The following is an 87,273-nucleotide window of genomic DNA, read 5'->3' as shown; positions in this document are numbered from 1 at the left end:
GCCGGATCCACCCGAACCCGCGGCAACCCCGCCGCGATCACCTCCGCCTCCCGCCGCGACCCACACCGCGCCACATCCACCGACCGCCCATCCGCCAACCGCACCCGCACCCGCACCCGAAACACTCCACTGCGCTCCTCCACCCAACCCATACCAACCGCTCCCATCAAGACGCGAACACTGGCTCTCACGACCCGATGAGCCCGGAGAGCACCAGCCGCCCGACGCGACCTGTACCGGGCAGCTACCCCCGGCGATAATCCGACAAGTCAGCCCCACGGCCGAGTGGCGCATGAACGTGACCGCAACCGGCGAAAGACACGAACAAACCTGCCGACCACGCCGGCAACTCGAAGCCCAGCGCAGCCTGGACCTCGGGCCAGTCCGTCCTCGGCGCGATACCGCGCGGAGCCGCGACCATCGATCGCAGCTCACTCAGGCTCGGATCGATCTCTGCCGTCACCCTCGTCTCCCACCACTGGCTCCAGGCGGTCGACGTAGTATCTCAGGCCAACCCGGGACACGACACTACCTGCCTCGCCCTGGGGAGAAACGCTGTCCACGTGGGGAACAACCGTGTCCACCGGGGAGGTCACTTGTCCGCCAGCGTGTGAGGCTTCCTGTCCGCCAGTGGGGACTGCCCAACGTCCATCGACAAGAGGCAAACCACCCGCCAGCCGCGTCCCCAACCGCACGGGGCAGTACATCTAGGCGGTGAACTCTAATCCGCTCCGGATTTTGTGATGCTCTCAGCGAGAGCAGATGACGGCGGAGGTTCCGAGCACGACTTGCCGTCACGGTCGCACTGCGATAGGCCCAGTTGCCTGACACCCGCCTCAGCGTCCTGCTAGAACATGATTAGCTGAGTTACGGAGGTGTCGCTGGCATGAGCCAGGTCGTGAAGTACACCACGGGAGACGACGATGGACTGGAGGTGTTTTTCGAGATCGAACCCCAGGACGGCTACCACGACGTCGTGTTCGGCAAGACGGTCGGCGCCGTCCGCGACGCCGTGCATCCCGCTGTCGCCGCGGCCGCCGATGTACTCGACCGGTTCAAGGCTCTGAGCCCTGACGAAGTCGAGATCACGTTCGGCGTCAAGGTGAGCGGGACCATGAACTGGCTGGTGGCCAAGGCCGCCAGCGAAGGCAGCTTCGAGGTCAAACTCAGATGGCGCTCCGGCGAGGACGGCTCCGAGGCATGATCTCGGAAACACTGCGGGCGGCAGTGCCTCGGGACAGTTCCTGGGTAGTCGCGATCCATCTTAGCCAGCGCGATGTCACCCCGGTGGGCACCGGCGTTCTCATCGACGAGCACCATGTGTTGACCTGCGCGCACGTCGTCCATGTCGATGTGCAACCTCGTCCGGAACTGTGGCTGGCCTTCCCGAACTCCGCAGCCCTGATGCACCATCGTGTCCGGGTGGACCGAATCATCGCTCCGCCGATCGAACGGCGCAACCTCGAGGACATCGCTGTCCTCGAATTCGACGATGCGGTGAGCGCGCACATGGCGGCGAGGCTGCGCTGTCCGGAGCCCGGTGAACTCGCCGGACAGGACTGGTGGACCTTCGGCTTCCCGCGCGGCGACGCCCTGGGCAGCGAGGCCGTCGGGACAATCGGCGCCAGCGCAGGCTACGGCTGGGTGCGATTGGACACCCAGGCCCGACCCGGGCAAGGTGTGACCGACGGCTTCAGCGGAGCACCGATCTGGTGCGAGGCATACCAGGCTGTGGTCGGGATCGTCGGGCAGGCCAACCGCACCGGTGACGCCCGCGCATTCACCCTGTGGCAAGCCGATCGCGCCCTGCCGGACGCCAAGATCCGACGGCTGGCCGACTGGACGGCAGAGGCCGCAGGCGAGAGCGCGCTTGCCTCCTGGGGCTGGTCCCTTGACAAGGACCCGGAGGCGGTGAGGCACTGGCGTCCACGCGCTCGCGGCGTGTCGCGGGATTCCGAGCGTGGCTACCGCTTTCGCGGCCGCAGCGCCGCACTGACCAGGATTGCGGACTGGCTCATCAGCGAACAGCCACAACACACTGCGCTTGTTGTCACGGGCTCGCCCGGAGTGGGCAAGTCCGCGGTACTCGGTCGGATCGTGACGTCTGCCGATCCGGGGATCGCCGCCGTGCTACCGCCTGAGGACAGCGCCGTACGAGCACCGGTCGGCTCCGTGACCTGTGCCGTCCATGCCAAGAGCAAGACGGCGCTGGACGTAGCCGTCGAGATAGCCCGCGCGGCGTCGGCACCCATCCCGCAGCAGACCGGTGACCTGGCCATCGGCCTGGCCCGGGCCCTGGCCGATCAGCAAGGGCGGCACTTCGCGGTCGTGATCGACGCCCTCGACGAGGCGGCGACCCCCAAGGAGGCTCGCGACATCGTTCGGTGGATCGTCCGGCCGCTTGTCGAGGACCTGGCCGAGTCCGGTGTGCGGGTCGTCGTCGGCTCGCGGCGCAGGGATAACCAGGGGAACCTGATCACCGCCTTCGGGGCCGCCATCACCGTCGTCGATCTCGACCACCCCGCCTTCTTCGAACTCGAGGATCTGTCCGAATACGCCCTGGCCAGCCTGCAACTGCTGGGCGCCGAAAGGCACGGCAACCCCTACGAGGACACTCCGGTCGCCCGGCCGGTCGCCGCACGGATCGCGGCACTCGCGGACGGCAACTTCCTGGTCGCCGGACTAATCGCGCGCGCCCACGGACTGCACGACAGTGAACCGATCCAACCTGAGGCGATCTCGTTCAGCCCGAAGGTGGACGACGCCGTCCACGAGTTCCTGGATCGGATCCCGCCGCTGGGTCCGCGCACCGCCGCCGAACTGCTCACCGCACTGGCGTACGCCGAGGCGCCCGGGTTCACCATCAGCCTCTGGGACGAGGCCCTTCGCGCCCTCTACGGGGCAGAAGGGAGTCCGGGAGCGGAGCCGCTCCGCGACTTCGCTCGCAAGTCGGCGGCGAACTTCCTCGTCGAGGACACCGCCGCCGAGGGAGGCGGCGAGTCGGAACGTGCCTACCGCCTCTTCCATCAGGCTTTGAACGACGTGCTGCTCGCGGCCCGCGATGCCCAGCACGAGGACGAGCGCGCGATAGCCCGCACGTTCATCGCCCTGGGCAGGCGGATCGGCTGGCAGCGCGGACCGGCCTATCTGCTGCGCTCGCTCCCCGGCCATGCCCAGCGCGGCGCCGTGATGACGGAACTGATGGCGGACGACGGCTATCCCGTCTACGCGGATTTACGGCGGCTGATTCCCGCCGCGCTGCGCAGTCCCGAGGTGCTGCGTTCGAACGCGGAACGCCTCAGGCTGCTGAGAAAGGCCCAGCGCGCCATCGACGCTCCACCGCATCGGCGCGTGGCCCTGTTCAGCATGGTGGAGGCCCAGGAACACCTGGGCTCCACGTACCGGAACTCCAACACGCCCTCCGCCTACCGGGCCGCGTGGGCGCACCTCGTGCCCGAGGAGGAGCAAGCGGTTCTCGAGGGCCATACCGGACCGGTGAACCAGGTGGCGGCGCTGCCGGTCGGCGGTGAAAGGGAACTGCTGGCGAGCGCCGGCTCCGACGGCACTCTTCGGCTCTGGGATCCAGATACGGGCGAGAACGTGCGCGTCATCAGGGCACCTGAAGGGCTTTCAATCACGGCGGTGTGCGCGGTGCCGAACGGCGACGGCACCGCACGGCTGGCATCGGGCAGAAGCGACGGTTTTGTCCAAGTATGGGACCCGGAAACCGGAGAACCGCTCGATGCGGCCAAATGCGGTCCGGGAAAAATCAGTTCGATCTGTGCCGTGGCATATCAGCCGGAACGGCTCGGGCTCGCCATCCTGGTCGGTACCAACAGCGTTCTCCTCTGGGACCCCGCCGAAGGAGCACCCGAGCAGCTGCCAAAGAGCCCTACCCGGCGTCTGAAGTCGGTCTGCGCAATTCCTCGGGACGACGGCCGCGAAGTGCTCGGCCTCGGCAGCAAGAACGGGTCGATTCACATCTGGGACCCAGTGGAGCGGACCGCGAACATGCGGGTCCGCGGCTACGCCGGCGCGGCGACTGCGATCTTTGCTTTCACTACAGAGGACGGCGCGACACGCCTTGCCGTTGGTGGGGACGACCACGCCGTCCGGTTGTGGGACGAGAGCAGCGGGGAGCACCTGTACACCCTCGACCAGCAGTCGAATCCGGTCACCGCGATCTGCGCGATCCCCCGCGGCGACTCAGAACGGCTGCTTGCGGTTGCGAGCGGCGACGGAACGATCCAGGTATGGCGAGCCGAGTCCGCGACATGTATGAAAACGCTCATGGCCGACACGGGCGGGGTGAGCTCGGTGTGTGCTGTCAGGGTGGCGGGAGGATCCTGGCTCCTCGCGACAGCAGGGCGCGACGGATCCGTGCGGCTCTGGTCGCCCTCGGAGCATAGGCGCGTCGCCTCCGAGGAAAGCATCGGACTCGGACGGACGGTTCTTCTGACCGCACCTGGCACGAGGCAAGCAGGTAAGCGGCTATACAGCCTCAGCGAGTCGGGAGAACTCCGTGCCTGGGACCCGTCCACCGGCGAACTCACCAAGAAGTGGCGGAGCGTAAACAGCGACCGGAAGGCGCCCCTGCTGATCACGGACTGGTCAAGATCCCCATGGCTGGTATACGCCGAGAAGTACGGCGAACTTGGCCTCTGGGAAATGCGTGATTCTGCAGAGTTTTCGTACTATTCCCGGGCTGATGTGCGCCAATTCCACGGCTCGACCATAGGCTGCCACTTTTCCACCGTCACGGCGATCGCAGCTTCGCCGAAAGATCCCAGCTTGGCTGCGCCCGCAATCACCTCTCAGGTCTTTCTCTGCTCAGCCGGAGCCGACGGCACGCTGCGACGTTGGCGCTTCGCCGACCTGAAGCTCGACGGCGCAGTGTCGAACGTCGGTAGACCTGTGCGCGCGATGTGCGTGATCTATCCGGACAGTATGCGGGATGACGTACTCATCGTCGGCGGCAGCGACGAACGTGTACGCCTTTTCAGCTTCAACACGCTCGAAGAGTTAAGTGTGCTCACCAGCCATCGCCATCCCATCACGTCGATAGTTCCCCTCCAAGCGCGCGGGCAAGCGCCGATCGTCGCCAGCGTCAGCGCTGACCGCGAACTGCGGGTTTGGGACATCGCCGCACAGAAGACGGTCGGCTCGATCGACATGCAAGGCGCCTGGCTTAACGCGGCCACACCGTTGACTGGCAAAGGCGGCAACCCGCTAATCGCCACCGGGGGCGGCGACCGGATCGTACGCGTCTGGGATCTGCGCGGAACACAGGTCATGGAGATTCCGGTGCGGCACGAGGTGATCGACATGTCCGCAGCAGGTAGTCGACTCTTTCTTGGCCTGACCAGCGGCCTTATGGCACTCGACATTGACGAGACCTCACTCCCCAACTGATGGAACAACCACTGGCTTACCAGGCAACCAGCCATTCTCGAACTTGTGGCCCCTTCCGGAACGCGGAAGAGGCCAGGGCGCGGAACACGGAAGGGTTCAACGACTCCAGACCGGCGGAGCACTCCGCGCTGCGCTGACTGGCCGTCAGGCGAGCGACGATTCCGCCTCTTCGTACGGGGAGCATGCTCCCCGTCCGCTCCCCCTTCCACTCCCCTGCGGCTCCACCCCGACCGCACCGTGCCCGTGGGCGACCGCGCCCCGCGGTACGCCGACGATCGAGTACATCGGTCCAGGTAGAGACGCCATAAAGGCCGCTTCGAGGATGCCTAGAGCTCGAAACCGCTTCTGCTCGAAAGGGGGAAACCTGCGAGAAAGAGATGACGCTGACGGGTTGTCAGAGTAATCTGCCCGGTAAAGAAGAGTTCACGATCTGCGCGCCCCAGACAGGGGGCGCCAGAGGGAGCGGAGCCGGGGAGCAGCGATGTGCCCAACCGCGCGAAGGGGCGACCCTTCCAACTTCCCGAATCGCGTCTCGAGCCCCCGGAACTCTTCCGCGTTGAAGAAGTGCTCTTTGGTCGAGCCGTGGGATGATGCCGGTAGCGATTGAACCGCACCGGGATCGCGCCAATGCCGCGTAGTTAAGGCTGGTCGGCGCTCGTCAAGTGGTCTGGCTCTGGGCAGTTGTTCGGGATTGTGTATCGGCCTCGTGCGGTCTTGCCGAGTAGTCCGCGCCGGGCCCAGGTGGCCAACTGGACACTCAAGCTGTTGATGTTGGTGGTCTCGAAGGCCTGTGCCAACTCTGCCGGGGTGAAGGAGTGCTCCGGTTCGACGCGAAGGAGCGCGAAGACGCTACCGACGCGGGATCCGGGATTCATGATCTTCGTGCGGGCCGCCGGCGATAGAGTGGTCCGGGCGGTGTTCCCGGCCTCTCGAGGTCGATGTCTATACGGGTGATCCGGGTGCTGGCCGGGTGTCGTTCTTCGAGTGGGTGGCCGGCGTAGCGGGAGATCGGCGACTTGACCTTCCTCGCGGAGATGCGTGGCCGGCGAGGCGGGAGCAGGTGGGCGAGGACGGCGGCGGTGATCTCCGCGACCAGGTCCGGGTCGTGGTGGGCCTCGATGCCCGCGGCGCGGATCACGGTGGCCTGGGCGGTGGCCACAGCGACGGCGAACGCCGATTGCGTCTCAAAGGCCTGATCGAACGGGTCGAGGGCACCAACGCCCACCGGATCACCCCGGACGGGCAGCGTTTCGCCGTGTTCTACACCAAGCTCCACAACCGCCTGCTACGACCCGCTCATGGCCGCCGACCAGCCACCCGCGCCGCCCGAGATCCGCCAGGCCCTCGACACCCTCGACCGACACGTCACCCGAACTATCGACCTGGCCCGACTCCTACAAGCAGCCTGACCAGGCACGACACGAAACTTGCCTCAAACGGAAAGGGCCTGGGAGCAAAAGCGACCTAGCCCGCATCTCGTTCGCAATAACCCCCGGCGCTGGGCGGGAGCGGCCAACAGGGAGCGCTTACCATCGGGAGCAACTCAAGCCATGGTTTGACCGCCGGGGTCCTGTCGCGGATCGTCACGCTCGTCGAAGAAGCCACCCTCCGACGTTGCCCTCAAAATCCACATCAGCTGTCCCCGCCATGCGCAGAGAGGCCCTCCGGTGAACCGCGCCGAAAATCCTCTTCGCTCACCCGAATAGATATGGAAAAATAAATCTACAATTTGAGCTTATTCGACAAATATGAGACCATTGCCTCTGCGCCACCTTCGAACTCCACATCTTCACCGCCTTGCTGATAAACCACAAACCAGCCAGGGCGGACGGCGAAGATCGAAGCGAGGGCATCACTGCTATCTTCAGACTGCAACAGCGCCAGGCGATGGCCCGTCTGCGGGAATAGCGCACTCAAGACGCTATCCCGCGAAGCCAGCTCAATGAGCTCCCTATAAGCCCCGCCGGCCCCACCAAGAAGAGCTTGCCATTGAAATTCCGTGGCCCGACCTTGCTCATACGCCAATTGGAGCCCGGTAAACGTGACGAAGGGAAATTCGGCCGACAGATGCTCCAAGCCCACTTCTCGGACCCACTTATCGGCAGCGCGGGCGATAGACGCCACGCTCGCCGACCAGCCGTGGCCTAGCTCGCGGCCCTTCCACCAGAACGACAGACGATAGCCGTCAGCATTTGTATGCACAGCCACCGCGTATTCTTCGTGGGTCAAGACCGCTGGCGAGCCTGCGACTGCCCTGACTCCCGCCTCGAACCGATACAGCGCCTCGGCACCGAGCTCGGCATTAAGCAGCGCGGAGAGATCATTAACCTGCACGTCTACCCATTCCCTGTGGGGAGCAGACTTCCGGCCATTTCCCCGTTGACGTCTACTCCGTTCAAGAACCAGTTGATTCGTCCAGCAAGCCCTGGATCATCATATGCGGCAATCTGGATCTGTCGCATCTCCCAGTCGGTCCCAGGGCCATTTCGCCAGCTCCCCGCCTTCATCCCCCGGCCTGCCGCTGCTTGGAAAATATCCATAGCGGTTGAACCCGGTTCAGCAGGGAGTCCGCCAAGGTCTACCGAAATCTCAATAGCAGGATTCTCAATTGCCGACCTCACTTCTCTAACCCATTGCGGCTCAGCGAGATCATGGAAATAGCCATAGAGCATGTCCTCGTCGCCCGCGTTGAAGGTCATGCCGCCTTCAGTCGAGTCAGCGAGCGCATTGCCGGGCCCCTTGAGTCCAAGTACCACTGTATTGCCCGGAGTCGGGGAAACGCCCAACGGCTCCCCGCCCTCGGAACACGTGCACTCTGTGGAGTGTCGGGCGATGGAGCCGCCGCAATTCTGCACCAGGACCGGCGTGTCGCCTGCCAATACGTAGTACGTGTGCAGGTCGCCGATGGTGAGGTCGTAGGTCGTGGTGTCGGCGTGGTAGAGCTTGACGCCGGTTACCACGGCGCGGCCGGCGCTGGTTTGGAGTTGGTCGCCAGGCTTGAGGTATTCGGCTTGGACGAACTGCTGTCGGGTGATGTCGTAGAACGGGTGGTGGTAGGTCGTCGTGAGCGAGCCGTCTTGCTGAGTTGAGTTCGTCAGGGCGATCGCTGCGGCGAATGTTGCGAAGACAGTCGCCAGGCTGCGGGCGAGCTTTTTGTGGACGCCCGTAGAGCCGTCGGGTGCCAGGGGCGCTACGGTCAGGGTGACGAAGTCGTGGTCGGTGTAGGTGGTGATTACCTTAGTGACGGCGTTGACCTGGGTCGAGGCCTGCCCAGGGACGCTGTCGGTGATCTTATCGCCGGCCTTGATCCGGTCGATCTGCTTCGTCGTGCCGTCGGCCATGAGCACGGGGGTCGAGCCGATGAAGCTGTGCGGCTCGGCGACTTCGGACGGGCAGCCGGTGCTGTTCTCCTCAAGGTCCGGCACGTCCTGCTGAACCTGGTCGGACACGGTTTCCGCGCTGGACGGAATCTCGCTGGCGGTCGACGCCGTGGCTTCGGGTGCCACGGCCTCGGGCGCCGCGGGCGCCGCCGCGGTGGCGGGTGCTTGCTCGGCGGCCACGGGTGCCGCTTCAGCCGGCGAGGGTGCTGCCTCCGTCGGGACGATCGCCTGGTTCTTCGCCCCGGTTGTCACCGACCTCGACCCGAGCTTGGTGACGGTGTTGTCCCCCGAACCCGTGCCGCCCGCGCCGTTCTTGGCCGAGCCGGCCTTACTAGCGGAGCCGTCCTTCGGCGTGCTGGCCGAGGCGTTCATCGCGTCCTCGTCGGCCTGCATGAGCGCTTCTTGAGCCGAGATCTCGTCGTTGAGCGCGTTCTCGGCTTCGTTGAACGCCTTGAGCGAGATCGATCCGCCGAGTTCGTACCCTGGCTCGGCGCCGTAGAAGGAGGCCATCTCGTCGGCTTCGGCGGCGGCTTCGAGCGCCGCCTCCTGGTCCGCCGCTACCTCGCCGCACACCGCGGCCGTGATCGCGCTGTCGCAGGTGCCGAGCGCCATGGCGCCGATGAGGACCTGCTTGCCAACCAGCTTGATGACCTCCTGCCAGGGCGTATTCGCGTATCCCGAGGCTGGCGCGGTCGAGCTGGGCATCGGCTTCGGGGTGCCGGATTGACCGGCTTTGTTCGCCTTGTCGGCGTGCGCGGAGGGCGCGGCCTGGGCGGTCGGGCTCGGGGCGATCGGGGTGGCTGGCACCAGCGAGGGGAAGGCCTCGTCCTGGAGCTTGCGCTCCTGGTACTTCTCCTGCCTCACTCGCGCGAAGTTGAGGATGTAGCTGAGTTGGAACATCGAGAGGAACTGGGACCAGAAGTTCGATCCGGGCATCCGCATGTGGCCGCTCGGGTCAGCGCCGTCTAGCGGGCTGCCGTCGGCGTAGCCGAAGGGGTTGGCGGCGGCGGTGTTCGGCACGGCCGAGTTGCTGACGGTGTCCTTGCTGGTGAATTGGCCGGTGGCCGGGTTGTACCAGCGGGCGGCCATGTTGACCTCGCCGGTGGATGTGTCGGTCCATTCGGACTGGTATCCCGCGGACAGGCTCGCGGTCGTGCCGGTGTTGGTGAGGACCTTGCCGAGCGGGTTGTAGGACTCTGTTCCGGTGAGCGCGGTTCCGCTGGAGGTGAAGGTTCCGACGACGTCGGTGTGCTGGTCGGTCCATACCAGCGCACTGGTTGCGGCGGTGGTTTCGCCGAGCAGTGCGCCGTTGGCGTAGCGGCTGTAGGTGGTGGTGCCGTCGGAGGCGACGAGGTTGCTGCCTCCGGAGTAGGCGAGGGTGGTGGTCGCGCCAGTCGAGGTGTTCTGCTGGGAGATCAGCCTGCCTGAGGCGTCGTATGTGTATTGGCCGACTCCGGCAGTGTCCTGCTGTCCGTAGGCGTCGTCCTGGTAGCTGACGGCGCTGCTGGTGCTGGCCTTGGAGGACTGCGTGCCGCGTGCGGTGTACTGGTAGGTGTCGACGCCGTCGGAGGTCAGTTCGTCCTGGCTGTTGTAGGTGTAGACGTTCGCGCCGGACTCGGTGCGGTTGGAGTCCTTGTCGTAGCTGTAGCAGGTCAGGGTGCTGCTGTTGGTGCAGGTGCCATTGCCGGAGTACGCGCTCGTGCTGGTCCCGGCGGTCCAGGAGGTTATCCGGCCGGCCTCGTCGTAGGTGTACGCGTTGGTGGTTCCGGTGCTGTCGGTCTTGCTGGTCAGGTCTCCGGCCTCGTCGTAGCCGTAGGACAGGGTGTCCATGGCCGTGCCCGCGGCGGTTTCGAGTTCGTCGCTCGCGAGTTCGTGAGCGGTGTTGTACCCGAGGAGTTCCTGGTCCGCGCCCGTGCCGTAGCTGATCTGGCTGACCTGCGAGTCCGTGTTATACGAGTACGTCAGAGTGGACCCGGTCGACGCGTCCGTGACCGTGTACGGCCGGTCCGAAGTGTCGTACGTGTAGTCGGTCGTGCCTGAAGCATCGGTACGGCTGGCCATCAGTCCGTCACCGGTGTAGCTGAAGGAACTCGAACCCGCCGAGCCGCCGGCCACGATCAGTTCGCCGCGGTCGTTGTACTGGAAGTTCTCGCTCGTGGCGTTGCTCGTGGAGGTCGTGGTCGCTGTCGCGGTTGAAGTCGTGCTGAGCGTGTTCGAGGTCGCTGCTGTGAGGACGTTGCCGTCGAGGTCGTAGGTGAACGACCGCGTGGCTGACGGAGTCTCCGCGCCGGTTCCGGATTCGGTGAGCACGTCGCCGCGTCCGTCATAGCTGTACGCGAGCGTGACCTGCCCCGGCTCGACCCGGGTCACCAGATCCCCGTCAGCGTCGTAGGTGCTCGTCGTGGTCAAGTCCGAGGCGGCGGTGTAAGCGCTGGTGGCCGGTTCCACCTGGAACTCGGGCAGGCCCCGACTGTTGTACGTGGTGTATGTGGTGTCCGCCGAGTTCGTGGTGACGTTGCCGCTCGAATCGACCGTGGTGCCGTTGCCTGGCGTGTACGCGGTCTTGTTTCCGGCCAGGTCATAGCCGTAGGCGATGGTGATCGCGTCACTGCTCGAGGAGTCCACCGGCTGGGTGACGGAGGTCAGAAGACCAGTGCCGTCGTAGCGGTAGGTCGTGGTCGCGCTGACAGTCGAGGACTGGATCTGCGTACTGGTGGCGACACGTCCGTCGGCGTCATAGGTGAACGAGCCACCGCCGACCTGGGTTTTGTCGGTCGCGAATTCCGCGGTGGCTGTTTTTCGCCCGGCTTCGTCGTACGTCTCGGTCACGTAGCTCAGATCCGGTGCCACGGTCTTCACCGCTTGGCCCGTGCCGTCGTAGCTCGTCGTCGTGGTGTCGTTCGCGGCGTTCGTGGTCGAGATCCGCTCACCGACATTGTCGTAGCCGTACGTCGTGTAGCTGGAGGTCGACTCAGACTTCTGCTCGCTGAGCCAGCCGCCCGTGTCGGTGTACAGGTAGTCGGTGGTGTAGCTGGCGGTTGTACTGTCGTTCGTGCCCGCGTGTCGGTCGACGACAGTCGAATACGTCTGTCGGCTGAGGTAGTCGTAGACGGTCGAGGTCTGCGCGTTGTTCGGATCAGTCGTCTCTGTGACGCGCCCGAGTGCGTCGTAGGTGTAGGACGTCGTCAGCGTCTTCCCACTGACATAGTCGTCGACCTGGACGGTCGCGACCTTCCCGAGCTGGTTGTACGTGTAGTTGATCGTCTCGCCGGCCGCGGATGAGGTGTTGTACGCGATCGGATCGGTGATCGTCTGGACGTTGCCGTCGTTGTAGTACTGGTAGGTGGTCTCGCTCGGCACGGACGTCGACGAGCACGAAGTCGCGCCCGGCGCGCACGGCGTGGTGTACGACGGAAGGATCTTCGCGGTGAGCAGGCTGTCGTTGTCGTAGCTGTACTTGGTCTCGTTGCCGTCGGCGTCTACAGTCTCGACCTCGTCGCCGAACGTGTTGTACCCGGTGGAGGTGACGGCCCGAGTTCCGGCAGTCACCGTCGCGCCGCTCGCGGCCGTGTAAGTGGTGGCGGTGACGGTGGTGCTGGTGGTCACGACCCGGTGGCCAGCCTCATCGTAAGAGTAGTAGGTGGGGTAGCCGAGCGGGTCGATTTGCTCGGTGACCAGGCCCTGCTCGTTGACGATGTCCTTGGTTGTGTACGTGTTCGACCCGTCGATCACCGAGGTCGAGGTGATGTTGTCGAGTTCGTCATAGGTCTTGGTCTCGTCTGAGACGGTGCCTCGGTCACCGGCCGCGTCGGTCACGCCGGTGACGGTGGTCTCCTTGACTTTTCCGTCAGCGGTGTAGGTGTACGCGGTGACCCGGTCGACTCCGGATGGATCGACTGTGACCTGCAGTTTCTGTCCGGCATCGTCATAGCTGTAGTCGGTGTTGGTCACGCCGTTGTCGGTGGCCTGCGTGAGCAGGTTTCCGGCACCGTCGTAGGTGGAGGTCGACTCCACGTAGGTGCTCGTGCCGTCGGTCTTGGCCACCTGGTAGGTGAGGCCGTTGTCGTAGTATGCGTAGGTGGTGGAGTAGTCCAGGCCGTTGGGGTCCACCGTGTCGATCGAGAGCCGGCCTGCGGCGTCGTAGGTCCACTTCTCTTCGAGCAGACTCGAGGAGTTGGTGGCCGTACCCGTTTCGGTGGTGCCCTCGAGATACTGCATCCGCTTGTAGTTGGCGGCGTCGTACAGCGTCTTTGTCTCCCGACCCATGGGGTCAGTGGACGTCTCGACGTTGCCGAACAGGTCGTACGTGTAGTTCGTGGCGTGCTGGTCCGGGTCGGTTTTGGTTTGGACCTGGTCGTAGATGTTGTACGCGTACTGTGTCTCGCGGGACGTGTCGCCGCCGGTCGTGTCAGCGGTCGTGGACGTCTTGAGGTTGCCGTCGTCGTCGTAGGTGAGGGTGGTGACCGCGGTGTGTACTGCGCTCGATACGCGGTCGGTGACCGACGGCGCCGCCGAGGTGGCTAGGTGTCCCTGACCGTCATAGCTGTAACCGGCAACGGCGTCTTCGCCTGCGGGGTCGGATACCGCGGCTCCGGCGCTGCCCTCGCCGTAGAGCGTGCTCACCTCAGTGCTCGACAACGCGCGCTGGTACGCCTGCACGTTCTTGATGTAGCCCGGGAAGTCCGAGGAGCCCTCGTCCGAGCCGATCCAGAAGGCGCCGGCGGTCGCGGCCCAGGTCTGCACACTCGAGGCGGTGCCGACCAGGGTGCCGTTGATGTAGAACTCGTCGGTGCTGTTGGCGGCGTCGTAGACCGCGACCAGGTGGTACCACGTGCTCGTGCTCGGGGACGCCGTGGCCTCCGCCGAATACCAGGTCGGGCTGGAGGACTCGGTCGCGGTGTTCTGGAAGATGAAGCGGTCGAGACCATCGTAGGTCGAGTACATGATCTGAGCCGCCGTACCGCTCGATCCCTTAACGGAGGCGACGACCGCGTAGGTCGACGGTGTCGAGGTCAGATCGACCCACGCCGAGAGCGTGTACGACGCGTTCGTCGTAAGGACCGGGCTGCCGATCTTGATGCCCTGTCCGGACGAGCCGGGGAAAGACGCGTACGAGCCGTTGAACGTCACGCTGGTCTCGGTGCCGCTGTTGCCGAGCCCGGAGGAGTCCGCGGCGGTGGAGCTTCCGGCGGCGTCCGTCAGCGGGAGCAGTGCGACACGCTGCTCGCCGGTCGTCTTGGATATGAGACGTCCGAGGCCGTCGTACTTGAAGTAGGTGACCAGCCCGTCGGCGTTCGTGATCGTGCACGTGTCGCCGTCGGCGTAGTACGTATACCTGGTTACGGCTCCGCCAGAGGTCGTGGTCGTCGCGAGCAGACCCGTGGGCGCCCCGGTGGTGGGCGCGTCGCAGGACGGGAACGCGGTCGTGCCATCGGTGTACGTGTTCGCGGTCACGCGGCTCAACGGGTCGGCCGAGGTGAGCTCGTCGCCGTTGGAGTTGTACGTGTACTTAGTCTGATAAGTCGTATCGCTCGCGCTGGTGGAGCGGCCGTCGCTGGAGGCCGTGACGAGGTCGGCGCGTACGTCAGTGCTGTTATACGCGAGACTGTTGGCCGTCCAGTAGTACGTCTTATAGGACGTGGAGCACTTGTTCTGCGATTGGAGCTGACAGGTGGTCTGCGACACCTCGTTGCCGCGCGCGTCGTGCCCGGTGATCGTCTCGTCGCCGTTCGGATCGACCGTGGTGTTCAGGAATCCGTTGGTGTCGTAGCCGTAGGTGGTCGACTCCCCCAGCCCGCTGGTGTAGCGCACTTCGCGCATACCGTTCTGCGGGTCGTAGTAGTAGACCTCGTCATGGGTCGCACCCGCGTAGCTGTCCGCAGGATCGGTGACCTTGACCGCTTCGACCGGGTCGTAGTAGCCCTTCGAGTTCTTGTAGGCCTGCCAGATCGCCGCCACGTCGTCTTCGGTGAGCGCTGAACGGTACAGCGCCACATCCGCCATCGAGCCCTTGAAGTACTGCACGGCCGCGGAGTCCCCGGAGAGCGAGTCGTCCGGCCACGAGCCGCCCATCCAGCCGGCGCCGAGCGACACGTAGGTGCTCGACATCGAGATCGTGCCGGACTTCGAGGCTACTTCCTTGCCGTCCACGTACAGGTACTGCTTCGAGTTCGCGGCGTCGCCCACGAGCATCGCGAAGTGCCACGCACCGTTGTTCACCGTGTCGGAGGACTCCAGCGGCGTGTAGGCGTCACCGGTCCACAGTTCGGACACGAGCTTGCCATCCTTGCCGATGTACAGCGCGGGATCGTAGCCGTCCGCTCCGGAGGAGGTCACCGCGGCGCCTCCGGTTCCGACGAGAACCTGGCTGGTGCCCGTGGTCTGGAACCACACGCCGATCGTGACCGAGGTGGAATCGGATTTCGTGGTCGTGTTCGTCGCGGAGTTCAAAGCCCCGTCGGGCAGCTCGACGTACGAGGAGGAACCGTCAAACGACGCACCGGTCCATCCTGGCATCGCGCTGGTACCCGACGTGCCGAGAGTGACGCTGTTGTAGTTTGCGTATCCGGCGGTGGACCCGTACCAGGCGTCGTTGTTCATATCGTCGGCCGCGGTCGTCGCACCAGAGGCGTCCGACAGCTTCCACACGTGTTGCGGCGAGTACGCGTCGATCGCCGCCCGGTAGACGTAGCTTGAGCCGTACGCGCTCGGAAGCCCGATGCCCCAGGTGCCTCCGTTAGCGTCAGTGACCGAATTGACCCGGCCAGTGATCGTGTCGTAGCCGATACTCGCCTCTGGCGCCACGGCGGAGTCTGCAGCGTGATTGGGCCGAGTGATCTCGTACAACTGCGCCGAGGAGGTCGTGCCAGCAGTGTTCAGACCTGCCACGTCGGTCGCCGCGAGAGCGCGGTCATAGTACGCGACGTCGGAGATCGAGCCGGTGAAGTACTGCACGGCCGATGAGGCGCCGGAGAGCGAGTCATCCGGCCACGTCCCACCCATCCAACCGGCCCCAACGCTGACGTCGGCGCCGTTCGAAAGCGAGATCGTGCCCTGCTTCGATGCGACCTGCTTGCCATCGACGTAGAGGTACTGCTCGTTCGTCGCGCCAGAGGCCGAGAGCATCGCGAAGTGCCACTTGCCGTCGTTCACCGCCGAACCGGACTCCATCGGGGTGTACGCGTCGCCGGTCCACAGCTCCGATACAAGCTTGCCGTCCTTGCCGATATACAGGGCGGGATCGTAACCGTCAGACCCGGACGAGGTGACCGGCGCACCGCCCATGTCCACCAACACCTCGCTGGTGCCGGTGGTCTCGAACCAGAGCCCTATCGACTCATCGCTCGACTGAGTCAGCAGCGAATTGGGCAGTTCGGCGTACGACTTCGAGGTGGCGGTGAAAACGGCGCTGGTGGCGCTCGAGGACGTCAGGTGGGACGAGCCGCCCAGCGTCACGTTCGAGTAGGTGATCGTGCCGTTGCCGACGTTCGCCGCCTCCAGCGTCGTAGCGCTCGCTGTACCAGAGGCGTCGTCGAGCGGCCAGTACTGGTTCGCCCCCGAGTCCGAGACTGCGAGCTGGTATACAGAGCCGTTGTGGTAGTTATAGACCGTGCACGCGCTCGTCGAGGTCGCCGGCGCCGTCTGGCTCGGGGCGCAGACGCTGGTAAGCCAATCACCGGTGTAGTTGTACGTCCACTTCTGCGCCGTGGTGCCGTCGGTGCCGGTCGCGTCGTTCGTGACCACAGTCGAGACGTGGCTGTTCGCAGCGCCGGCCGGCGTCGCCCAACCGATCGTCACGTACCGCTTAGTCACAGATGAAACGATCTTGTTGATCTGGCCGCCGGACGTCGCGGTCCAGCTGTAGTCCAGCTCCTGCTTCTCGTGATTCGCGATGGAGGTCAGCGCGTACACGCCCGCCACGCCGGAAGCAGCGGCGGTGACTGTGTGGGTGAAGTTGTAGGAGGTCCCGTCCTTGTCTACCAACACGTATCCGCTGGAGGAGAACGTGAGCGAGGCGTAGCGCCCCTGCGGAGGGCTGTAGGTAGTGCCGTCCGCGTCTAGCCCGAACGCGACCTGCTGCCCATCGGGGTATGTGACCACCGCCTCGGTCACCTTGCCCGCTGCGGAAAGCACCTGAGTGACCTTCGCATCCAGCATCGACGACCAGCCCTGGCCGAGCGCCTCGGCCGACCGCGCGTCCAGCGAGTTGTAGTCACGCACCAAGGAGAGCGATGGTCCGGCTCCCGTGATGTCCGCGTCAGTGGCGCTCGTGGTGTAGTTGCCGATCGCCGCGTCGAAGCCGTGACCGTTCGTGTTCTGCGACAGGCTTCCCGTCAGGATCGGCGGTGGAGCCGTCGTACTGAACGAGGAGAGCGCCGACCAATCGCCCCACTGGTAGCCGTTGTAGGCCGTCGCCTCCCACTCGTACGTATTGCCCCAGGTGAGCTTGCCCGACGGAACGACGTACACGGAGGTGGTCGTCGGGCCCGCCGTGGCCACGGCCGTGCTGCTCGTGCCGGTCACCTTGTACACGGCGTACTGGTACTCGGTGGTGGCCCCCGACCACGACGTCGAGTCCGTGTTCGAGACGGTGAGCGTCGGGGTGAGCGTGTCCAGCGACGTGCCCGACACCGGCGAGACCAGTGTGGTGACGGCCTTGGCATCCGGCGTGTAGGTCAGCGACACATACGGCGAATAGCCACTGTAGAGCGAGGAAGTGAACCACTTGCGGTAGTTCATGTCCGAGTACGAACTGGCGATCATCTCGAGGCCGTAGTACGAGGCCGTTGAGTTCCACTGCAGGTCGTTCAGCCACGTCGTAGACAGATTCGTGTACGTCCACTCGCCCGTGTACGACGTGCCGTCCTCGGTCACGGAGCCCGTCGGGCCGGTCGAGCCCGACCATGCGCCGAGCGTCTGGTACGAGGATGGCTGATTGTCCCAGTTGATCCCTGACTCGCTCCATGCCGAATTCGGGGCGCCCACGGTGAAGCTCGCATAGGCGGAGGCCGTGTTCGACTGAGCGTAGGCGAACGCGGCGAACTGTGCCGACGAGATGTGGTAGCCCTGGTGCACCATCGTGGAGGTCGGGAACATCAGGTAGGAGTAGTTCTGCTGCCCTGTGCTCGAGTCGTAGCCGATGACCATCCGCATCGACGAATCGTTGTTCGCGGTCGGGAACTCGGAGGAGGTGTAGGTCGTCTCCTCCTGCCCGTTGATGTCGGCGTTGACTGTCGGGTCGACCGTCACCGGGAACACCCGCGAAGGGTCGTCGAGCCACGACTGATCCAGCGTCATCGTCAACTTCTCGACCCCGCCGACGGTCGCCAGCGAGTACGTCACCGCCTGCGTCTCGGCCGGTTCCGGATCGCTGGCCGTACCCGACGCATCCGTCGCATACGGCTGCTCGAGGTCCGCGACGACGTTGCCCGACGAATCCGCCAACTGCCACGTGCCATCCGAGGCCTGCGCGAGCGAAAGCCCAGACATCGACAGGTCGAAGGTCCACGAGTTGCCCGCCGAGGCCGAGTCCAGCGTGAGCCCCTCCTTCACACCGTAGTCCTCGCTGGTCACCTCCACGTTCGTCTCCGGCAGTATCGACGAGTAGGTCACCGTGGTCCCGGACTCGGTCCCCGCGACATCCGCCGCGCCGTCGAGCGACCACCCGAAGCTCTCGCCCGAGCCCAGCATCAAGGTCACGAGATCGCCTGTCGAGGAGCTCCCGATCGACGGGGCCGGCGACGGCGTGGCCGTGGCGGACGCCGAAGCGGTATCGGAGGGATCAGCGGTAGCGCTGGCCGACGCGGAGGGCGTCGCGGACGCGGACTCGGTCGGCGAGGCGCTGGAGCTCGCGTCCTGGCGCATCACGCCGCTCGCCAGTTGGCTCCGTGCGCCGTGCGAGGCGCCGGACGAGGAGGCGATACGCAGACCGAACGAGGCCGCCTTGTTGGTGTAGCCGCCGCTGCCGGCCACCAGCGAGTCGTCGATCGGCCGCCAATGGCCCGACGCATCCTTGAAGTTGATCGGGGTCTGCGAGGCCCGCTCCGTCAGCGTGCCGTCAGCATTCTTGTACCAGGCCTGCGTGGCATTGGTTCGGGCCTGGTCCAACTTGCTCGTCCGGGCATCGAACCCGCGAGTGATCGAGCCCGAGCGTCCCGGCTTGGCGTTCGTCGGGGAGCCGTTCCCGGCCGCGGCGGCTTGCGCCAGGCCGGTACCCGGCGCGTGGCCGCTCCCGCGTCCCGCGGCGGTAGCGTGCGATGTCAGGGCACGACCATCCAGCTGACGTGGAAGGATGACGGACACCGCGTCCTCGAACATCGACTTCACCAGCCGCACCACCCCGCCGATCGGCAAGCGACCCGGTGTCAACTGCTCCGCCGTCGCCGACTGCGTCGCCACACCCAGCACCATCAACGCGGACACGATCACCGCGACCAGTCGCAGTCGCCTCCGTGTCCACATGCGCGCACCCCGACCACGAGTCTTCACCGAACCCCACCCGACCCTCTGCATGACAGCCTTTGCGATGACAGACAGTGAACAGATGTACCAGCTCTGGCAGGTCCCCTCAAGATCACCCCATGAAAATCTGGTCAAGCAACAGTAAAGCCAGGCAGCTCAATGCGCCCGAAAGCCTTAAGGAATCACAAAAAGCACCCGACTGATCTCCGTCCCCCGTTTGCGCTACAGTGCGTGCCCTGGTTCGGCGACGAGACAAGGACGACCGATGGCGGCGACGCGCAACAACATCCCCTCCTCCTCGCGGACCACGACCTCATCCCCCGCGGCAGGCATACGAGCACGCGTGCGCGACGCCGTGCGCGCTCGGCCCAGGACAGCCGTCGCACTCGCGGTCGGCGCCGTCGTGGCGATCGTCGCCGTGGTCGTCGCCTTCGCGACGCCCGACACGCCCGGCCGATACGAACCGCCCATCACGGCACGCCAATACAGCGCGTACACCGCTTGCCTTCTGACGGACTCGCAGGGCATCGTCGGCCCTGACGCCAAGCCGGTATGGGCCGCCATGCAAGCCGCCTCGACGGCGACGACCGCGCAGGTCAACTACCTCGCCATCCAGGGAGAGGCGACCCTGGCCAATGCAGACACCTATCTCAATACGCTCGCATCACGCCAGTGTGATCTCATCCTTGCCGTCGGTCCCCTGCCCGACCAAGTCGCGCGAGAGCGCGCCGCTGCCTACCCCAAGCAGCACTTCATCCTTGTGGACTTCACAGGCTCTCTGCCGTCTAATGCCACAGCGATACAGGCTAACGGAGTCCAGCAAGCGCTGGAGTCTTCGTATCAGGCGTGGAAAAAATCTGGGTACTAACCTCGCCCGTTCGTTAGTGGCGTCCGGATCGTGGTCCTGATACGCAAAAGTGCCCCTTGACCTGGGATGATCGGCTTGTCTAAGGCTTTGATCGTCCAGTGCAAGGAGCACTCTCCGGGTGAACGCTACAGGGTTCTCGCGTCCGCGTCTGATCGTCTCGGGAGACGGACGGGGTGTGGTCGGGCGTACCGGTTCCCGGCTGCTGGCGGATCTGGCCGAGGTCACCGGGTTGGAGTCTGGGTTCGTTGACGCGCTCGCGCCAACGCGTCAGCGTTCGGGCGGGCACGCGCCGGGGCGCGTCGCGGTGGATCTCGCCGTGCTGCTCGCCGACGGCGGTGAGGCGATCAGCGACCTCGCGGTGCTGCGCGAGCAGCCTGAGGTGTTCGGACCGGTCGCCTCGGATCCGACCGCGTGGCGGGTGCTGAACTCGATCGACGCTGCGGGAATCGCCCGGCTGCGTGGGGCACGGGCGGTGGCCAGGGAACTGGCCTGGGCACAGCACGCCGAGACGCGTGGGACGTTCCCACAGGCCAAGGCGGCTGGTCGAGTCATACCCGGGCTGGTGGTGGACATCGACGCGACCATCGTGCTCTGCCACTCGGAGAAGGAGAACGCCACGCCCACCTGGAAGCGGACGTTCGGCTATCACCCGCTCTTGTGCTTCCTGGACAACACCGGCGAGGCTCTCGCCGGAATCCTGCGCCCCGGGCGTGCCGGGTCCAACACCGCCGCCGACCACGTCGAAGCGCTCGACCTGGCCCTGGCCCAGCTCCCCGACGAGCACCGGCACGGCACGCCGGTCCTGGTCAGAGCGGATACCGCCGGCTGCACGCATGCGTTCCTCGCCCACATCAGGACCCTGCGCGAACAGGGCGTCGATGTCCGCTTCTCGGTCGGCGCCCCGGTCGACGAGCAGATCCGGGCGGCGATCACCGCGTTGCCGGCGAGCGCGTGGTACCCCGCGATCGAGGCCGACGGGCAGGTACGCGACGGCGCCGAGGTCGCCGAGCTGACCGGACTGCTCTACGGATACGGCACGCACCTGCCCGCAGGCACCCGATTCCTGGTACGGCGCGAGCGCCCGCACCCCGGCGCCCAACTGAGCCTGTTCGACACCATCGAGGGCTACCGCCACCAGGTCATCGCCACCGACACCCCGCCAAGCCACGGTCCGCTGACCTGGATCGAAGCCCGCCACCGCGCACACGCCCGAGTCGAGGACCGCATCCGATGCGGCAAGGACTCGGGCTTCGGGCGCTTCCCCTCCCGCGACTACGCGATCAACCAGGCCTGGCTCGAGCTCGCGTTGACCGGCATCGACCTGACCGCGTGGATGCGGATGCTGCTGCTCGATGGCGCTCTCGCACGCGCCGAGCCCAAGAAGCTGCGATACCGGCTTCTGCACGTCGCCGCGAGAATCACGAGATCCGCCAGACAGACGACGCTGCACATCGCCTCGACCTGGCCCTGGGCAAGCCAGTTGGCCGCAGCCTTCGCCACGCTCGCCCAACTCCCTCGCCCAGTCACCAGCTGACCGGCCACAACGTCCCGACCGAGCACGACCCGAAGGAACAAGGAAGAACCCGGCCGACGCGTCGGTGCTTCGCCATGCCCGAAAGCCGCGCACGCCAACGAGCCACCCACCCGAAGCCTCAGACCACGAACTCACACGCTTAGCGAAAGACGGAGGCTAATAGATGTTAGCTTCAGGAGCGGTGCGTCGGCGAGACCGGTGCCGCGTGCGTGCGGCAAGATGAACAGGCGCTTGAGTTCCATGCCGGGGCAGGCGGGAGCGGGGGAATCGGGACTCATCAACCCCGGCTGTTCGGTTGAAAGCGCTCCCCGGTCCTCGGGCAATTTCTCGCCGTCCTGCGCGTCCGACGCCGCCTATCCGGGATACGGGGGCATAGTAGAACTCGACGACGTGTGGCTTCGACGGCCCTGGGACGGCTCCGGGGAACCAGACTGTCGGCCCAGCCAGGCTGGAGAAGCGCGAGGGGGTGGCGGCGGGACCGCTCCCTGAGCACTCCGACTAAGGTTCCCGGACATCGCTGCGCCCGTCAGCCACGAGCCGAGAAGGAGCACCATGGCATTACTCGACCACCCTGAGACCCACCGAGGACGTCGGAGAATGCTGCTCGTTCCGATCGTCGTCGCCGTGGCGGCGACCATCGGGCTGCTCGTGTGGTTCGGCGAGGCGAAAGGGAGCCACGGTACCGCCGCCGCCCCGCGGTTGAGCGTTGACCTGGTCGGCTCCTGGACCGGCACGGTGACGGGGCACCAGAGCGGAGTCGCCGCCGGGGAAGACGAACTGCGCGCGCGGATAACGGGTGGAGTCGCGGGACAGCAGGTCGGAACGTTCGAATACCTCGATGTGCAGACCGGATCCACGCTGTGCACGGGTTCGTATACGTTCGTCGGCTTGGGGCGTGATGGCACCGGTCTGCTGTACGGCCAGGTGATGAGCGGGCCCTGCAACGACGGCGACGTCGCGCTCACGCTGCTCAAGAGCGGGGTGACCGAGTTCTATGCGGTCTCACCCGCGGTGAGCATGGAGGATGACGGCGTTCTTTCGCGGAACTGACGCCGAGGGAGGCTGGAATGTCGATGCAAGAGGAGGGCGCGCAGGCTCCGGCCCGGGCGCGCTCGGCGATGCGCCGCGCCTTGGCCAGGGCTGGGGGTCTGCGGAACGCCGCAGGCATCTCCTTGGTCGCGATGCTGTGTGCCGGCGCCCTCGCGCCGTTCGCCACGGCGGTCGTCGCACTCGGCCCGCTCGCGCTCGCTGGACTCGGCCTCGCCGGGAACATCGGTGCGGAGGCCTTGGCCGACGTGCTGTTGAAGTCCATCGATACGCTGCGCGACGGCAGTGCGGAGGACGACCCGTCCGAGGAAGCGCTCACCGGTGAGCTGGCGAGTCGGCTCGAGGAGGCTCTGAGCCGTGCGGATGCGTCAGGGGCGGCGCTTCGCGAGGCGACCGCTCAGCTGCTCCGGGAGTCCGAGGCCGGCAGGGTCGTGGTCGAGCAGATCGCCGCGGCGGAGGAGGGCGTGCGCCTCACCGTGGCACACGGTTTGACCGAGGTGGGTCGGCAGTTCTCTGAGTTCGCGTTCCTCGGATCCGATATCCGCGACGCGACGCTGAGGATCGAGGCATCCCTGCGCGAACACCGCGCCGAGTACCGCGTCGAGAGCGAACGCATGCGGGAGCAAAGCCTCGTGCTGGCCCAGATTCGCGAATTTCTCTGGCAGCGCGATTCGGCATCAATGCCGGGGACGGGCGCGAGCGGCCCCGCCTGGTCCGGCTGCCCCTATCTCGGGCTCGCGGCATTCACCCAGCACGAAGCAAAGATCTTCTACGGGCGCCGAACCCTTACACGCCAGTTGTGCGTGGCTCTCGCCGACCGCCTCTCGGGCGGCGGCGTGCTCATCGTCACGGGCGCTTCCGGCTCGGGGAAGACCTCGCTGCTGCGCGCGGGACTCCTCCCGCAACTAACCCGCAACGCACTCGGACCGGGCTCCGCTCGATGGCCGTGCCGCGTGCTGACCCCGACCCGCCAGCCCCTGGCGGAACTCGCCGCTCACCTCGCCGAGATGAGCGGGCAGGATGCGCGGCTGGTCTACAACAAGCTCATGCTCGATCCCACGACGGCGGCGGAACTCGCCGCCGTGGCCGCGGGTGCGGGCCGCCTGCTGCTGATCATCGACCAGTTCGAGGAACTGTTCACGCTCGTTCCGCCCGACCCGGAGGGCTATGCGCAACGGATGCGCTTCATCGAGGCGGTGAACGCGATCTCGACTGTTCCCGTCGACTCCGAGGAGCAGGCGCCCGGCCTCGTCGCGATCGCGGTGCGCGGCGACTTCCTGGACCGGGCCCTGGAGCTGCCCTGGCAGGGCCCTGATCCGAATGTCAACCTGTTCACTGTTCGCGCCATGTCCTCGGCGGAGCTCGGGGAGGCGATCAACGGCCCGGCGGCGGAGGCCGAGGTCCAGGTCGATCCCCGGCTCGTGGAGGCGGTGGTACACGAGGCCGGGGACCCGCGCGCCACAACGGGGCTGGAGAGCGGGGTCCTGCCGCTGGTTTCCCAGGCGATGGCGTCCGCGTGGGAGTACCGAGAGGGCGGTGTGCTGACGCTCGCCGCTTATCGACGGGCCGGCGGACTCGTCGATGCGGTCGATCGGAGCGCCCAGAGCGTGTACGGCTCGATGAACGAGCGCCGGCGGGCGATCACTCAGGCCGTGTTCTACCGGCTGGTCCTCGTCGTCGTGGACGGGGAGCAGAGACCCGTCAGGCGGCGCTGCACACGTGCGGAGCTCTATCAGGCGGCTGCCGGAGCGCGAGGCGAGGTCGACGCGGTCATCGAGGCGTTCGCCCGCAGGCGCCTGCTCCTGCTGGACCGCGAGTATGTCCAGATCGCGCACGAAGTCTTACTCAACGCCTGGAACGAACTGCGCGGCTGGATCGAGTCCGACCTCGTGGACCGCGTGCTCTACAGTCAGGTCGTCGCGGACGCCGAGACGTGGGAGAGGGAACGCAGGGACCCCGCCTATCTCTACCGACCGGGTCGGATCGCCGAGATGGACGCGGTCCTGGCACGGTGGGCGGCCGACCCGGAGCGAGCGCCATTCCTGCCCGGCACCGCTGAGGACTTCCTCGATTCGGGAAGGACCGCCGCCCGTCGAGCCGCTCACCGGAGGCGGCTGGTCATCGCGGTGCTTTCTGTGCTGGCCCTGCTGGCCGGGACCTCGGCGATCGTGGCCGGCGTCAATGCAAGCTCGGCGCGCGACTCGGCCGCGGCCGCGAAGGCTCAGCACAGCGTCGCCCTCTCGCGTCAGCTCGCCGCGGAGGCGACGGGGCTGGATCAGACCGACCCGCTCCTGGCCCGGCAACTCGCCGCGGCCTCGTGGGCGGTCTCCCCGACACCACAGTCAACCGCCGCGATGGCCTCGCTGCTGACCGAGCAGGAGCAGGACGGCATGCTCATCGGCCACGCGGGAACGATTGATACCGTCGCCTTCAATCAGACCGGATCATTGCTGGCGAGCGGCGACAACTACGGCATGCTCCGACTCTGGGACCCCTCCGCGGGAGCCCGCCACGGCTCGGCGATCGACACCGGATCCAGCGGTCCCGGAGTCCTGGCGATCGCCTTCAGCCCCGACGGCAGTCTGTTGGCGACGGCTGAGGGTAATGGAGCGGTTCGCCTGTGGAACGCGGCCTCCGGCAAGCCGATCGCCACACTCGGTCCGGCCGATGGCGCATTCGCCGTCGAGGCGCTCGCGTTCAACGCTTCGGGCTCGATTCTCGCCGTCGGCGGCGCGGACGGAGTGCGTCTGTGGAACCCCGCCACACGCCGACAGATCGGCCACACCATCACAATGCCCGTATCCAACCCGGAGGCTCACCCGGTGCAGTCGATCGCGCTCAACCCAAGCGGCAGTCTGTTGGCCACCGGTAGCCAGGACGGCGCGGTGCGCCTCTGGAGTACCGCGACGCAGCAGGAAATCGGAGAGGCCATCACGCCGCAGACGTCGACTCCGGGATCCGTCACACTCACCGTCGACGTAGCGTTCAACCCCCGGGGCACCGTGCTCGCTACAGCCGTAAGCGGCGGTGTCGCCCAACTATGGAACCCGCAGAACCAGCGGCAGATCGGGCCATCCATCAGCGCGAGCGCCGATCACGCGGGAATGCAACTGGTCGCGTTCGACCCCGCCGGAGGCGTTCTCGCCACCGCTGACGACGCCGGAGTCGTCAGGCAGTGGAGCACTGCGACCGGACAGGAACTCGGGACACCGATGAGTGTGTCGCCGAGCGCCGTCCACGCGATCGCGTACAACCCCTCCGGGACCGAAATGGCGATCGCCGGCGGGAATGGGACGCTCAGGCTGTGGAACCCGATCACCAGCCGCCCCGTCGGCGCCTCCGAAACGGCCGATCCGTTCTCGACGGAATCCGATGTGACGGGGGACGTTCTCGTCAGCGGCGGTGGCGGCTACGCGGCACATACCTGGGATCCGCTCACCGACCTCTCCTACGGCCCCGCGATCAGCGATACGGTGGACGGCGGAGTGTGGGAAGACGCGCTGGACCCGTCCAGCCGGATCCTCGCCACGGTGGACGACCGGACGACCCTGCATCTCTGGGACATCCGCACCGGCCACGAGATCGGCTCCCCCCTTCCGCTGGAGGGCGTCGGCGGGACCGCGGCGGTCACCGCCCTGGTCTTCAGCCCCGACAGCCAGATACTGGCCGTCTTCACATCGGACGGCACGATGCGCCTGTGGAACACGTCCACGCGAACGGCGATCGGCGCGCCCGCCGACGCCGGAGACGTGACCACCGACGTCGCGGCCGCGTTCAACCCCAGTGGCACGGTGCTCGCCACGATCGACGACACCGGCACCGTCCGCCTCTGGGACACGCTCACCCAAAAGGAGATCGGCAGCCCCATCGACGACTCCACGCGCAAGACACACGGCGAGAACTCGGTCGCCTACAGCCCGGACGGGTCGATTCTGGCGGTCGGGAACGGCAACGGCGTCGTCCAACTGTGGGACGCGTCAGCCGACCACGAAATCGCCGCGCCGATCACCGTGGACCACACCGGGCTGTTCGATCTGGCCTTCAACCCCACCGGATCGCTGCTGGCCACCGCCGACTACGACGGCACCGTCCGCCTGATCGACCCGAAGACCGGCCGCCAGGTGGGCACACCCATCACCGCGGACACGGACGGCGACACGGTACGGGTGATATTCAGCTACGGAGGTACCAGGCTTCTCTCGCTCAACCAACAGGGCGTCTTGCAGTCATGGGACCCGAATATCTGGGCCGACCCCTACAACGCCCTATGTAGCGAAGCCGGCGCAGTCTCCGCCTCCGACTGGGCCCGCTACGCACCCGGAGAACCAGAGCCAGCTGTCTGCAGATGAAAGATCACTGGCGCTATGAGGCCCTTGGGCCGCGAGCCGAGCCCGGCGGTCAGGCCGCCCCGGCACCCTGGCATCACGCTAGCCACGACCTGCCTCGCCCTGTTGCTCGGCCAGCTGGACACCCAGGCGGTGAATCTGGCGCTACCCGCCATCCCCCGGCAGCTCGCCGGTGATCTCAGTGGCCTGCAATGGTCGTCGACGCGTACAACCTGGCCTTCACAGCTCTGCTGCTCACTGGCGGAACACTCGGCGACCGGTACGGCAGGCGGCGGCTGTTCCGGACGGGTATCGCGGTCTTCGTCCTCGGTTCGGCGGCCTGCGCGCTCGCCCCGACACTGACCGTGCTGCTGGCCGGGCGCGTCGTGCAGGGCGGCGGCGCGGCGTTGATGCTGCTGCAGAGCCTTGCGATTCTCGCCACGTCCTTCCCCGGTCGGCGCGAGCGGAACCGGGCGATGGCGGCGTGGTCGGTGGTCGCGGGGGTGGGGCTCGCGATCGGGCCCTCCCTGCGGAGCGGGCAGACCGGGAAGCTGCCATCAGGCGGACGTATCCGGGTCCTGCCGACGCTTGGAACGCCAGATCCACGCACCTGCAACTGCCCCGAGGAGCAGCGCGGCGGCTAGGAACTCGGCGACGATCGCTCCCGCCGACGAGGAACCGGCGTCCGCCGTATCGGCGACGGCCGGTGCGCTGGACACGGTTATGGTCGGTGATGTGGTGACGACTGCCTTCACGGTCGGCGAAGTGGAGGGCTTCGCGGACGTGTGAGTCGCAGATGCCGATGGACTCGCGGTTGTGGTGGAAGCCTCGACCGTTGCCGCCGAGTGCGTGCTCGCCCGTACGGCAGTGGCGGGCGCTGCAGTGGTCGGCTGGATCTTCGGTGCGCTGGTCGTGGGCGCCGAAGTCACCAGGGGCGCGCCGACGTGGATGGAGCCGTAGATGTCGACCGGCATTCCGTCGCCCACAATTTGGACGCTAAGGGGGTCGCTCCCACAGCACGGCATCGCGGTCGCGGTACTCACGTACAGCCGAATCACCCCTGCACGCCACACCGAGCTGCTGGGAACGCAAATCCAGCCGCCGGACGAGCCCGAGCACGTCCCCCCGGCGCCGGAAGCGGAGATACCGGTGGCCACGGACGTGGTCGACACGACGACCTGGACCGAGCGCCCCACGACGAGGGAGCTGGATGAGATCGTGATGTCCACGCTCTGCGTCCCGGTCCCCTGGGTGAGGTCCGCATGCGGCACCGTCACGCCGTCGACCGTATCCGCTTGCGCGGCGCACCCAAAACCCAGCCACCCCACCGTAACCAGCGCAACCACTGCATACCGCCGCGTCCCAACCTTCACGGCCGCACCCCCCACGAACTGAAGCTCCGAATATAGCGAGCGGACCTTATCTCACTCCCAGTGCCGCACGCACCTCCCCGCTCAACTGCAACTCGACGGCGGGGGTCTCGCGGGTGATGCGGCCCTCGAACATGACGTAGCCGCGGTCCACGTGGGCCAGGGCGAGCAGGGCGTTAGGCTCGGCCCGTACACCACGTCCCTGGACGTGACCCCTGGTTCAGTGAACCTCCACCACGGCCGGGTGGAACGCTGCGCAATACGCCGTCGCCTGCACGAACGCTGAGAGCGGCCACTGCGGCGGCACTCGGCACCTGTCGACTTTTACGGGCCAGTGATCTCCACCATCGACCCGTCCGTCTGTATGCGGAAGTAGCGGGGCGGCCCCATCTGGGCGATCAGTGCTTCCCGCTGGGCCATACGCTCCTCGGGGCTGGTGTCCTCTCCACGGGGTGCTGCCCGGCCAAGAACGGCGGCTCGATCGCACGTCAGCCCAGCTTCGCCTCACTTCTCAGGAGAGAGGCGATCCACATGTCGTGGCGGGCGCCCCGTTGGATTGTGTAGAAGCGGAGGGTGCCCTCGCGCGTGAACCCCAGTTTCTCGACTACGCGCCATGAGCCTTCGTTGCCGGCGAGGGCGAGCCATTCGACGCGGGCGAGGGCGAGGTCGGCGAAGGCCCAGCGGCAGACTTCGCGCACGGCTTCGGTGGTGTAGCCGAGGCCGCGGGCGGCGGGGGTGGCCCAGTAGCCGATCTCGGCGGTGCCGCCACAGGGGGCGTCGAGGTGCTTGATGCGGTGCAGGCCTACGGACGCGACGGGGAGGGCGGTGTCCGCGTCGAAGACGCCGAATACGACGTCGGTTCCCGCCGCGCGGCCCGCGGGAAGTACCTCGCGCACGAAGACCTCGGCGTCGGTGCGGGAGTACGGCGCCGGGATCGGGACGTAGCGCTGGATCTCCGGGTCCTGGCACGCCGCGGTGATGGCGTCGATGTCGGCCTCGGCCCAGGGGCGCAGCAGCAGGCGCTCGGTGCGCAGGGTCACGTTCGCGAAACTCCGGGGGCCGGCGGCGCGCCTGGCTTCGGTCGTCATGGCATCACAGTACACAGCGCGCGGGGACAGGTCCCGGAGTCTTCCCAGCACTCTGATGCAGTGTCCGGATGCCGACGTGTCACCTTCCTGCAACCCGTCGCATTGCGACAATCACAAGCAGACCACTCGGGGGAGGTCTTCGGGCGGCGCCCGGGGGCAGGACGTGAGAGGAGACGGGAGCATGACGCTGACCACCACGCAGGCCGCCACGCTCGTGGTGCGGGCCGCGGACGGCGAACCGGGGGCCGACACCTCGCCGACCGGGCGCGAGGGCGAGCGCGTGAACGCCCTGAAACGACTGCGAGCCGCCACGCAGCGCACCGCGCTGCGGCTGCCCTCGGGCCTCGGCATGCCCGACTGGGTGAACCTCGGCAGGCAGCTGTTCGTCGTCGCCGACTCCTCGGCCTGGTGGCTCGGCGACTGGCTGATCTACGGCGAGAGCCATTTCCCGGACCGCTACGAGCTGATGCTGGCCGAGACGAACCTCGACTACCAGACCTTGCGGAACTACGCCTGGGTGGCCCGGAAGTACCTGCCGGAGCAGCGGCGGGAGCGGCTCAGCTTCCAGCACCACGCCGAGACGGCCAGCCTGCCTGAGCCGGAGCGCGGGCACTGGCTGGAGCGGGCCGAGGCGGGCCGCTGGAGTCGCAATGAACTGCGACGTCGGCTGCGCGAGGACCGGGCCGCGCTGCGTACGCGGGCCGACGTGCTGTTCACGCTGAACGTGCTGCGCGAGCGGCAGGAGCGGTGGCAGCGGGCCGCGCAGTCCGCGCAGTTGCAGCTCGACGAGTGGATCGTCCAGATCCTGGACCGCGCCGCGACGCCGGCCGTACCCTGAGACCTTCCGGAAGCGGTCACGACGACTGTCGAGACACCCACATCCGACAGCTCTTCATGGAGGAGCCCCGTGAACCCCACGCCTCCCCTCGACGCCCGGCGGCCCGCCTTGCACGCCGCGTCGACCCTGCCCGAGCCGGAGACGGACGGCGCCGCGCTCGGCATGGCGCACGCCTGCCCGCACTGCGGCCGCGCGCTCACCGTGCTCAACGTGCTCGTTCCGGCGGACGAGCCGTTCGGCCCGGAGCAGCCGGCCGGCGAGCCGGGCTGAACGGGTTCGCTCGGCGCAAGCATGGCGCCGGCGCGGTGCGCCGGGGAGAATGAGGCAATCACAGGGTCCGCGGCCGGCGGGCTTCGCCCGTGTCTCCCGACCCGGTCCAGGGCCCGGCACCGCGTCGACGTATACGGGGACGACTACGGCCGCCGGGCTCTGCCTGAAATTCCGTCAAGGGGAAGGCGGGTTCGATGGCACCAATCGGCGTTTCCGTGAAGAACATCGTGTCGCAGGGGGCCGCCACGGCCGCCCCGCTGCATACGAACGCTGTCACCCGACGCACGTCGCTCCTGCTCCGGGAGGGCCTGACGATCGAGGAGTGGACGCGGATCGGCGTCCAGCTCGATCGCACGATGGATTCGTCGACCTGGTGGCTCGGCGACTGGCTCGTCTACGGCAGATCGCGCTTTCCGGAGCGCTACCGGCGGGTCATCGAGGTCACGGCCTTCGACTACCAGACGCTGCGTAACTACGCTTGGGTGGCGAACCGGGTGCCGCCGCCGCGGCGCCGTCCGGCGCTGAGCTTCCAGCACCACGCCGAGGTGGCCGCGCTCGATGCGGCGCTGCAGAGCGAGTGGCTCGCGCTCGCCGAGCAGAATCGCTGGTCTCGCAACAGGTTGCGCACCGAGGTCCGTGCGGCGCTGCGTGCGGTGGACGCGCCGCCGACCGAGGACGACGTGCTACGGCTGCGGGTCGGCAACGGCCGGATGGATCTGTGGCGCGCGGCCGCCGCGCAGGCCGGCGAGGAACTGGCGCAGTGGATGACGCAGCGGCTCGACGAGGCCTCGTCGGGCGACGGCTGACCCGCCGGCGTGTCCCGCCGGCGGGACGAAATACACGGCGAATCCTCAAGGAGGACCGGCTTCGGCCGGTCCTCCTTCGCTTTTCCGGTCCGCTCCGGCGGCCTCCTCGTTGAAATGTGAATCAGTTTTCGACGCTGCCTTGATCTCAGCCCCTGCGCGATTCACCGAGCGCTTGCCCGGCCACGACGCACCATGTCAGCCTTGGTGCATGCTGTTCGACTCGAACACTCTTCATTCGAGTGTTGATGATCCGGCTCTCGACCGGATGAATTTCCTCAATGAGATAACATTCACCTACCCGGACGCGGTTTCCTTCGCACCGGGGCGCCCTTACGACGGTTTCTTCGAAATCGAGGACATCCACCGGCACCTTCGCCGGTACGCCGCGTACCTGGCGGACCGCGGTGCCTCGCCGGCCGAGGTACGGCGCGGCTTCCACCAGTACGGCCCGACCGCCGGGCAGATCAGGGAACTCATCGCGCACTCGCTGCAGCAGGATGAGGGCTTCAAGGCCGCGCCCGAGGCGATCGTGGTCACGGTCGGTGCGCAGGAGGCGATGTTCCTGACGCTGCGTGCGCTTTTCGCAGATCCCGAGGACGTGCTGCTGCTGGTCACGCCGTGCTACGTCGGGATCATCGGGGCCGCGCGGCTGCTCGACGTCCCGGTCGTGTCCGTGCCCGAGCGAGACGGCCGACTCGTCGTCGCGGATCTCGACGACGCGGTGCGCTCGCTGCGTTCGGCGGGCCGCCGCCCCAAGGCGCTGTACGTCGTGCCGGACTACGCGAATCCGACCGGCTCCACGCTCGACCTGCCGACGCGGACCGCACTGCTCGCGTTCGCCGAGCGACACGGCCTGCTCATCCTGGAGGACAGCCCCTATCGGCTCACCGGAGCCGCCGCGCGCCTGCCGATGCTCAAGGCGCTCGACGAGTCCGGCTGCGTGATCCAGCTCGGCACGTATTCGAAGACCGTGTTCCCCGGCGCCCGGGTCGGCTACGTGCTGGCCGACCAGGAGGTGCGCGGCCCCGGCGGCGAGATCCGGCTGCTCGCCGAGGATCTGGCGAAAATCAAGAGCATGATAACGGTCAACACCTCGTCGCTCAGCCAGGCCATCGCGGCGGGTGCGCTGCTGAGCGTCGACGGACGGCTCTCCGAGCTCAACGCGGAGGCTGCCGAACGCTACAGCCGCAGCATGGCCGGCACCCTCGCGCAGCTCGATCGGCGGCTGCCCGAAGCGCGGCGGCACGAGCTCGGCGTGGACTGGAACCGGCCGAACGGCGGGTTCTTCCTCACGCTGCGCACGAGCTTCCGTACCGACATCGCCGCGCTGGAGCGTTCGGCGCGCGAGTTCGGCGTGATCTGGACGCCCATGGAGTTCTTCTACCCGCACGGCGGCGGCGAGCAGGACATCCGGATGTCCATCAGCTATCTGACGTCTGAGGAGATCGAGCTCGGCGTCGAGCGCCTTGTGCGGTTCATAGAAACGGAGACCACAGCATGACCGCGACCCTGACCGAACCGTTGCTGGTCACGGCGCCGCGCATCCTCGGCGTCGGCACGGCCGTGCCCCCGGAGTCCTACACCCAGCAGGACGTGCTCGACCTGTTCGGGATCGAGGACCCGAAGGTGCGCTCCGTCTTCCTCAAGGGCGCCATCGACCGGCGCTCGCTCGTGCTTCCGCCCCTGGCGGCGGACGGCACCCGGATCATGGAGGCGCAGGGCGACCTGCTGGACAAGCACAAAGCCTGGGCGGTGGGCATGGGCGCGAACGCCCTGAGCCAGTGCCTGAAGCGAATCGGCGCCGACCTGTCGGATGTGGCGCACCTGTGCTGCGTCACCTCGACGGGTTTCCTCACTCCGGGCCTCAGCGCCCTGCTGATCCGGGATCTGGGCATGGACCGGCACACCAGCCGCGCGGACATCGTCGGCATGGGATGCAACGCGGGTCTCAATGCCCTGAACGTGGTACGGGGCTGGGCGGTGGCGAATCCCGGCAAGCTCGCCGTGCTGGTCTGCGCGGAGGCGTGCTCGGCGGCGTACGCGATGGACGGGACGATGCGGACAGCCGTCGTGAACAGCCTCTTCGGCGACGGCGCGGCCGCAATCGGGATACTGGCCGACCAGGTCGGGGACAAGGACGCGGCGGACTTCGGGTCGGACCTGGAAGGTCCGCGGATCCTGAAGACGGCGAGCATCATCATCACCGACGCGACGGACGCGATGCGCTATGACTGGGACCGCGACCTCGGCCGCTTCAGCTTCTTCCTGGACCCGCAGATCCCTTACGTGGTCGGTGCGCACGCGGAGATCGTGGTGGACCGCCTGCTCGCCGGCACCTCGCTGCGCCGCGCGGACATCGCGCACTGGCTGGTGCACTCCGGTGGCAAGAAGGTCATCGACGCGGTCGCGGTGAACCTCGGTCTGACCAGGCACGATCTGCGGCACACGACCGGCGTGCTGCGTGACTTCGGCAACGTCTCGAGCGGCAGCTTCCTGTTCTCGTACGACCGGCTGCTGCAGGAGGGCGTCGTGCGGCCGGGCGATCACGGCGTGCTGATGACCATGGGGCCGGGATCGACGATCGAGACCGCGCTCATCCAGTGGTGAATGAGGGGAGATCGCAATGTCTATCAATACCTTGACACAAGGCCCGGTGCTGCACGTGGACGGCGGCCGGGAGCTCGGCGCGGACCTGGCGCGCTCGCTTTCAGACCTCTGCGACGAGGTCGAGGCCGCCGGGGCCGGCTGCGTGACCGTTCGGGTCTCGGGTGCGCCGAGCGAGAAGGCGGTGGCGAATGTCGCGGACGTCGCCGCCGTGTCCAAGTGGGAGCAGGCGGTGCGACGCTTCGAGCGGCTGCGGCTTCCCACCATCGTGGCCGCGAGCGGGGAGTGCGGCGGCGCGGCGTTCGATCTGCTGCTCGCGGCCGATGTGCGGATCGCCGCGACCGACCTGCGGCTGTTCCCGGCCGTGTACGGCGAGGGCGTCTGGCCGGGGATGGGACTGTTCCGCCTGGTGCAGCAGCTCGGGCTGGCCGGGGCACGCCGCTCGGTGCTGTTCGGAATGCCGTTCAGCGCGGTCGAGGCGCTGGAGCGGGGCCTGGTGGACCGCGTGAGCACGGACCCCGCGCGCACGGTCAAGGCCGCGACCCGACTGCTGCGCCGCTACTCCGGGCCCGAGCTCGCGATCCGTCGCCAGCTCGCGTTCGACGCGCAGTGGATGAGCTTCGAGGACGCGCTCGGCCAGCATCTGGCCGCCTGCGACCGCTCGCTGCGCCGTGGCCGGGAGCTGGAGATATGAGCGTGCCGACGGCCGCGGAAGACCGCGCGGACGCCGAGCTGGACCGCGCGGTCCGGATGCTCGCGCCGTACCCCGCGTTCGAATCACAGGCCATTGAGATCGATCGGGCGCGTGCGGAGCGCACCGCGTTCCTGGACCGGTACGCCGAGCCTCTCTACGACCGCCTCACCGCCGGGCGGAGCCGGTATCTGCGGCTCGACGAGCTGATCGAGACCGCCACCGCCGCCCTGCCCGGCCTGCTGCCGGATCCCGCGCGGATCACGAGCCACGACATCGACCACGGCGTGTTCCTGCGCGGCGTGCTCCGTTCGCCGGTCGCGGGCGGCCACCTGCTCGACGCGATGCTCCGGCCCACCGAGAAGGCTCTCGGCCTGCTCAAGGACTTCCAGATCACCGGAGACCTGCGATTCGAGACCGTCCATCTCGAGCGCAGGGACGGCGTCGCCCGGATCACGCTGCGCGGCGAGGAGAACCTCAACGCCGAGGACGAGCAGCAGGTCGACGACATGGAGACAGCCGTCGATCTCGCGCTCATGGATCAGGACTGCGATATCGGCCTGATCCGCGGCGGCGAGATGACCCATCCGCGCTACGCCGGGCGTCGCGTGTTCAGCGCGGGGATCAATCTCAAGCGCCTGCACGCGGGCGAGATCACACTCGTCGGCTTCCTGCTGCGGCGCGAGCTGGGGTACCTCAGGAAGCTGCTGCTCGGGCTGCGCATGGACGACGCGTCCTGGCAGTATCCGCTCACCGATATGCCGTGGGTGGCCGCGGTGGACAGCTTCGCGATCGGCGGCGGCATGCAGCTGCTGCTGACGGTGGACCACGTGCTCGCGGGCGCCGACGCCTACCTCACGCTGCCGGCCGCGCAGGAAGGCATCGTGCCCGGTGCGGCCGACTTCCGGCTCGGCCTGCTCACCGGGCCGCGGCTGGCCCGGCAGGTCATCCTCGGCGGTCGCCGCATCCACGCGTCCGAACCCGAGGCCCGCACGCTCATCGACGAGGTCGTCGACCCCGCCGAGCTGGACGAGGCGGTGGAGAGCGCCCTCTCGAAGATGCGGGACCCGGCCGTCGCCGCCAACCGCCGCATGGTGAACCTCGCCGTCGAACCCAGCGGGGGCTTCCGCGCATACATGGCCGAGTTCGCCGTGCAGCAGGCGCTGCGCGTGCACGCGGCCGACGTGCACGCCAAGGCGGGCCGTTTCGCCTCCCGAACCCAAAGGAGCCAATCATGACCAACCCCTTCGACGACCCGGACGCCGCCTACCTGGCGCTGGTCAACCCACAGGGCCAGTACTCGCTCTGGCCCGCCTTCGCGCAGCTCCCGCCCGGTTGGACGGTGGCCCGCGGCGAGGGCACCCGCCAGGAATGCCTGGAGTTCATCGACAAGGCCTGGAGGACGGCCCGATGATGGGCGGCCCGGGCCCGCTGATCACGGTGCGGGCCAACCTCGGCGACGAGGCGGAGCCGAGCCGCGGGCGGGTGCGGCCCGGCACGTCCAAGCGGATCCTGCCGTACACGCGGCCGTACCGCCGGCACATCGTCGCGCTGCTCAGCCTGACCGCGCTCGACGCCGTCATCACCGTGAGCACGCCGCTGCTGTTCGAGGAGCTGATCAACCGCGGCATCCTGCCCCGCGACAAGGGCGTGGTGCTCGGGATCGCGCTCGCGGCGCTGGGTCTCGCGCTGCTGCAGGCGCTCGTCGGCTACCTGGTCAGCCGCAGTTCGGCGCGCATCGGCGAGGGGCTGATCTACGACCTGCGCACCGAGGTGTTCCAGCACGTGCAGAGGCAGCCGCTCGCGTTCTTCACCCGGGCGCAGACCGGCTCGCTGGTCAGCAGACTGAACACGGACGTGATGGAGGCTCAGCAGGCGGTCACCGTTCTGCTCTCGACCGTGCTCTCCAGCCTGCTCGTGCTCGGACTCGTCGTCGCCACGATCTTCTACCTCTCCTGGCTCGTCGGGATCGTCGCGCTCGTCGCGGTGCCGTTCTTCGTGCTGCCCGGCCGCGTCGTCGGGCGGCGGCTGCAGCGGAATCTGCGCGAGTCGATGCAGCTCGACGCCGAACTCGGCTCGCTGATGCAGGAGCGGTTCAACGTCGCGGGCGCGTTGCTGGTCAAGCTGTACGGCCGGCCCGAGGGCGAGCGGCAGCGTTTCGCGAGTCGGGCGGCGCGCGTCCGGGATGTGGGAGTGGTCACGGCCGTATACTCGCGGATGCTGCTGGTGACGGTGACGCTGCTGGCGTCGCTGGCCACGGCCGCGGTCTACGGAGTCGGCGGCGACCTCGTCGTCGACCGGACGATCCAGATCGGCACGCTCGTCGCGCTGGCCACGCTGCTGGCGCGGCTCTTCGGCCCGATCAACCAGCTCTCCAGCCTGCAGTCGAACTATCTGACCGCGCTCGTCTCCTTCGACCGGCTCTTCGAAGTGCTCGATCTCAAGCCCCTGATCCAGGAGCGTCCGGACGCGATCGCGCTGCCGGCCGATCGGACGGCCGACATCGAGTTCGAGGACGTCACCTTCCGCTATCCGTCGGCGAAGGAGGTCTCGCTCGCCTCGCTCGAGACTCTCGCGCTCCCGGCGCCGGAGCGTTCGAGCGACGCACTCGCCCTGCGCGGCGTGAGCTTCCGGGCTCCGGCCGGGAAGCTCACCGCGCTCGTCGGGCCGTCCGGCGCCGGAAAGACCACGATCAGCCAACTGGTCGCGCGGCTGTACGAGCCGACCGAGGGCGTGGTGCGGATCGGCGGGCACGATGTGCGCGACCTGACCCTGGCGTCCCTGCACGGCACCGTCGGCATGGTGACTCAGGACGCGCATATGTTCCATGACACGATCCGCGCGAACCTGCTCTACGCCAAGCCGACCGCGACCGAGGCCGAGCTCATCGAGGCCTGCGAAGCGGCTCAAGTGTGGGATCTGATCAACTCGCTGCCGAACGGCCTCGACACCGTCGTCGGCGATCGCGGATATCGCTTCTCCGGCGGTGAGAAGCAACGTCTTTCCATCGCACGGCTGCTGCTAAAGGCGCCGTCCGTGGTCGTGCTCGACGAGGCCACGGCGCACCTCGATTCCGAATCCGAAGCGGCGGTGCAGAAGGCGCTGCGTACGGCGCTGGCCGGGCGCACGGCCCTGGTGATCGCGCACCGGCTGTCCACGATCCGCGAGGCCGACCAGATCCTCGTGCTCGAGGCCGGACGCGTCGTCGAGCGCGGCAGGCACGCCGAGCTGATCGACGGCGGCGGCCTGTACGCCGACCTCTACCAGACCCAGTTCGCCAACCCGCCCGCGCCGCGCCCGGACGACGAGCCTGACGACGCGTCGTACGGCCAGGACGAACTCCCCCCGCTGCCGCCCGGAGGCGGCCCGCTTCATCTGCTGCCGCCGCCCGCGACCGCGGGCCGATCCGATCGGAGTGCATGATCATGTCGCAATTGACAGTCGAGGACGTCTGGCCGCTGTCCCCCCTGCAGGAGGGACTGCTCTTCCACGCCGCGTACGACCAGGGCGCGCCCCGGGACGTGTACGTCGGGCAGCGGATCCTGAACCTGGACGGCGTGCTGCGGCCCGAAGTCCTCCAGGCGTCCTGGCAGGCGCTGCTGGAGCGGCACGCGAGCCTGCGGGCCGGATTCCGCACCCGCGGCTCCGGCGACACCGTGCAGGTGATCGCGAAGGGCGTGCAGATCCCGTGGACGCACGCCGACCTGACCGAGCTGTCCGACGAGGACGCCGAGGCGGAGGCGGAGCGGCTGACCGCGATCGACGCGCGCCGCTTCGACCTCGGCGTCCCGCCGCTGCTGCGCGTGCTGCTGCTGCGGATCGGCCCGGGACGCCACCGGATGGTCGTGACGATGCACCACATCCTGATGGACGGCTGGTCGCTGCCGATCCTGTTCAACGAGCTCTGGGCGGTGTACGGCAACGCGGGCGACGCGTCGGTGCTGCCGACCGTGCCGCAGTACCGTGATTATCTGGAGTGGCTGGTCCGCCGGGACAAGGACGCGGCGCGCGAGGCGTGGCGGTCGATGCTCGAGGGCACCGAGGACGCGACGCTGGTCGGTCCGGACGACCGCGGCGGCCCGCCGGTCATGCTGCAGCACGTGATCGACCAGGTCGGCGACGAACTCGCGGACCGGCTGCGGGAGGTCGCGCGCACCGCCGGCGTGACGCTGAACCGGGTCTTCCAGGTCGCCTGGGCGGTGCTGGTCGGCAAGCTGTCCGGGCGCAGCGACGTGGTGTTCGGCGCCACGGTCTCCGGCCGTCCGGCAGAGGTGCCGCAGGCGGACCGGATGGTCGGGCTGTTCATCAACACGGTCCCGGTGCGCGTGCCCCTGGACCCGGCCACGCCGTTCCGCAAGTCGCTGGTCGCGTTGCAGGACCAGCAGTCCGCGCTGCTCGACCACCAGCAATTGAGCCTGTCCGAGATCCAGCGCGCGGGCGGCCCGGGCGCGACCTTCGACACGCTGATGGTGTTCCAGAACTACCCGCGCGGCCCGAAGACCGCGCCCGCCGTCGGCATGGCGGCCCCGGGCAAGGAGGCCGAGGCGCCCGAGCCCGGCGGCCCGGCGCCCGCGCCGGAGGGGCTCGGCGGCGCGGCCCTGCGCGGCGGACCGCTGCGGGGCGGACCGCTGCACATGGGCCCGCCGCCCGCGGATGGTCAGGGCGGCCAACTGCTCCAGGGTCCGCCTCCCGGAGGCAGCAAGGGCGGGCCGCTGCATCTCGGTCCGCCGCCCGCGGGTGCCGCGGGGGGCGAGCAGGCGCCGCCGCCCGGACCGGTGCCGCCGGGGCCGGGAGCGATCCGGATCTCGTCGGGTGGCGGCGAGGAGGCGGCGCACTATCCGCTGACGCTCGTGATCACGCCGATCGACGACATCGAGATCCGCCTGGACTACCGCCCGGACGTGTTCGACGAGAAGACCGCGCGGGCCATCGTCGACCGGGTGCTCCTGCTGCTGCGTCAGGTCGCGGACGACCCGGAGGTGCTGCTCGGCCGGCTCGACGTGCTGACCGGGGACGAGCGTCACCAGCTGGTCGAGGCATGGAACGCGACCGCGAGGCCGCTACCGGACGCCACCTTGGCGGAACTCTTCGAGGAGCAGGCCCGCCGCTCTCCCGAGACGGTGGCGGTCGTCGCCGGGGAGACCGAGCTGACGTACGCCGAACTGGACTCGGCGGCCAACCGGCTGGCCCGCCGCCTGGTCGGCCTCGGCGCGGGGCCCGAGACGCTCGTCGGCATCGTCGCGAACCGCTCGCCCGAGCTGATCACGGCGCTGCTGGCGGTGGTCAAGGCGGGTGCGGCGTACGTGCCGATGGACGGCAAGCACCCGGCCGAGCGTCTCAGCGCCCTGGCGGCCGAGGCCGGCGTCTCGATCGTGCTGGTGGACGAGCCGAACGCGGAACGCGTCGTCTTCCCGGACATCGAGGTGCTCACGCTCGAGGCGATCGTCCCCGGCGAGATCGAGACCGGGAGCCCGCTCGGCGTGCGTGTCTCCCCGGACAGCCTGATGTACGTCATCTACACCTCCGGCTCGACCGGCGCGCCGAAGGGGGTCGCGGTCACCTACGGCGGCGTGATCGCGTTCTGCCTCGACTCCTCCTGGTCGTCCGAGGTCATGGAACGCGTCCTGGTGCAGGCCAACCACGCGTTCGACGCGTCGACGTACGAGATCTGGGCGACGCTGCTGCATGGCGGCCGCCTCGTCCTCGCACCCGCCGGAGAGGTCGACAGCGTCGAGCGCGGCCGGCTCATCGCGGCCCAGAACGTGACGAACGTGCACGCCACCGCCGGACTCTTCCGGGTGCTCGCGGAGCAGTCCCCGCACATCTTCGCCGGCGTGCGCGAAGTGTCCACCGGCGGCGACGTGGTCTCGGCGAACGCCGTCAGGACCCTGCTTCAGGCGCATCCCGGTATCACGGTCCGCACGACGTACGGTCCGACCGAGGCCACCGCGTTCGCCACGCAGCTGCCGTTCACCGACGCCGGCTCCGTGCCGGACCTGGTGCCGATCGGGCGGCCGATGGACAACACGCGGGCCTTCGTGCTCGACGCGTTCCTGCAGCCGGTGCCCGTCGGGATGACCGGCGAGCTCTACCTCGCCGGCGCCGGGCTCGCCCGCGGCTACGTCGGCCGGCCCTCGCTGACCGCGGAACGCTTCGTGGCCTGCCCGTTCCCCGTCGCGGGCGAGCCGGCCGGCGCGCGGATGTACCGCACCGGAGACCTCGCCCGGTGGACCGAGGACGGCACGCTGCTCTTCCTCGGCCGCGCCGACAAGCAGCTCAAGATCCGCGGCTTCCGGATCGAGCCGGCCGAGATCGAGGCCGTGCTCGCCGCGCACCCGGACGTGAAGCAGGCGGTCGTGGTCGCGCTCGAGGACGGCCAGGCGGGCCATCGGCGGCTGGCCGGGTACGTGGTCCCCGAGGACGCGGACGCGGTGCTCGACCCGGAGGCGCTCAAGGAGTTCGTGGCGGCCAAGCTGCCCGACTACATGGTTCCGGCGGCGATCACGGTGCTCGAAGTGCTGCCGGTCACGGTGAACGGCAAGCTCGACCGGGCGAAGCTGCCCGCGCCCGTCTTCTCCGGCAAGGCCGCGGGCCGCGCGGCCGCGACGGACGTCGAGGAGTTGCTCTGCCGGCTGTTCGCCGAGGTGCTGAACCTCGAGCGGGTGGGCGCCGAGGACTCGTTCTTCGCGCTCGGCGGCGACTCGATCATGTCGATGCTGGTCGCGGGCCGGGCGCGCAAGGCCGGTCTGGCGATCACGCCGCGGCAGGTGTTCGAGCTGCGGACCCCGGCCGAGCTGGCCCGGGTGGCCGAGCCGATCGACGAGGCCAGCGCGGCGGGCGCGGAGGACATCCCGTTCGGCCCGGTCCCGCTCACGCCGGTGATGCGGGAGCTCGCCGAGCGCGCAGGCTCCGCGGCGCGCTCGGGCAGCCAGGCGATGCTGCTCACGTCGCCCGCGAACCTGACGCTCGATCAGCTCACCGTCGTGATCCAAACCATGCTCGACCGGCACGACGTGCTGCGGGCCCGGCTCGACGCGGACGGCGAGCAGCTGATGGTCCCCGAGGCGGGCGCCTCCTCGGCGGCGACGGCGGCGAGGCTCGTGCGCGTCGTGGACGCCGCCGGTCTCGACGAGGAAGCGCTCGCGGAGCTCATCGACGAGCAGGCGGCCGCGGCGGAGGCGGCGCTGTCGCCGCAGGACGGCGTGATGCTGCAGGCGGCGCTGCTGGACCGGGGCCCCGGCGAGAGCGGCTACCTCCTGCTGACCGCTCATCACCTGGTGATCGACGGCGTGTCCTGGCGGGTGCTGATGCCCGACCTGGCCCTCGCGCACGCCGCGCTGCTCGCGGGCGGCGCGGACGCGGCCCAGGCGGCCGTCACCTCGGCGCCGACCTCGTTCCGCCGCTGGGCGAGCGGTCTGGCCGACCTGGCCAGGGCGCAGTCGACAGTCGACGAGCTGCAGACGTGGATTCGGATGCTGGACGGCGCCGACCTCCCGCTCGCGGACCGGCCGCTCGACCCGGAGACCGACACCGTGGGCAACGGCTTCTCCCGCGCGGAGATGCTGATCCCGGCGGACACCGCGGGCACGCTGCTGGCAGACGTTCCCGCCGCGTTCCACGCCGGGGTGGACGACGTGCTGATGGCGGGTCTGGCCTCGGCTCTCGACGAGTGGCTGCGGGCGCGCGGCCGCCGCGTCGAGGGCGGATTCCTGGTCGACCGCGAAGGGCACGGCCGGGTGCCGCTGACCGAGGACATGGACCTCACGCGGACGCTCGGCTGGTTCACCACCGTGCACCCGGTCCGGCTGGCGGTCGGCGCGATCGACCCCGCCGAGGTCCGGGCCGGCGGCGAGGACGCGGCGCGGCTGATCAAGCGGGTCAAGGAGCAGCTGCGGCAGACGCCGGGAGACGGCCTGGGCTACGGCCTGCTGCGGTACCTGAACCCTGCGACGCAGCCGGTGCTCGCGGACCTGCCGGCGCCGCAGATCGGCTTCAACTACCTGGGCCGCTTCGGTGGGCCGCAGGGCCCCGACGTCGACGGCGAGGCGCCCGAGACGCGGGAGCAGCGCCCGTGGGCCCCGGCCGGCGAGCACGCGATGCGCGGCGGCGTGGACCCGCTGATGCCGCTGCGGCACGTGCTGGAGATCAACGGCTCGGCGCGGGACCTGCCCGGAGGTCCCGAGCTGCGCTTCGTCCTCGAGTCGCCGACTGCGCTGCTGACGGAGGCCGAGCTCGCCGAACTGGCCGCCTGCTGGGAGGCCGCGCTGCGCGGTCTCGTCCGGCACGCGGCCGACGGCGGCGGAGGCGGCCACACCCCGTCGGACTTCTCGCTGATCGCGCTCGATCAGGACGACATCGAGGAGTTCGAATCCGCTTTCGGCGGCACCGCCGGCTGATGGCCGTTGCCCCGCGCGGCCCCCGATCCGTCACCGGGTCGGGGGCCGCGCGGCGTGCGGAAGCGGACCTCGACGACGAGGCCGCCGCCCGGACGGGACGCGAGCATGCACTTCGCCCCGTGCGCGGCGGCGATCGCGCGGACGATGGAGAGCCCGAGGCCGCTTCCGCTGCCGCTCCCCCGGCCTGGCGCGAGGCGCTGGAAGGGGTGCGTCAGGCGGTGCAGTTCCGTAGCGGGCACGAGCTGGCCGGTGTTCTCGACCCGCACGTGCGACGAGCCGTCGGCCTGCCAGGTGCGCACCGTCACGTGGCCGCCCGGGACGTTGTGCCGGATCGCGTTGTCCACGAGGTTGGCGACGAGCCGTTCCGCGAGCCGCGGGTCGCCGCGGCCGGGCGCGGGCGCGAGATCCGCGTGCACGGTGACGCTCGCGACGCGTGCCGCGCTCTCCGTGGTGGCGACATACTTCGCGGCTGCCTCGGCCAGGTCGAACGGCTCGTCCGCCTCGACTTCGCGCTGGCTGCGGGCGAGCGTGAGCAGCGCCTCGATGAGCTTCTCCAACTGCTGCCCGGAGGCCAGAACGCGCTCTCCCGCCGCACGCAGCGTCTCGACCGTCGCATTCCGGTCGCGCAGCGCGACCTCCATCACCGTACGCTCCCGCGTCAGCGGCGTACGCAGCTCATGCGAGGCGTTCGCGACGAACAGCCGCTCCGCCTCGAACGCCGCCTCGAGCCGGTCCAGCAGGCCGTTGAAGGTCTCCGACAGCTCGGCCAGCTCGTCGCGCGGGCCGGAGACCAGCAGCCGCTCGTTGAGCCGGTGCGCCGTGATGTCGCGGACCGAGCCGGTGATCACCCGCAGGGGACGCAGCACGCGACCGGCCACTATCCAGCCGAGCAGCGCCGAGACCACGGCCATCACCGGCAGCGCGACCATCGAGTTCACCAGCAGCTCGTGCATCTCCTGCGCGTGCGCGGCCTGCGCCAGGCTGCTCTGCAGCGGCTGCGGCGGCTCGGTGTGCACCGCGCCGCCGGACCCGAGCGGCACCGGGTTCAGGTGCGTGACCGATACGAGCGGCCCGGACGAGCTGTCGACCAGCGTGTAGATGATCGCGACCAGCACCGCGCCGGAGAACAGGAAGAACGCCGCGTACAGCAGGGTCAGCCGGAGCCGGATGGTGTTGCGGGGAGTTCTCAGGGGCATGCGCATACGTGAGCTTAGATCCGATATCCGGCCTGGGGAACGGTCTCGATGAGCGACGGTTCGCCGAGCTTGCGTCGCAGCCTACTGATGGTGACCTTGACGGCGGTGGAGAACGGGTCGGCCATCTCGTCCCAGACCCGTTCCAGCAGTTCCTCGGCCGAGACGACCCGGCCGTCCGCGGCCAGCAGCAGCTCCAGCACGCCGAACTCCTTCGGCCCGAGGTCCAGCGCACGGCCGGCGCGGGCCGCCGTGCGCCGACCCGGATCGAGCTCGAGGTCGGCGTTCCGGAGCACCGGCGGGATCGCCGGCTGCGCCCGGCGGGCCAGGGCCCTGATCCGGGCGACCAGCTCGGCGAACGCGAAGGGCTTCGGCAGGTAGTCGTCGGCGCCGAGGGCGAGCCCGTCCACCCGGTCCTCGATGTCGGCCGCCGCGGTGAGCATCAAGATCCTGCTCCGGCAGCCCGCGGCGACCAGCTTCGCGCACACCGCGTCGCCGTGCAGCGCCGGCAGATCCCGGTCCAGCACGATCACGTCGTAGTCGTTGTCGAGAGCGTTCTCCAGGCCGCGCTCGCCGTCCAGCGCGGTGTCCGCGGCGAACGTCTCCTGCCGCAGGCCCTGCGCGATCGCGTCGGCGAGCTCCGCGTCGTCCTCGACGACCAGGACCCTCATAGCGCCAGGCTACCCGTCACGGTCCGGTTCCGGGGTCCTGAATCGCCGTGGCCACCAGGCTCGACGAGCTCTGCCCGCTCACCTGTGCGGTGACCTGGTCGCCCACCTTGATGCCGCTCACGCTCGAGATGTCGCCGGAGACCTGGGTCGAGCTGTTGATCGCCGCCGTGACGCTGGGCCCGTTGCCGGCCAGCGTGATCGAGGTGCTGCTGATCGCGGCGACCTTGCCGTTGAGCATGTACATCAGGCCGCCGCCGTTGCCGCTGAGCGGAGGCAGCGCAGCGAGCGTGCCGCCGCCGCTGCCGCCGCCGGCGTAGGTCTGGGTCGGAGCCGGATTGCCGTTCGTCGGGTCCGAGGCGGCCGACGCGGACGAGGGGCTGTTCGCGAAGACCAGCACGATCAACAGTCCGATCGCCGCGGCCACCGCGACCACCGCGACCGCCATCAGCGGCGCGTTGCTCTTCGGCGGTTGGTATCCTCCGTAGCCCGCAGTTCTCTTGTTCGCCATGGTCGACACCTTGCCCGCGGCGCGGTTGCACGGCGGTTGCAGCGGCCGGAGGCGGTGACACGGCCGGGTACGGCAGCGCCGCGTAACCGCCGCGCAACCGCCGTCCCCGTACATCTCTTGGCATGTTCTTCGTCACCTATCTACGGCGCGAGTTGCGGCGCCGCATGCGGCAGTCGGTCTTCATCATGCTCGGGCTCGCGCTCGGCGTCGGCCTCGTGGTCACGGTGATGGCCGTCTCCTCGGGGATGCAGCAGGCGCAGGGGAACGTGCTGCAGGGCCTGTACGGCATCGGCACCGACCTGACCGTCACCAAATCCCCGCCGCCGTTCAAGGCCGATGACAACAACGGCTTCCGGATCACCATGACCCCGAGCGGCGCCGAGGTGTGCGACAACGGCAAGTGCAGCTCCGGCGCGCAGACCATCGACAATCTCAATGGCCTGAGCTACGGCCCGCTGCCGTACTCGACGATCGCCGAGGTCGCCAAGCTGGGCAAGGTCCAGGCCGTCGGCGGCGGCCTCGTGCTCACCGATCAGCAGATGGTCGTACCGGCCTCGGTCGCGACCGGCGGCGCGCTGCCGACCTCGACCTCGTTCTACGTGGACGGCGTCGACTTCACGCATTCGACGCTCGGCCCGTACACCGACGGCAAGGTGACTTCCGGACGCAGCTTCGCGGCAGGCGACGCGTCGGCGAACGTGGCCGTCGTCGACTCGAACTACGCCTCGGCGCACAGCCTCAAGCTCGGCGCGACGGTGACCGTGGCCAAGACTCCGTTCACGGTGATCGGCCAGGTCACGCAGCCGCAGGGCAGCCAGCCGCCGGACGTGTACATCCCGCTGGCCCGGGCCCAGGCGCTGGCCACCAGCCAGGGCAAGAAGCTGACCGGCGAGGTGAACTCCATCTACGTGACGGCGGTGAGCGCGGCCGACATCCCGACCGTGCAGGCGGAGATCGGCAGGCTGCTGCCCTCGGCGACCGTGACCAGCCCGTCCAGCCTCGCGAACGAGGTCACCGGCTCGCTGGCCAACACCGCCCGGCTCACCAGCAGCCTCGGCCGCTGGCTCGCGGTACTCGTGCTGCTCACGGCGTTCGCGGTGGCGAGCCTGCTGACCATCGCGGCCGTCACCCGGCGGGTGCGCGAGTTCGGCACCCTCAAGGCGCTCGGCTGGCGCAGCCGGCGGGTCATCGCACAGGTGATGGGCGAATCGGCCGTCATCGGGATCGTCGGCGGACTGCTCGGGGTCGGTGTCGGCTTCGCGGGTTCGGCCGTCATCAAGGCCGTCGCGCCGAAGCTCTCCGCGACCGTGGTCACCGCCACCGGCCAGCACCTGACGTCGGCCACCCCGAGCGGTTCCACGTCGTACGACCCGACGATCACCCGCACCGTGCCGATCACCATGTCCGCGCCCGTGACGCTCGACGCCATCCTGCTCGCCGTCGTGCTCGCGGTGATCGGCGCCCTGCTCGCCGGCTCTATCGGCAGCTGGCGGATCGCCCAACTGCGCCCCGCCGACGCGCTGGCCAGGGTCGCCTAAGCCTCTACGAAACCAAGGAGCGCGCGATGTACGAGCTCACCCAGGTAACCCGCAACTACCAGAAAGGCCGCCGCACGGTCAGCGCCGTCCGCGACCTCTCCCTCACCGTCGACGACGGCGAATGGCTCGCCGTACAGGGCCGCACCGGCCACGGCAAGTCCACCCTCCTGCACCTGCTCGGCGGCCTCGACCGGCCGAGCTCCGGCAGCATCGACTTCGACGGCCGCGACCTGTCCGGACTGAAGGAGACCCAGCTGACCCGGGTGCGCTGCGAATCCTTCGGCTACGTCTTCCAGACCTTCAACCTGGTCCCGACCCTCTCCGCAGCCGAGAACGTGGAGGCGGCGCTCGTCCCGATGGGCATCCGCGGCCCCGAACGCCGCCGCCGCGTCGGAGCCGCACTCGAGTCCGTTGGCCTGGCAGACCGGATGCGCCACGTCCCCACGGAGCTGTCCGGCGGCCAGCAGCAACGCGTCGCCATCGCCCGAGCCATCGTCAAGGAACCCAAGGTCCTGCTCGCCGACGAGCCCACCGGCAACCTCGACGAGGAGACCCGCGACGACATCGTCAACCTCCTCGAGAAGCTCTGGCTCGAGCGCGGTCTGACGATGATCCTCATCACCCACGACAGCTCCGTCGCCAAACGCGCCCAGCGCGTCGGCGTGATGAAGAACGGCAACCTCTCCATCCTCCGCGACTCCCGCAGGGCCGAGCGCCGGCGCCCGGAGCAGCGGAAAGCCGTAGCCCCGGAAGGCGAACCCGAACCGGCAAGCTGACGTCGCGTCACTCCCCGCGCCAGACCGGCTTTCTTCCCTCGGCGAAGGCGCGGGGGCCCTCCTTGGCGTCCTGGCTGGCGCGGCGGACGGCCTCCCAGTGGTAGCGGGCCGAGAAGGCGTTCTCCAGCGGCATGTCGGCGGAGCGCATGACGGCTTCCTTGATCGCGCGCTGGGAGAGCGGGGCGCAGCGGAGCAGGTCCGCTGTCCAGCGGTCTACGCACGCGTCCAACTCGTCATCGGGGACGACTTCGTTGACCAGGCCGTGGGCGAGGGCTTCGCGCGCGGTCATCCTGCGGCCGGTCAGGAGGTAGCCCATGGCGGTCTTGAGCGGGATCTGGCGGGCGAGCCGAAACGCGCCGCCGGCGCCGGGGATCAGGCCGAGGGCGGCCTCGGGGAGGGCGAAGCTGGCGCTCTGCCCGGCGACGACGAGGTCGCAGGCGAGGACGAGCTCGAAGCCGCCGCCGAGGGCGTAGCCCTGGACGCGGGCCAGGATGGGCTTGGCGAAGGAGAAGCGCTCGGTCAGGCGCGGCCAGCCGGGAAGCCCGCGCGAACCGAAACTCGTGGCCTCGGCTCCGTCGCGGTCAAGACGGGCGCGCTCCTTCAAATCCTGGCCGACCGAGAACGCTCTCTCGCCCGCCCCGGTCAGCACGACCAGCCGGACGGCGTCGTCCCGCTCGATCTCGTCCCACACGTCGGCGAGCTCGGCGTGCATCCGCAGGTCCATCGCGTTCAGCACGGCGGGACGGTTCAGCGTCACTCTCGCGACGTGGCCCTCCCGCTCGTACAGCACGCGGCCGACTGACTCAGAGGCCTCATCCATGGACCCAGACTAGGCGAGCGTGCCGGGGACAGGTCAGGCTTCGTAGTTCACTCCCCCGCGGGCGCTGATTTACTACGACGGTTGAGACCCGCGCGGGGTCCGCTCGGAGTGGCATTTCCAAAACGCATTGATTCCAACCTCCGCGTACCGGATTAGCCGGCGAACTCGCGGCGTCGCCCAAAGCGCACCCCTGCTACGCTCAGCCCATTCCCGCGGACGCTCGAGACCCACACATGTGAGGCAACGTTGGCTGTAGATGACCTGCCGGGGCCTGTGGTCACCTTCCTGAACGTCATCGGCGTGAAGTGGCCATATATCAATGAGGACTCGGTCATGCAGTTCGCGGGTCTCGTGCGCGAGTTCGGTACAGCGGTACAGACGACCCACGAGGACGCGACGGCGGCAATCCGGGGAATCGCCCAGGGATATCAGAGCGCTTCGACCGCGCAGATGAGCTCGGGATGGGCGGAGCTGTCCGCCCGGCACGTGACGGAACTCGTCGACGCAAGCCACGTCCTCGCCGACGCGCTCGAGGCCGCGGCCGCGTACATCGTCGCCCAGAAGGTCGCGGCGATCGTTGAGCTCGTCGCCATGGCTGCCGCCTTCGTGGCGGACCAGGCCGCGGCTGTCGCCACACTCGGGATCGCCGAGGCCGCCGTCCCGGCGATCATGGCGGCCGGCCGTGCCCTGATGGAGTCGCTGGTCCAGGATCTCGAGCAGTACATCATCGGCCAGGTCGTCGAGGCGGCGGCCAAGCCGTTGTTCGAGAAGGTCTCCGCGGCGCTGTCCGGGCTCGACTGGTCGCAGACCTCGCCGTCCGGTGCGCAGTCCTCGACTCTGATGCTCGACCCGCAGGTCGTCCGCCAGCACACCGCGGCGCTGCGCGAGCATGCCCAGACCTTCCGCCTGCACGCGACCAACTTCCAGCAGGGAGTAAGGGAGCTGAGCTTCTGATGTCGGGCGAGGAATCGGCGATATTCAAGGGACTCGCCGGCGACGCGGACAAGGCGCTCGGCGACGCGGGCGGCGCGCTCGGCAGGTTCACCGAGAAGACCGCGCAGACCGCGGACGAGACCACCGACAGGCTCCTGTCCACCGAGTCGGGCAACACCGCGGCCTTCGAGGAGATCAAGCCGCAGAGCGCCCCCGCTCCGGTGAAGGGGGAGAACCCGGCGCTGCAGAGCAAGATCTCGAACATCCTGGAACCGAAGGCCGAGGGAGCGGGCACCGGCGCGTGGGAGGGCGAGAACGGGCTGTATCTGACCTCTGAGGAAAACGCCGCTGCCGACCGATTCCTGGGGCGGGCGAAGGACGCGGAGTCCAACATCACCCCGGTGGTCATGGATGTGAAGAACAGCGTGCCCGGAGCAGAGGCCGTGGGCTACCCCGACTTCGTGCTCAAGAGCCCGGAGTCGTTCAAGCGCAAGCTGGCCACGACCCTGTCCGAGGGTCCGACCCGTGATCTCGACTCGGCCTTGGCGGACATGAAGGACTCGGTGCGCTACACGCTGAAGCTACCCGAGAGCGGCTACACCGACGGCGTCAATCAGACGATCTCGAAGTTCCAGGACGCCGGGTTCGAGAACGTGAAGTTCAAGAACACGTGGGGTTCGGACGCCTACAAGGGAATCAACAGCTTCTGGCGCGACCCCCAGACCGGCCACGTATTCGAGATGCAGTTCCACACCCAGGACAGCTTCGACGCGAAGATGGACACCCACGAGCTCTACGAGCAGGCCCGCCTGCCCGGCGTGTCCCCCGAGCAGGTGCAGGCCCTTCAAGACCAGCAGAATCAGATCTTCGGCGCCATCCCCCGACCGCCGGGCGCAACCGGGATCAAGCTCCCCGAGACGAGAAAGTAGACTCCACCCATGCAAGCGAGCGACGAACCCACCGTGCGGTACTTCGCCTTGATCAAGGACGGTGGAACGCCCGAGGAAGCGACCGGCCTGGTCCGCAGGGTGCCCACCACCCCACGGCCGACCGACGAGGCGATCGGCAACGACCTCGAGTGGCACCCGACCGACTACCTTGAGCGCTACTTCACGCTCGGCAGCATGGACCGCGAAAACGTGGAGATCAGCCCCGAGCTCGCTGAGGAGTTGCTCGCCCGCTGGCGCGCCGCGCGCGGGCACTGATACGTGCCGCGTGCGATTGCCCAGGTTGCGATCGCTCAGGTCGCCCCCGTCATCGTGTCGCGCATCACGGGACTCTTAGCCCTACCGCGGGTGCCTACTGGCAGCCATAGTCGCAGCAAAGAGCGGTTCGCGTGACATGGAGCGAACAGAGGGACCTGAGGCACGGGTGATCACCATGATTTCGGCGACTTGGACGACGGCGGGGGTCTACAGCGGGCACACCGGTGTTCACACGATCGAGGGCGGCGTACTCAAGGGAGAGTTGACCGTTCGCACTGTCTTCGCCGACCGGCAGGCGGTCATCACCGTCCAGTACACCGGTGCGGCCCGGTGGTACACACTCGTGGGCAGCCCTGTTCCGTGCGCATCCCGGGAGCAAAGCCGCGACCTGCATCAGGCTGTGGTCGACGCCGTGCGCACCAGCGGCGCATTCAGCGTGGCGACCGCCGCCTGAGCACGACGCGGTCCGCCGCTCGACAGCGGGGCGTAGCAGGTCGGTCACCTCCGAGTGCTGTGCACGGGCACGTACACTGGTGGACGCGAGCGCCACAGGGCCTCGTGCCGCACACGCTTGATCCGATCCCGTGACTGCCGAAACTTCGTTGGCAACGCAGTCGGCACCGCGCACGCCCACCGGTGTTCCTGGGCGCAGGCGCGGCCTTCCACACGTTCGGAGTACTCTATGGCGGCCGGCCGCCCCGCAAGATCGTCCTCATCCAAGCCCGCAAGCACGTCCCCGGCAAGCGCCGCGCCTGCCGCCACGTTCGCCGAGCTGGGTGTCCCCCAGGCGCTGACCGACCTGCTCGCGGCGGACGGCATCACCGCGCCGTTCCCGATCCAGGCGGCCACCCTGCCGGACTCGCTGGCCGGGCGCGACGTGCTCGGACGCGGCCGCACCGGCTCCGGCAAGACCCTCGGCTTCCTGCTGCCGGTGCTCACCCGGCTCGCCGCGGACCCGCGCAAGCGCCGGCCGAACCGGCCGCGCGCGCTGGTGCTCGCCCCGACCCGCGAGCTCGCCACCCAGATCCACACCGCCGCCGAGCCGCTCGCCAAGGCGCTCGGCCTGCGCACCACCGCGATCTTCGGCGGGGTCGGCGCACGGCCGCAGATCTCCGCGCTGCGTTCCGGCCTCGACCTGGTCATCGCGTGCCCGGGCCGGCTGCTCGACCACGCCGACGCCGGCCACGCGCAGCTCGACGGCATCGAGATCACGGTGCTCGACGAGGCCGACCACATGGCCGACCTCGGATTCCTGCCGATGGTCAAGCGGATCCTCGACGCCACGCCCCAGGGCACCCAGCGCCTGCTGTTCTCGGCGACGCTGGACAACGGCATCGACCACCTCGTGCGCCGCTACCTGCGCGATCCGGTGACGCACTCGGTGAACTCCGCGCACGCCGAGGTCCCGACGATGACCCACCACGTGCTGCACATCGAGGCGGAGCACCGCGTGCCGGTCCTGGTCGAGCTCACCTCGTCCCCCGGCCGCACGATCGTGTTCACCCGCACCAAGCACGGCGCGCGCAAGCTCGCCAAGCAGCTGCTCGCGGCCCGCGTCCCCGCGGTCGACCTGCACGGGAACCTCACCCAGGGCGCCCGCACCCGCAACCTCGCGGCCTTCGCCTCCGGGCAGGCCACGACGCTGGTCGCCACCGACATCGCCGCGCGCGGCATCCACGTGGACGAGGTCGCCCTCGTCGTGCACGCGGACCCGCCGGTCGAGCACAAGGCCTACCTGCACCGCTCCGGGCGCACCGCGCGGGCCGGGAACTCCGGCACCGTGGTGACGCTGATGACCGACGCCCAGGTCGCCGAGGTGCGCGAGCTGGCCCGCAAGGCCAAGATCTCCGCGACGACGACGCGGCTGGCCCCCGGCGACCCGCTGATCGCGACGCTGGCCCCCGGCGACCGCGTGCCGGCCGAGCCGGGCCGGATCGCCGAGCTGACCGGCCAGCCGGCCGGGAAGCCGCTGGACGGCTCCTCCTCGGGCGACGCGGCAGGCACCGCGGGCACGGCCGGTACCGCGGGCGGGTCCAAGCCGCGCCGGAACCGGCCGCGCCGACCGTCGGGCGCGAAGGCGGCCGGTACCGCCAACGGCACCGGGAGTACGAAGGCGGGCTCCGGGAAGACCGGGAAGCCCGGGAAGAGCGCAGCCCTGGCGAACACGGGCACGGCGGAGGCTCAGGGCGGCTCCCGCGGCGGGCGCGACGGGTCGAGGCGCGGTGCTCCGGCGGCGCAGGGCGAGGCCGCCTCCCGCGGGCAGCGCGCGAAGCAGTCGGCGGGCGCGAGGCAGCCGGCGGGCGCGGCGTCCGCCGAGCCGAAGGCGGCGCCGGCCCGGAGCGGGGGCGCGGCCAGGGCGTCCCAGAACTTCCGGGGGCGCGGCCGCTGAGCCGTCGCCCGCAGCTGAGGAAGACGTAGGGCCGCCGGAGATCCTCCGGCGGCCCTACGGGGTTGTGCTCAGGCTCAGTTAGGCGTGATGTTCGAAGCCTGCGGGCCCTTCGGACCCTGGGTGACCTCGAAGGTCACGCTCTGACCCTCGTGCAGTTCGCGGTAGCCCTGGGTGGCGATCGCGGAGTAGTGGGCGAACACGTCCGGACCGCCCCCGTCCTGCTCGATGAACCCGAAGCCCTTCTCCGCGTTGAACCACTTCACAGTGCCGGTTGCCATACTCGTAACTCTCCTTCATGGAACGATCGCCCCGAACCTGAGTACTGCAGGCCCGCGCTGCGACACCCCGTTCCATTTCAGCGTCCAGGCTACCCGACCCGTCGGCGAACCGCGCTTCGAACCGCCGAGAGACCCGTTCGGCGCGCCGCTACACGGCCTCGTCCACGGCCTCGTCGGTCGCCCGCCTGGCCGTCTCCGGCCGGCCGCGGCCGGTGAGCACGATCGCGGCCAGGCCGACGGCGAAGTCGGCCAGCGGGACCAGCGGCGCGCGGCCCCCGGGCGCGAAACCGCTGATCGCGAGGCGGGCGAGGCCGAGGGACGCGGCGAGGATGCCGACCCCCAGCAGACCGGGCGACCAGGTTCCCGAGTGGCCGACCCCGGCCGGCAGGCGGAGCATGGGGCGTTCGAGCCAGGTGACGAGCGCCAGCAGCGGAATGAAGAGCGCCGTCAGGAGTACGAACCAGATGATCCGCCACTCCCACCACTGGGCCGTGCCGATCGCGGGCTGCGGGAAGACCCCGGTGGCGTAGAACGCGGCCGCGACGATGAGGACGGGCACGAAGTGCCACAGGTAGACGTTCATGACCAGGCTGTTGAGCCGGCGCACGACGTTCCAGCGCGCCGGCCGGGCCAGCCAGGCGTTCACCCACGGCTCGGCGGTGATCACGAGCCCGGCCTGCGCCGCCGCGAAGGCGAGGAGCGCGATCGAGGGCGGGTTGGTGTTGCCGGACCCGACCATGTCGACGTTGAACGTCCGCGTCGCGACGAGGACGATCAGCGTGGCGCCGCCGACCCCGATCATGGCGTTCAGGTGCCACCGCTTCGCCGTCAGCCTGCCGTCGCGCCAGGCGAAGCCCCACTGGTGGATCGAGCCCCACACCAGCAGGTAGTCGGCGTAGCCGAGGAGGTGGATGTGCATGCCCACAGCGCCGATGTCGACCAGGGTGACGCCGAGGGCCATGACCAGCGGCACGGCGAATCCCCAGCGGACGTGCGCGGCGTACATCGCCGGGGTGAGTGCGATCAGCAGTATGTAGACGGGCAGGAACCACAGGTGCAGGGCGCCGAGCCAGGCGGCCTCGGCCAGTTCCGGCTCGGGGACGCCCGCGAGCCGGGCGACGCCGGTCGCGGCGAGCGCGAACACGATGTACGCGGCCGTCGGCCACAGCAGCCGGACGGCCCTGTCCCGCACCCACCACGTCCAGTGCTCGCCGCGCGCGCAGTGGCCGGCCCAGGACAGGCTGTTGACGTAGCCGCCGACGAGGAAGAAGATCGGCATCACCTGGAAGAGCCAGGTGACCCAGCGGCCCCAACTCACGTACTCCACGGCGTCCAGCCCGGACAGCCGGCCGTCCCGATAGGTGACCGAGACCAGCAGCCAGTGGCCGTAGACCACGCCGCCGATGGCCACGACGCGGAGCAGGTCGGCATAGCGGTTCCGGGTCACGACGCACCATTTTCGGCCGGCGGGTTCTCAAGGACTGAGATGTCACGGTACCCGGAATCGTCGGCCGCGATCGCGACCGACAGACGCGGATCGCCATCCGCGTCGCGCGCGACCGGTTTGCGGCCGCCGCAGCCGGTCACCTGCCCGAGAGGGACCGAATACGCGTTCATACGACGTCGAGGAGCCGAGGCATGACGGCGACCAGCACGACGGAAACCGAGTGGAAGTACGAAGCGCCGTCCGGCAGGACGGTGCCGGACCTGACCGAGCTGCCCCGGGTCGCCGAGCAGTCGGACTCCGGCACGCAGACGCTCTCCGCGGTCTACTACGACACCGACGACCTGGTGCTCATCCGCGCCGGGATCACGCTGCGCCGCCGCTCGGGCGGCCACGACGCGGGCTGGCATCTCAAGCTGCCCGACCGCCCCGGCACCAGGACCGAGATACAGGCGCCGCTGCGCGAGGAGCTGCCGGACGAGCTCTCCGCGCTGCTCACCGCCCGGCTGCGCGGCCGCCGCGTGCACGCGGTCGCGCAGATCACGACCCGCCGCCAGCGCCACGTGCTGCTCGACGGTTCGGGCACCTCGCTGGCCGAGGTCGTCGCCGACGACGTGGTCGCCGAGGCGCTCGGCGATTCGCGTCCGGCCGAGCGCTGGGGCGAGGTGGAGGTCGAGCTGACCGGCGGCGGCATGGAGCTTCTCGAGGCCGCCGACGCACGCCTGCACGAGCGCGGGCTGGAGCGCAGCGCATGGCCCTCCAAGCTCGAGCGCGCTCTCGCCGGGCGGCTCGCGGCCGGGTGCGACGAGCCGGAGGACGAGGACGGCGATCCCGATCCGACGGCGGCCGATGTCGTGTGCGCGTACGTGCGGATCCAGCGGGACGAGCTGCTCGCCCAGGATCCGCGGGTGCGGATGGACGAGCCGGAAGCCGTGCACGACATGCGCGTCGCCGCCCGACGGCTGCGCAGCGCGCTTCAGGCGTTCCCCCGCGTGCTGCGGCTCGAGGAGACGAGCGGCGTGATCGAGGAGCTGCGGTGGCTCGGCCGCAGGCTCGGGCGGTCACGTGACCACGAGGTCGTCGCCGAACGGCTCGAAGCGGCGCTCGACCGACTCCCGGGCGAACTGGTGATCGGCCCGGTCGAGCGGCGCATCGAGGCGTACGCGACGCCGGGGCCGGACGCCGATCAGGCTGCGTCGACCCGGATCCTCGACTCGCACCGGTATCTCGCCCTGCTCGACGCCCTCGACCGGCTCATCGACTTCCCGCCGCTGGCTGACCACGCCGATCAACACGCGGCGAAGGCCCTGCCGAAGGCCGTCAAGCGCGCCTTCAAGCGGGTCGGGCGGCGGGCGGAGGCCGCGTACGCCGCCGAGCCCGGCCAGGAGCAGGACGTCGCGCTGCACGCGACCCGCAAGGCGGCCAAGCGCGCCCGGTACGCGGCCGAGACCGCTCAGCTCGCCGAGGATGGGAAGGCGGTCCGCAAGACGATCAGCGACCTCAAGGACCTGCAGACGGCCCTCGGGGATCACCAGGACACCGTGCTGACCAGGCCGGCCGCGCTGAGGTTGGGGATCGCCGCGCACGCCGCCGGGGAGAACGCGTTCACCTACGGCCTGCTGCACGCGCACGAGTCCGCGAGCTCGGCCGCGTCGCTGGACGAGGCGAAGAAGGTGTGGAGCAAGGCGACCCGCGCGAAGCGGACGCAGTGGATGCGCTGAACGGGCGCACTGACTGTCACCGAGCGTTACCTGAGAAAAAACACCTGAGGTATAGCTCATGAGTTAATCCTGCGCTATGGTCTTCGCATGAGGTCAACCACGGCGGACGGAAGCTGGACCCTGCTGACCGGGCACGGCCACGTGCTCGTCGCGATCGCCCGGAATCCCGAGGCCAGGGTGCGGGACATCGGCGACGACGCCGGGCTGACCGAGCGCACCACGGCGGCGATCATCGCGGATCTGGAGGCGGCCGGCTACCTCAGCCGGGAGCGGGTGGGGCGGCGCACCCGCTACCAGCTCCACCTGGACGTCCCCTTCCGGCATCAGGGCCAGGAAGGGCACCTCGTCGGGCCGTTCCTGGAACTGCTCGCCGGACAGCCGACCGCGGCGGGCGGGCGCACGCAGGACTCGCCGGACAGCTGAAGGGCCGACGCACTCATGGCGCAGAGATCACAGCACTCGACTCAGAGCAGCACGCTTGAAGCAAAGGGAGCCATGATGGCTGTAGTGACCCCCCTTGAGGTCCAGGTGGACCGGGACAGGCCGCAGGCGGCCGTGGTCACCGTCCGCGGGGAGATCGACCTGACCTCCGCCCCCCGGCTGCGCGAGGCGCTGATTCCGGCGGTCGAGCAGGGCACGACCGTGCTCGAGCTGTCCGGGGTGGACTTCTGCGACTCCTCCGGCCTGCGGGTCCTGGTCGAAGCCGGGCATACGGCGCGGGACGGCGCGACGAGCCTTCGGCTGGCCGCTGTCTCGCCGGCCGTCATGCAGGTGCTCGAACTGGTCAGCGCGGTCGAGTTCTTCGCGATGTTCCCGGATGTCGAGACGGCGCTCAAGGACTGACGCCGCGTCCGCCGGCCGCGTCTTCAGTGCTTCGCCCGGCGCAGCCTGCTGCGGTGCCAGGACTTCCCGCGGTTGCGCCCGAGGCGCTGGATGATCGGAAGCGCGGCGAACACGGTGCCTCCGGCGGCGACGATCCCGACGCCGATGTCCACCGAGACGCGGCCCTCCTTGGCCCAGTAGACGTCCTTGAGGTCGAGCAGCAGCGCGAACTCGTCCACGATCAGCGCGAGCCCGGTGCCGTAGCTGAGCGCGACGGCGGGATGGTGCCGGGACTCGTCCGTACCGTGCACGGCGACCGCGCCCACCCCGCCGAGCATGGCGATCCCCCACAGGTAGTGGTGCAGGTGGGTGCTGCCGGCCGAGACGTTGTGGAACGGGCCCTTCCCGCTGCGGATGCTGTAGGTGATCCCGCGCACCGCGGCGAACGTCGCGGCGAAGCCGCTCCAGGACATCAGCGCGGAGCGTTCGGCGGGGCCGAGGTCCTCGCGGTAGGCGGTGTGGACCTCCTCGAACAAGCCGGGCCTGCGGTGTCCGTTCTCCTTAGGCGCGTCCATTTCCTCACAGTGCCCGGTGACATGCTGCGCACACCGCCGGACACGGGCGTTCCACCCGGAGAGCCCAGCCCCCGGCGGGCCGCCTGCCGGCGGCTCGGCGGGTGAGCGGCTCGGCGGGGTCGGCGGCATGGGGGCCGCTTGGGTCAGCCGGTTGGCCGAGGCGGGCCGGTACCGCCGCCCGGGCCGGGCGATGATCGGGGAGATGTCGGCTTCGAAGAACGGAGTTTCGATGAAGGCCTGGCGTTTCCACGGAACCAACCAGCCGCTCACGCTCGAGGATGTGCCGGAACCGCGTGCGGGCGAGGGCGAGGTCGTCGTGGCGGTGAAGGCCGCGGGGGTGTGCCACTCCGATGTCAGCGCGCTGGACGACCCCGGCTGGATGCCGCTGTTCTCCCGCACGCCGATGACCCTCGGCCACGAGAACGCCGGCGTCCTCGTCGAGGTCGGCAAGGGGATGGAGCACTGGAAGGTCGGCGAGCGTGTGGGCCTGGCGCCGGTGATGCCGGACGGCGACGCGATCGGCTACGGCAAGTGGGACGGCGGTTTCGGACCGCGGATCAGGGCTACCGACGCGAACCTCGTGCGGCTGCCGGACGAGGTCGGCTTCGATCTCGGCGCGATGGCCACCGACGCCGGCCTGACCTCGTACCGCGCGATGGTGACCGTCGGCGGGGCGGCGAAGGGCAGGAAGGTCGGCGTGATCGGGCTCGGCGGCCTGGGCTACATCGGCGCGCGGATCGCGGTGCTGCTCGGCGCCGAGGTGTACGCGGCCGAGGCGAGTCCGGAGACGCGGAAGCAGGCCGACGAGATCGGGCTGGCCGGCGTCGCGGAGTCGATCTCCGAGTTCAAGGACGAGGACCTCGAGCTCATCGTGGACTACGCGGGCTTCGGCAGCACGACGGCGGCCGCGGTCGAGACGCTCGCCGAGTCCGGGACGCTCGTCCAGGTCGGGATGGGCCGGCTCGAGGCGACGGTCGGCACGTACCCGATCATCGTCAACCAGCTGACGATCAAGGGGTCGAAGTCCGGCACCAGGGAGGACCTCGAGGCGCTCTACGCGCTGATGCGCTCGGGCGAGCTGAAGCCGCCGATGGACCTGATCACCCCGGCGATGATCCCGGACGCGCTCGACCGGCTGCGCAAGGGCGACGTGACCGGCCGCCTCGTCGCGGTGTACGAAGACTGATGGCCGTCACTGCAGCCGGAGGCCGTCGAAGGCGACGACCGCGACGGCCTCGGCGAGCGCCTCACTCGCCGCCGCCGCGTCCCCGCGCGGCCGGTACCATTCGGCGATCGAGTTGACCATGCCGAACAGCAGGCGCGCGGAGACGTGCGGGTCGACGTCGGGCCGCAGGTCGCCGTCGAAGGCGGCCTGCTTCACGAGGTCGGAGACGATCTGGTCGAACTCGCGGCGCCGGGCCAGCGCGTCCCGCTCGACCTCGGTGTTGCCGCGCACCCGCAGCAGCAGCGTGACGAACGGCAGCTCGTCGATCAGGACGCGCACGCTCGCCCGCACGAGGTGCTCGAGCTTGTCGACGGCCCGTCCCTCGACCGCGTCCAGGGCGGCCACCTCGGCGAACAGGCCGTCGAGGCCGCGGTTGACGGCGAGCCGCAGCAGCTCGTCTTTCCCGGCCACGTGGTGGTAGATCGCCGACTTGGAGATCCCGAGCACCCGGGAGAGGTCCTCCATGCTGGTTCCGTCGAACCCGCGCTCGTTGAACGTCGCGGCCGCGACGCGCAGCAGCGACTCCAGGTCGTACCCGGGTCTGCCGCGCTTGGCGGTCCGGTTGGTCAGCGTGTCGGCCATGGCGTCATTCTCGCAGGTCGTCTCAGGGCGTCTGCCGCTCGTCGATCACCCGGCGCAGCTTCCCGGCCGAGCGCTCCAGGGACTCCGGGTCGAGGATCTCGACGGCGACCGTGACGCCGACGCCGTCCTTGACCCGCGAGACGACCTCGAGCGCGGCCGCCCGGCGGCGCTCGGCGCCCGTGCCGGCCGACGCCTCGGCGAGCACCGTCATGTGGTCCATCCGGTCGCGCCTGGTCAGCTTGAGCTGGAAGTGCGGGGCCAGGCCGTCGACGTCCAGGACGATCTCCTCGATCTGGGTGGGGAAGACGTTCACCCCGCGCAGGATGATCATGTCGTCGCAGCGGCCGGTCACCTTGTCCATCCGGCGGAACGCGGGCCGCGCGGTGCCCGGCCGCAGCGCGGTCAGGTCGCGGGTGCGGTAGCGGATGATCGGCAGCGCGTGCTTGGTCAGCGAGGTGAACAGCAGCTCGCCGGTCTCGCCGTCGGGCAGCACGTGACTGTCGATCGGGTCGACGACCTCGGGGTAGAAGTGATCCTCCCAGACGTGCAGGCCGTCCTTCGTCTCGACGCACTCCTGGGCCACGCCGGGACCCATCACCTCGGACAGGCCGTAGATGTCCACGGCGTCGAGGTCCATCCGCTCCTCGATCTCGCAGCGCATCTGCTCGGTCCACGGCTCGGCGCCGAAGATCCCGACCTTCAGCGAGGTGGTGCGCGGGTCGATGCCCTGGCGCTCGAACTCGTCGAGCAGCGTGAGCATGTAGGTCGGCGTGACCATGATGATCTCGGGGCGGAAGTCGGCGATGATCTGGACCTGCCGGGCGGTCATGCCGCCGGAGGCCGGGATGACGGTGCAGCCGAGCTTCTCCGCGCCGTAGTGCGCGCCGAGCCCGCCGGTGAACAGGCCGTATCCGTACGCGTTGTGCACCTTGTGGCCGGGACGGCCGCCCGCGGCGAAGATCGAGCGGGCCAGCACGGTCGACCAGGTCTCGATGTCCTGCTCGGTGTAGCCGACGACGGTGGGCTTGCCGGTGGTGCCGCTGGAGGCGTGGATGCGGCGCACGTCCTTCTCCGGTACGGCGAACATGCCGAAGGGGTAGTTCTCGCGCAGGTCCTGCTTGGTCGTCGTGGGGAACTTGGCGAGGTCCGCCAGCTCCCTGCAGTCGTCGGGATGGACCCCGGCCGCGTCGAACTTGGCGCGGTAGGCGGGCACGTTGGTGTAGGCGTGCCGGAGCGTCCATCGCAGGCGTTCGAGCTGGCGGGCGCGCAGTTCGTCGAGGCTGAGCCGTTCCTCGGCGGTGAGATCGTCGGCGGCCGGCGCCGCACCGAGGCGGCGGCGGGTTGCGGGCACTTCGCTGTGCGTCGCGGTCATGGCTCAGGACTCCCTCGGCTGGACTTCGGCGATGGTGCGGCTGCGGCCGCGGAACTCGGCGACCACTTCGCGTCCCTCAGGGGTCTCCCGGTAGACGGTGACGTCGTAGATGCCGTTGCGCCCGTAGCGGGTCCGCTCCTCGGCGACGGCGGTGAGCTCGTCCCCCAGCCGCGCGCTGGTGACGAACGTGATCTCGGCTCCGGCCGCGACGGTGACCGGGCCGTAGGTGTTGCAGGCGCAGGCGAACGCGGTGTCGGCGAACAGGAAGATGTAGCCGCCGTGCGCGATGCCGTGGCCGTTGACCATCGTGTCGGTCACGGTCATCCGGGCGCTCGCCGCCCCGTCGAGCGCGTGCTCGACGCGGATCCCGAGGGCGGCCGAGGCCGCATCCGCCTCGAACATGGTGCGGGCCGCATCAGCGAGTGCGGGGGCGGGATGGGTCATGGATCGTCGACCGCCTTGATTACTGACCGAACGGACGGTAGGAAAAAGCTAGGCCCAGTTAAAACGCAAGCTCCGGGGGTGTCAAGAGCTTCCCTCGACGCGGCGGCCTTGCTAGGCTTACCATCCGAACGTTCGGTCAGTTAATCGCTCAGGAGGACCCATGGGGCACGCGACACCGCTGTTGCGCAGCTACGTCTCCGGGACGTGGCACACGGCGACGGACGGGGGCGTCGCGCTGCACGACGCCGTCACCGGCGAGGAGGTCGCGCGGGTGTCGTCGGCCGGCGTGGACTTCGCGGCCGCGCTCGACTACGGGCGGACGGTGGGCGGACCGGCACTGCGCGAACTGACCTTCCACCAGCGTGCGGCACTGCTCAAGGCGCTGGCCTCGCACCTGCGCGAGCACCGGGACGAGCTCTACGCGCTCTCGGCGCGGACGGGCGCGACCAAGACCGACTCGATGGTCGACATCGACGGCGGCATCGGGGTGCTGTTCAGCTACGGTTCCAAGGGCAAGCGCGAGCTGCCGAACGACACCGTCTACGTCGAGGGCAACGTCGAGCCGCTGAGCAAGGGCGGCACGTTCGTCGCCCAGCACATCGCGACTCCGCTGCGGGGCGTCGCGGTGCAGATCAACGCGTTCAACTTCCCGGTGTGGGGTCCGCTGGAGAAGTTCGCGCCCGCATTCCTGGCCGGAGTTCCGAGCCTGGTGAAGCCGGCGAGCCAGACCGCTTATCTGACCGCGCGCCTCGTAGAGCTCATCGTCGAATCCGGCATCCTGCCCGAGGGCTCGCTGCAGTTCGTCGCCGGCAGCGTCGGAGACCTCTTCGACCACCTCACCTCGCAGGACCTCGTGTCGTTCACCGGCTCGGCGTCCACCGCGCAGAAGCTGCGTGCCCACCCGGCGGTCGTGCGCAACGCGGTGCGGTTCAACGCCGAGGCCGACTCGCTGAACTGCTCGATCCTCGGCCCCGACGCCCGGCCGGGCACGACCGAGTTCGACCTCTACGTCAAGCAGCTGGTCACCGAGATGACGGTGAAGGCCGGCCAGAAGTGCACCGCGATCCGCCGCGCGATCGTCCCGGCCGAGCTGCTCGACGACGTCGCCGCCGCCGCGAGCGCGCGGCTCGCGAAGGTCGCCGTCGGCAATCCCGCCGCCGAGGGCGTCCGGATGGGCGCGCTGGCCAGCCTGGAGCAGCGCGAGGAGGTTCGGCGCTCGCTGAAGGCGCTGCTGGACGCGGGCACCGTGGTGTTCGGCGACCCGGAGGCCGTCGAAGTCGTGGACGCGGACGCCGCGCGCGGCGCGTTCATCTCGCCGGTGCTGCTCAAGGCCGATCCGGAGCGCGCCGAGCCGCACGAGGTCGAGGCGTTCGGACCGGTCTCGACGCTGCTCCCCTACACCTCGACGCAGCACGCGATCGACCTCGCGGCGCGCGGCGGCGGCAGCCTCGCCGGCTCGATCGTGAGCGCGGACAAGGGATTCGTGCGCGAGGTCGTGCTGGGTGCGGCGCCGTTCCACGGCCGTCTGCTGGTCCTCGACGCCGACGATGCCAAGGAGTCGACCGGCCACGGTTCGCCGATGCCGCAGCTGGTGCACGGCGGTCCCGGCCGCGCGGGCGGCGGCGAGGAGATGGGCGGCATCCGCGGCGTGCTGCACCACATGCAGCGCACGGCGGTACAGGGCTCCCCCGCCGCGCTCGGCGCCGTGACCGGCACCTGGATTCCCGGCGCTCCGCGCCTCGAGGACGAGGTCCACCCGTTCCGCAAGTCCCTCGCGCAGCTGCGGATCGGGGACTCGGTCACGGCCGGCCCGCGCACGGTCACCCTGGCCGACATCGACCACTTCGCCGAGTTCACCGGCGACACCTTCTACGCGCACACCGACCCGGCGGCAGCCGCCGAAAACCCGCTGTTCGGCGGCATCGTCGCGCACGGCTACCTCGTCGTGTCCTTCGCGGCCGGCCTGTTCGTCTCCCCGGAGCCCGGCCCGGTCCTGGCGAACTACGGCCTGGAGAACCTGCGGTTCCTGACGCCGGTGAAGGTCGGCGACACGCTGACCGTGACGCTCACCGCGAAGCAGATCACCCGGCGGATCGACCAGGAGTACGGCGAGGTGCGCTGGGACGCCGACGTCACCAACCAGAACGGCGAGTCGGTCGCCAAGTACGACGTGCTGACGCTCGTGGCGAAGGAGGACCGATGACCACGACGCTCACCGAGACCGAGCTCGAGGCTCATTTCGAGCACACCATCGAGCGCGACCAGCGGATCGAGCCGCGCGACTGGGTGCCGGAGGGCTACCGCAAGACGGTGCTCCGGCAGATCGCGCAGCACGCGCACTCCGAGATCATCGGCATGCAGCCCGAGGGCAACTGGATCACCCGCGCGCCCTCGCTGCGCCGCAAGGCGATCCTGCTGGCCAAGGTGCAGGACGAGGCCGGGCACGGTCTGTACCTGTACTCGGCCGCGGAAACGCTCGGCGCGGACCGCACCGATCTGACGGAGCGGCTGATCAGCGGCCGGCAGAAGTACTCGTCGATCTTCAACTACCCGACGCTCTCGTTCGCGGACGTCGGCGTGATCGGCTGGCTCGTGGACGGCGCGGCGATCTGCAACCAGGTCCCGCTGTGCCGCAGCTCGTACGGGCCGTACGCGCGGGCGATGATCCGGATCTGCAAGGAGGAGTCCTTCCACCAGCGGCAGGGCTACGAGCTGCTGACGAAGATGATGAAGGGCACCGAGAAGCAGCGGGCCATGGTGCAGGACGCCGTGGACCGCTGGTGGTGGCCGGCGCTGATGATGTTCGGGCCGCCGGACGCCGAATCGCCGAACTCCGCGCAGTCGATGGCGTGGAAGATCAAGCGGCACACGAACGACGAGCTGCGACAGCGTTTTGTCGACATGTCGATACCGCAGGCCGAGGCGCTCGGCGTCACCTTCCCGGACCCCGAACTGCGCTGGAACGCCGAGCGCGGGCACTACGACTTCGGCGAGATCGACTGGGCCGAGTTCAAGAACGTCGTGGGCGGCAACGGCCCCTGCAACGCGGCGCGCATCGCCCAGCGGCGTAGCGCACACGAGGAAGGCGCGTGGGTGCGCGAGGCCGCGGCGGTGCACGCCGCGAAGAACCGGCGGGAGGACGACCGATGAGTGACCGGACGACGAGTGACCGGGCTCAGGAGACGAGTGACCGGGCTCGGGAGACCCCGAAGACCCCGGAGGCGCAGGCCCCCGAGCGCGGCTGGCCGCTGTACGAGGTGTTCATCCGCGGCAAGCGCGGCCTGAACCACGTGCACGTCGGCTCGCTGCACGCCGCGGACGACGAGATGGCCCTGCGCAACGCGCGCGACCTCTACACCCGGCGCAACGAGGGGGTGTCGATCTGGGCGGTGCGCGCCGCGCACATCGCCGCGTCCTCGCCCGACGAGAAGGACCCGTTCTTCGCGCCGAGCAACGACAAGGTCTACCGCCATCCGACGTTCTACGAGATCCCGGACGAGGTCCCGCACATATGAGCTTCGACAACGTCTACGAGTCGCTGACCGAGGAGAACGACGCCCGCTGGGCGTTCGGCACCGGGTTCGAGGACCCGCTCTCCGGCGTGGACGCGACGATCCCGGACGGCGTGGACGCCGCCGACCTGGCCGCGTACTGCCTGATGCTCGGCGACGACGCGCTGATCTTCTCGCACCGGCTGCAGGAGTGGTGCACGAACGCGCCCGAGCTGGAGGACGAGGTCGCCATCGCGAACATCGCCCTCGACCTGCTCGGCCAGGCCAGGCTGCTGCTGGCCCGGGCCGGCCGGGCGCAGGGCCTGGACGGCGCCGAGGACCGGTACGCGTTCCTGCGCGACGAGCAGGAGTTCCGCAACGTCCGGCTCGCCGAGCTCGAGCGCGGCGACTTCGGCGAGCTGACGGCGCGTCTGCTGGTGTTCTCCTGCTGGCGGCTCGCCCTGCTCGACCGGCTGACGGGCTCGCGCGATCCGGTGCTGGCCGCCATCGCCGACAAGGGCGTCAAGGAGGTCACCTACCACCGCGACTACGCGGCGCAATGGGCGGTCCGCCTCGGCGACGGCACCGAGTACTCGCGCGAGCGGCTGATGGAGGGCATGGCCTCGATCTGGCCGTACCTCGGCGAACTGTTCGCGACGCACCCGATCGAGCGGGCACTGGCCGCCGAGGGCGTCGCCGTAGACCCCGCGGAGCTGCGCGAGGAGTTCGACAACGTTCTGGCGCAGGTCATGCTCGCCGCGAAGCTCGGCGCTCCGGAGGCGGCCCCGGCCGCCGGCGTGTCGGCGCGGACCGGCCGCGACGGCATCCACACCGAGGCCATGGGCCACCTCCTGGCCGAACTGCAGAGCGTGGCCCGGGCGAACCCGGAGGCGACATGGTGAGCGGCGCGATGGCCACGACGGGGAGCGGCACTGTGACTGCGACGGTGGGCGGCACGAGGGCCACCACGGAGAGCGGCACGGCGAGCGGCGCGAGGGCCACGACGACGAGCAAGCCAGTGATGGCGACGGTGAGCGGCACGAGGGCCACGACGGCAAGCGGCACGAGGGCCGAGACGGTGAGCGGCACTGTGACTGCGACGGTGAGCGGGGCTCGGTCGGTCGCGGCGACGGTGACCGATCCCGAGCTGCCGATGCTCACCCTCGACGAACTGGGCGTGCTGCGCTCCGTCGCCGAGGACGACGACGGCCGGGTCGTGGTCTCGATCACGCCGACGTACACCGGCTGCCCGGCGATGGACGCGATGCGCGACGACCTGGAGCACGCTCTGCGCGACGCCGGGTACGCCGACGTGGAGATCCGGACCGTCCTGGCTCCGGCCTGGTCCTCGGACTGGATCAGCGAGAGCGGCCGCCGGAAGCTGGCCGAGGCCGGGATCGCGCCGCCGGGCTCCGTGCGGCGGCGGACCGGGCCGGTTCCGCTGACGCTCGGCCCGACCGTGAGCCGGGTGGTCTGCCCCAGGTGCGGTTCCGCCGACACCGAGGAGGTGTCCCGGTTCAGCGCGACCGCGTGCAAGGCGCTGCGCCGCTGCCGGTCCTGCGCCGAGCCGTTCGAGCACGTGAAGGAGATCTGACGTGAGCGCGTCCGCCCCGTCTGCGACGCCCGCCGGGTCCGCGGCACCCGCCGGCTCCGCGATGCCAGCTGAGTCCGCCGCGCCCACCGGGTCCACGGCCACGACGCCCGCTGAGTCCGCGACGCCTTCGCGGTTGCGCGGGGAGTTCCACGCCCTGCGCGTCGCCGCCGTCAGCCCGCTGTGCGACGACGCGGTGGCCGTGACCTTCCACGTGCCCGGCGATCTGGCCGACAAGTATGCCTTTCGGGCCGGTCAGTCGCTGACGCTGCGTCGGGTGGTCGAGGGCCGCGAGGAGCGCCGCTCGTACTCGATCTGCGCGCCCGAGGGGTCTGCGCCGCGGATCGGCGTGCGCGAGGTCGCCGACGGTCTGTTCTCCCGGTGGCTGGTCCGGGAGGTGCGCCCCGGCGACGAGATCGAGGTCGGCACGCCGACGGGTACCTTCACCCCGGACGTCTCAACCTCGGGTCGGCACGTGCTGATCGCCGCCGGTTCCGGGATCACCCCGCTCCTGTCGATCGCGGCGACGGTACTGCGCGACCCCGGCACGACGGTCACGCTGCTCTACGGCAACCGCCGCACCGACACCGTGATGTTCGCCGACGAAGTCGCCGACCTGAAGGACCGCTATCCGACGCGCCTCGAAGTGATGCATGTGCTCTCCCGCGAGCCGCGTGAGGCCGAGCTGTTCAGCGGCCGTATCGACGCCGGGAAGCTCACGGCCCTGCGACCGCTGCTCGGCGATCCGCGCAGCGTGGACCACTGGTGGCTCTGCGGCCCCTTCGAGCTCGTCACCTCAGTCCGCGACTACCTGAGCGACGCCGGAGTCCCCGACGACCGCATTCACCGCGAGCTGTTCTTCGTGGACGGCGCCACTCCCATCGCCGTACGCCACGTGGACCCGTCGGTGGCCGGCGAGTCCAGCGACGTGACCATCGTGCTGGACGGCCGCTCCACGACGGTGGCCATCGCCCGCGACTCCTCCATCCTCGACGGAGCCCAGCGGGCTCGTCCCGACCTGCCGTTCGCCTGCAAGGGTGGCGTGTGCGGGACGTGCCGCGCGAAGGTCACCGACGGCAAGGTCGAGATGCACCGCAACTTTGCGCTTGATCAGTCCGAGCTCGACTCCGGCTTCGTCCTGACCTGCCAGTCGACCCCGGGTTCGGAGACGGTGGTTGTCGACTACGACGCCTGACAGAGAACGGCAGGGACGTCTCTGCCACACTGGGCTCGAGTCGGATTCCTGGGGAGGGACGTCGAATGATGGCGGGTTCGCGCGGGTCGGCCCTGGTCCGTGCGCTGATGTACGGCGCCTGGAACGGAGCAGTGATCGGCGGGCCGGTCATCGGCGGGCTCTGCCTGATGTTCGCGGTGATCGGCGGGCCGCGGGTCCTGCTCGTCGCCTTGGCGGTGACCGTGATCGGCGGCGTCGTCGGCGGGCTTGTCGGACTGGTCAGTGCGGTACTGCCGGGAGTGGTGCTCGCGTCGGCGCGCGGCTACCTCCGTCGCCACATGCGGGTGGCGGCCATCGTCGCGGCGGCCATAAGCGGCGTCGAGGTCGATTCGGCGTTCGTGATCGGTCGTGGCGGGCTGAGCGCTGCGACGGGCACAGCCGGAGGCGTTGCGTTTCTCTGCTTCGCGTTCGTCCTGTTCGCCATCGTCGGCGCGGGTGGCCCGAACCATGTGATCGGCGATCGGAAACTGATGCGTCGCTGCCGCTGCCTGGACCTGCTCCGAAGGAACTGCCCATGCCGCCGGTTTCGGCTGGATGCCGCACCGGCGGCATGAGCAGCGTCATGCCTGACTGGTCTGCGATCAGCTGCAGGCGGCTCCGTTGAGAGTGAACGATGTCGGGTTCGCGTCGCTGGAGGTGTAGGTGCCGGTGAATCCGACGGTCACCGAGGAGCCGGCGGCGATGTCCGCGTCGTACGAGGCCGCGGTGACGGTGATCTGCTCGCCGGTCTGGGTGTAGGTGCCGGCCCAGAGGTTGTTGAGTTTCTGATCGCCGGGGAACGTCCACGCGAGCGTCCAGCCGTTGATCGCCGCGGTGCCGGTGTCGGCGATGACGACCTGGCCTTGGAAGCCGCCGGACCAGGTGCTGGTCAACGAGTAGGTGCAGGTGGCCGATGCGGAGCCGGAGCCTGTGCCGGTTCCGGTGGAGGTGGCCGACGCCGACGCGGACGCCGACGCGGACGCCGATGCGCTCGGGGTGCCGTTCACGGCGCCGGGCAGGGCGAACTGGATGGTGGCGAGGAGCGACTGCTTCTGGGCGCTGGCCGGCGTGGCGTCGTAGTTGCTGTCGAGGAGCGCGTAGGAGTCTTCGCCGTTGAGGGCCCAGTAGGTCCAGCCCATCCACGGGTTCGAGGTCAGGTACGCGACGAGCGAGGAGAACCACTGGCCCTGCGATCCGGCGGTGGTGCTGGAGACGTCGGCGGCCGTGTTGTCGGTGCCGAACTCGCCCACCCAGACCGGGGCGAGGTTCTGGCTGTAGATGTAGCCCCAGTTCTTGTTCCACTCCGATTCGAGACTGGCCGTGGTGGTCGAGGAGTTGAACCAGGTCTGCTGGAACAGGTTCGGGCCGTAGTCGTGCGCGGAGTAGACGACGTGGCCGGGGCTGCTGAGCTGGACCGGGTACTGCGCGACGCCTTGCAGGTCGCCGCCCCACCAGGTCGAGTCGTAGCCGCCGGACGCCGAGCTGTCCGGGTACTCGCTGATGCCCTCGCAGAAGATCAGCGCGTTCGGGTCGGCGGCCAGGACGGCGTCGCCGGCGTTCTCGTAGGCGAGGCGCACGTCCGTGCCCGTGTCGCCGGTCCCCCACGTCGCGCCCTCGGCGTACGTGTCGCCGGCGGGTGTGTGCGGCTCGTTGCGCAGGTCGAAGCCGACGACGGTCGGGTTGCCCGCGAACAGCTTCGCGATCGTCGTCCAGTCGTCGATCCAGTTCTGATTCGTGTACGTGCTCGTATACCAGAGCCCGTTGGACTCGGCGGATTCGCCGGCCTCGGAGCGGTGGTCGTCGAGGATGACCTTCAGGCCGTCCTGGCCGGCGTAGGCGACGATCTTCTGCAGGTCCTGCAGGGCGTTGAGTCCCTTGAGGTCGAGGTTGATCGGGCCGGTGTTGTAGAAGCTGAGGTTCTGCGGCACGATCGGGTCCTCGACCATCTGGTTCGAGAACGGGATGCGGATCGTGTTGTATCCCAGGGCTTTGATGTCGTCGATGACGGCGTGGTAGTCCTGCGCCCACAGGCCGTGGGCGATCTCGTCGGGGGTCTCGAAGCCGTACCAGTTGATGCCGGCGATGCGGACCGGTTCGCCGGCGGAGTCGAGGATCCGGTTGCCGGAGGTGTGCCAGTACCCTGCGCCGACGCCGGCTGCCGCGGCGGCGGGCGTCGCCGCGGTCAGCGTGGTCAGGACGGCGGCGAGCAGGGCCAGGACGAGGTTGACGGCCAGCGTGGCGTACAGGCGAAGGCGGGTGGGGAGGGTCATGATGTCAGCTCGCTGTTTCCGTAGGTCGCGTGCGTCGGATCAGTCGGAGTACGTCGTCGTGCAGACCGTGCCGTTGAGGCTGACGGCGGCGGGCGACGGATAGGCGCCGGTGTTGTTCCCGACGAATCCGATGCTCTGCGAATTGCCGCCGTCGGCCGCCAGCTGCGCGTTCCAGGACAGGCTCGTGGCCTCGACGTTCTGCCCGGACTGCGACCAGTTGGCGTTCCAGCCGCTGCCGAGCGTCTCGCCGGTGCTCGGGAAGCTGAAGGTCAGCGTCCAGCCGTCGATCGGGTTCGGGCCGGTGTCGGAGAGCGTCACCGCGGCGACGTAGCCGCTGCCCCAGCCGGCGGTCAGGTGGTAGTCGACGGCGCAGGTGCTGCTCGCCGGGGTGGTCGTGGTGAAGGTGACCGGATCAGAGGGCTCGGAGAGCTTGCCCGACTGGTCGGTGGCCAGGACGTTCAGCGTGTACGTGGTGCCCGGGACCAGGTTCTGCAGCGTCGCCGAGGTGCCGGCGGACTCGGCGAGCAGCTGGCTGTCCGTGCCGTACTGCTGCTCCACCTCGTAGCGCGTCACCGACCCTCCGGTCGAGGCGCCCCAGCTCACGGTCGCGCCGGTCGCGCTCACCTGGCTGACCGACGGCGTTCCGGGTGCGCTCAGGGCACTGAATTGGTTCGACTGCGGGGTGAGGACCACCGTCTCGACCGAGTACGGCGCGATCGTCTGGCTGGCGCTCGTGCCCTGCCGGGCGCTGGTGATCGCGGTGCCCTCGTCGGCGTACGTGTACACCGTCGGAGTGGCAGCGCTCGGCGTGTATCCCGCGTAGTTGAGATTCACCGTGTACGAGTTGTCCGGGTCCTTGTTCACGATCATCACCGCGAGGTCGCCGTTCGCCTGGCGCACCGCGTGCGCCGAGACGAGCTCCCGGTCCGTACTCGCGCCGACCATCAGGTCGCCGGGGCGCCCGAGCTTACTCAGCATGCTGATGGCGTAATAGGTCGGGAACGGGGTGTTGGCCGCCGGCTCGCAGGTGGATCCGACGCAGGTGCCGCTCGAGATGATGCCGTAGTCGCCGAAGTCGGTAGCTCCGTCCGGGGCCGTCGAGATCGTGCCGGGGCCGTTGCGCGTGTCCCACCAGTCGACCGTGAACGCGCCGTCCTCCAGCGCGGTCATGTACGCGTCCGCTGCGAACAGCGCGTCGGGCTGGGTGTCCTCGTCCACGTTCGAGTTCATCTCGGTCAGCGCCACGTGGATGGACGAGGCGCGCGGGCCCGCGTACTCGGCGATCTCCTGCCGCAACTGCGCGAGCTCTCCGGTCAGCTGCGCCGGCTCGCCGAGCGCCGCCTGGGCGCCGCTGCCGCTCGGGTACCAGTGCACGATGACGAAGTCGATCGCCGAGCCCGCGATGGAGAGCACGGTCCGGTTCCAGTCAGCCGAGTCGCCGGAGGCGAGCACGCCGTCCGGCCAGTTGCCCGGCAGCGTGAGCACGGCGCCCACCTGGATCGTCGGGTCCACGGCCTTCATCGCGCTCGCATACTGCAGGACGTTGTCCGCGTACGTCGTCGGGCTCTTGCTCGCGTGGTCGTCGGTCTCCCAGCCGTCGCCGTAGTAGCCGTTGCCGTAGATCTCGTTCCCGATCTCCCAGTACTTCGCTCCGTATCCCTGGGTGACGTTCGCGTACTTGACCCACGCGGCGGCCTCGGCCGGGGTGCCGCTGCCGTAGTTGGCGATCAGGATCGGCTGCGCGCCGATCGCCTTCGCTGTGCCCATGAACTGGTCGAAGTCGGTGCCCGGCGCGACGTAGCCGCCCGGCGCGGTGTTGTCCTGCCAGTTGTAGATGTCGCCGTACGAGCCGCCGGGATAGCGCAGCATGCCGACGCCGGCCGAGGACAGCAGGCCCTGCGTCGTGGCCGAGTTCATCTGGCCGTCCCACACGGCGGTGTTCAGGCCGTAGCCGGTCGAGGGGATGGTGCCGTCCCCCTCGTTCGCGTTCACGGTCACGTCGGCCGTCGGCGCGGCGGCGGCGGACGCGGGCGTCAAGACGGCCGACTGGCTCAGGCCTGCGCCGACGAGGGCGGCGGCCGCGAGCAGGGCGAGCCGCGCGGAAAGGGGTCTGGTCACGCTCGGATGGTGTGGGAGGGCTTCCGCACACGTCAAAGCACTGCCGACGCCGGCCCGGAAAGGCCGACGTCGGCAGTTGAAAATTTCAGTTCACCGCGCGCCCGGCGCGGCGGCCCTCCCGCTACTCGTGCAGGTAGGTTTCGGTGAAGCTGGTTCCGCTGGAGCCGAGGGCGCTGGTCTTGGCCTCGTAGACGCCGTTCGAGCTCGGGTCGAGCGCGGTCGGGCCGAACGAGCCGAGAGACGAGCCGTTCACGGTCGCCGAGGTGAAGCGCAGCGTGCCGAAGTTCGGGTAGGCCCCGGTCGGCGACTCGATGATGACCTCGGCGCTGACCCGCGACGCGGAGAGGCTCTTGGTGGTGGTGTAGGTCCAGCCGCGGGTGGAGTCGGAGAGCTTGAGCGTGTACTTGCTGCTGCCGGCGTAGGTCACCGAGGCCGAGATGGCGTCGCCGGACCTGACCGGGTACGTGCTCGTGTTCAGGTAGACCGGGTTGGCCGGGTACATCTCGTACCAGGGCTCGTCGACGGGGCTGCCGCTGGAGCAGTCGGTGGCCACGCCGGTCTGCTCGACGGTCGAGCTGCCGTAGCCGTCGATGCCGACCCAGGGCGCGTACAGGTCGTTCGTGGAGTTGCAGGTCGCGGCCCGCTCGGTCCAGCTCGCCGAGACGGAGGTGAAGCCGCTGCCGGTGGCGGCGTAGCCGCCCCAGTTGTAGCCGTTGATGTTGTAGTGCAGGGGCTTGAAGCCGAGCTCGTGGGCGGCCGTGGTGGTGGCCGACGCCGCGGGCGCGACGATCGCGGTCGCCGCGGTCGCCAGGGTGGCGACGCGTATCAGGAATCTGCGCATGCTGACTCTTCCGTGGGTAGCGATTCAGGATGCTGACGTCCCCGGACCGTGGGCGGCTCCGGGGTATCAGCATTGAGCCTGCCGATCCTCATGAGAACCGGCAAGGACCGCACCGGCGTTAAGAGTTGAGCGAATTGCCGTGTCGGACGGAAGAACCCTGACGGAACGTCACGGTCCGGCGTAAGCGGTCTGCTGCAGCGAGTAGAGCGCGGCGTACGTGGGCGAGGCGGCCAGGAGCTCCTCGTGCGTGCCGGCGTCGGCCAGGCGGCCCTTGTCGAGCACGAGGATCAGGTCGGCTCCCGCCACCGTGGAGAAGCGGTGCGAGACGATGACCGTGATGCCGCCGGGTGCGATCGCCCGGGCTCGTTCCATGTAGCGCTCGAAGATGGCGTGCTCGCTCGGGGCGTCGAGCGAGGCCGTCGGCTCGTCGAGTACGAACAGCAGCGGAGCCTGCCGCATGGACGCGCGGGCCAGCGCGAGCTTCTGCCACTGGCCCTCGGACAGGTCCACGCCGTCGAACGCCCGGCCGAGCTGCGTGTCGAGGCCGTCGGGGAGCCGGTCGACCAGGGACTGCGCGTCGGCATGGGCCACGGCCTCGGCCAGCCGCTCGGGGTGCTCGAGGTCGCCGAGGGCGATGGCCTGCGCGAACGTGCTCTGGTAGCGGCCGAAGTCCTGGAAGGCGGCGGCGGTCGACGAGCGCCAGGCGCGGGTGTCGATGGTCGCGAGGTCGACGCCGTCGACCAGGATGCGGCCCGAGGTCGGGCGGTACATCTTCTCCAGCAGCTTGACGATCGTGGTCTTGCCGGAGCCGTACTCGCCGACGATCGCGACGATGCTTCCCGCCGGCAGGTGCACGGAGAGGCCGGCGAGCGCGGGATGCCCGCTGTTGGCGTAGGTGAAGGTCACGTCCTCGAACGTGATCCCCTCGCGCAGGCCGTCGGGAGCCGGGTTCGTCGCGGCCGAGACGTGCTCGGCCTGGTAGGCGCGCAGCCAGCGGTAGGGCTCGAGGATGCGGCCCGACCCGCCGGTGTTGGTCGAGGCGCGCACCGCGTTCTGCACGAGCGAGCGCAGCTGCGTCCCGACGGTGATCGTCAGCACGATGTCGCCGAGGTGCGCCGGGTTGTGCGCGGCGTCGTCGACGACGACGGCGAGTCCGGCGACGAACGCGGCCACGAAGATGCTCCAGCCGAGGGCGCCGAGGAATCCGGCCTCCAGGTTGGCGCGCAGCCAGACGCGCTCGCTGCGCTCGGCCGCCTCGCGCTGCAGCCGCACCAGATGCGCGCTGGTGCCGGCTACGCGCACCTCCTTGCCGGTGGCGCCGCCGGTGAGGATCTCGAACAGCCGGCGCTGGAGCCGCTTGTCCTGCGAGCGCGCCTCGTCGGCGGCCTGGATGACCGTGCGCGACCGCTGCTCGAAGTAGAGCGGGACGACGCCCGCGACCAGGATGACCAGCAGCACCGGGCTGATGCTGCCGAGCAGGCCGAGGACCAGGAACAGCCGTGCGACGAGCGCGAACGCCTCCACGGCGCTCCATGCGGACTGCCCGATGGCCCAGGTCTGCTCGAGCGACGTGAGCTTGTCGAGGTACTCGGTCTGCTCAAGGTGCTCGATGCCTTCGATGCCCATCGCGGCCAGCTGGATCTGCCGGTCGTAGTGCTCCCGGGCGACGAGCTCGCACAGGTTGATGCGCATGCTGAAGGTGAGCTCGCTGAAGGTGACGTCGGCGGCGTAGCCGAACGCGGCGCCGGCCGCTCCGAGGACGATCAGCGCGCCGCGGGACTCGGTCGTGCCGGTGACCACCGCGCGCAGCGCGAGGCCGATCCCGGCGATCGCGAAGGTGTCGAGCGCCATGCAGATGCACACGGAGAGGAACAGCACCCTGCTACGTCGCCAGCAGACGCCGAAGATCTCCCGCCATACCGCGGCGTTGTCGCGCCAGACGGCCCAGGTCCTCACAGCAGCTCCCCCTCTTCGACGCGGTCGTCGTATCCCTCGCGGAACCGCTCGGCCTGGATGTTGAACATGTCGGCGTAGCGCCCGTCGAGCGCCATCAGCTCGTCGTGGGTGCCCGATTCGAGGATGCGGCCGCTGCCGAGCAGCACGATCCGGTCGGCCTGGCGGACGGTCGAGAGACGATGCGAGATGAGGATCACCGTGGCGTCCCTGGCCAGCCGGGCCAGCCGTTCGAAGACCTCGAATTCGGTGCGCACGTCGAGGTGCGCGGTCGGCTCGTCGAGCACCAGGACCTTCGCTCCGCGTTTCACGGCGTAGATCGCCCGGGTGAGCACGACCTGCTGCCACTGGCCCCCGGACAGGTCCACTCCCCCGGCGCGCTCCTTCGACAGCGGCGTGTCCCAGCCGGCGGGCAGCCGGGCGAGCACCTCGTCGAACCCGGCCTCGCGCGCCGCGGCGTCGAGCGCGGCCTGGTCGATGTCCGCGCCGAGCGCGACGTTCTCCCTGGCCGACAGCGGATAGCGGACGAAGTCCTGGAAGACGATCGCCAGTTCCCGACGCCAGGCGGTGTAGCCGATCTCGGTGATGTCGCGGCCGTCGGCGCGGATGCTGCCGGCAGTTGGTTCGTACAGTCCGGCGAGGAGTTTGGTGAGCGTGGACTTGCCGGCGCCGTTCATGCCGACGAGCGCGACGAGATCTCCGGGCGCGATGTCCAGGGCCAGGCCCTTGAGGATGTCGCGCGAGCTGCCGGGGTAGCGGAACGACACGTCGTCGAACGTGAGCGTCGGGGTGTGTGACAGCGGCGCGGCGTCGGTGACGGCCGGCGCGTCGTCGGCGAGTGCCGAGGTGAGTGCGTTGTAGGCGCGCATCACCGGCATGACGCCCTGGACTGCGACGGAGTCGAAGGTATTGCCCATGGCCTGGAAGACGGCCCAGGCCGCCGTGAGTACCACGGTCTCGGTGGCCAGGCTGCTGTGGCCGTGCTCGGTCTGGATCCCGACGGCGAGGAACGCGAGCAGAAGCGGCACGAACACGAGCACGGACTGCAGCCACTTCGCGCGGGCTGCGCGGTAGTCGTCCTCCCAAACCGGTCGCATGTGCGTGAGGCCGTGGTTCTGTCCGGTGCGCGACACCCATTCGTCGAGCCCGAACACGCGGATCTCCTTGCCCTCCGCCGGCGCCGCGGCGAGCTTGCCCCAGTACTGGTAGCGCCGGTGGTGCGAGATGCCGCGTGCCCAGATCGTGAAGTGGTTGAGCCACTGGTGCTGCGCGAACGCGCGGTAGGCGAAGGCGGGCACGACCAGGACCGGCACGAGCCACCAGGAGAACCGCGCGAGGACGAGCGCGGAGCTGACCAGCCCGAAGTAGCGCACGATCAGCATGAGCTGCGCGGTGGAACCCTGGCCCGGCGTCTTCTCGATCCAGGTGGAGGGCTCGGCGTTGACGGTGGCGATCAGGTCCTGCACGGCGGGCTGCTCGAGCACCGTGATCGTCGAGGACCGGGAGGCGAGCTCCGCGACCCGCTCGCGGTGGGCCAGGTCGATGCGGCTCTGGATGACCAGGGAGGTGGGGAACTGGATCGCCGAGAGCACCTGGCCGACGATCAGCGCGGCGGCCAGCAGCGTCAGCGGCACGACGATGCGCGAGGTCCCCGTCCCGTGGCCGACGCTGCCGACCACGGCCGCCGTGGCGAGTGCGGTGAGCGCGGGAAGTACGCCGTTGGCCAGCTGGATCAGGCAGAACAGCGCGGTCGCGACGCCGCCGCCGTCGCGCAGCAGCCCGACCAGTTGCCGGCGTATGCGCAACCGCTCGCGCCGCTCATCGTTCAAAACCACGCGCAACACCTCATACGTCACTTTCAGGACCTCGGCCAGGATCGAAGCGCTTCGACCCTTCCATCGCCGAGATCCAGGAGTCAACCGATTTAACGTTCCCAACACGCTGTGACAACGTGATTTGGATCGTCGAAGCGATTCGACGATTTGCTCATCAGACCCGCGGAAGCAACGGCGTTCCTTGAGTGTTCAAGTAACCGTGAGCAGCAAGGGTGACGGCGAGACGCGCAAGACCGACGTCGTGGTGATCGGCGCCGGCCAGGCGGGCCTGTCGAGCGCCTACTTCCTGCGCCGCGCCGGATTCGAGCCGGACGGCGGCTACGTGGTCCTCGACGGCGATCGTGCGCCCGGCGGGGCCTGGCAGCACCGATGGCCGACGCTGCGCATGGAGACCGTGAACGGCATCTTCGACCTGCCCGGCATGGCCTTCGACCCGCCGTCCCCGCTGGAGCGCGCCTCGGTCGCGGTCCCCCGCTACTTCGCGACCTTCGAGGAGCGATTCCAGCTCCCCGTCCGCCGGCCGGTCTCCGTTCGCGCTGTGCGGTATGGACCGGACGACCGGCTGCTCGTGGAGAGCGACGCCGGGACGTGGGCGGCACGTGCCGTGATCAACGCGACCGGAACGTGGACCAGGCCGTTCTGGCCCTACTACCCGGGCCGTGAGACCTTCGGCGGACAGCAGTTGCACGCCGCGACCTATCCGGGCGCGCAGCACTTCGCAGGCAAACGCGTGGTCGTGGTCGGCGGCGGGATCACCGCCATCCAGCTGCTGACGGAGCTCGCGCAGGCCGGTGCGTCGACGACCTGGGTCACGCGGCGTCCGCCGGTGTTCCGCGATCGGCCGTTCACCCGCGAGTACGGACGCGAAGTCGTCGCCATGGTCGAGCGCAGGGTGCGCGAGGGGCTCGTCCCGCAGAGCGTGGTGAGCGTCACCGGGTTGCCGGTCACCGACGCGGTACGCGAGGCGCAGCGCAGTGGCGTGCTCAACCGGCTTCCGATGTTCGATCGGATCACGCCGAACGGCGTCGCGTGGGACCGCGCGGAGGCGGGAGCACCGCGATTCGTCGAGGCGGACGTGATCTTGTGGTGCACCGGCTGGCGTGCCGCGCTCGACCACCTCGCCCCGCTGCATCTGCGCGCTCCCGGTGGCGGAATCACCATGGACGGCACGCGTGTCGCGCTCGAGCCGCGGCTGCACCTCGTCGGCTACGGGCCGTCGGCCAGCACCGTCGGCGCCAACCACGCCGGACGCGAGGCCGTGCGCGAGATCCGCGAGCTGCTGGCTTCGCGTGCTGCGGAACCGCTTTCAGTGAGCTGAGGGCGTCCGCGTCAGAGGATGGAGTCGATCCACGCCCCTACCGCGCGCGTGATGTCGTCGATCACCGGCGTCTGGGTCTTGCGCACGGAGAAGCCGTGGTCGCCGGCCGGCAAGCCGACCAGCCGATGCGTCGGCGGCAGCTCCGGGTATTCGGAAGGGGCGCCGAACGGGTCCATCGCGCCCACGACGACCAGCGTCGGGAGCCCGCTGCCGAGAAGTTCGGCGATTCGCGACTTCTCCGGCTTTCCCGGCGGATGCAGCGGGAACGAGAGGGCCAGCACGCCGTGCGCTCCGGTCTCGGCACCGGTCCGGCATGCGACGCGGGCGCCCGCGCTGCGGCCGCCGACGATCACCGGGATACCGTCCGAGCCGGCGTTCGCCGCCCACCACTCCATGACCGCGCGCCAGCCCGTGTCGAGCGCATACGGGCGCGGGACGAGCCGCTTTCCGGCCACCCGCCACGGCTGCTCGACCAGGGCTACCTCGATCCCGTCCTTCGGCAGGTCGGCCGCCAGCGCCTGCAGATCCGGCGCCTCGACGCCCCCGCCTGCCCCATGGCTCGCCAACAGCGCGGCACGGCACGCGCCGACCGCGGGGAAACGCGTGATCCGGGCGTCCCCGAGCGGAGTCGGCACGAGCACCTGCATGAACCCACCCTAGTGGCCGCCATGCAGGCCCGCCCTTTCCTGCGCTCTGCCCGCATCGGTACATGGTGTCGCGGCCGTACGCGAGTACTCTGTCCGAGAGACCTGACGTACGATCAGAAGAGTATTCGAGGTGAGGATTTCAGTGAGCTCCGGGACTTCGCCGAGCCAGGCGCCGGTCGGGATCGACCCTGATCGACCGAGCATCGCGCGTGTCTACGACGGATTCCTCGGCGGCAAGGACCACTACGCCGTCGACCGCGTGGTGATGGGCAAGGTCCTCGAGGCCGTACCCGAGGCCGCGGACATCGCGCGCGGCAACCGCGGGTTCCTGAACCGCGCGTGCCGGTTCCTGGCCGCGCAGACCGGCGTCCAGCAGTTCCTCGACTGCGGATCCGGCCTGCCGACGGCGGAGAACACCCACCAGATCGTGCACCGGCTGCAGCCCGAGGCGCAGGTCGTCTACGTGGACAACGATCCCGTCGTGCTCGCCCACGGCCGCGCGCTGCTGGCCGACGAGGAGTTCACGCACATGATCGAGGCCGACATCTTCAAGCCGCGCGCGGTGCTGGAGAACCCGGTCGTGCTCACCAACATCGACTTCGCCGAGCCCGTGGTCCTGCTGCACGTCGGCACGCTGCACCACCTGGTCGGCGACGACGGCCCGGCCGTGATGGGCGAGTACATCGACGCGCTCGCGTCCGGCTCGTACGTCGTGTTCAGCCACTTCCTCGACCCGGAGGTCCCGGAGCTCACCGACATCGCGAAGCGCATCGAGGACGTCCTCGTGCGCGGGCCGCTCGGCGCCGGCGCCTTCCGCACCCGCGCCGAGATCGAGGCCATGCTGCCCGGGCTGGAGTTCATCCAGGCCAACGGCGAGGGCGACATCGGCCTGGTGCCGTGCTCGGAGTGGTGGCCGGACGGCCCGGTGCTGCGCAACCCGAGTCCGGCCTCGCGCTGCATCGGCGGCATCGTCGCGCGCAAGCCCTGACGCCGCCCGGGCCGATCGGGCGCTCGGGCCGATAGGGATCATGCCGGGAGAGCGCCGGGATTGAGCTTCCCAGGTGATCGGGCGGATCACATTCTTCTATTGGACAGATCAGTGGGGCCGGACCAGAGTGGGTGGGGACAGCAGATCCCACCATCCACCGGAGTACGACCATGGATTACCAGGCTGCCGCGGACCGCTACGACGACGCGACGTTCCGCCGATGCGGACGCTCCGGCCTCGACCTGCCCGCGATCTCCCTCGGGCTCTGGCACAACTTCGGCGACGAGGGGCTGCCGATCGCCACGCAGCGGGCGATCCTGCGGCGCGCCTTCGACCGCGGCGTCACCCACTTCGACCTGGCCAACAACTACGGGCCGCCCTACGGCAGCGCGGAGCGCAACTTCGGCCGGATCTTCGCCGAGGACTTCCGCGCGCACCGCGACGAGCTGATCATCTCCACGAAGGCCGGCTACGACATGTGGCCGGGGCCGTACGGCCAGGGCGGCGGCTCGCGCAAGTACCTGCTGGCGAGCCTCGACCAGTCCCTGGCCCGGATGGGCCTCGACTACGTCGACATCTTCTACAGCCACCGCTTCGACCCCTCGACGCCGCTCGAGGAGACAATGGGCGCGCTCGACACGGCCGTCCGCTCCGGGCGCGCGCTGTACGCGGGCATCTCGTCCTACAGCCCCGAGCGCACCCGCGAGGCCGTCGAGATCCTCCGCTCGCTCGGCACGCCGCTGCTGATCCATCAGCCCTCGTACTCGATGCTGAACCGCTGGATCGAGCACGGGCTGCTCGACGTGCTCGGCGAGACCGGCGTCGGCTGCATCGCCTTCTCGCCGCTCGCGCAGGGCATTCTGACGAGCAAGTACCTCGACGGCATTCCCGCCGGCTCGCGCGCCGCCCGCAACTCGTCGCTGTCCACGGACATGCTCAACGACCGCACGCTCGATCACGTCCGTGCGCTCAACGCGATGGCCGCCGAGCGCGGGCAGTCGCTCGCGCAGATGGCGCTCTCGTGGGCGCTGCGGGACCCGCGCGTGACCTCGGTGCTGATCGGCGCCAGCAGCGTCGCGCAGCTCGATGACAGCCTCGGCGCGCTCGACCGGCTCGGCTTCAGCGAGCAGGAGCTGGAGCGGATCGACAAGTACGCGATCGAGGCCGGCATCAACCTCTGGGCCGCCTCCGGCGAGGCGTAGCCAGACCCTCGCCGGCCCCCGTTCGAGCCCCCTGCGCGGCCGCGCGATGTGACGTAAGCTCACACCGCGCGGCTCGTTGGATTTTCAAGGGGAGGCGGCAGTGACGCAGCACCGACCGGTCTGGGCTCCGGACGAGGTGGAGATCGAGACTCCGTCCGCGGCCCGCATGTACGACTTCTACCTGGGCGGATCGCACAACTTCGCCGCGGACCGGCAGCTCGCGGCGCGCACGATCGAGGCGTGGCCGGACGTAGCGCACCTGTGCCAGGCGAACCGCGCGTTCCTGCGCCGCGCCGTGACGCACCTCGCCGTGATCGGCGTCGACCAGTTCCTCGACCTCGGCTCCGGCATCCCCACGGCCGGCAACGTGCACGAGGTCGTGCACGCGATCAACCCGAACGCGCGCGTGGTCTACGTGGACGCGGACGCCGTCGCCATCGCGCACAGCACCGCGCTGCTCGCGCACGTCCCCGGGGCCACCGCCGTCTACGCCGACCTTCGCGACGCCGACGCGGTCCTGTCCAACCCGCGCGTCGCCGGCTTCCTCGACCTCTCGCGCCCGGTCGCGCTGCTCATGTTCGCCTCGCTGCCCTTCGTCCCCGACGAGGACGACCCGGCCGGGATCGTCGCCGCCTACCGCGACGAGACCGTGTGCGGCTCGTACCTCGCGCTCAGCCACGGCACCAGCGACTACCGCCCCGACGCGGTGCGCCGCGTGGAAGACGTCTACACGCGGGCCAGCCACACCATGCGGCTGCGTACGCGGGACGCGATCGGCGCGATGATGGCCGGCTACGAGCTGCTCGACCCCGGCCTCGTCGACATCATCCACTGGCGTCCCGAGCCGCAGTCGCCGCCCGACCCGCTCGGCGGCGACGTGACGCGCTACTCGATGCTCGCCGGCGTCGGCCGGCGCTGACCCCCGGGCTCCGGGAGATTGTCAGAGGCCGTCGCCATAATCCGACTCGTGGATTTCGCTGACCTCACCCTCGCCGACTGGCGGCGCCTCGACACGGGCGCCGCCACCCGGCTCGCCGAGCAGATAGCCGACCGGGTCGGCGGCCGCCTCTCGGCCGTCACCAGCGCCGAGTACCGGGGCGCCGCGCTGCACCAGGCCCTCATCGAACGCGAACAGGACCTCTACGCCCTGGTCCCCGGCGGCCGGACCGAGGTCGGCTACGACGTCGACCGCTGGCAGCCCGCGGACCACATGCTCGCCTGGTACAAGGAGGAGACGATCGGCGGCAGGTTCGGCTTCCCGGACGACCCCCGCGAGATCCTGCGCGAGCGCCTGTCCCCGCGCCGCGCCGTCACCCTTCCCGCGTTCCTGCTCGCCGTCGAGAGCGAGCGGCTGACCGACCCGGTCGACGAGACCCCGCAGGCCCTGGCCGGGCGGGGCCTGCGGATGCCGAGCCCCGACGAATGGGAGCACGCCTGCGGCCTCGGCAGCCCGACGCTGTGGTGGTGGGCCGAGCACTGCCCCTTCGAGCGCTCCCCCTACCCCTACGCCGACGGCCCGCACCGCCGGCGCAACCCCCTCGGCCTGCACATCGCGCACGAGGTCTACGACTCCGAAATCACCAGCGACCCCGCCGTCGTCAAGGGCGGCGACGGCGGCGAAGCCGTCTGCGGCGGCTACGGCTCCTTCGTCGAGTGGCTGCCCCTCGCGACGGCCAGCCGCAACCCGGGCATGGCCGAGTTCGTCCTGGGCGAGGGCGCGGGAATGTACGAGGAGTTCTGCGTCCGCCCGGTCATCGAGCTCTGATACGAGACTCAGTCGCCGTCCCGGGTGAACGCCCGGGCGGATTCGAGTTCTTCGGCGGAGGCGGCGAGAGCCTCGCCGATCATCTCGTAAGCGCCGGGGCCGACGGGGATTCGCAGCGGGGCCGGCGCGGGCGAGCCGACGACGCGCAGGACGAGTTCGGCGAATTCCGCGGGACGGCCCACGGCCGGGTTCTCCCGCATCCCGCGGAACATCCCGATCACGCCGGCGAGATCCTCGTAGGCGGGGAGCCTGGCGGAAACCTCGGCGAGTGCGGTGCCGTAGTTCGTGGCGTAGGGGCCGGGCTCGATGACCGATACGCGGATGCCGTGCCCGGCCACCTCTGCGGCGAGCGCCTGGCTCATGCCCTCGAGCGCCTGCTTGCCGCTGAGGTATGCGGAGAGGCCGGGCACCGGGGAACGCGCGCCGAGCGTGGAGATGTTCACGATGTGTCCCGAGCCTTGGGCGCGCATGACCGGGAGCGCGAGGCGGATCAACCGCCACGGCCCGATGACGAGGCTTTCGAACTGGTCGCGCAGCTCGTCGTCGCCGACCTCCTCGACGGCGCCGAACAGGCCGCCGCCCGCGTTGTTGACGAGCACGTCGAGGCCGCCGAGCCGGTCGACGGCGGTCTTGACCGCGTCCTCGCACTGCTGCGCGTCGCACAGGTCCATCGCCGCCGGGATGATGTTGTCCGGCCAGGCCTCGGCGAGTTCGGCGAGGGAGGACGCCCGGCGCGCGGTGACCACGGCCCGATCCCCCGCTTCGGCCAGCGCCTCGGCCAGCGCGAATCCGAGCCCTGACGAACATCCGGTCACCAGCCAGCGACGTGCCACCGTGGTCCCCTCCAACGACGTGATGCGGTCAGAGGTCTTCTACCGCACTGCGTGCCTCGCGATGCGTAGCGCGGTCGTGGCGTTTAGCCGCCCGTCGCCGAAGAGCATGCTGAAGACGCCGCCGAGCACGCGCGGGTCGGTCTGCAGCGCGCGGACGACCACCGCGGCGGTCGCCGACCGGCGAAGCATGACCATGGTCAGGCGGCAGGACAGCAGGTGCATCCGGTGGCCTGAGCGGAAGCGGCGCTCGAACCCGGTCAGCGCGGCGGCCAGGGCGCGGCCGTCGGAGAGGTCGGCCGGCAGAGCCTTGACCAGGCGCTGCGCAGCGGTCATGGCGTACGCGATGCCCTCGCCGCTGACCGGGTTGATCATCGACGCCGCGTCGCCGATCAGGGCCGCGCGCTCGAACGTCAGCGGCGGCATCTCCATCAGTGCACGGAGTTGGTGCGCGCGCTCGTCCCTGATCTCGCCGATCTCGAGGCCGCGCTCGCGCAGCCGGTCGGCGAATTCGGCGAGCAGCCGGCGCAGGTCGGCGCCGCGCTCGCGCAGCTGGGAGATGGGGAGTCCGACGCCGATGTTGACGGTGCCGTCGCCGACCGGGAAGACCCAGCCGTAGGACGGCAGCAGGTCCCTGTCGAACTCGAACAGCATGCTCGCCCCGGCGGCGCCGCCCTCGAAGTCGGGGCATTCGACGTACGCGCGCATCGCGATGCCCGAGTACTCCGGGTCCATCCCGTCCTTGCCGACGAGGTCTTTGCGCACGGTCGAGTACACGCCGTCCGCGCCGATGACGAGATGTGCGCGCAGCGACTTGCGCGCGCCCGAGGCGTCACGCAGCTCGATCGTTCGTGCTCGATCATCGTAGCCTGACATGCCGACGTACCGTGTGCCGGTCATGTCCGCGGCGCCCGACGCGAGCGCCGCGCGGAACAGGTGCTCGTCGAAATCGAGACGCGGCACGACGAACACGTCGGTGGACGTGCCGCGGATATCGGGGACGGGGCTTTCGCTCCGCTCGCCTTCGGTCCCGAACATCGTGATGGACGCGATGCGCGGGCGGCCTTCGAGCACCGAGTCGATGCCGAGCTCCCGCAGCACCCGGACGGCGCCGGGTCCGATGCCGTCGCCGCACGTCTTGTCGCGGGGAAACGTATTGCGATCGATCAGCGCGACCCGCAGTCCCCGGCGGGCCGCCACGCACGCGGCGATCGCCCCGGCCGGCCCCGCCCCCACCACGGCGACGTCGAATTCGACCTCGGCGCCGGCCTCGGCGCCGACGGGCGGTTCGACGGCTTCGAGCGCGTCGTCGGGGCTCAGGTCCGCGTTTTCGTGATCACCCACGCCGGTAAGTCTCGCATAGTGCGCCGATCGGATCCTAGGAGCGCCGGGGCCACGACAACGGCCCGGCGCACGCGCAGACTGGAGGGGTGGAATCGTCGTCGTGGGAGTTCGGCCGGACGGTGCGCCGCTGGCGCGACCGGGTCCGGCCCGAGGTGGCGGGCGTGCCGGTCGGCCGGCGCCGCCGCGCGCCCGGGCTGCGCCGCGAGGAGCTGGCCGGGCTCGCCGGGATCTCAGCCGACTACCTCACCCGTTTGGAGCAGGGACGCGCTACCGCGCCCTCGGCTCAGGTCGTGGAGGCCCTGGCGCAGGCGCTGCGGATCTCCGACCGGGAACGCGACCTGCTCTACGAACTGGCCGGTCACGCCTCTCCCGGCCACGGCGTCGTCAGCTCGCGCGTGACCCCGAGCGTGCAACGGCTGCTCGACCGCCTCGCGCACACCCCCGTCGCCGTGCACGACGCCACCTGGACGCTGGTTCTCGCCAACGCTCCATACGACGCGCTGATGGGCGAGACCTCGGCGTGGCACGGAATCGAACGCAACGCCATCTGGCGCAACCTCTTGGGCCCGCGCTCACGTACCGTGCACACGGCGCAGGAGCAGGCGGAGCACGAGGCACGGCTCGTCGCCGACCTGCGCCTGACGGCCTCCCGGTATCCCGCGGACCAGGCGCTGCGACGACTGATCGCAGACCTCGCCGACCAGAGCCCGCGCTTCGCAGAGCTCTGGGCATCCGACACTCCGCCCCCGCCGCCCGACACCTCGAAGCGGAAGGTCGTCGACCACCCCGAAGTCGGCCGCATCACGCTCGACTGCGACACACTGATCGTCGCGGTCGACGACCTGCGGATCTCCGTCTACACGGCCGAACCGGGAACGGAGGACGCCGACCGGCTCGCGCTCGCCATCGTCCTGGGCACGCAGACGCTGCACGCCGAGGCCTGAGTGCTGAGACCGGGATGAGCCGTGGAGCGTGCGGCTACCGACCACGCAGTGCTCGCATCGCGGAAGCGAGACGGCCGAAGCGGCTGTCGGCGAAGTCCTCTTCCTCATCGCGGCCGCCGGCCGGCCGTTCCATGGCCGCGTACGTGGCGCCGGGGTAACCCGGGTAGGCGCCTGGCATCATCGGGACCGCGCCGGGCGGGAAGACCATCGTGGGCATCGGGACGCGCGGACCGGGACTGTCGTCGGCGGTCTGCGCTGCCTGGATCTCCTGGAGCGCGGCGGCGTTCGCCGCGTTGATCCACTCGGACATCACGCCCATGTCGGGCTGGGCCGGCGTCGGCGTCGGCGTCGGCGTGACCGGGTACTGACCGCTCGTCTCGAGCTGTGTCCGGGCCTGGGCCAGAGCCTGCATCTGGGCCTGGGCCTGCATTTGCGCCTGGGCCTGCATCTGGGCCTGAGCCTGGGCCTGCATCGCGGCGTACAGCGCGGCCGGATCGGCGGCCGTGCCAGCCGCAGTGCCGCCCATTCCGGTGAACCCGCTCGGCGAGCTGGCCTGCAGAGCGTTCTGCACGATCCCGGTAGCCATGTGGGAGGCCATGCTCGCCGCGATGGGGTCGTCGGTCACCGCGGGGCTGGTGCCGGTGTCGCCGTACGACTGGTAGCCGTAGGCGTAGCCGGGCTGGTAGGCGGAGACGCCGGAAGCGGAGACGCCGGCTTCGAACGCGAGCGGCGCGGGCGGCGGCAAGGCCGGGCCGGGCGCGGGCAGCGCCTGCGCGGTGGCCGAGTACGGGAGTTCGGGCTTCCACCACGGCTGGCCCTGGCTCGGGAGCGTCTGCGCGGCCTGCATCGTGTGGATGGCCTGCGGACTCTGGTAGGCGGCGAGCACGTTGTATCCGCCGGAGAAGTACCCGGGCAGTCCGGCCATCGTGCCCTGCGCCAGCTGCCGGCTGAGCTGGGCGGCCGCGGGTCCGCCGACGAGAACCACCGCGACCCAGCCCTCGCCGTCCGCGCCGCCTTGGGCGAGCAGCCGGCCCAGGATGTCGTTCGCCGCGCCGAAGTCCGTGCTCACGGCGGGCAGCGGCCGGCCGTCCGCGGGCCCGTCGATCTGGTACGGGTCGCCGCTGGCGGCCACCAGGCTCTCGTAGATCGGGGTCTTCGCGATGTTCAGGTCGGGCAGAGTCGATGTCATGGTTCAGCCCGTCCGTCCATTCGGCCTCCGGCAGTCGAGGGCGCTCACTCAAGCTCAGTGCACGGACGAAACACCGAATCGGTTCACTGCTTCGCCCGATTGCCTGCCATGCTGCGGGAACGCGGAACGAAGCCACGCGCCCCCGCTC

The 87,273-nt window shown here is 69.5% G+C and carries 65 protein-coding genes; 41 read left to right on the top strand and 24 right to left on the bottom strand.

Annotation, left to right across the window (positions count from 1 at the left end):
- Positions 1-886: 886 nt before the first annotated feature.
- A complete protein-coding gene (locus tag KDK95_RS08765; protein ID WP_212517543.1) occupies positions 887-1,204 on the top strand; it encodes a CU044_2847 family protein in 318 nt (105 codons plus the stop codon).
- Positions 1,201-5,412: a trypsin-like peptidase domain-containing protein gene (locus tag KDK95_RS08760; RefSeq protein WP_212517542.1), complete on the top strand. Its 4,212-nt coding sequence runs from the start codon at positions 1,201-1,203 to the stop codon at positions 5,410-5,412. The genes KDK95_RS08765 and KDK95_RS08760 overlap by 4 nt, the downstream gene beginning before the upstream one ends.
- Before the next feature lie 871 nt (positions 5,413-6,283).
- Here KDK95_RS08760 and KDK95_RS08755 read toward each other — a convergent pair.
- The 3 genes from KDK95_RS08755 to KDK95_RS08745 all read right to left on the bottom strand — a co-directional run bounded on the left by KDK95_RS08755 (position 6,284) and on the right by KDK95_RS08745 (position 19,253).
- On the bottom strand, positions 6,284-6,637 hold the full coding sequence (locus KDK95_RS08755) for a hypothetical protein (protein ID WP_212517541.1): 354 nt from the start codon (positions 6,635-6,637) through the stop codon (positions 6,284-6,286).
- Positions 6,638-7,134: 497 nt separating this feature from the next.
- Positions 7,135-7,746 (bottom strand): hypothetical protein, encoded by a 612-nt coding sequence (locus KDK95_RS08750; RefSeq protein WP_212517540.1) that lies wholly within the window; start codon positions 7,744-7,746, stop codon positions 7,135-7,137.
- Positions 7,747-7,748: 2 nt separating this feature from the next.
- Positions 7,749-19,253 carry a LamG-like jellyroll fold domain-containing protein gene (locus KDK95_RS08745; protein WP_212517539.1) on the bottom strand — a complete coding sequence of 3,835 codons (11,505 nt, stop codon included), beginning with the start codon at positions 19,251-19,253 and terminating at the stop codon, positions 7,749-7,751.
- A 265-nt stretch (positions 19,254-19,518) separates the two neighbouring features.
- Between KDK95_RS08745 and KDK95_RS08740 the strand changes: the two genes are divergently transcribed.
- From KDK95_RS08740 to KDK95_RS08720, 5 genes are all read left to right on the top strand, one after another.
- Positions 19,519-20,121 carry a type 1 periplasmic-binding domain-containing protein gene (locus KDK95_RS08740; RefSeq protein WP_212517538.1) on the top strand — a complete coding sequence of 201 codons (603 nt, stop codon included), beginning with the start codon at positions 19,519-19,521 and terminating at the stop codon, positions 20,119-20,121.
- 118 nt (positions 20,122-20,239) lie between these two features.
- Positions 20,240-21,655, top strand: coding sequence for an IS1380 family transposase (locus KDK95_RS08735; RefSeq protein WP_212517537.1), 1,416 nt, complete (start codon positions 20,240-20,242; stop codon positions 21,653-21,655).
- A 624-nt stretch (positions 21,656-22,279) separates the two neighbouring features.
- The gene (locus KDK95_RS08730; RefSeq protein WP_212517536.1) at positions 22,280-22,705 is read left to right on the top strand and encodes a hypothetical protein; all 426 of its coding nucleotides are present in this window, start codon (positions 22,280-22,282) and stop codon (positions 22,703-22,705) included.
- Between the two features lie 17 nt (positions 22,706-22,722).
- Positions 22,723-27,051 (top strand): nSTAND1 domain-containing NTPase, encoded by a 4,329-nt coding sequence (locus KDK95_RS08725; protein WP_212517535.1) that lies wholly within the window; start codon positions 22,723-22,725, stop codon positions 27,049-27,051.
- A gap of 188 nt (positions 27,052-27,239) precedes the next feature.
- Positions 27,240-27,671 (top strand): MFS transporter, encoded by a 432-nt coding sequence (locus tag KDK95_RS08720; RefSeq protein ID WP_212517534.1) that lies wholly within the window; start codon positions 27,240-27,242, stop codon positions 27,669-27,671.
- A 1,214-nt stretch (positions 27,672-28,885) separates the two neighbouring features.
- On the opposite strand, the gene KDK95_RS08715 is transcribed toward KDK95_RS08720, so the two are convergent.
- Complete coding sequence (locus KDK95_RS08715) at positions 28,886-29,485, bottom strand: GNAT family N-acetyltransferase (protein WP_212517533.1); 600 nt, start codon at positions 29,483-29,485, stop codon at positions 28,886-28,888.
- A 181-nt stretch (positions 29,486-29,666) separates the two neighbouring features.
- On the opposite strand from KDK95_RS08715, the gene KDK95_RS08710 reads away from it, so the two are divergent.
- The 10 genes from KDK95_RS08710 to KDK95_RS08665 all read left to right on the top strand — a co-directional run bounded on the left by KDK95_RS08710 (position 29,667) and on the right by KDK95_RS08665 (position 43,090).
- Positions 29,667-30,323 (top strand): LmbU family transcriptional regulator, encoded by a 657-nt coding sequence (locus KDK95_RS08710; RefSeq protein WP_212517532.1) that lies wholly within the window; start codon positions 29,667-29,669, stop codon positions 30,321-30,323.
- Between the two features lie 69 nt (positions 30,324-30,392).
- The gene (locus tag KDK95_RS08705) at positions 30,393-30,593 is read left to right on the top strand and encodes a hypothetical protein (RefSeq protein ID WP_212517531.1); all 201 of its coding nucleotides are present in this window, start codon (positions 30,393-30,395) and stop codon (positions 30,591-30,593) included.
- A 194-nt stretch (positions 30,594-30,787) separates the two neighbouring features.
- Positions 30,788-31,399: an LmbU family transcriptional regulator gene (locus tag KDK95_RS08700; RefSeq protein WP_212517530.1), complete on the top strand. Its 612-nt coding sequence runs from the start codon at positions 30,788-30,790 to the stop codon at positions 31,397-31,399.
- 208 nt (positions 31,400-31,607) lie between these two features.
- The gene (locus KDK95_RS08695) at positions 31,608-32,900 is read left to right on the top strand and encodes an aminotransferase-like domain-containing protein (protein WP_212517529.1); all 1,293 of its coding nucleotides are present in this window, start codon (positions 31,608-31,610) and stop codon (positions 32,898-32,900) included.
- Positions 32,897-34,006, top strand: coding sequence for a 3,5-dihydroxyphenylacetyl-CoA synthase DpgA (gene dpgA, locus KDK95_RS08690; RefSeq protein ID WP_212517528.1), 1,110 nt, complete (start codon positions 32,897-32,899; stop codon positions 34,004-34,006). The genes KDK95_RS08695 and dpgA overlap by 4 nt, the downstream gene beginning before the upstream one ends.
- A gap of 16 nt (positions 34,007-34,022) precedes the next feature.
- On the top strand, positions 34,023-34,697 hold the full coding sequence (gene dpgB / locus KDK95_RS08685) for an enoyl-CoA-hydratase DpgB (protein ID WP_212517527.1): 675 nt from the start codon (positions 34,023-34,025) through the stop codon (positions 34,695-34,697).
- On the top strand, positions 34,694-35,932 hold the full coding sequence (gene dpgC, locus KDK95_RS08680; RefSeq protein ID WP_212517526.1) for a (3,5-dihydroxyphenyl)acetyl-CoA 1,2-dioxygenase DpgC: 1,239 nt from the start codon (positions 34,694-34,696) through the stop codon (positions 35,930-35,932). The genes dpgB and dpgC overlap by 4 nt, the downstream gene beginning before the upstream one ends.
- Complete coding sequence (locus tag KDK95_RS08675; RefSeq protein ID WP_249160697.1) at positions 35,929-36,108, top strand: MbtH family protein; 180 nt, start codon at positions 35,929-35,931, stop codon at positions 36,106-36,108. Before dpgC ends, KDK95_RS08675 begins: the two co-directional genes overlap by 4 nt.
- Entirely contained in the window at positions 36,105-38,117 is a 2,013-nt protein-coding gene (locus tag KDK95_RS08670) for an ABC transporter ATP-binding protein (RefSeq protein ID WP_212517525.1), read from the top strand. Before KDK95_RS08675 ends, KDK95_RS08670 begins: the two co-directional genes overlap by 4 nt.
- A gap of 2 nt (positions 38,118-38,119) precedes the next feature.
- On the top strand, positions 38,120-43,090 hold the full coding sequence (locus KDK95_RS08665) for a non-ribosomal peptide synthetase (protein ID WP_212517524.1): 4,971 nt from the start codon (positions 38,120-38,122) through the stop codon (positions 43,088-43,090).
- On the opposite strand, the gene KDK95_RS08660 is transcribed toward KDK95_RS08665, so the two are convergent.
- The 3 genes from KDK95_RS08660 to KDK95_RS08650 are packed head-to-tail and all read right to left on the bottom strand — an operon-like array spanning position 43,039 to position 45,462.
- Entirely contained in the window at positions 43,039-44,286 is a 1,248-nt protein-coding gene (locus KDK95_RS08660; RefSeq protein WP_212517523.1) for a sensor histidine kinase, read from the bottom strand. The two genes, KDK95_RS08665 and KDK95_RS08660, sit on opposite strands and share 52 nt — an antisense overlap.
- A gap of 14 nt (positions 44,287-44,300) precedes the next feature.
- Entirely contained in the window at positions 44,301-44,954 is a 654-nt protein-coding gene (locus tag KDK95_RS08655) for a response regulator transcription factor (RefSeq protein WP_212517522.1), read from the bottom strand.
- Between the two features lie 16 nt (positions 44,955-44,970).
- Positions 44,971-45,462, bottom strand: a complete 492-nt coding sequence (locus KDK95_RS08650; RefSeq protein WP_212517521.1) for a DUF5666 domain-containing protein — start codon at positions 45,460-45,462, stop codon at positions 44,971-44,973.
- A gap of 122 nt (positions 45,463-45,584) precedes the next feature.
- On the opposite strand from KDK95_RS08650, the gene KDK95_RS08645 reads away from it, so the two are divergent.
- Complete coding sequence (locus KDK95_RS08645; protein WP_212517520.1) at positions 45,585-47,000, top strand: ABC transporter permease; 1,416 nt, start codon at positions 45,585-45,587, stop codon at positions 46,998-47,000.
- Positions 47,001-47,026: 26 nt separating this feature from the next.
- Positions 47,027-47,776, top strand: coding sequence for an ABC transporter ATP-binding protein (locus KDK95_RS08640; protein WP_212517519.1), 750 nt, complete (start codon positions 47,027-47,029; stop codon positions 47,774-47,776).
- 7 nt (positions 47,777-47,783) lie between these two features.
- On the opposite strand, the gene dpgD is transcribed toward KDK95_RS08640, so the two are convergent.
- A complete protein-coding gene (gene dpgD, locus KDK95_RS08635; protein ID WP_212517518.1) occupies positions 47,784-48,596 on the bottom strand; it encodes an enoyl-CoA-hydratase DpgD in 813 nt (270 codons plus the stop codon).
- 246 nt (positions 48,597-48,842) lie between these two features.
- Here dpgD and KDK95_RS08630 point away from each other — a divergent pair, with 246 nt between their 5' ends.
- From KDK95_RS08630 to KDK95_RS08610, 5 genes are all read left to right on the top strand, one after another.
- A complete protein-coding gene (locus KDK95_RS08630) occupies positions 48,843-49,550 on the top strand; it encodes a WXG100-like domain-containing protein (RefSeq protein WP_212517517.1) in 708 nt (235 codons plus the stop codon).
- Complete coding sequence (locus KDK95_RS08625) at positions 49,550-50,458, top strand: hypothetical protein (RefSeq protein ID WP_212517516.1); 909 nt, start codon at positions 49,550-49,552, stop codon at positions 50,456-50,458. Before KDK95_RS08630 ends, KDK95_RS08625 begins: the two co-directional genes overlap by 1 nt.
- A gap of 9 nt (positions 50,459-50,467) precedes the next feature.
- Positions 50,468-50,734: a hypothetical protein gene (locus KDK95_RS08620; protein ID WP_212517515.1), complete on the top strand. Its 267-nt coding sequence runs from the start codon at positions 50,468-50,470 to the stop codon at positions 50,732-50,734.
- Positions 50,735-50,909: 175 nt separating this feature from the next.
- A complete protein-coding gene (locus tag KDK95_RS08615; protein ID WP_212517514.1) occupies positions 50,910-51,188 on the top strand; it encodes a hypothetical protein in 279 nt (92 codons plus the stop codon).
- 228 nt (positions 51,189-51,416) lie between these two features.
- Positions 51,417-53,123, top strand: a complete 1,707-nt coding sequence (locus tag KDK95_RS08610) for a DEAD/DEAH box helicase (protein WP_212517513.1) — start codon at positions 51,417-51,419, stop codon at positions 53,121-53,123.
- Positions 53,124-53,197: 74 nt separating this feature from the next.
- Here the strand turns inward: KDK95_RS08610 and KDK95_RS08605 are convergent, their stop codons facing one another.
- From KDK95_RS08605 to KDK95_RS08595, 3 genes are all read right to left on the bottom strand, one after another.
- Entirely contained in the window at positions 53,198-53,401 is a 204-nt protein-coding gene (locus KDK95_RS08605) for a cold-shock protein (RefSeq protein ID WP_212517512.1), read from the bottom strand.
- A gap of 148 nt (positions 53,402-53,549) precedes the next feature.
- The gene (locus tag KDK95_RS08600; RefSeq protein ID WP_212517511.1) at positions 53,550-54,848 is read right to left on the bottom strand and encodes an acyltransferase family protein; all 1,299 of its coding nucleotides are present in this window, start codon (positions 54,846-54,848) and stop codon (positions 53,550-53,552) included.
- On the bottom strand, positions 54,845-55,018 hold the full coding sequence (locus KDK95_RS08595) for a hypothetical protein (RefSeq protein WP_212517510.1): 174 nt from the start codon (positions 55,016-55,018) through the stop codon (positions 54,845-54,847). Before KDK95_RS08595 ends, KDK95_RS08600 begins: the two co-directional genes overlap by 4 nt.
- Before the next feature lie 21 nt (positions 55,019-55,039).
- On the opposite strand from KDK95_RS08595, the gene KDK95_RS08590 reads away from it, so the two are divergent.
- The 3 genes from KDK95_RS08590 to KDK95_RS08580 all read left to right on the top strand — a co-directional run bounded on the left by KDK95_RS08590 (position 55,040) and on the right by KDK95_RS08580 (position 57,409).
- Positions 55,040-56,566, top strand: coding sequence for a CYTH and CHAD domain-containing protein (locus KDK95_RS08590; RefSeq protein WP_212517509.1), 1,527 nt, complete (start codon positions 55,040-55,042; stop codon positions 56,564-56,566).
- Positions 56,567-56,653: 87 nt separating this feature from the next.
- A complete protein-coding gene (locus KDK95_RS08585) occupies positions 56,654-56,989 on the top strand; it encodes a helix-turn-helix transcriptional regulator (protein ID WP_212517508.1) in 336 nt (111 codons plus the stop codon).
- A gap of 84 nt (positions 56,990-57,073) precedes the next feature.
- A complete protein-coding gene (locus KDK95_RS08580) occupies positions 57,074-57,409 on the top strand; it encodes an STAS domain-containing protein (protein ID WP_212517507.1) in 336 nt (111 codons plus the stop codon).
- 23 nt (positions 57,410-57,432) lie between these two features.
- On the opposite strand, the gene KDK95_RS08575 is transcribed toward KDK95_RS08580, so the two are convergent.
- Positions 57,433-57,963, bottom strand: a complete 531-nt coding sequence (locus KDK95_RS08575) for a hypothetical protein (RefSeq protein ID WP_212517506.1) — start codon at positions 57,961-57,963, stop codon at positions 57,433-57,435.
- A gap of 229 nt (positions 57,964-58,192) precedes the next feature.
- Here KDK95_RS08575 and KDK95_RS08570 point away from each other — a divergent pair, with 229 nt between their 5' ends.
- A complete protein-coding gene (locus tag KDK95_RS08570; RefSeq protein ID WP_372463291.1) occupies positions 58,193-59,149 on the top strand; it encodes an alcohol dehydrogenase catalytic domain-containing protein in 957 nt (318 codons plus the stop codon).
- Positions 59,150-59,155: 6 nt separating this feature from the next.
- Here KDK95_RS08570 and KDK95_RS08565 read toward each other — a convergent pair whose 3' ends face one another.
- The 3 genes from KDK95_RS08565 to paaI are packed head-to-tail and all read right to left on the bottom strand — an operon-like array spanning position 59,156 to position 61,586.
- Complete coding sequence (locus KDK95_RS08565) at positions 59,156-59,770, bottom strand: TetR/AcrR family transcriptional regulator (protein ID WP_212517504.1); 615 nt, start codon at positions 59,768-59,770, stop codon at positions 59,156-59,158.
- Between the two features lie 22 nt (positions 59,771-59,792).
- Entirely contained in the window at positions 59,793-61,142 is a 1,350-nt protein-coding gene (paaK, locus tag KDK95_RS08560) for a phenylacetate--CoA ligase PaaK (RefSeq protein ID WP_212517503.1), read from the bottom strand.
- A 3-nt stretch (positions 61,143-61,145) separates the two neighbouring features.
- Positions 61,146-61,586, bottom strand: a complete 441-nt coding sequence (gene paaI / locus KDK95_RS08555; protein ID WP_249160695.1) for a hydroxyphenylacetyl-CoA thioesterase PaaI — start codon at positions 61,584-61,586, stop codon at positions 61,146-61,148.
- A gap of 160 nt (positions 61,587-61,746) precedes the next feature.
- Here paaI and paaZ point away from each other — a divergent pair, with 160 nt between their 5' ends.
- The 7 genes from paaZ (at position 61,747) to KDK95_RS08520 (ending at position 68,456) form a co-directional block, all read left to right on the top strand.
- A complete protein-coding gene (gene paaZ, locus KDK95_RS08550; RefSeq protein ID WP_212517502.1) occupies positions 61,747-63,789 on the top strand; it encodes a phenylacetic acid degradation bifunctional protein PaaZ in 2,043 nt (680 codons plus the stop codon).
- Positions 63,786-64,736: a 1,2-phenylacetyl-CoA epoxidase subunit PaaA gene (gene paaA, locus KDK95_RS08545; RefSeq protein WP_212517501.1), complete on the top strand. Its 951-nt coding sequence runs from the start codon at positions 63,786-63,788 to the stop codon at positions 64,734-64,736. The genes paaZ and paaA overlap by 4 nt, the downstream gene beginning before the upstream one ends.
- On the top strand, positions 64,733-65,101 hold the full coding sequence (gene paaB, locus KDK95_RS08540) for a 1,2-phenylacetyl-CoA epoxidase subunit PaaB (protein WP_212517500.1): 369 nt from the start codon (positions 64,733-64,735) through the stop codon (positions 65,099-65,101). Before paaA ends, paaB begins: the two co-directional genes overlap by 4 nt.
- Entirely contained in the window at positions 65,098-65,979 is an 882-nt protein-coding gene (gene paaC / locus KDK95_RS08535; protein ID WP_212517499.1) for a 1,2-phenylacetyl-CoA epoxidase subunit PaaC, read from the top strand. Before paaB ends, paaC begins: the two co-directional genes overlap by 4 nt.
- A 200-nt stretch (positions 65,980-66,179) precedes the next feature.
- Entirely contained in the window at positions 66,180-66,671 is a 492-nt protein-coding gene (gene paaD, locus KDK95_RS08530) for a 1,2-phenylacetyl-CoA epoxidase subunit PaaD (protein WP_372463290.1), read from the top strand.
- Between the two features lie 61 nt (positions 66,672-66,732).
- The gene (gene paaE / locus KDK95_RS08525) at positions 66,733-67,863 is read left to right on the top strand and encodes a 1,2-phenylacetyl-CoA epoxidase subunit PaaE (RefSeq protein ID WP_249160712.1); all 1,131 of its coding nucleotides are present in this window, start codon (positions 66,733-66,735) and stop codon (positions 67,861-67,863) included.
- Positions 67,864-67,928: 65 nt separating this feature from the next.
- On the top strand, positions 67,929-68,456 hold the full coding sequence (locus tag KDK95_RS08520) for a hypothetical protein (protein ID WP_212517496.1): 528 nt from the start codon (positions 67,929-67,931) through the stop codon (positions 68,454-68,456).
- A gap of 27 nt (positions 68,457-68,483) precedes the next feature.
- Here KDK95_RS08520 and KDK95_RS08515 read toward each other — a convergent pair whose 3' ends face one another.
- The 5 genes from KDK95_RS08515 to KDK95_RS08495 form a co-directional block, all read right to left on the bottom strand.
- Positions 68,484-70,151 (bottom strand): cellulase family glycosylhydrolase, encoded by a 1,668-nt coding sequence (locus KDK95_RS08515; protein WP_212517495.1) that lies wholly within the window; start codon positions 70,149-70,151, stop codon positions 68,484-68,486.
- A 39-nt stretch (positions 70,152-70,190) separates the two neighbouring features.
- Positions 70,191-72,269, bottom strand: coding sequence for a cellulose binding domain-containing protein (locus KDK95_RS08510; protein WP_212517494.1), 2,079 nt, complete (start codon positions 72,267-72,269; stop codon positions 70,191-70,193).
- Between the two features lie 121 nt (positions 72,270-72,390).
- Positions 72,391-73,110: a G1 family glutamic endopeptidase gene (locus tag KDK95_RS08505; RefSeq protein ID WP_212517493.1), complete on the bottom strand. Its 720-nt coding sequence runs from the start codon at positions 73,108-73,110 to the stop codon at positions 72,391-72,393.
- A 168-nt stretch (positions 73,111-73,278) separates the two neighbouring features.
- Entirely contained in the window at positions 73,279-75,066 is a 1,788-nt protein-coding gene (locus KDK95_RS08500; protein ID WP_212517492.1) for an ABC transporter ATP-binding protein, read from the bottom strand.
- Positions 75,063-76,898, bottom strand: coding sequence for an ABC transporter ATP-binding protein (locus KDK95_RS08495; protein ID WP_212517491.1), 1,836 nt, complete (start codon positions 76,896-76,898; stop codon positions 75,063-75,065). The genes KDK95_RS08500 and KDK95_RS08495 overlap by 4 nt, the downstream gene beginning before the upstream one ends.
- Positions 76,899-77,097: 199 nt before the next feature.
- Between KDK95_RS08495 and KDK95_RS08490 the strand changes: the two genes are divergently transcribed.
- Positions 77,098-78,216 carry an NAD(P)-binding domain-containing protein gene (locus tag KDK95_RS08490; protein WP_212517490.1) on the top strand — a complete coding sequence of 373 codons (1,119 nt, stop codon included), beginning with the start codon at positions 77,098-77,100 and terminating at the stop codon, positions 78,214-78,216.
- 11 nt (positions 78,217-78,227) lie between these two features.
- On the opposite strand, the gene KDK95_RS08485 is transcribed toward KDK95_RS08490, so the two are convergent.
- On the bottom strand, positions 78,228-78,863 hold the full coding sequence (locus KDK95_RS08485) for an alpha/beta hydrolase family protein (protein WP_212517489.1): 636 nt from the start codon (positions 78,861-78,863) through the stop codon (positions 78,228-78,230).
- A 142-nt stretch (positions 78,864-79,005) separates the two neighbouring features.
- On the opposite strand from KDK95_RS08485, the gene KDK95_RS08480 reads away from it, so the two are divergent.
- The 4 genes from KDK95_RS08480 to KDK95_RS08465 all read left to right on the top strand — a co-directional run bounded on the left by KDK95_RS08480 (position 79,006) and on the right by KDK95_RS08465 (position 82,818).
- The gene (locus KDK95_RS08480) at positions 79,006-79,851 is read left to right on the top strand and encodes an SAM-dependent methyltransferase (RefSeq protein WP_212517488.1); all 846 of its coding nucleotides are present in this window, start codon (positions 79,006-79,008) and stop codon (positions 79,849-79,851) included.
- Between the two features lie 170 nt (positions 79,852-80,021).
- Positions 80,022-81,053 carry an L-glyceraldehyde 3-phosphate reductase gene (gene mgrA, locus KDK95_RS08475; protein WP_212517487.1) on the top strand — a complete coding sequence of 344 codons (1,032 nt, stop codon included), beginning with the start codon at positions 80,022-80,024 and terminating at the stop codon, positions 81,051-81,053.
- 100 nt (positions 81,054-81,153) lie between these two features.
- Entirely contained in the window at positions 81,154-81,972 is an 819-nt protein-coding gene (locus tag KDK95_RS08470; protein ID WP_307844281.1) for an SAM-dependent methyltransferase, read from the top strand.
- 48 nt (positions 81,973-82,020) lie between these two features.
- Positions 82,021-82,818: a hypothetical protein gene (locus KDK95_RS08465; protein WP_212517486.1), complete on the top strand. Its 798-nt coding sequence runs from the start codon at positions 82,021-82,023 to the stop codon at positions 82,816-82,818.
- An 8-nt stretch (positions 82,819-82,826) separates the two neighbouring features.
- Here the strand turns inward: KDK95_RS08465 and KDK95_RS08460 are convergent, their stop codons facing one another.
- Positions 82,827-83,651, bottom strand: coding sequence for an SDR family NAD(P)-dependent oxidoreductase (locus tag KDK95_RS08460; RefSeq protein WP_212517485.1), 825 nt, complete (start codon positions 83,649-83,651; stop codon positions 82,827-82,829).
- Positions 83,652-83,690: 39 nt separating this feature from the next.
- Entirely contained in the window at positions 83,691-84,992 is a 1,302-nt protein-coding gene (locus tag KDK95_RS08455) for an NAD(P)/FAD-dependent oxidoreductase (protein ID WP_212517484.1), read from the bottom strand.
- A gap of 86 nt (positions 84,993-85,078) precedes the next feature.
- Between KDK95_RS08455 and KDK95_RS08450 the strand changes: the two genes are divergently transcribed.
- On the top strand, positions 85,079-85,936 hold the full coding sequence (locus KDK95_RS08450) for a helix-turn-helix transcriptional regulator (RefSeq protein WP_212517483.1): 858 nt from the start codon (positions 85,079-85,081) through the stop codon (positions 85,934-85,936).
- A gap of 34 nt (positions 85,937-85,970) precedes the next feature.
- Here KDK95_RS08450 and KDK95_RS08445 read toward each other — a convergent pair whose 3' ends face one another.
- Entirely contained in the window at positions 85,971-87,125 is a 1,155-nt protein-coding gene (locus tag KDK95_RS08445; protein ID WP_212517482.1) for a hypothetical protein, read from the bottom strand.
- Between the last annotated feature and the right edge of the window lie 148 nt (positions 87,126-87,273).

Origin of the sequence: Actinospica acidithermotolerans, assembly GCF_018139625.1 — a bacterium.
In the GTDB taxonomy this organism is placed as follows: Bacteria; Actinomycetota; Actinomycetes; order Streptomycetales; family Catenulisporaceae; genus Actinospica; species Actinospica acidithermotolerans.
This window is presented reverse-complemented; position numbering and strand designations above follow the sequence as displayed.

Bases quoted from the DNA above. Each gene is read 5' to 3' on its own strand.
- KDK95_RS08765 (WP_212517543.1), top strand. From the start codon at position 887: ATGAGCCAGGTCGTGAAGTACACCACGGGAGACGACGATGGACTGGAG.
- KDK95_RS08760 (WP_212517542.1), top strand. From the start codon at position 1,201: ATGATCTCGGAAACACTGCGGGCGGCAGTGCCTCGGGACAGTTCCTGG.
- KDK95_RS08745 (WP_212517539.1), bottom strand. From the start codon at position 19,253: ATGTGGACACGGAGGCGACTGCGACTGGTCGCGGTGATCGTGTCCGCG.
- KDK95_RS08740 (WP_212517538.1), top strand. From the start codon at position 19,519: ATGGCGGCGACGCGCAACAACATCCCCTCCTCCTCGCGGACCACGACC.
- KDK95_RS08725 (WP_212517535.1), top strand. From the start codon at position 22,723: ATGTCGATGCAAGAGGAGGGCGCGCAGGCTCCGGCCCGGGCGCGCTCG.
- KDK95_RS08720 (WP_212517534.1), top strand. From the start codon at position 27,240: ATGGTCGTCGACGCGTACAACCTGGCCTTCACAGCTCTGCTGCTCACT.
- KDK95_RS08715 (WP_212517533.1), bottom strand. From the start codon at position 29,485: ATGACGACCGAAGCCAGGCGCGCCGCCGGCCCCCGGAGTTTCGCGAAC.
- KDK95_RS08710 (WP_212517532.1), top strand. From the start codon at position 29,667: ATGACGCTGACCACCACGCAGGCCGCCACGCTCGTGGTGCGGGCCGCG.
- KDK95_RS08700 (WP_212517530.1), top strand. From the start codon at position 30,788: ATGGCACCAATCGGCGTTTCCGTGAAGAACATCGTGTCGCAGGGGGCC.
- KDK95_RS08695 (WP_212517529.1), top strand. From the start codon at position 31,608: ATGCTGTTCGACTCGAACACTCTTCATTCGAGTGTTGATGATCCGGCT.
- dpgA (WP_212517528.1), top strand. From the start codon at position 32,897: ATGACCGCGACCCTGACCGAACCGTTGCTGGTCACGGCGCCGCGCATC.
- dpgB (WP_212517527.1), top strand. From the start codon at position 34,023: ATGTCTATCAATACCTTGACACAAGGCCCGGTGCTGCACGTGGACGGC.
- dpgC (WP_212517526.1), top strand. From the start codon at position 34,694: ATGAGCGTGCCGACGGCCGCGGAAGACCGCGCGGACGCCGAGCTGGAC.
- KDK95_RS08675 (WP_249160697.1), top strand. From the start codon at position 35,929: ATGACCAACCCCTTCGACGACCCGGACGCCGCCTACCTGGCGCTGGTC.
- KDK95_RS08670 (WP_212517525.1), top strand. From the start codon at position 36,105: ATGATGGGCGGCCCGGGCCCGCTGATCACGGTGCGGGCCAACCTCGGC.
- KDK95_RS08665 (WP_212517524.1), top strand. From the start codon at position 38,120: ATGTCGCAATTGACAGTCGAGGACGTCTGGCCGCTGTCCCCCCTGCAG.
- KDK95_RS08660 (WP_212517523.1), bottom strand. From the start codon at position 44,286: ATGCCCCTGAGAACTCCCCGCAACACCATCCGGCTCCGGCTGACCCTG.
- KDK95_RS08655 (WP_212517522.1), bottom strand. From the start codon at position 44,954: ATGAGGGTCCTGGTCGTCGAGGACGACGCGGAGCTCGCCGACGCGATC.
- KDK95_RS08650 (WP_212517521.1), bottom strand. From the start codon at position 45,462: ATGGCGAACAAGAGAACTGCGGGCTACGGAGGATACCAACCGCCGAAG.
- KDK95_RS08645 (WP_212517520.1), top strand. From the start codon at position 45,585: ATGTTCTTCGTCACCTATCTACGGCGCGAGTTGCGGCGCCGCATGCGG.
- KDK95_RS08640 (WP_212517519.1), top strand. From the start codon at position 47,027: ATGTACGAGCTCACCCAGGTAACCCGCAACTACCAGAAAGGCCGCCGC.
- dpgD (WP_212517518.1), bottom strand. From the start codon at position 48,596: ATGGATGAGGCCTCTGAGTCAGTCGGCCGCGTGCTGTACGAGCGGGAG.
- KDK95_RS08625 (WP_212517516.1), top strand. From the start codon at position 49,550: ATGTCGGGCGAGGAATCGGCGATATTCAAGGGACTCGCCGGCGACGCG.
- KDK95_RS08620 (WP_212517515.1), top strand. From the start codon at position 50,468: ATGCAAGCGAGCGACGAACCCACCGTGCGGTACTTCGCCTTGATCAAG.
- KDK95_RS08615 (WP_212517514.1), top strand. From the start codon at position 50,910: ATGATTTCGGCGACTTGGACGACGGCGGGGGTCTACAGCGGGCACACC.
- KDK95_RS08610 (WP_212517513.1), top strand. From the start codon at position 51,417: ATGGCGGCCGGCCGCCCCGCAAGATCGTCCTCATCCAAGCCCGCAAGC.
- KDK95_RS08605 (WP_212517512.1), bottom strand. From the start codon at position 53,401: ATGGCAACCGGCACTGTGAAGTGGTTCAACGCGGAGAAGGGCTTCGGG.
- KDK95_RS08595 (WP_212517510.1), bottom strand. From the start codon at position 55,018: ATGAACGCGTATTCGGTCCCTCTCGGGCAGGTGACCGGCTGCGGCGGC.
- KDK95_RS08590 (WP_212517509.1), top strand. From the start codon at position 55,040: ATGACGGCGACCAGCACGACGGAAACCGAGTGGAAGTACGAAGCGCCG.
- KDK95_RS08585 (WP_212517508.1), top strand. From the start codon at position 56,654: ATGAGGTCAACCACGGCGGACGGAAGCTGGACCCTGCTGACCGGGCAC.
- KDK95_RS08575 (WP_212517506.1), bottom strand. From the start codon at position 57,963: ATGGACGCGCCTAAGGAGAACGGACACCGCAGGCCCGGCTTGTTCGAG.
- KDK95_RS08570 (WP_372463291.1), top strand. From the start codon at position 58,193: ATGAAGGCCTGGCGTTTCCACGGAACCAACCAGCCGCTCACGCTCGAG.
- KDK95_RS08565 (WP_212517504.1), bottom strand. From the start codon at position 59,770: ATGGCCGACACGCTGACCAACCGGACCGCCAAGCGCGGCAGACCCGGG.
- paaK (WP_212517503.1), bottom strand. From the start codon at position 61,142: ATGACCGCGACGCACAGCGAAGTGCCCGCAACCCGCCGCCGCCTCGGT.
- paaI (WP_249160695.1), bottom strand. From the start codon at position 61,586: ATGACCCATCCCGCCCCCGCACTCGCTGATGCGGCCCGCACCATGTTC.
- paaZ (WP_212517502.1), top strand. From the start codon at position 61,747: ATGGGGCACGCGACACCGCTGTTGCGCAGCTACGTCTCCGGGACGTGG.
- paaA (WP_212517501.1), top strand. From the start codon at position 63,786: ATGACCACGACGCTCACCGAGACCGAGCTCGAGGCTCATTTCGAGCAC.
- paaB (WP_212517500.1), top strand. From the start codon at position 64,733: ATGAGTGACCGGACGACGAGTGACCGGGCTCAGGAGACGAGTGACCGG.
- paaC (WP_212517499.1), top strand. From the start codon at position 65,098: ATGAGCTTCGACAACGTCTACGAGTCGCTGACCGAGGAGAACGACGCC.
- paaE (WP_249160712.1), top strand. From the start codon at position 66,733: ATGCCAGCTGAGTCCGCCGCGCCCACCGGGTCCACGGCCACGACGCCC.
- KDK95_RS08520 (WP_212517496.1), top strand. From the start codon at position 67,929: ATGATGGCGGGTTCGCGCGGGTCGGCCCTGGTCCGTGCGCTGATGTAC.
- KDK95_RS08515 (WP_212517495.1), bottom strand. From the start codon at position 70,151: ATGACCCTCCCCACCCGCCTTCGCCTGTACGCCACGCTGGCCGTCAAC.
- KDK95_RS08505 (WP_212517493.1), bottom strand. From the start codon at position 73,110: ATGCGCAGATTCCTGATACGCGTCGCCACCCTGGCGACCGCGGCGACC.
- KDK95_RS08485 (WP_212517489.1), bottom strand. From the start codon at position 78,863: ATGCAGGTGCTCGTGCCGACTCCGCTCGGGGACGCCCGGATCACGCGT.
- mgrA (WP_212517487.1), top strand. From the start codon at position 80,022: ATGGATTACCAGGCTGCCGCGGACCGCTACGACGACGCGACGTTCCGC.
- KDK95_RS08445 (WP_212517482.1), bottom strand. From the start codon at position 87,125: ATGACATCGACTCTGCCCGACCTGAACATCGCGAAGACCCCGATCTAC.